At 45.7% G+C, this 115,343-nt stretch carries 96 protein-coding genes and 1 pseudogene (1 of these 97 running past the window's edge); 48 read left to right on the plus strand and 49 right to left on the minus strand.

What is annotated here, in order from left to right; translation table 11 throughout:
• Positions 1-110: 110 nt before the first annotated feature.
• A complete protein-coding gene (locus R7Q09_RS14620) occupies positions 111-1,865 on the minus strand; it encodes a hypothetical protein (protein WP_017634495.1) in 1,755 nt (584 codons plus the stop codon).
• A gap of 427 nt (positions 1,866-2,292) precedes the next feature.
• Between R7Q09_RS14620 and R7Q09_RS14625 the strand changes: the two genes are divergently transcribed.
• Together R7Q09_RS14625 and R7Q09_RS14630 are read left to right on the plus strand one after the other, a co-directional pair.
• The gene (locus R7Q09_RS14625; RefSeq protein ID WP_213866680.1) at positions 2,293-3,246 is read left to right on the plus strand and encodes a M23 family metallopeptidase; all 954 of its coding nucleotides are present in this window, start codon (positions 2,293-2,295) and stop codon (positions 3,244-3,246) included.
• A complete protein-coding gene (locus R7Q09_RS14630; RefSeq protein ID WP_080659230.1) occupies positions 3,150-3,602 on the plus strand; it encodes a polymer-forming cytoskeletal protein in 453 nt (150 codons plus the stop codon). The genes R7Q09_RS14625 and R7Q09_RS14630 overlap by 97 nt, the downstream gene beginning before the upstream one ends.
• Before the next feature lie 88 nt (positions 3,603-3,690).
• On the opposite strand, the gene R7Q09_RS14635 is transcribed toward R7Q09_RS14630, so the two are convergent.
• Entirely contained in the window at positions 3,691-6,441 is a 2,751-nt protein-coding gene (locus tag R7Q09_RS14635) for a M16 family metallopeptidase (protein ID WP_258481604.1), read from the minus strand.
• A gap of 364 nt (positions 6,442-6,805) precedes the next feature.
• Here R7Q09_RS14635 and R7Q09_RS14640 point away from each other — a divergent pair, with 364 nt between their 5' ends.
• Positions 6,806-8,692: a methyl-accepting chemotaxis protein gene (locus tag R7Q09_RS14640; protein ID WP_025768674.1), complete on the plus strand. Its 1,887-nt coding sequence runs from the start codon at positions 6,806-6,808 to the stop codon at positions 8,690-8,692.
• Positions 8,693-8,809: 117 nt separating this feature from the next.
• Here R7Q09_RS14640 and fecE read toward each other — a convergent pair whose 3' ends face one another.
• The 6 genes from fecE to R7Q09_RS14670 all read right to left on the minus strand — a co-directional run bounded on the left by fecE (position 8,810) and on the right by R7Q09_RS14670 (position 16,899).
• Positions 8,810-9,574 carry a Fe(3+) dicitrate ABC transporter ATP-binding protein FecE gene (fecE, locus tag R7Q09_RS14645; protein WP_318070926.1) on the minus strand — a complete coding sequence of 255 codons (765 nt, stop codon included), beginning with the start codon at positions 9,572-9,574 and terminating at the stop codon, positions 8,810-8,812.
• Between the two features lie 2 nt (positions 9,575-9,576).
• Complete coding sequence (locus R7Q09_RS14650; protein ID WP_318070927.1) at positions 9,577-10,548, minus strand: FecCD family ABC transporter permease; 972 nt, start codon at positions 10,546-10,548, stop codon at positions 9,577-9,579.
• Positions 10,545-11,504, minus strand: a complete 960-nt coding sequence (locus R7Q09_RS14655; RefSeq protein WP_373417389.1) for a FecCD family ABC transporter permease — start codon at positions 11,502-11,504, stop codon at positions 10,545-10,547. Before R7Q09_RS14655 ends, R7Q09_RS14650 begins: the two co-directional genes overlap by 4 nt.
• Positions 11,505-11,578: 74 nt before the next feature.
• A complete protein-coding gene (locus R7Q09_RS14660) occupies positions 11,579-12,502 on the minus strand; it encodes a Fe(3+) dicitrate ABC transporter substrate-binding protein FecB (protein ID WP_318070928.1) in 924 nt (307 codons plus the stop codon).
• Between the two features lie 101 nt (positions 12,503-12,603).
• Positions 12,604-14,742: a TonB-dependent siderophore vibrioferrin receptor PvuA gene (gene pvuA, locus R7Q09_RS14665; RefSeq protein ID WP_318070929.1), complete on the minus strand. Its 2,139-nt coding sequence runs from the start codon at positions 14,740-14,742 to the stop codon at positions 12,604-12,606.
• Between the two features lie 120 nt (positions 14,743-14,862).
• Positions 14,863-16,899, minus strand: coding sequence for a TonB-dependent receptor (locus tag R7Q09_RS14670; RefSeq protein ID WP_213873719.1), 2,037 nt, complete (start codon positions 16,897-16,899; stop codon positions 14,863-14,865).
• Positions 16,900-17,149: 250 nt separating this feature from the next.
• Here R7Q09_RS14670 and R7Q09_RS14675 point away from each other — a divergent pair, with 250 nt between their 5' ends.
• From R7Q09_RS14675 to R7Q09_RS14695, 5 genes are read left to right on the plus strand one after another with little or no spacing between them, the layout of a single operon-like run.
• A complete protein-coding gene (locus R7Q09_RS14675) occupies positions 17,150-18,361 on the plus strand; it encodes a hypothetical protein (RefSeq protein ID WP_318070930.1) in 1,212 nt (403 codons plus the stop codon).
• Positions 18,358-20,190: an IucA/IucC family protein gene (locus R7Q09_RS14680; protein ID WP_318070931.1), complete on the plus strand. Its 1,833-nt coding sequence runs from the start codon at positions 18,358-18,360 to the stop codon at positions 20,188-20,190. The genes R7Q09_RS14675 and R7Q09_RS14680 overlap by 4 nt, the downstream gene beginning before the upstream one ends.
• Before the next feature lie 6 nt (positions 20,191-20,196).
• Positions 20,197-21,402, plus strand: coding sequence for an MFS transporter (locus R7Q09_RS14685; protein WP_005374702.1), 1,206 nt, complete (start codon positions 20,197-20,199; stop codon positions 21,400-21,402).
• The gene (locus tag R7Q09_RS14690) at positions 21,374-23,203 is read left to right on the plus strand and encodes an IucA/IucC family protein (RefSeq protein WP_054578600.1); all 1,830 of its coding nucleotides are present in this window, start codon (positions 21,374-21,376) and stop codon (positions 23,201-23,203) included. The genes R7Q09_RS14685 and R7Q09_RS14690 overlap by 29 nt, the downstream gene beginning before the upstream one ends.
• Positions 23,196-24,398, plus strand: a complete 1,203-nt coding sequence (locus tag R7Q09_RS14695) for a type III PLP-dependent enzyme (protein ID WP_258514686.1) — start codon at positions 23,196-23,198, stop codon at positions 24,396-24,398. The genes R7Q09_RS14690 and R7Q09_RS14695 overlap by 8 nt, the downstream gene beginning before the upstream one ends.
• 72 nt (positions 24,399-24,470) lie before the next feature.
• On the opposite strand, the gene R7Q09_RS14700 is transcribed toward R7Q09_RS14695, so the two are convergent.
• Genes R7Q09_RS14700 through R7Q09_RS14710 form a run of 3 tightly spaced genes read right to left on the minus strand, consistent with a single transcriptional unit; the run spans position 24,471 to position 27,845 of the window.
• Complete coding sequence (locus tag R7Q09_RS14700) at positions 24,471-25,715, minus strand: ABC transporter substrate-binding protein (RefSeq protein ID WP_024700884.1); 1,245 nt, start codon at positions 25,713-25,715, stop codon at positions 24,471-24,473.
• A 2-nt stretch (positions 25,716-25,717) separates the two neighbouring features.
• Positions 25,718-27,148 (minus strand): ATP-binding protein, encoded by a 1,431-nt coding sequence (locus R7Q09_RS14705; RefSeq protein ID WP_025500125.1) that lies wholly within the window; start codon positions 27,146-27,148, stop codon positions 25,718-25,720.
• Positions 27,138-27,845, minus strand: coding sequence for a response regulator (locus R7Q09_RS14710; RefSeq protein WP_021450481.1), 708 nt, complete (start codon positions 27,843-27,845; stop codon positions 27,138-27,140). Before R7Q09_RS14710 ends, R7Q09_RS14705 begins: the two co-directional genes overlap by 11 nt.
• 253 nt (positions 27,846-28,098) lie before the next feature.
• Between R7Q09_RS14710 and ptsG the strand changes: the two genes are divergently transcribed.
• On the plus strand, positions 28,099-29,541 hold the full coding sequence (ptsG, locus tag R7Q09_RS14715) for a glucose-specific PTS transporter subunit IIBC (RefSeq protein ID WP_258514687.1): 1,443 nt from the start codon (positions 28,099-28,101) through the stop codon (positions 29,539-29,541).
• A 95-nt stretch (positions 29,542-29,636) separates the two neighbouring features.
• Here the strand turns inward: ptsG and R7Q09_RS14720 are convergent, their stop codons facing one another.
• Entirely contained in the window at positions 29,637-30,083 is a 447-nt protein-coding gene (locus R7Q09_RS14720) for a DUF302 domain-containing protein (protein WP_023584460.1), read from the minus strand.
• 227 nt (positions 30,084-30,310) lie between these two features.
• On the opposite strand from R7Q09_RS14720, the gene R7Q09_RS14725 reads away from it, so the two are divergent.
• Positions 30,311-32,302: a U32 family peptidase gene (locus R7Q09_RS14725; RefSeq protein ID WP_318070932.1), complete on the plus strand. Its 1,992-nt coding sequence runs from the start codon at positions 30,311-30,313 to the stop codon at positions 32,300-32,302.
• Between the two features lie 29 nt (positions 32,303-32,331).
• On the opposite strand, the gene R7Q09_RS14730 is transcribed toward R7Q09_RS14725, so the two are convergent.
• From R7Q09_RS14730 to R7Q09_RS14750, 5 genes are read right to left on the minus strand one after another with little or no spacing between them, the layout of a single operon-like run.
• Positions 32,332-33,981, minus strand: a complete 1,650-nt coding sequence (locus R7Q09_RS14730) for a glycosyltransferase family 39 protein (RefSeq protein WP_318070934.1) — start codon at positions 33,979-33,981, stop codon at positions 32,332-32,334.
• The gene (locus tag R7Q09_RS14735; RefSeq protein ID WP_005383495.1) at positions 33,978-34,694 is read right to left on the minus strand and encodes a class I SAM-dependent methyltransferase; all 717 of its coding nucleotides are present in this window, start codon (positions 34,692-34,694) and stop codon (positions 33,978-33,980) included. Before R7Q09_RS14735 ends, R7Q09_RS14730 begins: the two co-directional genes overlap by 4 nt.
• A gap of 13 nt (positions 34,695-34,707) precedes the next feature.
• Complete coding sequence (locus R7Q09_RS14740; RefSeq protein ID WP_031780831.1) at positions 34,708-35,085, minus strand: GtrA family protein; 378 nt, start codon at positions 35,083-35,085, stop codon at positions 34,708-34,710.
• A complete protein-coding gene (locus tag R7Q09_RS14745; protein ID WP_005383496.1) occupies positions 35,072-36,022 on the minus strand; it encodes a glycosyltransferase family 2 protein in 951 nt (316 codons plus the stop codon). Before R7Q09_RS14745 ends, R7Q09_RS14740 begins: the two co-directional genes overlap by 14 nt.
• 8 nt (positions 36,023-36,030) lie before the next feature.
• Positions 36,031-37,203: a glycosyltransferase gene (locus tag R7Q09_RS14750; RefSeq protein ID WP_250156969.1), complete on the minus strand. Its 1,173-nt coding sequence runs from the start codon at positions 37,201-37,203 to the stop codon at positions 36,031-36,033.
• Between the two features lie 267 nt (positions 37,204-37,470).
• Between R7Q09_RS14750 and R7Q09_RS14755 the strand changes: the two genes are divergently transcribed.
• The 7 genes from R7Q09_RS14755 (at position 37,471) to R7Q09_RS14785 (ending at position 44,968) form a co-directional block, all read left to right on the plus strand.
• Positions 37,471-37,716 (plus strand): DUF3297 family protein, encoded by a 246-nt coding sequence (locus tag R7Q09_RS14755; RefSeq protein ID WP_005374689.1) that lies wholly within the window; start codon positions 37,471-37,473, stop codon positions 37,714-37,716.
• 226 nt (positions 37,717-37,942) lie between these two features.
• Positions 37,943-38,653, plus strand: coding sequence for an ABC transporter ATP-binding protein (locus R7Q09_RS14760; protein ID WP_130545675.1), 711 nt, complete (start codon positions 37,943-37,945; stop codon positions 38,651-38,653).
• A complete protein-coding gene (locus R7Q09_RS14765; RefSeq protein WP_318070935.1) occupies positions 38,640-41,150 on the plus strand; it encodes an ABC transporter permease in 2,511 nt (836 codons plus the stop codon). The genes R7Q09_RS14760 and R7Q09_RS14765 overlap by 14 nt, the downstream gene beginning before the upstream one ends.
• Entirely contained in the window at positions 41,150-42,262 is a 1,113-nt protein-coding gene (locus R7Q09_RS14770; protein WP_318070936.1) for a lipocalin-like domain-containing protein, read from the plus strand. The genes R7Q09_RS14765 and R7Q09_RS14770 overlap by 1 nt, the downstream gene beginning before the upstream one ends.
• Before the next feature lie 82 nt (positions 42,263-42,344).
• Positions 42,345-43,196 (plus strand): helix-turn-helix domain-containing protein, encoded by an 852-nt coding sequence (locus tag R7Q09_RS14775; protein ID WP_318070937.1) that lies wholly within the window; start codon positions 42,345-42,347, stop codon positions 43,194-43,196.
• An 86-nt stretch (positions 43,197-43,282) separates the two neighbouring features.
• Positions 43,283-44,635 carry an MATE family efflux transporter gene (locus R7Q09_RS14780; protein WP_318070938.1) on the plus strand — a complete coding sequence of 451 codons (1,353 nt, stop codon included), beginning with the start codon at positions 43,283-43,285 and terminating at the stop codon, positions 44,633-44,635.
• 66 nt (positions 44,636-44,701) lie between these two features.
• Entirely contained in the window at positions 44,702-44,968 is a 267-nt protein-coding gene (locus tag R7Q09_RS14785) for a DUF2999 family protein (RefSeq protein ID WP_004746427.1), read from the plus strand.
• A 111-nt stretch (positions 44,969-45,079) separates the two neighbouring features.
• Here R7Q09_RS14785 and R7Q09_RS14790 read toward each other — a convergent pair whose 3' ends face one another.
• Together R7Q09_RS14790 and R7Q09_RS14795 are read right to left on the minus strand one after the other, a co-directional pair.
• Positions 45,080-45,667, minus strand: a complete 588-nt coding sequence (locus tag R7Q09_RS14790) for a GNAT family N-acetyltransferase (protein ID WP_213973048.1) — start codon at positions 45,665-45,667, stop codon at positions 45,080-45,082.
• 91 nt (positions 45,668-45,758) lie between these two features.
• Positions 45,759-46,622: a helix-turn-helix transcriptional regulator gene (locus tag R7Q09_RS14795; protein ID WP_318070939.1), complete on the minus strand. Its 864-nt coding sequence runs from the start codon at positions 46,620-46,622 to the stop codon at positions 45,759-45,761.
• Between the two features lie 184 nt (positions 46,623-46,806).
• Here R7Q09_RS14795 and R7Q09_RS14800 point away from each other — a divergent pair, with 184 nt between their 5' ends.
• Positions 46,807-47,706 carry an AraC family transcriptional regulator gene (locus R7Q09_RS14800; RefSeq protein WP_318070940.1) on the plus strand — a complete coding sequence of 300 codons (900 nt, stop codon included), beginning with the start codon at positions 46,807-46,809 and terminating at the stop codon, positions 47,704-47,706.
• Positions 47,707-48,004: 298 nt separating this feature from the next.
• Entirely contained in the window at positions 48,005-49,102 is a 1,098-nt protein-coding gene (locus R7Q09_RS14805; RefSeq protein ID WP_318070941.1) for an ElyC/SanA/YdcF family protein, read from the plus strand.
• 77 nt (positions 49,103-49,179) lie between these two features.
• On the opposite strand, the gene R7Q09_RS14810 is transcribed toward R7Q09_RS14805, so the two are convergent.
• Positions 49,180-49,602: an organic hydroperoxide resistance protein gene (locus R7Q09_RS14810; protein ID WP_005374640.1), complete on the minus strand. Its 423-nt coding sequence runs from the start codon at positions 49,600-49,602 to the stop codon at positions 49,180-49,182.
• Positions 49,603-49,739: 137 nt separating this feature from the next.
• Between R7Q09_RS14810 and R7Q09_RS14815 the strand changes: the two genes are divergently transcribed.
• The 3 genes from R7Q09_RS14815 (at position 49,740) to ahpF (ending at position 52,964) form a co-directional block, all read left to right on the plus strand.
• Positions 49,740-50,198, plus strand: coding sequence for a MarR family winged helix-turn-helix transcriptional regulator (locus R7Q09_RS14815; protein WP_136976782.1), 459 nt, complete (start codon positions 49,740-49,742; stop codon positions 50,196-50,198).
• Between the two features lie 305 nt (positions 50,199-50,503).
• Entirely contained in the window at positions 50,504-51,061 is a 558-nt protein-coding gene (gene ahpC, locus R7Q09_RS14820) for an alkyl hydroperoxide reductase subunit C (protein WP_005374632.1), read from the plus strand.
• Between the two features lie 334 nt (positions 51,062-51,395).
• A complete protein-coding gene (gene ahpF / locus R7Q09_RS14825) occupies positions 51,396-52,964 on the plus strand; it encodes an alkyl hydroperoxide reductase subunit F (protein ID WP_318070942.1) in 1,569 nt (522 codons plus the stop codon).
• Between the two features lie 249 nt (positions 52,965-53,213).
• Here the strand turns inward: ahpF and R7Q09_RS14830 are convergent, their stop codons facing one another.
• Together R7Q09_RS14830 and R7Q09_RS14835 are read right to left on the minus strand one after the other, a co-directional pair.
• Positions 53,214-53,783: an imm11 family protein gene (locus R7Q09_RS14830; protein WP_025520467.1), complete on the minus strand. Its 570-nt coding sequence runs from the start codon at positions 53,781-53,783 to the stop codon at positions 53,214-53,216.
• An 11-nt stretch (positions 53,784-53,794) separates the two neighbouring features.
• Positions 53,795-54,400, minus strand: coding sequence for an AHH domain-containing protein (locus R7Q09_RS14835; RefSeq protein WP_198039125.1), 606 nt, complete (start codon positions 54,398-54,400; stop codon positions 53,795-53,797).
• A 319-nt stretch (positions 54,401-54,719) separates the two neighbouring features.
• On the opposite strand from R7Q09_RS14835, the gene R7Q09_RS14840 reads away from it, so the two are divergent.
• On the plus strand, positions 54,720-55,139 hold the full coding sequence (locus R7Q09_RS14840; RefSeq protein WP_005374615.1) for a VOC family protein: 420 nt from the start codon (positions 54,720-54,722) through the stop codon (positions 55,137-55,139).
• Between the two features lie 77 nt (positions 55,140-55,216).
• Here R7Q09_RS14840 and R7Q09_RS14845 read toward each other — a convergent pair whose 3' ends face one another.
• The gene (locus tag R7Q09_RS14845) at positions 55,217-55,756 is read right to left on the minus strand and encodes a CAP domain-containing protein (RefSeq protein WP_017634523.1); all 540 of its coding nucleotides are present in this window, start codon (positions 55,754-55,756) and stop codon (positions 55,217-55,219) included.
• Positions 55,757-55,883: 127 nt separating this feature from the next.
• Positions 55,884-56,840 (minus strand): LysR family transcriptional regulator, encoded by a 957-nt coding sequence (locus tag R7Q09_RS14850; RefSeq protein ID WP_065275550.1) that lies wholly within the window; start codon positions 56,838-56,840, stop codon positions 55,884-55,886.
• A 126-nt stretch (positions 56,841-56,966) separates the two neighbouring features.
• Between R7Q09_RS14850 and R7Q09_RS14855 the strand changes: the two genes are divergently transcribed.
• The 3 genes from R7Q09_RS14855 (at position 56,967) to R7Q09_RS14865 (ending at position 59,165) form a co-directional block, all read left to right on the plus strand.
• A complete protein-coding gene (locus R7Q09_RS14855) occupies positions 56,967-57,653 on the plus strand; it encodes a DJ-1/PfpI family protein (protein ID WP_318070943.1) in 687 nt (228 codons plus the stop codon).
• Positions 57,654-57,772: 119 nt separating this feature from the next.
• Positions 57,773-58,303 carry a sigma-70 family RNA polymerase sigma factor gene (locus R7Q09_RS14860; RefSeq protein ID WP_318070976.1) on the plus strand — a complete coding sequence of 177 codons (531 nt, stop codon included), beginning with the start codon at positions 57,773-57,775 and terminating at the stop codon, positions 58,301-58,303.
• A 166-nt stretch (positions 58,304-58,469) separates the two neighbouring features.
• The gene (locus R7Q09_RS14865; protein ID WP_005383527.1) at positions 58,470-59,165 is read left to right on the plus strand and encodes a VC0807 family protein; all 696 of its coding nucleotides are present in this window, start codon (positions 58,470-58,472) and stop codon (positions 59,163-59,165) included.
• A gap of 73 nt (positions 59,166-59,238) precedes the next feature.
• Here the strand turns inward: R7Q09_RS14865 and R7Q09_RS14870 are convergent, their stop codons facing one another.
• Together R7Q09_RS14870 and R7Q09_RS14875 are read right to left on the minus strand one after the other, a co-directional pair.
• Complete coding sequence (locus R7Q09_RS14870) at positions 59,239-60,231, minus strand: zinc-dependent alcohol dehydrogenase family protein (RefSeq protein ID WP_318070944.1); 993 nt, start codon at positions 60,229-60,231, stop codon at positions 59,239-59,241.
• An 88-nt stretch (positions 60,232-60,319) separates the two neighbouring features.
• Entirely contained in the window at positions 60,320-61,135 is an 816-nt protein-coding gene (locus tag R7Q09_RS14875; RefSeq protein WP_258474592.1) for an AraC family transcriptional regulator, read from the minus strand.
• A 111-nt stretch (positions 61,136-61,246) separates the two neighbouring features.
• On the opposite strand from R7Q09_RS14875, the gene R7Q09_RS14880 reads away from it, so the two are divergent.
• Entirely contained in the window at positions 61,247-61,939 is a 693-nt protein-coding gene (locus R7Q09_RS14880) for an MOSC domain-containing protein (RefSeq protein WP_005374601.1), read from the plus strand.
• 65 nt (positions 61,940-62,004) lie between these two features.
• Here the strand turns inward: R7Q09_RS14880 and R7Q09_RS14885 are convergent, their stop codons facing one another.
• Positions 62,005-63,243 (minus strand): DEAD/DEAH box helicase, encoded by a 1,239-nt coding sequence (locus R7Q09_RS14885; RefSeq protein ID WP_318070945.1) that lies wholly within the window; start codon positions 63,241-63,243, stop codon positions 62,005-62,007.
• A 264-nt stretch (positions 63,244-63,507) separates the two neighbouring features.
• Positions 63,508-64,509: an arginine deiminase-related protein gene (locus tag R7Q09_RS14890; protein ID WP_005383547.1), complete on the minus strand. Its 1,002-nt coding sequence runs from the start codon at positions 64,507-64,509 to the stop codon at positions 63,508-63,510.
• Between the two features lie 404 nt (positions 64,510-64,913).
• Here R7Q09_RS14890 and R7Q09_RS14895 point away from each other — a divergent pair, with 404 nt between their 5' ends.
• Both R7Q09_RS14895 and R7Q09_RS14900 read left to right on the plus strand, forming a co-directional pair.
• Positions 64,914-66,764, plus strand: a complete 1,851-nt coding sequence (locus R7Q09_RS14895; RefSeq protein ID WP_005374597.1) for an ABC transporter ATP-binding protein — start codon at positions 64,914-64,916, stop codon at positions 66,762-66,764.
• 591 nt (positions 66,765-67,355) lie between these two features.
• Positions 67,356-68,063, plus strand: coding sequence for a DUF445 domain-containing protein (locus tag R7Q09_RS14900; protein ID WP_005383549.1), 708 nt, complete (start codon positions 67,356-67,358; stop codon positions 68,061-68,063).
• Positions 68,064-68,166: 103 nt separating this feature from the next.
• Here R7Q09_RS14900 and R7Q09_RS14905 read toward each other — a convergent pair whose 3' ends face one another.
• Together R7Q09_RS14905 and R7Q09_RS14910 are read right to left on the minus strand one after the other, a co-directional pair.
• Positions 68,167-68,643 carry an Lrp/AsnC family transcriptional regulator gene (locus R7Q09_RS14905; RefSeq protein ID WP_005374595.1) on the minus strand — a complete coding sequence of 159 codons (477 nt, stop codon included), beginning with the start codon at positions 68,641-68,643 and terminating at the stop codon, positions 68,167-68,169.
• A gap of 292 nt (positions 68,644-68,935) precedes the next feature.
• Entirely contained in the window at positions 68,936-69,184 is a 249-nt protein-coding gene (locus tag R7Q09_RS14910; RefSeq protein WP_130545664.1) for a hypothetical protein, read from the minus strand.
• 358 nt (positions 69,185-69,542) lie between these two features.
• Here R7Q09_RS14910 and R7Q09_RS14915 point away from each other — a divergent pair, with 358 nt between their 5' ends.
• Together R7Q09_RS14915 and R7Q09_RS14920 are read left to right on the plus strand one after the other, a co-directional pair.
• Positions 69,543-70,076: a GNAT family N-acetyltransferase gene (locus tag R7Q09_RS14915; RefSeq protein WP_085569453.1), complete on the plus strand. Its 534-nt coding sequence runs from the start codon at positions 69,543-69,545 to the stop codon at positions 70,074-70,076.
• An 18-nt stretch (positions 70,077-70,094) separates the two neighbouring features.
• Entirely contained in the window at positions 70,095-70,529 is a 435-nt protein-coding gene (locus tag R7Q09_RS14920) for a hypothetical protein (RefSeq protein WP_017820067.1), read from the plus strand.
• A gap of 91 nt (positions 70,530-70,620) precedes the next feature.
• On the opposite strand, the gene R7Q09_RS14925 is transcribed toward R7Q09_RS14920, so the two are convergent.
• Positions 70,621-70,860, minus strand: a complete 240-nt coding sequence (locus tag R7Q09_RS14925; protein ID WP_005374587.1) for an RNA recognition motif domain-containing protein — start codon at positions 70,858-70,860, stop codon at positions 70,621-70,623.
• 148 nt (positions 70,861-71,008) lie between these two features.
• Between R7Q09_RS14925 and R7Q09_RS14930 the strand changes: the two genes are divergently transcribed.
• Positions 71,009-71,542 carry a GNAT family N-acetyltransferase gene (locus R7Q09_RS14930; protein WP_167415803.1) on the plus strand — a complete coding sequence of 178 codons (534 nt, stop codon included), beginning with the start codon at positions 71,009-71,011 and terminating at the stop codon, positions 71,540-71,542.
• Positions 71,543-71,666: 124 nt separating this feature from the next.
• Here the strand turns inward: R7Q09_RS14930 and putP are convergent, their stop codons facing one another.
• From putP to R7Q09_RS14950, 4 genes are all read right to left on the minus strand, one after another.
• Positions 71,667-73,160: a sodium/proline symporter PutP gene (gene putP / locus R7Q09_RS14935; protein ID WP_005374582.1), complete on the minus strand. Its 1,494-nt coding sequence runs from the start codon at positions 73,158-73,160 to the stop codon at positions 71,667-71,669.
• Positions 73,161-73,296: 136 nt separating this feature from the next.
• Complete coding sequence (locus R7Q09_RS14940; protein WP_005392153.1) at positions 73,297-74,004, minus strand: delta-1-pyrroline-5-carboxylate dehydrogenase; 708 nt, start codon at positions 74,002-74,004, stop codon at positions 73,297-73,299.
• Between the two features lie 11 nt (positions 74,005-74,015).
• Positions 74,016-77,147, minus strand: coding sequence for a bifunctional proline dehydrogenase/L-glutamate gamma-semialdehyde dehydrogenase PutA (putA, locus tag R7Q09_RS14945; protein ID WP_318070946.1), 3,132 nt, complete (start codon positions 77,145-77,147; stop codon positions 74,016-74,018).
• Between the two features lie 406 nt (positions 77,148-77,553).
• Positions 77,554-78,366: an AraC family transcriptional regulator gene (locus tag R7Q09_RS14950; RefSeq protein ID WP_017820064.1), complete on the minus strand. Its 813-nt coding sequence runs from the start codon at positions 78,364-78,366 to the stop codon at positions 77,554-77,556.
• Positions 78,367-79,337: 971 nt separating this feature from the next.
• Here R7Q09_RS14950 and R7Q09_RS14955 point away from each other — a divergent pair.
• Positions 79,338-80,057, plus strand: coding sequence for a PAS domain-containing protein (locus R7Q09_RS14955; RefSeq protein WP_017820063.1), 720 nt, complete (start codon positions 79,338-79,340; stop codon positions 80,055-80,057).
• Positions 80,058-80,130: 73 nt separating this feature from the next.
• Here the strand turns inward: R7Q09_RS14955 and pdxH are convergent, their stop codons facing one another.
• Positions 80,131-80,766: a pyridoxamine 5'-phosphate oxidase gene (gene pdxH / locus R7Q09_RS14960; protein ID WP_005374570.1), complete on the minus strand. Its 636-nt coding sequence runs from the start codon at positions 80,764-80,766 to the stop codon at positions 80,131-80,133.
• 115 nt (positions 80,767-80,881) lie between these two features.
• Between pdxH and R7Q09_RS14965 the strand changes: the two genes are divergently transcribed.
• From R7Q09_RS14965 to R7Q09_RS14995, 7 genes are all read left to right on the plus strand, one after another.
• Complete coding sequence (locus tag R7Q09_RS14965; protein WP_318070947.1) at positions 80,882-82,756, plus strand: ATP-binding protein; 1,875 nt, start codon at positions 80,882-80,884, stop codon at positions 82,754-82,756.
• The gene (locus tag R7Q09_RS14970) at positions 82,749-83,972 is read left to right on the plus strand and encodes a sigma-54-dependent transcriptional regulator (protein WP_005374563.1); all 1,224 of its coding nucleotides are present in this window, start codon (positions 82,749-82,751) and stop codon (positions 83,970-83,972) included. Before R7Q09_RS14965 ends, R7Q09_RS14970 begins: the two co-directional genes overlap by 8 nt.
• 173 nt (positions 83,973-84,145) lie before the next feature.
• Positions 84,146-85,537, plus strand: coding sequence for an HlyD family type I secretion periplasmic adaptor subunit (locus R7Q09_RS14975; protein WP_005374562.1), 1,392 nt, complete (start codon positions 84,146-84,148; stop codon positions 85,535-85,537).
• Positions 85,538-85,651: 114 nt separating this feature from the next.
• A complete protein-coding gene (locus R7Q09_RS14980) occupies positions 85,652-86,335 on the plus strand; it encodes a transglutaminase-like cysteine peptidase (RefSeq protein WP_005374561.1) in 684 nt (227 codons plus the stop codon).
• 5 nt (positions 86,336-86,340) lie between these two features.
• Positions 86,341-88,254 carry an EAL domain-containing protein gene (locus R7Q09_RS14985; RefSeq protein WP_005374560.1) on the plus strand — a complete coding sequence of 638 codons (1,914 nt, stop codon included), beginning with the start codon at positions 86,341-86,343 and terminating at the stop codon, positions 88,252-88,254.
• Positions 88,255-88,269: 15 nt separating this feature from the next.
• Positions 88,270-90,384, plus strand: coding sequence for a type I secretion system permease/ATPase (locus tag R7Q09_RS14990; RefSeq protein WP_005374556.1), 2,115 nt, complete (start codon positions 88,270-88,272; stop codon positions 90,382-90,384).
• Positions 90,385-90,876: 492 nt separating this feature from the next.
• Positions 90,877-91,470: a mechanosensitive ion channel family protein gene (locus R7Q09_RS14995; RefSeq protein ID WP_213867958.1), complete on the plus strand. Its 594-nt coding sequence runs from the start codon at positions 90,877-90,879 to the stop codon at positions 91,468-91,470.
• Between the two features lie 777 nt (positions 91,471-92,247).
• Here R7Q09_RS14995 and R7Q09_RS15000 read toward each other — a convergent pair.
• A complete protein-coding gene (locus tag R7Q09_RS15000; RefSeq protein WP_025521462.1) occupies positions 92,248-92,676 on the minus strand; it encodes a hypothetical protein in 429 nt (142 codons plus the stop codon).
• Positions 92,677-92,734: 58 nt separating this feature from the next.
• Here R7Q09_RS15000 and R7Q09_RS15005 point away from each other — a divergent pair.
• Positions 92,735-92,848 (plus strand): annotated as a pseudogene (locus R7Q09_RS15005) (mechanosensitive ion channel family protein); the annotation flags it as partial.
• Positions 92,849-93,087: 239 nt separating this feature from the next.
• Here the strand turns inward: R7Q09_RS15005 and R7Q09_RS15010 are convergent.
• On the minus strand, positions 93,088-93,426 hold the full coding sequence (locus R7Q09_RS15010; RefSeq protein WP_025500824.1) for a hypothetical protein: 339 nt from the start codon (positions 93,424-93,426) through the stop codon (positions 93,088-93,090).
• A gap of 231 nt (positions 93,427-93,657) precedes the next feature.
• On the opposite strand from R7Q09_RS15010, the gene R7Q09_RS15015 reads away from it, so the two are divergent.
• Positions 93,658-94,242 carry a flavodoxin family protein gene (locus R7Q09_RS15015; RefSeq protein ID WP_213875741.1) on the plus strand — a complete coding sequence of 195 codons (585 nt, stop codon included), beginning with the start codon at positions 93,658-93,660 and terminating at the stop codon, positions 94,240-94,242.
• Positions 94,243-94,305: 63 nt separating this feature from the next.
• Here R7Q09_RS15015 and R7Q09_RS15020 read toward each other — a convergent pair whose 3' ends face one another.
• Positions 94,306-95,931, minus strand: coding sequence for an ABC transporter substrate-binding protein (locus R7Q09_RS15020; RefSeq protein WP_262638565.1), 1,626 nt, complete (start codon positions 95,929-95,931; stop codon positions 94,306-94,308).
• A 141-nt stretch (positions 95,932-96,072) separates the two neighbouring features.
• Between R7Q09_RS15020 and mpaA the strand changes: the two genes are divergently transcribed.
• On the plus strand, positions 96,073-96,783 hold the full coding sequence (gene mpaA / locus R7Q09_RS15025) for a murein tripeptide amidase MpaA (RefSeq protein ID WP_213869904.1): 711 nt from the start codon (positions 96,073-96,075) through the stop codon (positions 96,781-96,783).
• Between the two features lie 19 nt (positions 96,784-96,802).
• Here the strand turns inward: mpaA and R7Q09_RS15030 are convergent, their stop codons facing one another.
• A complete protein-coding gene (locus R7Q09_RS15030; protein WP_033907250.1) occupies positions 96,803-97,654 on the minus strand; it encodes a MurR/RpiR family transcriptional regulator in 852 nt (283 codons plus the stop codon).
• Positions 97,655-97,896: 242 nt separating this feature from the next.
• Here R7Q09_RS15030 and murQ point away from each other — a divergent pair, with 242 nt between their 5' ends.
• The 3 genes from murQ (at position 97,897) to R7Q09_RS15045 (ending at position 101,486) form a co-directional block, all read left to right on the plus strand.
• Complete coding sequence (gene murQ, locus R7Q09_RS15035) at positions 97,897-98,799, plus strand: N-acetylmuramic acid 6-phosphate etherase (protein WP_239933060.1); 903 nt, start codon at positions 97,897-97,899, stop codon at positions 98,797-98,799.
• A gap of 28 nt (positions 98,800-98,827) precedes the next feature.
• Positions 98,828-100,282, plus strand: coding sequence for a PTS N-acetylmuramic acid transporter subunit IIBC (gene murP / locus R7Q09_RS15040; protein WP_062730872.1), 1,455 nt, complete (start codon positions 98,828-98,830; stop codon positions 100,280-100,282).
• Positions 100,283-100,430: 148 nt separating this feature from the next.
• Positions 100,431-101,486: a porin gene (locus tag R7Q09_RS15045; RefSeq protein WP_318070948.1), complete on the plus strand. Its 1,056-nt coding sequence runs from the start codon at positions 100,431-100,433 to the stop codon at positions 101,484-101,486.
• Between the two features lie 52 nt (positions 101,487-101,538).
• On the opposite strand, the gene R7Q09_RS15050 is transcribed toward R7Q09_RS15045, so the two are convergent.
• Complete coding sequence (locus R7Q09_RS15050) at positions 101,539-102,240, minus strand: peptidase E (protein WP_262653137.1); 702 nt, start codon at positions 102,238-102,240, stop codon at positions 101,539-101,541.
• Positions 102,241-102,277: 37 nt separating this feature from the next.
• Positions 102,278-103,189: a LysR family transcriptional regulator gene (locus tag R7Q09_RS15055; RefSeq protein ID WP_053308011.1), complete on the minus strand. Its 912-nt coding sequence runs from the start codon at positions 103,187-103,189 to the stop codon at positions 102,278-102,280.
• A gap of 88 nt (positions 103,190-103,277) precedes the next feature.
• Here R7Q09_RS15055 and catC point away from each other — a divergent pair, with 88 nt between their 5' ends.
• Entirely contained in the window at positions 103,278-103,937 is a 660-nt protein-coding gene (gene catC, locus R7Q09_RS15060) for a type C chloramphenicol O-acetyltransferase (protein WP_318070949.1), read from the plus strand.
• 53 nt (positions 103,938-103,990) lie between these two features.
• Here catC and R7Q09_RS15065 read toward each other — a convergent pair whose 3' ends face one another.
• From R7Q09_RS15065 to R7Q09_RS15080, 4 genes are all read right to left on the minus strand, one after another.
• Positions 103,991-105,670 (minus strand): FapA family protein, encoded by a 1,680-nt coding sequence (locus R7Q09_RS15065; RefSeq protein ID WP_318070950.1) that lies wholly within the window; start codon positions 105,668-105,670, stop codon positions 103,991-103,993.
• 251 nt (positions 105,671-105,921) lie between these two features.
• Positions 105,922-107,949, minus strand: a complete 2,028-nt coding sequence (locus R7Q09_RS15070) for a tRNA(Met) cytidine acetyltransferase TmcA (RefSeq protein ID WP_262638568.1) — start codon at positions 107,947-107,949, stop codon at positions 105,922-105,924.
• A 105-nt stretch (positions 107,950-108,054) separates the two neighbouring features.
• Positions 108,055-109,029: a ParB/RepB/Spo0J family partition protein gene (locus R7Q09_RS15075; protein WP_005374504.1), complete on the minus strand. Its 975-nt coding sequence runs from the start codon at positions 109,027-109,029 to the stop codon at positions 108,055-108,057.
• Positions 109,030-109,036: 7 nt separating this feature from the next.
• Positions 109,037-110,254: an AAA family ATPase gene (locus R7Q09_RS15080; RefSeq protein ID WP_005374503.1), complete on the minus strand. Its 1,218-nt coding sequence runs from the start codon at positions 110,252-110,254 to the stop codon at positions 109,037-109,039.
• Between the two features lie 1,237 nt (positions 110,255-111,491).
• On the opposite strand from R7Q09_RS15080, the gene R7Q09_RS15085 reads away from it, so the two are divergent.
• Entirely contained in the window at positions 111,492-113,462 is a 1,971-nt protein-coding gene (locus R7Q09_RS15085; protein ID WP_017635223.1) for a replication initiator protein RctB domain-containing protein, read from the plus strand.
• A gap of 289 nt (positions 113,463-113,751) precedes the next feature.
• Here R7Q09_RS15085 and R7Q09_RS15090 read toward each other — a convergent pair whose 3' ends face one another.
• The 3 genes in view from R7Q09_RS15090 to R7Q09_RS15100 are tightly spaced (at most 2 nt apart) and all read right to left on the minus strand, a layout consistent with a single transcriptional unit that may run on beyond the window.
• Entirely contained in the window at positions 113,752-114,219 is a 468-nt protein-coding gene (locus tag R7Q09_RS15090; protein WP_005374501.1) for a hypothetical protein, read from the minus strand.
• Entirely contained in the window at positions 114,219-115,151 is a 933-nt protein-coding gene (locus R7Q09_RS15095; RefSeq protein ID WP_017821873.1) for an ATP-binding cassette domain-containing protein, read from the minus strand. The genes R7Q09_RS15090 and R7Q09_RS15095 overlap by 1 nt, the downstream gene beginning before the upstream one ends.
• Positions 115,152-115,153: 2 nt before the next feature.
• A protein-coding gene (locus R7Q09_RS15100) for an ABC transporter ATP-binding protein (protein WP_005374497.1) crosses the window boundary here: on the minus strand, positions 115,154-115,343 show its final stretch. The gene runs 659 nt beyond the window's last position; 190 of the gene's 849 nt are visible here — the last part of the coding sequence; its start codon lies beyond the right edge, outside the window — the gene reads right to left on this strand; it ends in the stop codon at positions 115,154-115,156.

A 115,343-nucleotide genomic window follows, 5' to 3' on the forward strand; every position in this document is an offset into this window, starting at 1 on the left:
TGAGTAGTTTTACAGGCAAAGCCGAAACGGATGATAACCACCTACTGAAGTAGGTGGTTTAGGGCTGAAAACAAAAGGCGGCTTCAAGCCGCCTTTTTCTACGCAATGTGTTACTGCTGTGCAACCGTTACAGGTTTAGTTGCACCGCGGTAATCAAACTCAAAACCAATACCTTGGTCTGTCACGTCCATCGTCATACCACCAACAAGCTCGCCTTGTAAGCTTTTGACAACATCATCCGGAACCGGCTCCCCAGTGATTGACGACGCACTCTCTAACACTTCCAAAATACGTTCTGAATCAAAATCAAAGCTGAACAAGCCATTTGGAGAAAGTGATTGCGCCATCACTTCTTTGCTTGCTTCCGCAGCACTATCACCACTGTAAAGAGTGAAATGGTTTTCGTTTAGACGAGCAAACACGTCCACCTTCATGCCAGTATGCATTTCTAATAGGTCACTGACATTAACAGGTTGGTTATCCGGTTGAATTTGCAATTGAGCAAGTTCAGGAACGAACATTTGCGCAGTTTGAATAAGCATCATTGGATCATTGGCAGAAAGAGACAACATACCATCTAGCTGGCTAAATACTTCACCATGCTGAGCATTAGTATCTACTTTGATATCAAACATTTGCAGGCTTAACCCTTTAAGGCCATTAACCATGCCTGACCCCATGCTTACAGCGGCTGCTGGATTCTGGCCGCCCATCTCTTGCTGCATTTGTGTCAATAAAGAGCATTGATATTGAGGCTGGGTCAAGTCAGCCCAAATCTGACCAATCGATGGCGCTAGAGTATTAATGTCTAAACCAAGCGCCATACTAAAGAAACTCTTATCACTTTTAGACTCAGCCAATACACCACGAATCGACTTGAGCGCATCTAGAATCACTTTATTGTTGGACTCAACAACAAAAGAACCTTTAATGAACGCCTGATCGCCTTTCATCTTGTATTCTGCAAACGCGACGGACTGAGGCCAGTTTTCTGCAACTTGAGTAAGCTCAGTATGGCAGGCTGGTGAACGCATTTCCTCAATCGTTGGTTCAGGATCTATTGCATCCAACGTGCTGATTTGACGAGCAAACATATTGCCATCTTTCGTCGTCAAACCTTTAATCACTTCGCGATGATCAAAGTAACCAAAAGAGTTGTTGTTTTCACCGTATTTGGCTTGCAACGCCTCAAGGCGTCCACTGTCAGCAATATTTTGACTTGGTGCTTCAAGCCCTAATGCCATTTTAATCGGGTTTTGAACGCCCAGTTGCGGAACATCAACCGTTAACGTAAGCACGTTATCAACCACGGCTACAACCAAGCCAATACCGTCCTGCGGGTCAATTGAATCAGTCATCTCGTAACGACGATACTCGACTTCACCAAGCTTAACCAACTCATGCTTAGCGCCGCTCATCTGCTCTTCATGATCCAGTGTTTTCCATAACGCGGCAGGGTCTTCAATATCCACTTTGTACACCGGTACCATACCAATTGTGTACAACACAGGATTAATGTTTTCCCCGGTGCCCAAATAAGCTTTTAATGTTTCTGGCGACGCAGCACTCTCTAGGTATCCATCGAATAAGTTAACTGCAAACTGCTGTTGTGGAGACAGTGGTTCATCGGCAAAAAGTTCTGCAATCGAGCCTTGATTCGCCGTACCGAATGCGTTCATGTATTTATAATGGTTAAAAGGTTCTGTCTGATACGTCACCATAAGTGAATCTGCAGGAACTTGCGTTAACAGTGAGCCTGCATCACTCGCGGTAGTATTGTTTTGGTACAGGTAGCCAGCGCCCCCTGCTGCTGCGACCACTGCTGTAGCCAATAGTAGTTTTTTCACGACCAACTCCGTTGTCATAGTTATGTGTTCCTAAACGAAATGTAACGCTTAGGTTTAAAGCCAATGAATAGTGCTTTATATCAACCGCTATCATAAACAAGTTATCGATGTAATGAATGTCGGTTTGATAAATTATCCAACATTTATAAGGCAAACCGTGAAGTAAGTTGAATTGCGTGCGGATGCTATTGGCAATATTCACAATCCAATTTCTCGGATAACCGCCTTAAAAATCATAATATTCAGTTAAATGAAGCGATTTGGAGTAATTACGACCAAAATCAGCAGAATATTAAATCTTTATTGAGTCTTTTATCTAATATCTGAAAACGCCTCACGACCTGACACTTCTTTCCAATTTGCCTCTGGCGGTCCCTACTCGTTTTCCTTACATTCCTACTAACTCAGTGACGAGACGTATACCAAATACGAGCAATAGAAGACGATGAAAGACCAGTTGACGATCTCTATATCAACTATCAATGGCTCAAGACATTGGTACTTCAGTAAAAGGATGCAACGCAACATAAAAACGTTTTTCGTTTTTTTTGTTGTTGCTCTGGCCGCGACCGTAATCTTAATTCATCACTTGTACACTCGCGTTGATAATGCAGCGTTAAAACAAGCTGAATTGACAGAGTATTCACGCACCATGGGTGAAGAGCTCAGCACACTGAAAACACTTAAATCAGAGCTAGAAAATGACCTTTCAGAACGGGAAGAACGGGTACAACTTGTTTCGGAACGTTTGGGTGAATTAGAGAAAGTGCTTGGGGTTGGAGAACATACCTCGACAAATAACTTGGATGCTAGGCTCGATGCAGCGGCGATAACCTCAAACGTTCGCATGGTGTTATTAAACCAAATACCAAGTGGCTCTCCAGTCGGCAACGTACGGCTATCTTCCGGATTCGGTAAGCGTATCCATCCGGTGACAAAAGTTGCCAAGATGCATCGTGGGCTCGATTTTGCCGTAAATATCGGTACCAAAATTTATGCCCCTGCCGATGGGGTAGTGGAAGTTACCCGCCGCAGTAATAAAGGCTCTGGTAACTTCCTCAGGCTACAACATTCTTTCGGTTTTTCGAGTTCTTATTCGCACTTGAAAGCGTTCAAAGTAAAAAGTGGTCAGTTCGTCAAAAAAGGGCAGCTGATTGCAATTTCCGGCAACAGTGGGCTCTCTTCTGGCCCTCACCTGCATTACGAGGTGCGATTTGTTGGGCGAGCACTGAATCCGAAACCATTTGTCGATTGGAGCCTTAATGATTTCGAAGACATTTTTACTAAGGAGCGAAGAATACGATGGGAATCTTTAATCAAAACAGTGGAACAACGAGTAGCTCAGCAGCTTCAACTCTCATCGCCAAAGGCTGTTCTCTTAGCGGAGAACTCAAAGTAGAAAACGATGTCCAGATTGATGGCATCGTCGATGGTCAAATTAACGTGGAAGGCACTCTCGTTGTCGCAGAAAGCGGGCGAGTAAACGGTGAAATCTACGCTAAACAGCTGATCATTAATGGCATGATGGACGGAAACTGTCACGCAGAACACATTCAAGTACTTGCCAAGGGACGCGTAAGCGGTAGGATCTGGAGCAATAACCTCAGCATTGAACCTGGTGGTAAATTCTTTGGTGAAGCAGCTGAATTACCTGAAAAAGAAGTGGTAACGTTAAAGGGTAAGGCTCAAGACAGTGCGAACACAAAAGAAAACAACACCAACAATGAAAAGCGACTTGCGCGTAAATCAGCATAAAACGCTCTGATTAAAGTGCTTAAAAAAGACGGCTTTCACGCCGTCTTTTTTATTACTATTGCCACGATTTTCGTCAGAAACTACGTGATTATTCGGCCGGATTTAAAACCATCACCGAGCGTTTTGCTTGTGGACCAAAAGCTGATTTTGCATGCGCTTTCACTTCATCTAACGTCACACTCTTAGCCACTTTCTCAACGTCAAGCAACACATCGACGCCGTAATCATGCACCAAATAACGAGTATATGCCCATGATCTCTGTGCTGGGTTGTCATCCAATCCTTGCATCGCGACTGCCAGTTGTTTCGCGGCCGTATCCACTTCTTTTTGGGTAATATTTGACGCTAAACCATCAAACACTTTGCCCAGTTTACTCTCTAAAAGTGCCACGTCTTCGGGCTCAACTTGAGACTCCAAGAGCCAATCAGAGATGGGTTCGCGATCTTGTGTCATGGTGTAAATGCTCGGGCTGTAATCAAGGCTAGACTCTTCTCGCACAATATCCAAAACACGTGCATTACTAATACGTTGCAAAATATCTTCGATAACCGTGTCTCTTGCCGTACGTTGGTAATCGCTCGTATTAGTCAAACGCATTACATACAACGATGAAGGTTCATGCCCATCCGCAACCACAGTTCGCTCCGGCACTTCCGGGTTAAACGCAACGTGATAATCAATCGAACGACTCGGTTTCATTTCGATAGAGGCCACATACTTACGCAAAAGTGGTGTAATTTCTTCCGGCTCTACGTTTGCAACAATAACCATCTTAAAACCATCATTGGTTTTGAAAAGTTGCTCATGCACCGCTAGTACCTGCTCGGAAGTCACTTGTTCAACATCATCACTGGACACTATACGATGACGACTCCCCGGCAAATAAGAATTGCCGTTTGCTTTTTGAATCAGTTTTCCCATCGGTGATTCAAAAAAAGCGCCGCTCTGCTGTTTAAACTCTTGCTTCGCTGCTGCCATCTGGCGCTCGTCGACTTTAATCTCCGTCGCTAGGTTGTATAGTCCATTCAAAGCATCAGTTAGGTGCGTATTTGGCGCCGTAATTTGAGCTCCGTGACTGGTCGCATCAAGCATCGCGCCAAGCGCAATGTTGTTTTTGCGTAAGTAGCTATCTAGCTCTGAACCAGAAAATGCCCCTAACCCACTGCGTATTGCCGTTGTTGCTGCGATTTCATAAGCGGCATACAACGTCGGATCAACAGCGGCTTTACCACCTTGGCTCGCATAGTAAATATACGCTCGACCACCCGCTTTAGTATCTTTTTGGAACCACACTTCGATACCGTTTGATAGCGTATAGACTTGAAAACCACCCGCTTCCTGACGCATGCTCGTGATGCTGCCTTCCTGGGTAGGCTTTAAGAATCCATCCACTTTGTCATACATCTCTAGCGGTTTTTCGCCAGTTTGAAGATAGGCACTGTTTAGAGCGGCAAATACACCGTTGAACTGCTCTGACGTTTCGCTTTTCCCCAAACCAATAAAAAAGCTTGGCTGCTGAGATAATAAAGCCGTCAATTGTGTGTTAATGCTCTCTAAATTCTCGTTGTTGATGAATTCTGCCAAACTCTGGGCGTAATTCTCTTTTGATTGGCTGACACTGTCTTGTCCAATTTGAAAAACACGTGCTTCTGCGTAACTGTTTGGCTTGCGCTGACTCCAATCTGAATCAATATTTGCAAGTTCACCTTGCCAATTTGACATAACGCTATCTAACTCGGATTGAGTCGCACCATAATCTCTTAACGACGCCAAGGTACGAATGAAAGTCTGGTGCATTTGTTCGCGGCGATCTGGTGCAAACGAAATCCCTGCCGACATCATACGCTGATAGTTAGAGTAATAGGGCTCTGCATAAGCGTATTGAAAAGGTTCAGCGGCATCACTGAGTACACGGATCAAACGCTGTTGAATGAGTTGTGTTGCGACTTCATCACGCCACACTTCATGTTGTTGCTCAATCGTCGTGCCGCCACTTAGACCACGCTCAATCACTAAATGAAGACTTGGTGATTCCATCGTGTTACTTGGCAAGATTCTGTTTTCGTTGTTCACTCGAATATCACGGCGCTTCTCTATTACCGTATCCGAGGTACTTTCCCAGTTCGAGAACTTGCTTTTGATAATCTTGGACAGTGAATCTACGTCGATATTACCAGTCACAATCAACTCGGCATTTTGTGGCTGGTACCATTTGTCGTAAAACGCCTTTAACTTACTTGAGGAAGCGTTTTGAATCGCTTCGCGAGTACCAATTGGGTCATGTTCACCATACATAGTGCCTTCAATCGAGGCTTGGTAAGCATGCATAGAAAAGGACTTATCATCCGGATTGGCGCGTCGCCATTCCCCGAGAATCACCCCTTTTTCTTTCTCTACTTGCTCAGGAGCAAACTCAAGTCCGTTACCGATATCTCTCATCCACTTCAGGGCATCTTCTAGCTTCGTATTATTCGCAAGGTCAAGTTGGTAAGACGTTTGCTGATAACTGGTAAAAGCGTTGATATCAGCGCCAAAGCTACCACCAGATTGCTCAAAAAGTTTGACAACGTCGTTACCGGTAAAATGCTCACTACCATTAAACGCCATATGCTCAACAAAGTGAGCGTAACCCTTTTGAGAAGATGTTTCTTGGAATGAGCCGATATTCATCACCAAACGGACCGAGACTTCTTGGTCTTCTGTTGGATAGAGATGGTATTTCATACCGTTCGATAACTGGTCCACGTGCCAGTTGGCGTCAGGTTGAATCGGCGTCGACTGTTGTATCAGAGCACACCCTGACACTAATAACGCGGGGACTAACAATATACTGCGCATAACGATTGCCCATAACAATGATTAAGCTAATCAATATATATCCGGTGCTATAACCTTCACATTTTTAATGGATTATCAGACACGCAAATGTGATAAAGATCACCATTTATTGAAATCAATTCTCATTTACAAAAATCGACAAATCCTTACTTTACAAATACATAAATAATATCGTTCCAAATCCTTTTGCTTATTTGGTGTAAAACTCAAATTCGCGACATGGAGTCAGTATTTATTTTGAGCAATAAAATATAATTATTGAACAGATTCGAATCTGACTTTCTGCTGCATATTCAACAGCGCAGAGAGCACTGATGAGAATAAAAACACAACAACTATTATTCAAAGATCTATTATTCGCTTTATGTTCAAAAATCTATCATTAAAAAACAAACTGGCAATCTCTGCCAGTGCCGCCATCATTCTAGGGGGAGTGCTGGTAGAGGGGCTGTCTTTTCGAGATTCATTAAATAGGCTCGATGTCGAAGTCGCACAGCGACTAGAAAGCACTAGCGCATCTTACAATCAATACGTAAAGGACTGGCTACTCTCTAAAGAGCGCGCACTAACGTCACTCTCTTCTGATTCAGAGAAACGTTCTCTGGTTACGCATTTGAAACAAGTCCGAGACTCTGGCGCGTTCGATAACGTTTTCCTCGCTTACCCGGACGGGTCACAAGACAACGCTAATGGGGTGGTTTTGCCACCAGGTAATAACGACCCTCGTAAGTGGGGTTGGTATACCAATGCAATCGCCAACCCATCGAAAGTCTTTATGGATAACCCAACCGTCGCAGCAGCCACGGGGGCTAACGTCGTGTCGCTCGGTAAAGCCCTGCAATTGCATGGTCAAACCGTCGTTCTGGGTGCTGACGTAGAGATCGGTGATATCCTGAACAGCCTGAACCAAGTGATCCTACCGGGTGAAGGTTATATGTTTATTGCCAATGAACAGGGCAATATTTTCACTCATAACAACGGTAAACTGCTGAATCAACCGGTTAGCAAGCTAGGCCTCAACAACAACGACATTACGTCTGCCGCACGTTCAGGTACAGAGCGTCGCGTCTCTATTAACGGCACCGAATATGTGATTTACGCGCGCCACATAGAGGGTACCAAGCTCACAACAGTGACGGTGTTAGATCAAAACTCGTTGGTTGCCCCACTCTACGATGCTGTTTGGGATCAGATCATCGCAACCACCATCGTCGTCGTTATCTGCGTAGCTTTGTTTAATCTGCTATGTAACATCTTGTTCCGTCCGCTCTACAACGTTTCGAATGCGCTTGCACAAATCGCAAACGGTAGCGGCGACCTAACTCAACGCATCAAAGTAGAAAACCGTGACGAAGTTGGTGAGCTGGCTGAAAACTTCAACCAGTTCGTTGAAAGTTTGCAGCAACTTATTGGTCACATTCGTCACCAAGCGGAAGAACTGAGCCAACAATCGGAGCTGAGCACGAATCGCGCGAATCAATCGGTTTCCGATCTGAACCATCAGCAACAAGAAATCACGATGGTGGCGACCGCTGTGACTGAAATGGCATCGGCAACGCAAGAGATTGCAGCACATGCAGAGCAGACGGCTAAAGCCGCTCAAGACTCTTCAGCGAGCACACAAAATGGTCATGAGTTAGTGATCAACTCCAAGTCATCCATCAACAATTTGTCTTCTGAAGTCAACCAAGCGAGCGTTGTCATCGGCGAGCTCAACCAGCACGCGCAAGACATCTCAACCGTACTATCAACGATTCGAGACATCGCAGAACAAACCAACTTACTGGCTCTGAATGCGGCGATTGAAGCGGCGCGTGCAGGTGAACAAGGTCGCGGTTTTGCCGTTGTTGCAGACGAGGTTCGCGTGCTATCACAACGCACACACACCTCAACCGAAGAGATTCGCTCGACGATCGAGACTTTGCAGCAAACCACACAACGCGCTGTGACCATCATGGATACAAGCTCTCAGCTCGCGCAAGGTTCGGTGGAAGATGCAGATCGCGCAGCACTGGCTCTGGATGAAATCAACGCGGCCGTTGCGCTGATCAGCGATATGGCAACGCAAATTGCGACAGCCGCCGAAGAGCAAACGCACGTAACCAATGAAATCACGCAAAACGTCACGTCCATTAAAGATGTGACCGATCACTTGGTAGTTGGTGCCGAAGAGTCGATGAATCAATCTGCTGAGCTGAAATCGCAAGCTGAGGATCTCAACTCGAAAGTGGCAACGTTTAAACTGGCTTAAACGCCACATTAAGGACGCTCTTAAAAACAACAAACCCCGCTAGCGACTTTGTTACTAGCGGGGTTTGTTTTTATGGATCGACGTTTTTATTGCAGATAGCTTTCGAAAGACGTAAACCTACACCGCCACACACATCGGCGTGCCTGAGATTGGGTCGTTAAATACTCTCGCTTGTAAATCAAACACCGATGCCAACATACCTTCTGTCAGTGCCTCTTGCGGCGTTCCCTGCGTGACTAACTGACCTTTTTCCAACACCACCAAATGATCGCAGTAACGGCACGCTTGGTTTAGATCGTGCAGCACTACGACCACTGTTTTGCCTTTGTCGTTCATCTGCCTCATGAGTTTCATCAGCTCAACTTGGTGAGAGAGATCCAAGTAAGTGGTTGGCTCATCAAGCATCACTACGTCGGTATCTTGCGCCATTACCATCGCAATCCACGCCCTTTGCCTTTGACCGCCAGACAGCGATTCAACTGGCTTGTCAGCAAACTCAATCACGCCAGTATCTTGCATTGCTTGCTCGACCAAAGCTTTGTCTTGTTGACTTAACCTACCCCAATGAGAGAGATAAGGCGAGCGGCCATATTCGACCAGTTTTCTGACGGTAATACCTTCAGGACTGACAAGAATCTGCGGCAGCAAAGACAACGAACGCGCCAAGCGTTTATCACCGTAGCTGCTTAGTGGTTTGTCGTCATACAACACTTGGCCAGAAGCAGGTTTATTGATGCGTACCAAGGTTTTTAATAGTGTCGATTTACCGCAACCATTTGGACCAACTAGTGCGGTAATTTTACCTTGAGGAATCGACAAAGAGAGATCTGGAATGATGGTCTGTTTGCCGTACGCGACGGATAAGTTCTGCGTTCGTAACATGCTTACCAACCTCTATAACGATACAAAAGAAAAATGAAATATGGTGCGCCAATAACAGATGTCAGCACTCCCGCTGGTAGCTCAATTGGTGGCTGTAAGCCTCTCGCTAAACCATCGGCGCAAATCACCAACAAAGCGCCAAGGGTTGCAGCGGCTGGAATCAACAACTTGTGGCTGTGGCCAAACAGCAAACGCGCAAGATGCGGCGCAAGCAGGCCAACAAAGCTGATCGTGCCTGCCACAGACACACTGATGCTCGCCAATAACACGGCAGCAATCAGCGCAAGAATTTGGGTCTGTCTTGGTTTCATGCCAAGCGTAGTAGCGCTTTCTTCTCCCAGTCCCATAACATCTAGCCGCCAAGCCAGCCAAAACGCCAATGACAGTAGCAGCAATAGAGCACTCCAAATAAACGGCACTTGTTGCCAGTTTCGTCCCCACAAACTGCCGGTTAGCCATACCATCGCCGTGTTGATTTCGATAGGGTGCACAATCAGAAGAAAATCGATACCGCTGGCTAAAAATGCGCTGACAGCAACACCAATCAGCGCCAAACGTGCTGGTGTTGGTTTCGACCAGTAAGCCAGCACAGCAATAAAGCCAGCAGCAAGCAAGCCTCCCGCCATGGCGACCATCGGCAACATTGCCACTGGCGCATTCGGATACAGCACCAAACAAGCGGTAGCCGCCAGTCCTGCTCCGGCGCTTATCCCCATTAAATCTGGTGAGGCAAGTGGATTACGGATGACGCCTTGAACTAAAACGCCTGACAGCCCCAACCCAGCGCCCACGCCAATGGCGAGCAACATTCTCGGTAATCGATATTGGTGAATCACAAAGTCCGAGTCAGAGAAAGAAAACAGTAATGCAAAAACCTGTTGAGCCGACATGTTCGCCGCGCCAACAAACAGCGTGAGAGAAGACGCAATCAGCAACAATCCAACTAATGCAAACAGTTTGGTTTGATTCATCATGATGATTTCCTCATTGCAATCGCGATAAAGCAAGGTGTGCCCAACAGCGCGGTAATCACGCCCACTGGCGTTTCAGCCGGAAAGGCAATCGCGCGTGATAAAGCATCTGACCACGTCACCAATGCCGCGCCACACAAGGCGGAAACCGGAATGAGAATGTGATAGTTGTGACCAACAATCGGGCGTACCAAGTGCGGCACTAACAACCCGACAAAGCCAATTGGTCCAGCAATCGCTACGCTAGTTCCTGCCAACAGCACAACCGCTAAACCACTGATTAATCGCGTAAGACGAATGTTACCACCCAACCCGACAGCAACTTCGTCCCCCAACGCGAGTAAATTTAAGTTTCGCGCTAAGCCCATGGCGAGCACCAAACCTAAAGTCGCAAAAGGCCACAGTTGCTGCCACTGCTCAGAATCTACCGCGGAGAGTGAACCCGTTAACCAATGCAACACGCTGTAAGCCATGTCATCCGCCAAAATTACCGACGCACGAGTTAACCCTATCAGCAACGCACTGATGGCAATGCCCGCTAGCACTAAACGCAATGGGTGAGAACGCGCGGAGAAAAAACCGCCCAACAACATGACCGCACCACCACTTAGTAGCGCGCCGAGTACTGCGTTGATGATTGGGTTCAATTGACTAAAGAATGGTACGCCGATGGACGCCAAGGCCATAAAACACGCCGCACCTGCATTAATGCCGAGAATGGATGGCGACGCCAAAGGGTTACGAGTCAATCCTTGCATCAGCACTCCGGATACCGCAAGCGAAGCGCCAATTAATAACCCAGCATAGGTACGAGGCGCACGCAGCGTCGCGAGGATTTGATGCAGCATATTGCCCTCATCAAACGCAAACCAATAGCTTGTCAGATCATTAACGCTCAAAGAAAAGTTGGACCAGCCAATCATTGAGGCTGCATAGCCTGAGAGCGTACACAACGCCATAGCACAGACAAACAAGCTCGCTTTCCAATGCGATTTGCTAACCGAAGACGCGCTTTCCGAGCTTATCGCCGAACTCATGAGCGCTCCAATAACGCTTCAAGATTGCGGGCAATTTCTTCCGCAGCCAACATGCCGCGATTTAACGACCACAGTTCAGGAGATACCTCAACAAGTTGCTGTTTTTTCGCAGCGGTTAGCAGCTTAAATAATGGGTTTTTTCGCCACTCATCCACAATATTTGGTTGAGAGTAAAGTCCAACTAACAACCAATCAGGGTTGGTTTTTAGTAAAAGTTCGAAACTGGTTGGGATATACGCTTTTTGCTCAGATGGAGCCAGCGGGCTTTGGATGCCCAGCGTACTCAAAACGCCCCCAGCGTAAGAAACCGGGCTATGCAGCCACATCCCTTTGTCAGAAACCACACCAAACTGAATGGTTTCTTGTGTTGCAAAATGCTGTTTGAACTCCGCCATTGTCTGTTTGTGCTGCTCAATTCGTTGTGTCATTTTCGCTTGTTTGCCAATTGCCACGCCGATTTTGTGTGCGGATTCGAGATTTTCTTGATATGTCTCACCACGGCTTTTTAACAGCAAAGTTGGCGCAATTCGCTGCAAATCTTGATAAATCGCGCGATGACGTTCTGCATCAGCAATGATCAAATCCGGCTTGAGCACCGCAATAGCCTCTAAACTCGGTTGTGAGCGCATGCCGACCGATCGCCAAGGTTCAATCTTGGCGCGAACAGCAGGGATAACTCGTGTGGCATCGTTGTCATCGGCGACGCCTACAGGTGAGACATCGACTGCCGCTAATGCATCGACAAACGAAAATTCTAAAACCACAATACGTTGAGGTATCGCTTCTAGCTCAAAAGTGCCTTGCTCATCTTGCACGCTGCGCACCTGAGAAAATGCGCTAAATGACATCAAAGCTGAGCTCAGTAGCATCAGCAAAACGGTTGAAAAGTGTTTGATCGTAAATTGTTTTTTATTTTTCATCTTGCTTTTTTCCAGTGTTAAGAGTTTTCCAGTACCTAAGATCGGCAAAGTCGCCAAGGTAAATTGGCGACTTTTCTTTTCAAACTCGGTGAACGAAACTCTTAAAACTGATAGTTCAGATCCAGTGTGTAAGAGCGTCCCGGAGCTGGGTACCGACCAACTGGGCTTGTATCAATCCCGCGGAAGTAATACTCCTCGTCAAACAAGTTGTTCACCGCAACATTCATGCGTAACTTGCCTTTGTCGTCTTTGTATAAATCCGTCCCCAAGTTGAAGTTCCACACCATGTAAGATGGTACTTTACCCGTTGCGCCTGTTGCATCTTCGGCACTGGTGTTGGCGTTATCGGTATACGAATCACTGAAGTAGAAGCCCGATAGCGTGGTGTCCATGCCGTAAAATGCGTAGGTTGCATCCCAACCAAGCTGATGCTTAGAGGTGTAAGGCAGTTGATTACCTTTATTCTCACCTTCTTCTTCAAGCGTAGCGTCTAGATAGTTATAGCTTGCGCCTAAACTCAGTGCAGGTAGTGCTTCAGGCACGTAACGAGCAGAAAGCTCTATGCCTTGGTGAAGTGTTTTTCCGATGTTATCGAAGGTCTGCGTTGAGCTTTGCCATTGCAATTGATCCTCAAAGTCGATGCGATAAAGTGCAGCGTTAAAGCTGGTCGCATATTGGGTGTAACGCGCGCCGACTTCGTAGTTCCAAGCCAGTTCGCTACCTTCTTCACCCAAACCTCGGATGTAGGCAATTTGTGGCGCACGAAGTGATTTTTGCGCGTTCGCATACGTCACCCACTGGTCAGTTAAGTTGTATGCCACCGTCAAACCTGGCAACCATTCCGTCACGGTGTTGTCTGCCGTTTGTTTTTTACCACGATCGGTAAACGTCATTCGAACCGACTCAACACGCAACCCAGGCGTTACCTTCAATGTATCATTGAACAAACCAATTTCGTTGCTAACGTATCCAGCAAACGCGTCCGTATCTAGATGCCAATCACGCGGAACGCTGGTTGCACCACCGGCGATTGGAGTCTGAGTGAGTTTGTAGTCAATGTCTTCATTAACATAACGGGTACCCACGATCCAGTTTTGAGTAACGGATTTACCTTCGCCAAAGTACATCGCCATTTTTGGCTCTATACCATACACGGTAAATTCACGTGGAGAGGTACGAACGTCCGTCGCTGGCAGAGCCGGATCCGCCCAATGGCCACCCGCGCTGTTAAAGCCCCACTTGAAAAGACGCTCTGACTTATGGCCAAACGTTAGCACTTCTAGCTCGGCACTGTCGGCAAATGGCAAATCGTGGATGTACTTAACACTCCAGCGCGTCGACTTACCTTCATAATCATCGTAAGGACGTTTCGATTGGTGACGATCTTGTTCGTAGTCTTGTGGCGAAAGTGCGCCCGGCATTTGCGTTTCAGCATCGTAACGTTGCAGGAATGCTTGAATCTCTTGAGTGTCACTCAGTAGCCACTGTGCTTTGGCTTGGAAGTTCTTCACGTCCGTATCGGAATGTTCACGGAAGCTTTCACCTTTTAGGAAGTTACCTTCCAACTGTAGTGCAAATGTGTCGCTTAACCAGCCGCCCGTGCGCAGGTAAAAATCATTCAGCGGCGCATCACCGCCATCAAACACGGTAAGGCGGTTACTGATTTCAGTTTGCCACGTGTGTGGAATCGGTTTGGTCACTAAGTTGATCACACCACCGACGTTGTTTGGGCCGTACTGTACTGCGGCACCACCGCGTACAATGTCAATACGATCAAGCATCGACAGTGTTGCTGGGAAGATAGACTGACCAGTGTGACCATATGGCGCAAGTGTTAGCGGTACACCATCCATCAAAAACTGAGCATGACCACTACGGCTTGCTTTCAAACCACGTACGGAAATGTTAGGCAATACGCCCGTTCCGCTTTCATCCTGAACTTTAATACCCGGCACGCGCTGCAGCGCGTTATCAATCGAACCTGCGGCGGTTTTCTCAATTTGATCACGGGTAATGACGGTACGAGCACCAGGGTACTCTTTGACGTCTTCAATTTCAGATTTACCAATCACGCTACCAGTGACAACGACAGTTTCCATCGCGGTAGTTTGTTCTGTTTTAGCAGGAGCGGCAACCGCGCTCATGGATGTGGCAGAAGCGATTGCAATCGCAAGCACACTGTAAGTGGTAGACAAACCAGCACGTACACGCACTTTACCATCCAAATTCTGGTAAGACATTAAGATCTCCTTTGCGAGAAATTGAGCCTCGGGCAGAATACATCCCGTAAGCTCTCGGGGCTAAACATCCTCAATATGAGGTAAAAATTGGCTAACAGGCGCTAACTACGCACAAAAAGCCTAGAACTGATATCCGTAGCTGAGCATAAACTCGGCTGGTGCGCCGTAGCCAATCTGGTTTAAGCCAGACGTGCCGTTTGTTGCGCCAAGAATGTATTTCTCATCCAAAATGTTGTAAGCGTTCGCTTGGATTTTATGACGACCAGTGGTGTACGCCGCCATCAAATCCACCGTTGTGTAATCGCCAAGTGCGACAGCTTCGTCGTTACCTGCGTAACGGTCGCCCACGTACTTCACACCACCGCCTAAACGCCAGTTGTCATCCAATTGGTAAGTGCTCCAAAGAGAGAACAAGTGGTCTGATACATCGTTCGGCTTTTTGCCTGTGGCTTTGTCTTCCGCGTCCAAGTAGCTGTAACCCACAGAGATGTCCCACTGTTTGGTGATTTGACCGCGAGCCTCTAATTCAATACCTTGGTGACGCACTTCAATTTTATCGATCACATCGCCGTCCACGTTAGTTTGTGGTTGCTCTTGATCAATCTGGAACAGTGCCGCATTCAACATTAATGCGTTATCCAAAAGGTACGCTTTCGCCCCCACCTCTTTTAAGTCGGTGTGGAAGAATTCCGCCAATTTTGGATTGATGTAGATACCAGCGTACGGTAACTGCCAAGAGCGCGCTAAACTGGCGTATACGGATGTGTCGGAATTGATGCGGTATACCAAACCAGCACGGTAGCTGACTTTGTCATCATCCAATTTTTCCTTATCTGAGCCCGCTTTTTGTTGTTCGAGTTCCATCGAGTCGTAACGCACGTTACCGATCAAAGAAAGGTCACCCCACGTATAGACGTCTTGCACATACAAACCTGTCGTGGTGGTGGTATTGTCACGAAATGGCTTAAAGCCCGGATCAGGCGTTGGACCAACGACTGGGTCGTAGATATTTTGCGGAGGAAGCGTTTTGTCACTTGCCAACGTTAGGTCGATATCGATCTGGTTGAAATCTGCACCCACCATCAATTGATTGTCCCTGGTTTCCCAAACCAACTCAGATTGTAAAGTGGTCGTAGTACGTGGATCGTAACCAAAGTTGTTGACGGTTTGAGACACTTCATTACCCGTCACTTTGCCCTGACGCGTGCCTTTTTGCTCAAGTTCGATATGGTTGAACGCCGCTCGGTTGTTCCATACCCATTGATCATTCAGACGCCATTCGTAATCCACCGCAATACGGAGACTGTCTGACTCCTGATAGTCGTTTGTGCCGCCAAAGTAAGTGCTTACTGGCAAATCAACTGGCTTGCCATTTTTTGATGGCACACCACGATACGGCACTAGTTCTTGATGGGCGTATTCCACGTCAATATCAATGGTGTGACCTTCCGCTGGTAACACACGAATGGTCGGTGCAATGAAGAAATCGTTTGAATCAACATGATCAACGTACGAGTCGGCTTGACGGTATTCCAAGTTAATACGCCCGTTGACCTTATCTGTAAACGCCATTGAGCTGTCGACCTGACCAACATATTGGTTGTTGCTGCCTACACTACCGTTTACGTGAGTAAAATTCTCACCGTTAGCGCGTTTCGTCACCAAGTTGATGATGCCCCCAGCCGAACCACGGCCATACAAAGCACCCGCAGGGCCTTTCACAATTTCAACGCGTTCAACGTTCGCTAAGCTGCGGTAAGACTGCAACGTACCGTCATCTCGCAAGCCATCACGGTACATATCGTTGAGTGAATCAAAACCACGGATCATGAACTGATCGCGGCTGCCTTCGCCCAAGGTGTTATTGACCCCGGCTACCCCATCTAGCGCATCCACTAAGCGCACCGCGCCTCGGTCTTGCATTTCTGTTTTCGTTACTACGGATACCGCTTGTGGCACATCAAGCCATTCCACATCGGTTTTGGTGCCTGATTGAGGCATGTGTTCAGCATAACCTTCGTACTGATGCCCGAAGACTTGAATCGTTTCAGTTGCTGATAGGGTTGAGTTCGTCTCTTCTGAAGCCACTGCGCTTGGTGCTACTAGTGAAGAACCAATCGCGACCGCCAAGGGGGTCAGGGTCAATAATTTATTCATTCCATAATTCCGTTTAGTTGTTATAAAGCCAACGGATGGAAATAAGAACAAATATTATTTCTATTTGCAATATTAATTTTATGCTCTATATTTATTTACCCTAAAAACACAACTAACAACAAAAAAAACCAAACATAATAACAATAAACACTAAAACTTCTGCCCTCCGTCTCGCGAGAGGCACATTGGAAGACGACCGTGAGCGACTTTATCAACGTTAGAAGAAAATGTTAGAAAATTAGGAAAGCTCATGAAATCTACGATGATTATCGTAAGTCATGTCGTTAACGATGCAGTCACTCACGGCTTTGTGCCTGCAGCTAAAGCGATGGACCTTCACGTCGTTCTTATCACCGACCATAAGCTCAGCCATTTAGAGTTGGCGAGTCGTGATAGTCACTTTAATCCGGATACCATTCTAGAATGTGATGTCTTCAACCCATTAGAACTCATCGAAACCATCACGGAGCATGAATTAAAGCCAGACGCTATTTTCAGCAATAGTGATCACTTACAAACTTCCACCGCCATCTGCGCGCAATTTTTTGGCCTCCCATCCAAAGATTGGTCTGTCACGTTAAAGGCCAAAAACAAACACTTAACTCGACAAGTGTTAAATGAAAAATCCTTACCCAACACACAAAGCTGTTTGCTGCATCGCCATTCGAATGTGGCATTAGGCATGGCCTTCCCTGTCGTAGCAAAACCCAAAGAAGGCGTGGCAAGTCTAGATGTACAGCGCTGTGACTCCCAAAGCGAGCTCGATGCTTACTGCGAGGCGTTTTGGCAAAAGCACCCAAACGCCGCCATTCTGGTGGAGCAGTTTCTTCAAGGACCGTTGGTTACGCTCGAAACTTTAGGAGACGGTAACCAACTTATCGCCGTGGGCGGTTTTGATGTGTCGCTCTCTGAGCCGCCTTACTTTATCGAAACCGCCGCAGACTGGAACGGACCAAACGGCATTGCTCACCGAGAAGCTTGCTTGGCTCAACTGAAAGCGTTCGGCGTTGGTTTTGGAGTTTGCCACAGCGAATTTATCATCACGGAAAACGGCCCAGTTTTGGTGGAAATTAACTACCGCAGTATTGGAGATGGCCGCGAATTCTTGCTCAACAATCTCGCTCACTTGGGTTGGTTTAGCACAATTTTGGGTCTGCATTTGGGCCGAAGATTGGACGGCGATTACCAAATTCATGGCTCAGCACACGTGCACTATGTGGTTGCGGAGCACAGTGGTGTGATTGATGGAGATTCAACCTCCTTCATCCAACACGATGGCGATATCATCACCCAGCAGCAAGTACTAAAAAACGCGGGAGAACTCTTCCAACAGAGTTATTCCAACAAGGATTATCTCGCCCGAATTTCGATTGTCTCACCATCGGGGAGAAACCTCGACCAAGCGCTGCAGAACGCGCTTAGCAATTTCGATCTCGCTCCGACTCGTGAGGTGGCAGCATGAATGACAACGCTTTGTATCTAACGCAACGATTGATCGACACTTGCTTACGCGAAGACATGTTTGGCATTTTGTCGAAGGCCAAGTTCAGTAGCGACGCGCCAAAAGGGGGAATTGTTCCTCAAGACGAGCAAGTCTGGCTGATATTTGCCAACTCTGATTTCACGTTGTATTTACCTGTTGCACCAACGTATTACATGCAGCACTGGCGCTACGGTCACGCCAATGACGAAACACCACAAGGTTGGTGGGTGGAGAAAAATGGCCAATTCGAGCATCAACAACATTACAAAGAGTGGATTGCACTACTAACGACACTGGCGCATGAGAGCTCTCACGAATTGTTGGCGGGATACCTTCAAGAACTGGAATGTGCAGAGAAACACAAAGCGCTGTGTGACCAAGCGTTTCATCATCACGCAGACCACATTTCTCAACCAATATCCGAGCTTGGTTCTTGGCATCAAAAACTGCTGCTAGCCGACCAGATCGCTTCTTACCTTGACCATCCGTACTATCCAACTGCGCGGGCGAAGTTTGGTCTGAGCGATGAAGACCTTGCTAAGTACGCGCCCGAGTTTGCACCAAGCTTTGCTCTGCATTGGATTGCGATTGAAAAATCACTGGTGACATTAACCAGCGAACAACCTGATTGCTGGCCAACCATGGAGCAAGTTGGGCTTCCTGCTGATTTTGCGCTGAGCCACGTACTGTTCCCTGCGCATCCGCTCACCCTGCGATCTTTAGAAGCCTTACCCGAAGGTATGATAGAAGCGCCTTTAACGTATCTAGACGTGACGCCGACGCTTTCCGTTCGTACTGTGGTCGTCAACGAGGCACCGCACATTCACATCAAAGTTCCGCTGATCATGCGATCGCTAGGCACGAAAAACATTCGCTTAATCAAGCCTTCAACACTGTATGACGGCCACTGGTTTGAACGCCTACTCAACCACCTTGAACAAACGGACGCCGACTTAAACACTCGCTTGTTCCATTGCAACGAAAAACACGGTGGGCACGTCGGCGAGGATAAAACCTTCGCGTACATCGTACGTGAGTACCCACTTACTCATTGCGAAGACAAAGCGTTAGTTCCGGTTGCCGCACTGGCAAGCCCAATGCCTGACGACCGCTTGTTCTTAGAACACTTGGCAGAGCAGTACTATCAACAAGATACGCTGGCGTGGTTCCAAGATTACGTCGACCTATTATGCCAAGTACACCTCACCTTGTGGCTTCGTTATGGCATTGCATTGGAGTCCAACCAGCAAAACGCCATCATTGCATTTGATCAACAGGGCAAAATGACGCTCGCGATGAAAGACAACGACGCAGCGCGAATTTGGCCAGAGCGCTTCCACTTTGCAACAGAGCATGCCGCCCAAAAACAGGGCGCAGGAACAATTCCAGTGGATTGCGATGAACTGCTCGACCAACGCATCAAAGTCGACAATGAATTGGCGCTCGGTCAGATGTTTACCACCATCACATTACAATTGGATATCGCAGCGATTGTAGAATCTATGGCAGCGAAGGGCATTGCCTCTTCAGCATCGCTTTACGCCATCGTGGCCAAAAGCATTGCAGAGCAACTCAACCGATTGGAAGGCGAAGGGTTAGAGACAAAACTGGCACGCGAGTTACTGCAAGAGGCGCCTGATTTGTACGCCAAGTACTTGTTGAGCTCTGGCAGTTTGCTCTCGAAAGAAGCCTCCGGCGCGAGTGACATCAATAAGTTCTATGGTTTGTCGGCTCCGAACTTCTTGCTGCTTTCTAACGAAGAAGCGCAACGCGCCTACTTAGAAGCCATCAAAAAAAGCGTACGTTAAACGATTATGACCAAACTCATCTACAGTGTGTTGTTGTGCCACTTTATCGCTGCGTTTGCCGCGTTAGGTATGCCGCTATTTCTACCCGTCGTGTTGCCAACGTTAGGCGCAAGCATTGATGCGGACTGGGCAGGGGTATTGTTTATCCTACCTACGTTTTGTACTGCGTTGGCGGCGCGATTTTGGGGCAACTTTGCCGATCGCTACGGTCGCCGCCTCTCACTCTTGCGTGCGCAACTTGGCCTTGCAGCAGGGTTTGCGCTGTGCGGCTTGGCAGACAACCTCGCCATGTTTGTGTTTGGTCTTATTGTTCAAGGAACCTTTGGCGGCACCATGGCCGCCTCGAACAGCTACTTATCTAGTCAAATTAAAGAAGCCAAAACACTCGGCAAGTCACTCAATAAAACCCAACTATCTGCTCGCTTGGCGCTGATCGTTGCGCCCATTGGGCTCGGCTGGAGCTTGTCAGAGACCAACCCGCTCAACGCGTACCTGTGGTTATGCGTTTTGCCTTTAATTGCTATGGGCATCACGCTAACACTGCCAGCGGATAAACCCGCCGACCAAAACCTCGAAAAGCCAAACTCAGAACCTCAGCAAGAAAAACCGGTTGCACAGAAAAACGCAATGCATGCCATTCGTTGGATCTTCTTTGCTCAATTCGGGTTTGCGTTTTCTATGGTGGTGACCTTTCCTTACTTCTCGCCGTTTGTGCAGCAATATGGCATCACTAACCACGCATGGATCGGTTTTTTGTACGCACTGCCGCATGGCGTCTATCTGTTGCTGGCAGGAAAAATTCACGTGTTGTCAGATGGGTTGAATCGCCATCAACCGCTGCGCACGTTGTGGCTTGGGTTTGCATTGCTTGCCGTGAGCTCTGCCTTGCATTTGATTGCGTCCGAAACCGCACTCATTGCTGCGAGAATTATCTTCGGCATCGCGATGGTGTGTTGTTATCACGGATTGCATCAGCATCTTGCGAGCAATCTGGATCGCAAACTCAGTGGCAAAGTATTTTCTCGCTTTGATGCCATGTCCAAATGGGGTGGCGTGGCAGCGGGATTTTGCGCTTCTTTCATTTCTAGCTTGGGGCTACTTGAGGTTCCTTTCCTACTTTCTGCGATAGTCAGCGTAATCACCTTGATCGCGCTGGTTCTCCACTCAAAATTTGGAAATCAACATGTTACAAACTCAATCCTCTCAGACTAGCGAGTTGCGCGCACATGAGGTGCAGCTCAACCGTGAGAAAGCCCAACTCAACACGATAATGGGTGTTCTTAATTGTTACTTACGTGAATTTGCGCTACCGAATCAACAAGTGGAATGGCACTACCAATCGACATCGCTACCCCAAACGTTAAAACGCAACTATCCCGCTAAACAGCGGATAGCCGTTCATCTTTCTCAACAAAATGGCGTGCTGGTTTTGCCGATTCACTACGCGAGCAAACTGGGCAAAATCAAATTGGCAGAACTGCCTTGGGCGAAAATGCCGGGATCTGGTTGGGCGAAATTGGATGCCACGCAAACTCTTACGCTTTTGCTTAACTATCTCAAGCAGGTATTGGCGATCCCGTTTAACCATGAGCTGATCGAACAACTAGAAAATAGCGTGCTGGTTACCGAGCAGTTTCTCAACGTCGCGCCCAAATCGCATCACAACGAATTTATCGCTTCGGAACAATCTCTGATTTGGGGGCATACTTTCCATCCGACCCCGAAAAGTCGTTCGGGCGTCACCATGGATGATCTCTTGGCGTTTTCTCCAGAAGTCGGCGCGCAAGTCCCGTTGTACTGGTTTGAAGTGGATACGTCCTTACTTGATGTGCTGAGTTCCGACGGAGAAGCTAACCCTGCGCAGCGCATGCTACAACGGCTCGCGCCACAACACGCCACCAGCAATGGGAAGACCCTCTACCCTTGTCATCCTTGGGAAAGCTACACCATTTTGAGTAACCCAAGCGTGAAGCGCGCCATTGAACAAGGCAAGATCACGCCACTGGGTTTAGGTGGTGAAAAGATGCAGCCGACCTCTTCAGTTCGTACCCTCTACCACCCTGACATGGACTGGTTTGCGAAATTCTCCATCAACGTACGATTAACCAATTGCGTGCGCAAAAACGCGTGGTACGAACTCGACAGCGCCGTGCAACTCACGTCGATTCTCAAACCAATTAGAGAAAACGAACAGCTGCACAACCCCGTATTTAAAGTGATGACAGAGCCTTACGCCACCACGTTGAATCTAGAAAGTGTCGCTGAGCACAACTGGGACGACAACACCAAAGCACGCGAATCGTTTGGGATTTTGTATCGCGAAAATTTCTCGCTGAGCGAAGTCGACATCTTGAAACCAACCCTCGCTGGCGCTCTGTTTGCTTACGATAATAACGGCAACAGTCGCATTGCTCAACGCCTTAAAAACAAAGCGCGTACTACGCAAAATCGCTATTCCGACATCGCGACACTTTGGTTTGAACGCTATTTGCATTGCCTGATCCCGGGCGTATTTAATTACTACTTCAAACACGGGGTGGCGTTTGAGCCGCATTTGCAAAACACCCTGATTGGCTTTGAGCAAGAGATGCCGTGTTGTGTTTGGATTCGTGATTTGGAAGGCACTAAATTACTGCCGGAGTTCTGGCCAGCAGAAACATTAACTGACTTGTCTGAACGCGCACGACAATCGGTTTACTACAGTCGCGAACAAGGCTGGAATCGCATCGGATACTGCACCTTTATCAACAACATCAGCGAAGCGATTTTCTTCATCGCAGAAGGTGATGAGCCACTAGAGCAAACGCTGTGGAATGCGGTGCAAAGTGCCATTGTGCATTGGCAATCAGTGAATGGAAAACAACCGGAACTAGAAACGTTGCTAAATGGCGGTCACTTCCCAAGCAAAAATAATTTCACCACGCGTTTGATGCAAAAAGCCGATAAGGAGTCGGGCTATACCCAAGTCGCCGCGCCTTGGCAGCAACACGAAAAAGGATCGCAACATGTCTAATTCACTCTCTCTACCGACACACGTTTGCCAACAAGTTCACACGCTCGCACGGCAGCAAAGTCAACCCTTGTGCGCGTACGTGTATGACCTAAGCGCCTTAGAAGAACACATCAAACAACTGCGTCACGTTTTGCCGAAAAATGTCGAGCTATTTTACGCAGCTAAAGCCAATCCATCGGGCCCGATTCTCAAAACGCTCGCGCCGTATGTCGATGGTTTTGAAGCGGCATCTGGCGGGGAGTTGGCACACCTCCACCAGCAACAACTCGATAAACCATTGATCTTCGGTGGCCCAGGAAAAATGCCAAGTGAATTGCAACAAGCGATTGAACTTGATGTCGATGCGATTCACGTCGAAAGCCTCACTGAGCTGCAACGCATTGGTGCGCTAACCGAGCGCCTCAACCGCCCTGCTTCGATCTTTTTGCGTATGAACATCGATATTGGCGACATCACGCTCAGCAAGTTGGCAATGGGCGGCAAGCCGACTCCGTTTGGCTTGGACGAGTCCGAACTGAGCAATGCTTTGATGTTGCTGCGCGATTTCCCGCAAGTGTCACTCAAAGGCTTCCATTTTCACTTGATGTCGCATCAGCTTGATGTTGAACGCCACTTAGCGTTAATGCAGCGCTATTTCCAAGTCGTGAAGGCGTGGCAGCAGGAGTTCGAACTCGGTGAGCTAATGATCAACTTGGGCGGCGGCATGGGCATCAACTACCAAAACCCTGAGCAACACTTTCCGTGGATGGAGTTTTGCGACAAGTTGGAATTCCTCATCGCTAAAGAGCAAGTGCAAGACTGGACACTGCGTTTTGAATGCGGACGTTTCATCACGGCGGCATGCGGTTATTACGTGATGGAAGTACTGGATATTAAGCAAAATCTTGGCGAAAACTTTGTCATCGCGCGCGGAGGAACTCACCACTTCCGTACGCCAGCGGCGCAGAGCCATGATCATCCATTCGTCATCCTGAAAAGCGAGCAACACCATGAGATTTCTCATCCAATTCAGCATGCACAAGCGACCTTTGTCGGCCAGCTTTGTACGCCCAAAGATGTGCTGGCACGCAATCAACACGTCGCCCACGTCGATATTGGTGATTACGTTGTGTTTACCTTAGCGGGCGCCTATGCGTGGAACATCTCCCATCAAAACTTCTTGATGCATGAACCGCCGATCTTCCACTATTTTTAAACGGCATACTTCGCTTTACTCAGCCCCAATCATTGGGGCTTTTTTATTCCACTCGGCACAAATTCATTGCCATTAACCGCTTTGCGAAATAGCAATAATGCGTTTTATCAGCTCGTCGGGTTCCATCTTGGGATTGCGGTAAAAACGGAAGATTTCCGAGTTTATCGCTTGCTGAGCAACCGGATTGACCGCCATAGAATCAATCATACTCGGCACAGCGAGGTTGTGTTTTACGCCGTAATGAAAATCTTGATATGACTGGACCTGACACGGATTAAAATCGCTGATGTCGATATCGGTGCGTACCGGAATCGAGCCTTTTACCTTATTAAACTTAGCTTGAAACTCGACGTCTGCCAGCGCGCTTGCGGTTTGTTGAGCCGCCTCGGCAGAAAACGACTTGCTCGACATAAACACCAAGCTGTCCATGTTGTAGAGGAATACACCATCGCTGTCAGGCGTTGGGTAACAGCCGACCTCTTGCGGAACCGAGACTTGATTGGCGAGCAGCTCACCCAAAATCCAATCTCCGCCGATTTGAAACAGTGCTTGACCGTCGGCTAGCGCTTGGGTCGCCGTATCCCACTTACTGTCGGGCAATTGGTTGTCGATCAACAAACTCAGGCGGCGAAATTGCGTCAACGCTTGGCGCAGGGTATCGCTGTCGATGCTGTCTCGCTCAAGTTTAACCATTGCATTGGTGTAGAACTCAACGCCGCCAGTGGAGATCACTAAGTTCTCGAAAAGTTGGGCGACTTGCCACGGCTGCTCACCAACCGCGATCGGTACAATGCCATTTTGCTTAGCAAGCTCCATGGCGGCGAACATCTCTTGCCAGTTTTTCGGCGCGGATAGATTCAGTTGTTTAAGCAGCTTGTGGTTGACCCACAACCAGTTCAAGCGGTGCAGCGTAAGTGGCAGGGCGATATAGCCGTTTTGTGTTTTATTGATTTCGATAGACAGCGGGTAGAGCACCTCGTCCCAGCGCTGCTCATCCGCTACCGCGTTGACGTTGTGCAAAATACCGATGGCATCCCACGCCTTAATACTTGGCCCTTCGATTTGCGCGAAGCTCGGTGGGTTGCCCGCCAGCGCGCGAGCTTGCAGTACCGTCATCGCGCTGTCGCCACCACCGCCTAACACCGGGCTTTGCAGCAGCTCTATATCGTGCCGTTTTAGCTGAGCTTTGAGTGTTTGCAGCGCTTGCTGTTCGCCGTCAGAAGTCCACCAATGTAAAAACTCTACCCCTTGTGGCGACTCAGCGTGAGCGACGCAAGGGGCGAGCAACAGTGGGAACAAGAATGCCAGTTTGTTCATAGTCAGTCTCTCGGGAAAGTCAGTGTGGCGCAGAGGCCGCCAAACTGAGAATGGCTCAGCAACAAGTTGCCGCCATGAGCCTTTGCAATACTCTGTGAAATGGTTAACCCCAACCCACTGCCTTCTTTATCGTTGCTAGCGCGGAAGTATGGCTGGCAGAGCTTTTCAAGTAATAAATCGTCAACACCGTCACCGTGATCTTCAATTTCAATCTGGATCGACTCTGGGCTTTCACTCAGCGTAATGTCCGCTTGATGGCCGTATTTGAGCGCGTTATCGACCAGATTCTGAATGCAGCGCTTAATCGCTAACGGTTTACCAGCAAAGTGGGTGCGGATTTCGCCGTGGATGCGAATTGTGTCCGGCGCATCGGCGATATTGGCGGAAATGTGCTGAATCAGTTGGGTGAAATTGATCGGCTCGATTTCCTCGTGGATATCGGTCTCTTTAATGCATTGCAATGCGCCTTTGACCATCAAATCTAGGTCGTTACTCAGGCGGATAAAGCGTTCTCGGTCGGCGTCGTCATCCAGCATTTCCGCCCGCAGTTTTAGGCAGGCTATTGGCGTTTTCAGATCGTGGGAGATGGCGCTGAACAGCATTTCACGGTCTTTAATGTGGCTGTCGATGCGTCGATTCATCTTGTTAAACGCACGTACCGCCGCTTTCAGTTCGTTACTGCCGCGCTCAGAGACTTCGGGCACGTCTAATCGGCTCGACATCAGGGTTGCGGCTTTTGCCAGTTCTCGAATGGGTTGAATTTCTTTGCGAACGATAAACCAGGTACACAGCAACAGCATTAGCGCGGACACCAATAGCGTGAGCCATTGGCGCAACTCAAAATAGTTAGTCTCTAGGTTGATGTAAGGCGCGGGTAGCACCGCCGCGAGATAAAACCATTCGTTCTGCGCGACTTCGACCTGCATCACCAGAATAGGCGGATTGAGGTCACCAAACGAAAGCGAATAATGCGCCCACAATAGCGGCAGTTCGTCGATAGGTAGCTCGTTGTTGAACACTTTGAGTTTGTCGCGCTGGGTGAACTCCACCTCGATATTAGGAATGCCGCTCAGCTCGCTTTCTAATACTTCACGAACTTGGTTGATGACCAACGTTTTGCGCTCGCTCTCTGGCAGTGGGTCGACGTCAATCTGGTGATTGTTGAGTGAGACGAAAAAGCGCGTACCACCCATGTTGCGTAGTTGATTGAGCACCAAGTGGCGATATTCCGAAGGGAGGGTTTGAAAGAAGGCGATGGTAGAAGAAGCGCTCAGTGCTAAGCTTTTGACTGTGGTGGTCAGGCCTTCTTTATCGCGTTCGCTGGCGTGTTGATACCAGATAATCCCGGATAATACTTGCGCCAGAATGATCACCAGCAACAAGAACACACTGGTGCGAACAACCAGTGATCCCGTCCAGCGTTTAATTCTCATAATGCACGTCCGTGGTCAGCATGTAGCCTTTGTTGCGCACCGTTAGGATCAGCGAACGGTCTTTATCTTCAAGGTGATGACGCAAGCGGCTGATCTGCACGTCAATGCCGCGTTCAAACGGGTCGGCATCGCGTCCCCAGATCTCGCGCGCAATGTCATCACGAGACAATATTGATTGCGCGTGGTTGACGAATAAACCGAGCAGCGACAAATCCGCGCCACTCAGTTGCTTAACCTCGCGGCTAGCAACGTGGGTCAGTTGCCGGGTTACGGTATCTAACAACCAATCGTCAAAACGCACTTTACGCGTCAGTTTGCTATTGGCGGTCGTTTGGCTGCGTCTCAGAATCGTTTTGATGCGCGCGAGCAGTTCACGCGGACTGAATGATTTGGTGATGTAGTCGTCTGCGCCCATTTCTAGCCCCGCGACTCGGTCGGCTTCTTCAGTGACGGCGGTCAGCATGATGATCGGGATATCGGAGTTTTTGCGCAGTTTCTGGCACAGGGTAAAACCGTCTTCACCGGGCATCATAATATCGAGGATGATTAAATCAGGATGGTGATCGTTGAGCAGTTGCCACATCACGCCGCCGTTTTCCGCACAAAGCACTTCAAACCCTGCACGGCCAAGGTAATCTGACAACGCTTCGCGAAGGTCGAGGTTGTCATCGACGACCAGTATCTGCTTGTTTTCCATCCTACTTTCCCTGTGTCCGTCCCTGAGTTTGGCGCTGGCCAATATGATGCATTCTTAAACGCACATTCACAATCGAGCCGATTGCAATTTTCACTTCTCGGTGTAAGAGATTTGTAAGCGGCCACTTACAAACTGATTGCCTTTTGTAACCTTAGGCGCCGCCTTGCTCGCTATGATCATCCTGACCTTACGTGAAACAACATGACCTGAAGGAATCAGGTCCTACAACACTGGCATTCGTCAGGAGGAAACCATGTTTGCAAGTATATTTGGACAACTACAAAAAATAGGGCGGTCGTTGATGCTGCCTGTGGCGGTGTTACCGGTGGCCGGCTTGATGCTGGGTATTGGTAACGCGGGGTTTGCGTTTATTCCAGACGCGGTCAACAAAGTGATGCTCGCCGCCGGTGAAGGCGTGTTCGGCAACATGCAGTTGATGTTTGCGGTCGGTGTGGCGCTCGGGTTGTCAAAAGGCAATGACGGTGCCGCTGCGCTCGCAGGCTTAGTTGGCCTAATTATTATGAACGCATCGCTCGGTATTGTGACAGGTCTGCGCGGCTTAGAAACTGATGCTACCATCATGGGCGTTGAGACGCTGCAAACCGGGGTGTTTGGCGGCATCTTTATCGGTGCGGTCGCGGCAATTATGTACAACCGCTTCTACAATATCAAACTGCCGGAGTATTTGGGCTTCTTCGCGGGTAAGCGATTTGTGCCCATTGTCACCGGTTTATCGGCGATCGTCGTTGGTGCGATTCTCGCGTTTGCATGGCCACCTGTCGGACAACTTCTTGATGCATTCTCTCATTGGGCAGCGTACCAAAACCCTGTACTCGCGTGGGCGGTTTACGGCGCGGGCGAACGTTCTTTACTCCCTGTTGGTTTGCACCACATCTGGAATGCGCCGTTCTTCTTTGAAGTCGGCAGCTATGTAGCCCCAGAAACCGGCAAAGAGTTTACCGGTGAGCTCACTCGCTTCTTCGCGGGCGATAAAACCGCAGGTTATCTGTCTGGTGGCTTTATGTACTCCATGTGGGCGCTACCAGCAGCGGCATTGGCGATTTACCACTGCGCGTCTCCAGAGCGTAAGAAAATCGTCGGCGGTTTGATGATGTCTGCGGCGTTGACCTCTTGGTTGACTGGTATCACAGAGCCAATCGAATTTACCTTCTTATTCGTCGCGCCAGTGCTGTACGTGATCCATATTTTCCTCACCGGTATTGCGTTTGCGATCACCGCATTTTTGGAAATCAAACACAGTACGGACTTTGCGCACGGCGCGATCCAGTTCTTCCTTTACTACCCAATGTCGAACAACGCGTGGATGTTCATCATCATCGGTCCAATCTGGGCGACGCTTTACTACGGCTTGTTCCGCTTCCTAATTGTGAAGTTGGATCTAAAAACGCCGGGCCGTGAAACCGACATTGCAGAAGTGAAGATTGCCGGACAACCTGATGAAATTGCGGTGGATGTAGTAGCTGCATTGGGCGGCAAAGCCAATATTAAGTCAGTCGATGCGTGTATCACCCGTCTGCGTGTCTCGGTAAAAGACATTGCCAACGTTGATGTTGCTAAGCTAAAAGCGCTCGGCGCGCGAGATGTGTTAGTGATTGGCGACAGTTTACAAGCGATTTTCGGCACGCAGTCTGACTCAATTAAGTCAGAAGTGCACAGCGTACTCGCCACCTCCTGATCTTACCTCCCCCAATATAGGTAAGATTTGCCAACCTCCTTGTGAGGTTGGCTTTTTCGTTTTCGGAGTTAAAAAAGCGAAGCCAATAACCAACCCTACTTCGCCGCCGCGTTGGTTAAATTGCCCAGCACGCCGCTGATTTTGTTCAATACCTCGTCGCAGCCTTCAATATGATGGCGCTGTTTTAAATACATAGGATCGTTATAAGCTAACCACGTTTTGCCTTCTGCATCTTCATACACCAACACTTTTTGGGGTAAATCGAGCGCCACTTCCTGCGCACAGATCATCAGTGGCGTGCCCACTTTAGGGTTCCCAAACACGATAACTTCAGTTGGTCGCAACGTCATATCGACTTTCACGGCGTTCTCTTGATGGTTAATGCGCGCAAAGACGTTCAACCCTTTTTCTTGCGCGATAGCGACAAATTTATCCGCCGTATCTTTTGCTGAATGCGTGCTCGCAACGGTTACCACACCCTCACCAGCCAACGCACTCAATGACGTCAACGCCACGACCAACCCGATGATTACTTTTTTCATTTGTCGTCCCTTCCTCTTTCTGAGTCGAAAACTAAATATAGAAAAACCAAGTGTAGGAAAACTATAGAAGTCAGATTCCGCTATCGCGAATTGCACTCTACCCACTCAAGAGTCGACCGTGTAACACGGATTAATTGATTCAGATTAATAAAGTATTAACTAGCTGAGCATCAAAAGCGTGAAATACGTAACATTTGCCGCCTATTTTAGTAAGAAAGAGAAAAGTAGTGACACGCGATCAATTTGAGTTATTAGCACCCGGTGGTGATTTAGATTCAATCAAGGCCGCCATTGCCGCTGGCGCAGATGCAATTTACTGTGGGCTCGACCGCTTCAATGCTCGTAACCGAGCGACCAACCTCACCTTAGATAACTTAAATGGCGTGTTGACGTTGGCTCATCAGCACAGCTGTAAGATTTTCCTAACATTGAATGTGCTGATTTTAGAAAGTGAAATTCCGGCGATTGTTCGCTTGCTCAGCCAACTGAACACCACCAAAATCGATGGCGTGATCATACAAGATCTCGGTCTGGCCTACATTCTCAAACATCACTTTCCCGATTTGGATGTGCACGCTTCAACGCAACTGAACACGCATAACGAAGGCCAAATCCTCTTTCTCAACCAGCTCACCGCAAGCCGAGTAAACTTATCTCGCGAACTTAACATCGATGAAATAAAACATCTGGCGCAATTTGGTCGCGAGCACAACGTAATGATGGAAGTGTTTGTCCACGGCTCATACTGCATCGGATTCTCCGGAATTTGCTACATCAGTTCAGCTCGCAATGGCGCATCAGGTAACCGTGGACGCTGTAGCCAACCTTGTCGCGAACAGTACGAAACGACCAAAACAGGCAACAACTACCCACTCAATATGAAAGACAACTCCGCATTTAGCGATTTAGAAGCGCTTGCTGATGCGGGTGTGTATTCGTTGAAAGTGGAAGGCCGCATTAAGAAATCCCACTACGTCTATACCGTGGTCGACAATTGGCGGCAGCAAATCGATCGCTTGTGCGAGGGTTTGGAACTCTCTGAAGACACCACCGAGTTATACACGGTGTTCAACCGCGATTTCTCTAACGCATTTTTGCAAGGTGATTTCGGCAAGGCGATGTACATCGACAACCCGCGCGACCACGCTGTAAAACATTTTTCGAAGGTTTATCAATGCCAGTCTGCTGATGATGTGCAAGCGGTGAAAAAGAAACTCTACGACGACAAAACCGCGATCATTGAGAAAGTGGCAGAGCAAACTAAGTCGTTCGATGTCACTTCGACACAAGTATCCGGCAGCAGCTTGAAAGGGTCGATTGATGTGCCAGCTCTGCCAGCGTTACCTCAATCAGAACCTCGCCAAGGTGCGCCAAAATTATCGGTTCTGATCTCGTCAGCACAAGAAGCCATGCTGTGCGAATACCACGACGTTGATGTTTACTATCAATTGCCAATGGGGTTGTCTGGTGAACTGAGCGCGATGATTGAATTGTTCCAAGCCAACCCAATGCTCAAACCTTGGTTCCCTGCCATTTTGATTGGCGAAAACTACCAAGCCGCGCGCGTATTTTTGGAAACCATCCAACCTGAGTTGTCGATCACCAACAACTCAGGCGTCAGCATGATCGCAAAAGAGCTCAGCTTAGGCTGGGTGGCAGGCCCACAAATGAACACGGTGAACTCATACGCGTTTAAATGCCTTCAAGACGAGTTCGCTGCAAGTGGCGCGTTTATTTCTAACGAGCTGAATATGAAGCAGATGCGCCATATAAAGCGCCCGCAAAACATGCGCTGCTTCTACAGCATTTATCATCCAAATACCCTACTCACGAGCCGCCAATGTTTGTTCCAACAAACCGAAGGATGCCGCAAGATTAAGGTCAACAAAGGTTGTTTGAAACGCTGTGATAAACGCACGTCTATCATCAACTTAAAAGACAATCCTTACGTGGTGCAAAAACAGAAAGGCAGCCACAATTCGATCTACAGCGAACACAACGTCTTAAACCTGCAAGTGCTGCACGATCTGCCTCAATTATTTACCGATGTGTTGATCGATCTGCGTGATATCCAGACCGAAACGAAAGTCTCAGCAAGCAAACCTGAGTTGATTGACGCGTTCTTAGCTCTACTTGAAGAACACAGCGAACAAACCGTCCAAACGCTGAATGCCATGATTCAACCAACAGCCAACGCGCAGTATTTAAAGGGGTTATAGGGGAACAAAACTAGGTTCTACAACTTTTGCTAAGGGCCAAACAAATAGGGGGAACTCTCAGGATTGCTTTGCCTGAGCGCCTCAATGCCAAGATGAGAAAAATACCAATGAAGAGTACAAGTACCATCTTGGGACATCAGTGTATACGCTCCGGAGTTGAGCCATATCTTCTCTCCGACAGACACACCAACACCATCAATAAAGCAACGGTTCAAGCGATCACTCTCAAGCACGTACCAACCCGAGCGCAGTAAATCGCCTCGAACACTAGATTGTGTTTTTAACCCAAGAGCCAGAATAAACGGAGCAATAGATACATAGTGTTGCCGAAGAGCATCACGGTCCTCCTCTAATAACCAATCAGGAATTCGATAACTTTCGACGATGAGTATCGGCTTTACTGCACGAATTTCCTGCCAAACGTCATACTGACCCCGATAGTAGTTGTCTATCTTGATGGCAGATGTTCGCCAATGATAAGTCGATGGACGAAAAAGACCTATTCCTTCATAGGCAAAGACCGCATCGTCAACTTGCGTGTGCCTTTCTATGAATGTGTGTAGGGCGATTTGGTGCTGATTATTATGTTGTACCGGATAGTGGATGATACGAGCAATCACAATCAAGAATAGTACGATACAAGTGGTAACCGTTCCTTTCGACCACTCCCGAGTAGATGAAACAACGTACTGGATTGAGAACGCAACAAATACCGCAAGCAAAGGGTAAAGTGTGACCAAGTTATATGCATGATAGTGGGGGTTAGCCAAAACCGACAACACAGATAATATAACCAGAGCTATCAAAAACTGAGCTTGCTTAAACGACAGTACTTTCCGCTTACCGACACATATTCCCACTCCTATGAGAGCAAACAGCCAATAAACAATATCATGTAAAAAGTACTGTATCAGTACATCAACCTTCAGAGAGTTTGCGTCACTAACATGCGATGTCGAATACAGAAATAAATCAAACGTCGTGTACAAAAACAGTTCAAGTGAAGAGATTCCAACGGTCGCAACAAACAAAGCCATGCAAGAGATAATGCCTAACAAAAGCGCACTGACATCCAAGACAAAGTCACGTACGGAGCGCTTTTGAAATAGCCGAATAAGCCCGAAGAGACCAATCACTACGCCAATCAAAATCGCCTTAAATTTGAAGAGTATCGCAAGCCCGAATAATAACCCCACCCAAAACAATTTATGAGCATCACTTCCTGGGCACACATACAACACAATGATTATTTGTAACCAAAGAAAAAGAATAACGAGGTCAGGACGAAGGTCAATGCCACGCATCACCATCGCAGAAGAGGCAAAGAGCAATAACAATGTAGTGAGTGCAATATTGACCGTAAATATTTGGCGAAGAAGAACATAGACTTGCCAACCTATCACCAACAAAAACAAAACAAAAAACGAACGAAAAACGTAAATAAGCTCGAATCGATCGCCAAAAAAAAAGTAAACTGGCGTCATCCAATCAAAAAGCAAAGTATAGCTATCAACATTGAAGTCAAGATTCGGCCGTTTCCCAACGCTCATTAACCATGTGGTATAAAGCGCCATGTAATCATCATTAACGAGCGCGAGATTGAATATGATGTAAACATAAAAACCGAATAACAGACTTAAGTTAATCCCAAGTAGCCATCTAACTCTTGCTTCACTCATCGCTTCTTAAGTATCCAAACTTGTTTCGTTTTGAGCAAACTCGGCCAAATTGACTCAAGCCATATCAACGGGCGCATTAAAATGCCTGGAATAAAGTTATAGACAAAGCTAGGAAAGAGCAGGATCACTTGAGAGTCTATAACCTCGAAACCGTGTGCATCTGCCAGCTTGTAAATACTAGATGTGCTATTGGTGTAAACATCTCCTCCTAGCTGTTCCGAAAAAAGTCGGGTCCAAGTTCGCGGAGACCACCTTAGGCTATCAAAAATAAGATATCCTTCTGGTGCAATTAACCGTTCAAACTCTGCAAACAACCGATCTTGATCATCGCAATGAAACAGAAAACGACTAGATAATACTACTGAAAACTGCTGCTCCGGATATGTCGTTGAATAGATGTCTTGTTTAGAAAAATGTGTTTTTTGGAGCAAAGGGTTCTCGTAACAAACTGCGAGCATCTCATCAGAGTAATCTGCCGCATAAACCTGTTGAAAGCCAGACGCCGTAATAGTTGGAAGCATTCTTCCCGTGCCACAGGGTACATCTAGAATTGACTCTCGCAAGGAGCAGATATTAAGAAACTGAGAAAACAAAGACACTTCAGACTGATGTACAAATTGTCCACCAACATTTGAAAAACGTAGATCTTCATACTTTTTCACCGTTTCAGAATCACTGTAGAAATCTTGTTTTTCTTGCCGATTCGTTTTCATAAGTCACCTCTTTTCAGCGCTGAAACAAATGAGCTTGATTAAAGACGATGCGTTTCATTAATAGATATACAATTGGGAAACGAATCAACACGACCAAAATCTGCGAAATGAGAACATGAATGCCTACAATACTTTTAAAGATATAAAGCAGCAAAACACTCAAGAACAATGATCCTGCCGTTATGGTGATAAATTTAAATAAGCTTCTTACATTTGTACAAACAGAAAACGTATATATTGAGTTCATGATGTAACTAAAGGCAGAGCCCACTAAAAAAGACAAAACAGAAGATGTCAAATAATAGACATCAAAATAAATAAGCACACAAAAAACGAGGTAACTGACCAGAGTATTCATGATACCCACTGAACCAAACTTAACTATCTTCATCGCTACTCTTTATATTCCTTGTGTAACGAATAATGTAATCGGGTCGGTCTTGACCTTGCTCGAAAATTCGCCCGACGTAAGAGCCGATTAAGGCAATAAAGAACAATAAAATCCCTGAGAAAAAGACTTGGAAAAAGATGATTGATGTCCAACCATCGACAGTTGTGCCAAAAACGAACTTACTTACTAGTGCTTTGGTGAGATATAACAAGCCAAGTGACCACATCAATGTTGAGATAACAAACATCAGTTGAATAGGAAAGCGGGAAAAATTAAGTACCGCGTCTGACGCTAAAGCAAACATCTTAGTAAGTGAATACTTCGTTTCTCCTGCATGTCTACCATCACGTTCATATTGAATAATGGTTTGATTAAATCCGATAATGGCAAAAATACCCCTCAAGTATTTGTGCTTCTCTCGGTAACATGAAATGGCCTCTCTAACTGGCTTGGTAAATGCTCGAAAATCACCGCAATCTTCAATTAAATTAGCGGGAGAAGTAAGGGATAAAAAGCGGTAAAACAATTTTGCACTAATTAGCTTAAAAGCGGTTTCATTTCTTCTCGACAAGCGTTGGGCATGGACGATATCAAAGCCTTTATCGATCTCTTTCAAGAACTGTGTAATAACTTCTGGGGGATCTTGAAGATCAATATCAATGGTAATATTAATATCTCCAGTTGCAGCTTCGATTCCAGCAAACAAAGCGGTTTGCTGCCCAACATTCGCAGCAAGATGCACGATCACTAATCGTTCATCCGCCATAGCCAGCTTGTCTAAAATTACTGCACTTTTATCAACACTAGCATCATTAACTACAACAAACTCAAACAAATACTGATCGTATTGCTTAGCAATTTCACACAAACGCGAGTAATACTCCTCGATGACAGACTCTTCATTAAAACACGGAGCGATAAAGCTAATTTTATCCATACTCCCTCCTACCCAAGGCCGAGTGTTCGCGCATAGCCAGACACAAAACTTTCTAACGTATAACGAACTTTAAACTGCTCTATTTGATTTCTAGACATCTGGTCAAGTTGACCTAACTTAAAACCGTTCTCTATCGCACTTGCACTCGCTTCTAAATCATCCAGATCAATTTCAATGGCATTAGAACCGAATTGAATGACATCCGATAATTGCTCGAAATCAGGAATCGCAATTGGTAATCCGCAAGATACCGCCTCCACGATTAGGTTAGGTGTTAGGCTCGTTCCGACACATGTCCTTAGTGGTAAAACCAACAAATCTGCACTCGCCATCTCAACTGAAATATCAATGCTCTCTTTAAACTCTATTTGGTGATGTAGCTCATGTTTAGAAACAAGTTTCTCTATATTTGCTTGGTCGCCGAAGCCACTGAGACAGAGCGTTAGATCAAAATCGATACATTCTCGCTTCTTTAGTATTGCAGCCAATTCAATTAAAGCGTCAACGCCTTTTGATGGCTTAGAATGGCCGATATAAAGTAAAGACATTCTTTGTGTCTTCTTTGCAGGAATGGGTCGCGAAAAGTGCTCAGAAAAAACCCCATTTTGAATGAAATAGACTGGCAAATGAGACAGAGAAGATAACTGAAATTTCTGGTAGTTACTGTGCACAATCGCTTGACAAAAATTGTCTAACAAACGCTTGTATAAAGGCGCACTGATAAACGAATTAAATAGCAATAAATGTAAATACTTAAACCAATTCCGAAAAAAATAATGCTTGTTATTACGGACCTCGTCTAAGGTCAAATATGACTGCCAAATGGATAAAGTCGTCTGCTTTTGATATCGAGATTTTAAAAAGAAAAAAACCACCAATAGTTCTATAGGCGTAGCAATATGTAGGTTAACCTTCGCACTGTTGGTTTTCTCGATCAGCCTGTTGAGCTCTCTACATAAGTAAATAAGATTCATCAGCCCCTCAAACAGAGATTCATATCGACTCTCATTACGAAAGGTATGTTGTTCAACCTTAATATGAGAACGAAACTCAGTTGGAGTAACAGTGACAACATGATGTCCATTCTCAGTTAAGCACTGCGCTAAATTGACGAAGTTTTTACTCATTGCTTCTTTTTGATCACTTCGAAATCTAGCGATAGCTAAGATCACAAGTTCCATTTGTTTTCCTAATACTTATCGCACCTAATAACCATAGTATAAACAACGAGAACCTGAGAAACTGTTTACTAGTAAGAGAATCAAAATGATAAAAAGACAATGATTGAATTAATTTTAAAAGGACTCACCGAAAGAGCAAAAGGAGATAGATAAAAATTAGGGCTTTATTGCAGTTCAGTCCATTAAAAACCAGTCACAATCCTTGAACACTCGCCTTGCACTGACTACAATGACGCACTTTTTTTAATGACTTCAAGGTCAAACAAAATGACAGATACAGCTAAACCAGCTCTACCAGATCGCCTAGCGGGTAACCCACGTAGCCCATTCTTCATCAAAGAATGCTTCGAGCACCAAATCGGTATTCGTATCAACGGTCAAGAGCGTACTGACGTAGAAGAATACTGCATCAGCGAAGGTTGGGTAAAAATTGCTTCTCCTAAAGCAAAAGACCGTTTCGGTAACCCAATGCTAATCAAGCTTAAAGGCGAAGTTGAAGCGTACTACGTGTAAGCTGACCACGCTGAATGTATTTGAAAGCTCGAGTTTGACTCGGGCTTTTTTAATGCTTGTCATATACCTTCCTCGTTTAATCTATTCCCTCCTCTTTTCAGTACAAGTTATTAAGAAATCGATGTAAATCGCTGTTTTTATCTAATTGTTGTCTAAAGTTTCTAGAGAACTAACTGCAATAGTGATTGCCAAAAGAAACGACACCTTTTGAATACAGGGAGAGGAAATGGAAAGCCCACTTGTCACACTCAAACACGCCAGCAAAAGCTTTGTTGATGGCAAAGAAACACATCGCGTGTTAGAAGGCGTCGACTTTACGTTGAACACAGGAGCGAGTGTTGCGCTAACGGGCGCAAGTGGTAGCGGCAAAAGTACTTTACTCAATGTCATCGCTGGCTTTGAGCCACTTTCCGAAGGTGAGTTGTGGTTAGATGGCGATAACACAGCGGCTTGGAAAGACCCACAATGGAGCCAATTTCGACACCAAAAACTCGGTGTTATCTTTCAGCAATTCAATCTATTAACGCCGCTCAACGTGCAGCAAAACATCGCCTTCCCTCTGCATTTGAATCAGCAGAAATGGAACGACTGGTGCGATTATTTGGTCGAGACTCTGGGCATCAGCCAACTGCTCGATAGACATGTTTCTACCCTTTCCGGTGGTCAACAACAACGAGTCGCTATTGCGCGCGCCTTAGCACACAAACCTAAACTGCTACTGGCTGATGAACCCACAGGTAACCTTGACCAAAAAGCAGGGTTAGAAGTGATGAAACTGCTGAGTGAAATCACCACCCAAGGCAATACCGCCGTGCTCTTGGTGACCCACAGCCATGAATGCGCTGAATTTATGAAAGCACGGCTGCGATTGGATAACAGTCAGCTACAGAACAGCCATCAAGTAAACAAACATGAGCTTCACCATGAAGCAAACTAAGCCATCAAACAACAGATTCACTCATACTCGACTCGCCCTGAATCTGTTTGCAGCGCACTATCGGCAGGCGCCACTGCAAGCCGCCGCAATTCTGATCGGTATCGTGCTGGCCGTGACCTTGTTTGTTGCGGTGCAAGCCATCAACCTCAATGCCAAGCGCAGTTATGCTGAGTCTACCGAGCAGCTCAGCGCACAAGCTCAGAACTTAATTATTCCACCAGCAGGGCAAAACTACCTGCCTGAATCGCTCTACTTCACCCTTAGACAAAACGGACTCAGTGCAGCGCTACCTGTAATCGAAGGGCGAGTGAGAGACGAACAAGGTCGACGCTGGTCAGTACAAGGTAGCGAGTTGATTGCCGCTATCTCTTCACGTTCTCGCTATTCATCAGATAGTGAACAGAACGTGTCTTTGTTCGATAGTGCTTTACCTTTGCCTGAGCTTTTAGCCGGCAAGCCAATCGTGATGATGAGCCAATCTCAACATCAAAACTTAGGGGAGGTAGAAACTCTAACTCTGGACGACATTCCAACCCAAGTGGTGGTGCTACCTGACGAATGGCAGTTAGGTAGCCGAATGTTGATGGACATTGGCTTTGCCCAGCAACTGCTCAATAAACAAGGACAGCTCAGTTACATTGCGGTTTTCCATTCGGGTGATAAAGGGAATAAAGACACGCAAGCAAATTGGCAGAACCTTATTGGTGAGCAAGGACAATGGATTGCCAATAATCAAAGTACCGACCTTGGTTCGCTGACCGACAGCTTTCACCTCAACCTCACGGCAATGAGCTTACTCGCGTTTTTAGTCGGGCTGTTCATCGCTTACAACGGCGTAAAGTACAGCTTGCTTAAACGCAATCGGCTGTTAGTGCAAATTCAACAAGCGGGTGTTGCGCCGAGCATTGTGTTCTCTGCGCTGTTAGTTGAACTCACTATTCTCGTTACCATCGGCGCTTCCCTCGGTTTTGTATTGGGCATGCAGCTTAGCCATTGGTTGCACCCGACCGTGGCGCTGACATTAGAACAACTTTATGGTGCGACACTGCTGCCCGGCACTTGGCAGTGGCAATGGTGGGCGCAAGCATTGCTGCTCACGTTAGCCGCCACCCTATTAGCATGTTGGCAGCACTTTAAACAGCGAGTGCGCCAGCCGCTCTCCTCTCATGGTGGATTTTATCAAGCACCTGAAGCTTCTAACGAAAACCAATTGTTCGTGATAGGTGCTGCGTTGACGGCTTTCGCACTTGCAGGGTTATGGCTGAGTGAGCACCACCGATTTACCATGGCGTGGCTCGGTGTGCTTGTGGTGTCGATTCCTTTGTATCTACCCAAAACACTCAGCGTCTTAGCCAATTGGTGTGAAAAGCGCACCACTTCCGTTTTGATGCAGTACCTGTTTGCTGAGCTGCGCGAGCTGATTTCTCCGCTTTCTCTCGCCATGATGGCACTGCTACTCGCCGTTACTGCCAATATGGGCATGAACACGCTAGTTGGCAGCTTTGAGTCCACCCTAAAGCAGTGGTTAGAACAAAGGTTACACGCTGATATTTACGTCAGCCCTGCACAAGGGGAAATCGCAGATGTAGAGCGCGCATTAGGACAGTTCGACAATGTTGAGACCGTCTACAAGCAATACTACGTCGACGATAACCTACAAGGCTTACCGATTTTGCTTGGCACCAAAGACAAAGACACCTTAGAGCAAACCATGGTGTTCAAATCGCATTTGGAGAACTTCTGGTCCCGCTTTTACCAAGGTGAGCTGGTTGCCATCAGTGAACCAACCGCGGTCAAATTGGGTATATCACTGGGTAGCGAGCTCACGCTTGATGCCGCTCCAAATAAGAACCTGCTTGTGGGTGCGATATTCCATGATTACGGCTCACCCAACGGTGAAGTGTTATTGGCACCAAAGTTATGGAAAGAGAGCGGGTTTACCGACCTACCGACAAGCCTTGGCATTAAAGTATCTGGTGACCCACAAATCGTCTACGAGCAACTGCGCGAGCAATTAAATCTGCATCCAAGTCAGCTCTACGATCAGGCGCAAATCAAATCCATCGCGTTGGATATTTTCTCGCAGACCTTCGCCATTACGCGCGCACTCAACGGCGTAACTTTGATGGTCGCGGTGATTGGTTTGTTCAGTGCTTGTTTTATGTTGCTCGACGCGCGCAAAGCCGCCATTGCAAGGCTGTACGCACTTGGCGTCAGCCGCCGTAAATTAATGACCATGGTGGTCGGACAGATCGTCGCTTTGGTCAGTTTTACTCTAGTTATTGCCCTGCCCCTCGGTGCCATAGTGGGTTACGTGCTGACAGACATCGTCACCTTGCGTGCTTTTGGTTGGAGCTTAAATTATCTGTGGAATTGGAGTGATGCCCTTAGCATTGCGGCAATCACCATCTTGGTGGCAGTGATCGCAACCTTGATTCCGCTGTGGCGATTGGTCAGCAAGCCTGTCGTATCCAGTTTGCAAAGCGAGGTGTTGTGATGGTTCGATTAGCAAGCAAACTTACTACTCTACTCATAAGCAGCTTATTCCTGTTCGGTTGTGAAGATACGCAGCAACAAAATATGGGCACGTTGCTGGGAAGCGGAGATACGCAAAGCGAGAACAACCTATTCACACCCGTAGAAAAAGGGGTTGAACTCACCTTCCCAGCAGACCATCAAGCACACCCGAATTTTCGTCATGAATGGTGGTACTTAACCGCTAACTTAATTGATGAAGAAGGCAACCCACTTGGCGTTCAATGGACACAATTTCGCTTTGCTGCTGCGCCGCCAAAAGGCGAAGTTGACGTGAAGAAAACCGAGTGGCAAGCTCAACAAATCTACATGGCGCACAGCGCAGTCACGACAACCGACAAACACTACGCCGATGAAAAATGGTCACGCGCTCAAGCCTCTCTCGCTGGCGTCGACACTTCACCATTTCGGGTTTACCTCGATGATTGGCAGTGGACCTCTTCAACCAACGACCTCTTCCCTGCAACATTGAAGGCGAACTCCGAACAGTTTGGCTATGCGCTGACCCTTACCAGCAGCGCACCTTATCAAAAGCAAGGCGAGCAAGGGTACAGCACCAAAAGTGCCGATGGTCAGGTGGCTTCGTATTATTACAGCCAACCGTTTATTGAAGTCTCCGGTGAAGTCACCATCGACTGCGAAACCCATCAAGTATCCGGCAAAGGTTGGATAGACCGAGAGTGGAGCTCGCAATTCTTACTCGACTCACAACAAGGCTGGGACTGGTTTGCCCTAAGGTTGAGTGACGACACCAGCTTGGTGGTGTTCCAATTGCGAGATTCCAAAACCGGTCAAGCCAGTTACGCCAGCGCAAGGCTGATGCAGCAAGATGGTTCTGGCATCGCTATCCCACAAAAAGACATTCAGTTAGAGGTAACCAATCAAACAGAAATCCAAGGGCGAAAGTATCCAACCCAGTGGCAAGTGTCGATTCCTAAGCAGCAAATCGAGCTTACGGTTTCTGCACTCAACCCGAACGCGAAAATGCCGCTTTCAGTGCCTTATTGGGAAGGCCCAGTGCGTATTGATGGCTCTCATTCTGGGACTGGTTATATGGAACTTACTGGCTACTGAGGACAAAAATTTCCGTGCACAATCTTGATTATTCGATTCATAATGATGAAATCATAATCCCCAAGAGCTGTTGAATGCCCTCATGAGCAATATGATTTCGCCAATTCGACAAGTGCGACTCATTTTAGGTGAACCGTGTCGAGCGCTTGAATTTTCGGACATCCAAGAAGACCCATACATCGAGCCACATCGCCACGAGTACTGGGAGATTGTCTGGTGCTTGGATAATAGTGGAACGCAGAGCATCGATTTCGTCGAATACCAAAACCGCCTTGGTCGCTTATTTACCATTTCACCAGGGCAGGTTCACCATTCCGAGTTCATGGGTAAAAACATTCGCATGTTGATATTCCGTCCCGGCTTTGCTGAAACCAATCCACGCAGCACGCAGTTGGTGAATAGCGTATTTTCTACGATTGATCGACCGCCGTACCTCGATTGTAGCGAAGAGAGTTTTCCCTACCTAGAATCGATTTACACCCTAATCAAAGAAGAATGTGAAAGAGAGGATTGTGACTGGGACCTTGTCGAATCACTCATCAACAGCTTTCTTCGCTATGCATTGCGCTTTGCTAAAACACCATCTCAAAAAGGGGAGCAGAAAGATGCTCGCATCGTGCAGTTGACCGAATTAATTGAACTGCATTATCGCGAACAAAAGAAATGCCAGTTTTACTCCGATGCATTAGCCCTTACCAGCAAACGTCTAAACGAGTTAGTGAAAGCCGACAGAGGCAAGACGGTCACGCAACTGATTCATGATCGAATCATATTAGAAGCCAATCGAGAGCTGGTGTTTTCGACGAAAACCGTCAAGACCATAGCGTTTGAATTGGGCTTTGATGACCCTGCGTATTTCAGCCGATTCTATCGAAAACAAAAAGGAGAAACGCCAGCGGAATTTCGTCACCGATGTTTAGATAGTGCAATATAATGGGCGGATAATCCCTTTTCGCCACGCTCTAATGTACTGATAATACCCGAACATAAATCCACCACATTCGGGTATTTTTCTATTCCATGGCTATCAATCTAAAAACTGATCCCATTTCAAAATCCTTTTATCAGTATCTATGGCCAGCGCTCACTGGAATGGTGATTAAGTCACTGTTCATCATGGGTGATGCGTTATTTATCGGTTTAGGCGTCGGGCCCGATGGGCTTGGTGCTATTGCCTTGGTGATTCCACCTTTTTCGATTTTTACTGCCATCGCCATGATGGTTGGCATTGGTGGCGCCGCCAAAATGTCGATAGAAATAGGCAAAGGCAACACGGAATCCAGCCAGATGTGGTTCAGCCAATCCATGTTGATCACCACTTTGTTATCCACCATCACGGTGACGCTCGCGCTCATTTGGTTGGATGAATTGATAGCCTTGATGGGCGCTTCAGGCAACTTGGCTCAGCTTGCTCATGATTACCTGATCGTGCTGCTCCCCTTCTTTGTTCTTTACTCACTGGCTTGGGTGTTGTCTTGCTTTGTGCGTAACGACACCAACCCTAAATTGGCCACCTATGCGATGTCGATTGGTGCCATTACCAACCTTGCTTTTGATTACCTGTTTATCATCGAGATGAACATGGGGATGAAAGGCGCAGCTTATGGTACGGCCATTGCTCAAGCAGTCATCGCACTGATTATGCTGACTCATTTCTTGCGCAAGAAAGGCTCATTAGAATTCAGTCTGAAAGGCATCGGCTTAAGCAAGACTAAAGAGATCTTAAGCATCGGTACTCCGACATTCTTTATCGAAGTCACATCCGCGATGACCATCGTGCTGTTCAACTACGTGTTGCTCAGCCAATTCGGTGAAAGCCACATCATCGCCTATGGGTTAACCACCAATGTCGGTGTATTCGCTCTGTTTGTGATGGTCGGTATCGCGCAAGCTTGTCAGCCAATCATCAGCTTTAACCACGGCGCAGGGCGACCAGAACGCATTGACGAGATTCTAAAACTAGGGATGAAAGCAGCCATGGGCAGCGGCACAGTCTTTCTTTTAGGTATCTGGCTGTCAGCGCCACTGATTGCCTCGATTTACTTAGGCAACGCGAATGACTTAATCCCAATCGCCGCGAGCGCACTGACGTTCTACTTCTTCGGCGTCCCTTTGATGGGGTTAAACATGGTGATTGCCAACCTGTTCCAAGCCATTGCCAAACCAAAACAAGCCACGCTCATCTCCTTATGCCGAGGATTTGTGTTTGTCGCGCTAGGTGTATTGCTACTGCCTAAGTTCTTCCCGCAAGACGGCATTTGGGCGAGCATTGTCTTTGCAGAAACACTCACTGCGGTGATCAGTTTGAGCATGTTATTCAACTACCGAAAACGCGCAGTGGAGCTAACAACTTCCTTGGCACGCAGTTCCTAGTTCAACCAAGCTCAGCCAAATGATAAACTCGGGTTCTATTTCATTCTGTGACTAAAAGGAAATGCGATGAACCCGATTATTGCGCTGCTAAAAGAGAACAACATCAGCGATGAGCAAATCAACGAGATTTTTCAGACTCTGACGCAAAACCCTCTAGCGGCAATGGCAACAATCAGCCAACTAGGTTTGCCACAAGACAAGCTACAAATGCTGATGGCGCAAGTGATGCAAAACCCTGCGCTAATCAAAGAAGCCGTAGACGAGTTGGGATTGGATTTCTCAAAGGTTGAAGAAGCAAAAGAGAAGCTTCAAAGCCAAAACCAAGGCAACTAAGTCTTAGCCATTTAGCGCTGAATATGGAAAAGGCCGTTAACCCGAGCATGTGGGTTAACGGCCTTTTTTGTTCGCTACGTTGTTGTTAGCTACTTTTTTGTCGGCTAATTATTAGCGATTTAAAGACGCGAATTGTTCTGCGGTCATGCCGTAGTAAAGTTTATCGTCAAAGCCTTGCTCTAGTTTGTAATAGTCTTTCTGACGGCCTTCTTGAGTAAAACCATTTTTCTCTAACGTCTTGTAAGAGCCAGCATTAGAAGCGTAGCAATCGGCACTGACTTTATGGGCGTTTAGCTCAGTAAAGCCAATCTCGGTCATCATTTGGCAAGCGCGAGTCGCAACACCTTTGCCCCATGCACAAGTTGGTAACTGATAACCCACTTCGTAGTTGCCAGTTAAGAACATCACTGCGGTCACTGCACACATTCCCATGTACTGACCTTGTTGGTCACGAATCACGAACGTTGGGCTATCTGGCCAAACATCGTCTTTAATCGCTTGTGCCGTATTTTCAATAATAGGGCCAAAGAAGCCTTCATATAGGCTGTTGTCAGCAGGTGCGAAGAACAGATATTGATTGACCTTATCGTCGTTCAACATCTCGATAATATCTTGTAGATCAGAGCCTTGAATCAGTTGGATAGTCAACGATTCGTTAAATGGGATGGCTTCGCCTTGTTTTAGTTTTTGATATGACATGTGTTACCTCGTTATCTGCAGAAAATAGTAGCCTAGCGGATAAGAGAAAAATTGGATTTTTGCGACAACTTTCTAGCTGACTAGCAATGTATTACGGCTCAAAGTCGCCATAGATATCGATGGTTAAGTCACGCTTTTTCAAGTACTTGCTCGGCGTTTTTCTTAGCTGCTGTTTGAGGGTACGAATCAAATGCGATTGGTCACTGAAACCAAATTGTTGTGAGAAGCTCGCCCAATCAATCGCTTCTTGTTGCTTGTAGAGGGTCAAAATCATCTGCTCTAGGCGTGCCATTTGTTGATACTGCTTAACGCTCAACCCCACCACTTGTTTGAAACTGCGCTCAAGCGTTCTGCGAGAACAGGCGCACTGTTTGGCTATCTCATCAATATCCATTGCTAACTCAGGTGAACGTAGTGCTTGAGCGTCCATCACGGCCACCGCTTTTTGCGATGCCAAAAACGGTTTGGTACGACAAGGTTCGATATTTAACGCATCTAAATGTTGTTTGATGTAGTTCAGCAAACATTGCGGTGAATCTTGCAACTCTAGCTGCCATAACCCTTGTTGAAAGCGCACATCAAACGCCGTGTTGAGCCAATCAAACCATTCGCATTGGTTAATTGCAGCTACTTGGGGTGCATCACTAAACCGTGATTCAATGGCATACAAACCCTCTGGGCGAAAGGTGATGCCGATACGCTTGATAGGAGCCGTATCTTCCAACAACAGCAAGTGTTCGTTAGCCGTTAATAAGTGGCAGCCTTTGCCAGCAAGCTTAGTGTCTCCCGTGTCGTAGCTGTAGCCTTGCTCTGGTGGCGTAAAGAGTAAATGAGCACGCGGGTTTGGAATAAGGTGCGGCTTGGGGTCAATGACTTCACCCTCTGGCACTTCCAAGTACCAAATTTGATGAATGAGCCATTCGTACTCTGGCAGAGACTGTTTCCAAGCTATCATGATTGTCCTAGCGGTTAGCAAAGATAATAAGCGCGACGTTTTTGCTTAAACATCTGCTCGTTGAGTGTGACTGATTGGCGCGCATCTCGCCACGCATTTCTCACCCTGCTCCCTTGCAAGCTTGTTGGATTGCGGTAGGCTTTGAGCAGAGAATACAAGCTGAACAGAACAAGGATATACCCCGATGCGCGTCGACTACCACCAACGACTGGTTCCTGTGATTCGTTATTTAGAACAACACTTTAATGAACCACTAAACCTGCCAGAAGTGGCCGCGCTGGCGAACCTTTCCCCTTATCACTTTCATCGCACCTTCAAAGCCGTGCAAGGCGAAACACTGGCCGACTTCATTCGACGTTTACGTCTAGAAGCCGCCGCCGATGACTTATTCAAATCCAAACAACCGGTATTGAACATTGCCCTAGAGTACGGATTTTCTAGCTCACAGAGCTTAGCCAAAGCCTTCAAGCAACATTATGGTGTCACACCTACGGCCTTTCGTGACTGCGAAAACTACCAGCAGTTTTCTGAATTAGCACGAAACAGCAAGATTGGACACACGTTGCGCAAGAATGGAAACGAAGTAACACCAATCGATTCATATACTGGCTCTGAACTCACCAAATGGAGCACGACAATGGAAACGCAAAACTTTGAAAAAGCAAAACTGGCTTACATTCGTGTAAACGGCCCTTACGGCCAAGGCTATGAAGAGCCATCAGGTCGCTTGTATCAATGGGCAGGAATGAAAGGTTTGGCGGGCAATACCTGCATTTTCATCTACCATGACAATCCTGAAATCACGCCAGACGAGAAGTGCCGTACTGACATCTGTCTCATGGTGCCAGAGGACACGGAAGTTCCGAAAGGTATTGAGCTGCAAGACTTCCCCGGCGGTCAATATGCGGTGATGCGCCAGCACATTACTGACCCGAGCCAATACTCAAAAGCGTGGGATGATGTCATGAGCAAGGTGATTGAATCCGGTATCGAAAACGACGACCGTCCTTGCTTTGAGCTTTACCACAGCTTTGACCCACAAACGCACCATGCAGACGTTAGCTTCTGCACTGCCATCAAATAAACCAAAAGCCTGCATCGTTGCAGGCTTTTTCATTTCTTACTCTGGTTGCTTAAATTCGCTGTTCCAAACGCTGTTTATCTTTTAATCCAATCACTTAGAACACGAACGAATACCTCAGTATTTTCGTGATCCTACTTCGCGTTTTGACCACGCGCATTCATTTGCTCGGCTGAGTTGGGATTCATTTCACAGATTATTCATGAAGCGAACCTAGACTGAAAAAATTCTATCGACCCCGTTCGACCTACAACGCTAGGCACAATAAAAACTAGGTACTACAGCACCTCTAGGACATTCCATGAAGAAGAACTTACTTGCCATTGCTCTTGGTAGCGTGATTGCGCTGACTGCTGCCCCATACTCTATCGCGGCTAACGATGCTGCCGTCCAATCTTCCGCCGACTACTCACAGATCGTCACCAAACGTCAGGTTGTCGACCAACTGCTGAGTGACGCGGTACAAGCATTCAAATCCCCTGCGCGTATCTCACATGCGGGTTTTACCGCCAAAATGCCGAGCAACATGGAGATTGTTACCGACCGCTTGCTTGAAGCCTACAAACTTGAGCCGTACCGTACTGACCTACTGATTTCTGCGGCCAACGCGCAGATCTACAACAAGAATGCAGACCGCGCGATTGAACTGTTCGAACAAGCCCTTTCTGTTGCTCCAGACAATGTGGATTTACACGCTTACTTAGCGGTATGGCAACGCTTTGAGGGCAACCAAGCGGAATCAGCGAAACACATGGCGACACTCACTAAACTCAATGCAGGTAAAGCCGCAGACATCCAACGCATCTTCGACACCGTAGACCGCGTACTTGCCACGCCACTAAAAGAGAAAGCCGACAAAGGCAAACTGGATGACAAAGGCGCAATCGTTACATTGGGATACGCGCTGAACCCAGATGGTTCAATGCATCAAATCTTGGTTGAGCGTTTGGAAACCACGCTAGCCATGGCAAAAGCAAACCCAGACGCGTTGATCGTATTGACGGGTGGTGTACCGAAGAACCACAAAACCGAAGGCAAATTAATGGCAGATTGGCTGATCGAAAAAGGCATCAGCAAAGATCGCATCATTGAAGAAAACTACGCCACCAGCACGGTAGGTAACGCCCTATTCAGCAGCTACGCGTTGGCGCGTCATAACATCAAACACGCGACCATCATAAGCTCAGCGAGCCACGTGCGCCGTGGTCAAACCTTGTTTGAAATCGCAAGTTGGCAAACTGGCCCGCAAGGCATCACTTTCGACACAGTGAGCTACCCAGACAAACCACTTAAAGACTTAGCCAAAGCCAGCGATAGCGAACTGCTTGGTATCTACCGCGATGCTCTGCGTACTTACGGCATGTGGAGCTACCGCTCTTACCCGCTAGAGTCGCGTTAAGTATTCTCGACTCATACCAATCAAAAAAGCCTGCGTACTTGCAGGCTTTCTTGTCTTTGTGCAGTGATAAGAACCGCTTAAATTGCTTCGCCGTTTACCGTTACTGCCACATCAATGTTGCCACGAACCGCGTTTGAGTATGGGCAAACTTGGTGTGCAATGCGCGTTAGTTCTAGCGCTTGTTCTTGTGGCATGTCTAGCTCTACCGCTAGGCTCACTGTTAGTGCAAAGCCGCCGTTATCGTTCGGGCCGATGCCCACTTCCGCTGTTACGGGTGCACTTTTTAGATTTACTTTACCTTCACGTGCTACGTGCAGAATCGCGTTAGAAAAACATGCCGAATAGCCCGCTGCAAAAAGCTGTTCTGGGTTAGTTGCTGCGCCTGTGCCGCCCATTTCCTTCGGATATGACAGCTCTAGATCGAGAAGACCGTCATCAGTTTTTACTTGACCATTACGACCAGCCAAAGCGGTAGCTTGAGTTTTGTATAGAGTAGTCATGCGAGTGTCCCTCTTAATTTAAGTTGTACGCAATTTAATTGCTTGCAATCTTATATCGAAGTAAAGATCGTTTGCAACTATATTGTGCACAATTTATTTTATGACTCTCTTTCTCTGTGATCAGGTAGGCAACGCCAATGAGCCAGTGTTACACCGACAACACCATGACCGACGACGATAAACTCTTACTCGAAAACCAAGTTTGCTTCCCGCTCTACAGCGCAGCAAATGCAGTGATCCGAGCTTACCGCCCGTTGCTGGACGAGCTTGCTCTGACTTATTCGCAGTACTTAGTGATGATGGTGCTGTGGGAAAAAGACGGTGCCAGCGTGAAAGAGCTGGGATCACAACTGCATTTGGACTCAGGCACGCTCACGCCGTTGCTTAAACGCTTAGAAGCAAAAGGCTATGTAGAGCGCGGTCGCAGTGAAACCGATGAGCGCGTTCGTGTACTCAACCTAACAGAACAAGGTCGTGATCTTAAGGAACAAGCCAAGTCAGTGCCAAACGCCATGATGTGTAAAATCACCTTAGAGCTGGATGAAATGATCATGCTGAAGAAGTTGTGTGGCAAAGTGCTCGATAATCTGAGCTAACAAGATAGAAGCATCCGCTTCCCCACTTCCTATTAGAAAGAGCCTGCCGAGATGCAGGCTCTTTCGATCTTATTCAGAACATCCACTTAAGGTCATCATCAGTATTCTCTATTGCTAATCTGCCTTCATCTTCAATAAAACCTATCAAAGCAAACTCACTTACATCGGATTTCCCTATCAAGTGAAATAGGAAATGGCTATCAATAGGATAGTTACAAGCGATTTTCCTTAAACACACTCCGATGAGAATATACTTTCCGAAAGCAACAACAGCTCAGCTTAAAACATTCAAAGGAAAGTAAATTATGATTAATACTCAAATCAAACCATTTGCCGCTACAGCGTACAAAAACGGCGAATTCGTTGAAGTAACAGAACAAGACGTTCTAGGTAAATGGGCAGTATTCTTCTTCTACCCAGCAGACTTTACGTTTGTATGTCCAACAGAACTGGGCGACCTAGCAGACCACTACGAAGAGCTACAAAAACGTGGCGTAGAAGTTTACTCAGTATCAACTGACACACACTTCACTCACAAAGCATGGCACGACAGCTCAGACACAATCGGTAAGATTCAGTACTACATGCTTGGCGACCAAACAGGCAACATCACAAACAACTTCGGTGTGATGCGTGAAGGTCAAGGTCTTGCAGACCGCGCTACGTTCCTAATCGACCCAGAAGGTACTATCCAAGCAATGGAAATCACTGCTGAAGGTATCGGTCGTGACGCAGAAGACCTACTACGCAAAGTGAAAGCAGCTCAATACGTAGCAGCACACCCAGGCGAAGTTTGCCCAGCTAAATGGAAAGAAGGTGAAGAGACACTAGCTCCATCACTAGACCTAGTTGGCAAAATCTAAGTCACTGAAATTTAAGTTCTAATCAGTTCCGATTTCCTTTTTCTGATTAGAACTGAATTAGAGAGCACTTCAGGTTAGATACCTTGACGACCTTCTGCCTGATTTGCTCTCTCCCCCTCAGGTTTTATCTACAGTAACCACTTTTTATTGCCTATCTGAATAAGTAGGTGTGCAGTAATTGCGTAGAAAAAATCGTTTAGAACCAGGCATAGATTTTCGATAGCTAGTTCCTCTAACTACAAAATCTATAACGCAGTTATCAACGATTTTAGCTAGCAAGAATGAACAAATACTTGTTTTGATTGGTAACTATTTAATTAAGGTAGTAACAACTATGTTAGACCAAGCGATCCAACAACAACTCAAACAATATCTGGCTAATGTAAAAGAAGAAGTTCGTTTAGTGGTTAGTCTAGATGAAAGCAAAGCATCCAATGACATTTTGTCTCTAGCGAGCCAAATCGCAGAGATGAGCGACCTAATCACCGTTGAACGTGACGACAACGCAAGCGCACGTAAACCAGTGATGGCGGTAACTAACCCAGCAAAAGGCACAGCACTACGCTTTGCAGGCTTGCCAATGGGTCACGAATTTACCTCTCTAGTATTGGCACTGCTTCATTCTGGCGGTCACCCAATCAAACTAGAACCAGAAGTGATTGAGCAAATCGCAGCACTAGACAAAGATCTAGACGTAGAAATCTTCATTTCACTGTCGTGTCAAAACTGTCCGGACGTGGTTCAAGCGTTCAACATGATGGCGGCGATCAACCCGAAAGTAAAAGCAACCATGATCGACGGTGGTTTGTTCCAAGATGAAGTGAAACAACGCGACATCATGGCCGTACCAAGCGTATTCGTGAACGGTGAGCTATTCGGTCAAGGCCGTATGTCTCTGACTGAAATCCTAAACAAAGTGGATGACGGCGCGAGCGAGAAAGCGGCGAAAGCACTGAGCGAAAAAGACCCATACGATGTACTTGTTGTCGGTGGTGGCCCTGGTGGTAGCGCAGCTGCTCTATACGCAGCTCGTAAAGGTATTCGTACTGGCGTTGTTGCTAAGCGTTTTGGTGGTCAGGTTATGGACACCATGGCAATTGAGAACTTCATTTCAGTAAAACGTACTGAAGGTCCAAAACTGGCAACTGACCTAGCAGAACACCTAAAAGAATACGATGTAGATGTCGTGACCGAGCAACAAGCTGAGAAGCTAATGGGCGCAGCACACACAGAAGATGGTTTGATTCACATCCAACTTGAAAGCGGTGCAACACTGAAGAGTAAGAGTGTCATCTTAAGCCCTGGTGCACGCTGGCGTGAAATGAACGTTCCGGGTGAGCAAGAGTACCGCAACAAAGGTGTCGCGTACTGCCCACACTGTGACGGCCCACTGTTCAAAGGCAAGAAAACTGCGGTTATCGGTGGTGGTAACTCAGGCATCGAAGCGGCTATCGACCTTGCTGGTATCGTAGAACACGTAACGGTTCTTGAATTCGCAGACGTACTTCGCGCAGACCAAGTGCTTATCGACAAAGCGAACTCACTACCAAACGTAGACATCATCACGATGGCGCAAACAACAGAAGTAGTGGGTGACGGTACTCGCGTAACAAGCTTGAAGTACAAAGACCGCAACACAGATGAAATCAAAGAGATTGAATTGTCAGGTATCTTTGTTCAAATCGGTCTAGTACCAAACACAGAATGGCTAAAAGATTCAGAAGTAGCCCTATCTGAGCGCGGCGAGATTGAAGTCGGTAGCCGTGGCGATACTAGCTTAGAAGGTGTGTTCGCAGCGGGTGACGCAACAACCGTTCCTTACAAGCAGATCATCATTGCGATGGGTGAAGGTGCAAAAGCAAGCTTAGGCGCATTTGACTACCTAATCCGTAAGCAAGGCTAATCTCCAAATTTCTTGGACACAAAGCGCACGGTGCTGTGTTTTCTTCCCCGGAAAACCAATCGGGGCACCGTGACAGCGATGAGTAACAAGAAATAAAATCAAAAAAACTAGAAGCCCAAAGACTTTGCCAGCAGGTACTAACTGCTGGCTTTTTTGGTTTTTTTTGGGGGGGGGGAAACAAATTATTACTAGAAATAACAGAGTAAAATAAAGCTGCCGAAATACACTTAGGGTGAAACATTGCGGGCTTTAACTCGTTTCTACTGCTTCAAATATCAGACCTTTTAGCTGACAACGATGGTAAATTTCATACAAACCACCTAATTCATCATTACAGTAAACACCGCTTCCGTTATTTTCAATCCTGAACAAGCCTCCGGATTTGATTGATTTACTACTCAACACTAATTTTTTAAACCGCTTTACACGACTTGGCTTACCATTAGCTCTTACATTTAACACAGTGCGATCCTTATCAATGGCATCGCAAGTTTTGAGTATGTTTATAGCATACCAACGCTCGCCAGCGACGCGTAATGGCAAAAACTCACAACTGGAATCAAGAGCTTCGTTTATTTGATTATATGCGGACTCAGAACAAGCAAACTCGCCTGCACGCCAGATTGCAAAATCAGGTTTTGTTGTAAGCATGTGGTTATCACTCACCCACTCCAAATCAATAATCATCCAAGTATCAGCGACACGCTCACCACATAACTCCCGCAAATCGCCATCCGAGTATTGTATAGAAATCTCTAGTTGAGTTTCTTGTAAAAAAGGGAAATTCTCAACATCATGATTTAGTTTAAAAACTTTCATCTTTTGCTTACTTAAATCAAACGGTTAACTGGGAAGTCCCCATCATGTAACATTTCTCCGACTTCACGCAAGGTATCAATGATACCAGTACGACCAAGTCCTTCTGCGATCGTATCTCGAAGGAGAGAGTCCACGTTGAGATAATAAACCATAGTATGTGTTTGGCTATGAGCTACTTTTGTTGGAATGCCATCATGAGGTATATGACACCTGAAACGAGGTAGCCAAACACCGTTCGCCTCATGGTCAATATCTATTCCCCATGCAGCTAAACGCAATCTCGAACGAGAGCAGGCCGCGCTTTTATCATCAAACCAAGGAACTATATGGTGAGCACAAGTATTGCTAGGCTTTGGTCCTCGATTTGCCGAAAGCATGTTTTTGGCTAAGTTTTGACTATGTCTCTTGTGATGTTCCCACCGTATATGTCTACTCAGCAGCAAATCATCCTTACTTATATTTCCTTTTCTAAACTTTACAGCGTCAATTACTCGTCCTGCATAGTGAATCGCAAAGGCTTGAGCCTGCTGTTTAGCCAAACTAGGGTTACCTGTCGAATTAAGCAAATCAATCTCTAACTCTTTAATCGACACACATTTTTCTTTCACACCACTCACAAACAAACCCTTTGCAATAAAATAAGTGTAAAAAATAAACTATGAATCTAGTTGTTAAAATGCTTATTAGTAAGTCTACAAAAGCAGTCTAATATTCTTGAAAATGACAGTATTATATATTTCCATCTATAAACTAACTATTTTCAAACTGTCCGTTATACGCAACCTGTTGACTCCTACTCTAAAGCCATCCACATCCCGAACTCTAAGTTAAATACGGGGTCACCCTAAAAAATTTTAAAAAAGCCCTTTACCTCAACTTAACTTGAGGTTTTAGCATATTCATCGTTGGCTAGAAAATGACAAAAAGGAGCACATCATGATCCAACTAGAACATATTAACTTAGTCGTGAAAGATATCCCTGAAATGCTGAAGTTTTACCAAACTGCATTTCCACATTGGTACGTGCGTGATGAAGGTAAAGGCGAATGGAGTGGCAAACCAAGAAACTGGCTACATTTTGGCGACGAGTATCAATACATAGCCATGAGTGACCATGGCGAAGGAGAAAACCGCGAGTTGAGCGGGCACCAAGTTGGGCTAGCGCATTTTGCTTATGTGACCAACAACGTCGATGCAATCATCAAAAGACTAACCGATGCAGGTTATCCGATTGCCCAACCTGGTGCTGATGAACCATACCGCAAAAATGTGTATTTTGTTGACCCTGCCGGTTTTGAGATTGAATTTGTTGAATACCTGGCGGATGACCCAAAACTTCGTAACCTGACAAGCTAAAAGAGATGTAAATAATAAAACGCCAGCAGATAGTGACTGCTGGCGTTTTATTTTATCTATCAGGCTTCTTTATCGCATTAGCGCTGTTTGGCAAAAACCTGAGTCCAGTAATATCCGTAGCGTGCAGAGTGATTTTCGACAAGCGACGCGCCCATCTGATCAAAATCCGCACTCATGATATTAAGGCAGTGACCTTCACTCGATAACCAAGCATTAATGACGGCGTTAATGCTGCTTTGCCCTACGGCGACATTCTCACCAATGGCGCTCCAAGCATAACCCGTTGCGTTAACTCGATCTGACATTTTGCTGCCATCAGAGCCTGTGTGGCTCATGAAATCGCTGTTCGCCATATCGCTTGAATGTCGATAAGCGGCGCTTTCCAAATCGTAGCTCCAAGTCAGGGCCCCAACAGGTGGCATGGTGGTTGCGCCACACTGTTGTGTAGTAGAGCGGGCGCTGTTGACCGCTGCAAGCATCTGCTCGGCAAATGTGCCTTGTGACGATGTGGAACCTGTGTTTTGTGAGCCGCTTTCTGCTGGGGCTGACGACTCCCCATCGCCGCCACATGCGCTGAGAAGTAGGGCCAAAGCAGGCACTAAGATCTTAGTTGGCATTGTCTTTCCTTTATGAGTGACGAAGAGCAAACTGCGCTTTTCGATAATAACGCCCAATAAACTAACAAAAACCAATAAAAGCACCATATAGCTTAGGGGTTTTTAACCAAAGACTCACATGAAGTTTTCAATCACCTTGGTTCGGTCGATAAATCGGCAACGTTTCAGCCCAAGTATGGAATGGCGTTTCATCCATATCCTGTATTGCTTGAGTGATAAAATCGATGAACACCCTAACTCGTGCAGGCACATATTCCCGGTTGGCATAGAGAAGATACACGCCATTTCCTGCTTGGCGCATGCTCGGAAATATCGGCACTAAACGCCCCGCTTTAAGCCAGTCTCTCGCGATAAAATGAGGAATCTGAGTTAATCCTAAGCCTTCTGCGCAAAGCTCTGCCATGGATTCACCGTCATTTACAATATAGTTTCTTTCGGGGTCATATTCACTCGCACCGTCTGGTTCTGGCATCCGAATCGGCAACAGTTTCCCCGTTTGTTTAAAACGAAAACGAACCCAAGAATGGTCATTGAATACATCCGGGCTACTCGGAACACCATGGCGCGCTAAGTAATCCTGACTGGCACAAATGATAAAATCGATAGGGCTGAGCTGACGCACAATCAATTGACTATCGTGAGCGACACCAGAGCGAATCGACACATCAATACCTTGCTCAATAATATCAACGTAGGCGTCATCGTAATGAATATCGATAGTGATGTTAGGGTAGCGGCGGCAAAACTCTTTTAACAAAGGACGAATATAGAGGCGACCGTACGAGACAGGCACATTAATCTTAAGCTGCCCTGAAAGTGCATCATTGTGACTTTTTAATGAATCCTCACATGCCGCCAGCTCTTCCAGTACAAACCTAGCAGTATTTGCGTACCGACGACCAGCTTCTGTCAGGCGGCTCTGTCGCGTAGAACGTTGAAAAAGCTGTATACCCAAATCGCTTTCGAGACGATGTATGGCTTTGCTCACGGTCGAAGGGTCAGTGCCATACACTTTGGCAGCCGCAGCAAAACTACCGCCATCTAAAGTGGCAATAAAAAATCGTAGGGACCGTATCTTATCCATATAACCAATGAACTCTATTCATGAATTTTATTCACTTTAGTAAAGACCAAGTGGCTCTTCAATCACTAATTAGCCTAAATATAATGAACCTCAATAACTTGATGCTCTGTTAGCGAGGAAAAAACCATGGGTAAAAGCGGATTGAAGAATGCACTACAACTATTGATAGCAACACTAGTCCTATTCTTTGGGGTGCTTCAAACAGCACATGCCGAAGATAAACGAATTGGTATTCTAGTTTACGATGGCGTACTGACCTCTGATGTTACTGCGCCTTTAGAGGTTTTTGGCGTCGCAAGTCGTCTCACTTGGTTTAGCGATTATGACGTGCTCACCATTTCCGTCTCCGATCAGAAAACCATCACCACTGAAGAAGGATTAAAAATTGGTGTGGATGCTTGGATTGGTGATCTGCCGGAACTCGACGTACTGGTTTTAACATCCAGCTATGACATGGATGCACTAATCGAAAATAAAGATCTCATTCACTTTATTAAAACTACCTCAAAGGCGGCAGATTGGATGGCAAGTAATTGCTCTGGCGCGTATTTGTTAGCCGAAGCTGGCCTTTTAAACGGCAAAAAAGCAACAACTTGGGCCGGAGGTGAAAACGGCTTTCAAAGAGATTACCCAGCAGTCAAAGTACAAGTCGACCAGAATTTTGTCATTGATGATGGCGTTATCACTTCGAACGGTAGCCTAGTTAGCTATCAAGCTGCTCTTAAGCTACTTCACCTTATGACTTCAGAGTCTAAAGCTCAGGAAGTCGCAGATGCCATCCAGTACTCACGTTTTTCCAACCAACCATTTTAAGCGTGTAAGAAAGTAATCAGAGCCACCCTTCGATATTTCGAAGGTTAACTCTTCGAATTTATCTTCCTAATCGAACAACCCTTTTTATCACTGTAAAAGCGATAAAAGGGTTGTCGTTCATCTGGCAGACACAACGTGCTCTCCAAACTTTTTATCTTAATGCTATGGAAAAACGTAAACGTTACGAAGCACTGACGAAAGAGCGATACCAAGAGATCTACCGTCTCGCGTATTGGTTATGCAAAGATCACCACCTTGCTCAAGATTTAGCGCAAGAAACCTTCCTGAAAGCGTGGCGATTCTTTGATAATTTAAATGATCCCAATGCCGCGAAGTCTTGGCTCATTACTATTTTGCGTCGTGAGAATGCTCGGCGCTTTGATAGAAAACAGTACGATTTTGTCGACATTGATGAGTGTGCAATACAGACAAAAACCTACCCTGGCAGTGACTACGACATGGCCCAAGATTGGCTTCAAAAACAAATGATGATTCTCGAACCCAAATACCGAGAGCCGTTGCTCTTGAGCTTAGTGGCTGGGTTGAATCATGATGAAATTGCCCAAGCCTTGAGGCTCAACCACAACACAGTGGCGACTCGATTATTCAGAGCGCGTAATCAGATCATCGCACAGAAGGAGAGTCATTAAGACACAAAAAGTAGTCAACCATGTAAACTAACTGGCTATGCTCCGGTCTATTTCATAAGTCGTTACACAACTCGACGCTTTAACGCTTTACATCAAGCGCGACTAGATGAACACTTCTTGTCAAAGTACAATAACAGCCGACATAGAGTAGAGTCAGTAAAACATTATGAGTAACACGACGGCGAAAAAGCCGAATCCCTTATTTGAAATCCTTTTCAACGTATTTATCCCTTCCTTCATTTTGATGAAGTTTAGTGGCGATGAGCATCTAGGGACAGCAATGGCGCTGGTTGTCGCTTTGCTATTTCCTATCATTTATGGCGGTATGGACCTTGTCCGTAACAAGAAATTTAACTTTATTTCTGCTCTGGGCTTTATCAGTGTTCTACTAACTGGTGGCATCGGCTTGTTAGAGCTTGATACACGCTGGTTAGCACTAAAAGAAGCCCTGATTCCTGGCCTGATCGGTTTAGCGGTTTTGGGTTCAACGTTTACCCGCTACCCGCTGATGCAGAAGTTAGTACTGAATGACACAGTGTTGAATCTCGCGTTGATTAACCAACGTTTAAAAGAAAATGGTAAAACCGATGCGTTCGAACGTTGTCTTATGTCTTCTAACTACCTGTTTGCAAGTACTTTCGCGTTCTCATCTGCAATGAACTACTTCCTTGCGACTTGGATTGTGACTAGCCCTTCTGGTACTGCTGCCTTTAACGAAGAGTTAGGAAAAATGACGCTGTACAGTTACCCAATGATTGCCATCCCAAGTATGTTGATGATGTTCGGTATTTTTTATTACATTTGGCGTCAAGTACGTGCGATGACATCGCTCGAAACAGAGCAAATCTTCCATCTAAAATAGCCCTATCATTACAAATAAACCCATAAAAAAGGGAGGATTTTATCCTCCCTTTTCTCAACAGGCTCACTGTAATTCACAGCGTCAAAATGATTTTACCTGACACTGCTGACGAGCGTCGCTCAACCATTTCAATCGCTGTTTGAAAGTCCTCTAACGGCAGATCATATGCAACGTTTAACTTTATGTCGCTGCTAATAAAGTGCTCTAACATTTCAGCGAACACCGTCTTTCTCCCACCTTTACCTACCGATTCTTCCCAATACCGCAAAAAGAATGTACTAAAGTCGATGTTGTTGGCCTCCATCGATTCAAAAAACCCAGGCGTATAAGGCGTTAACGACAATGTTCCGTAGTTAATGTATTGGCCGTTTTCTTTCAAGGTACGAATGAGATCCGTGCCAGCCTCACCACCTATCGCGTCCAGAGCGACCGTTGGTTGTGGCAGTTGGAGCGTTTGCAGCTGCGCTTGTAAGTCTTTCTTCGCGTCCAACACTGGAATGGTATCGTACGGATACTCGTCTGGCTTTGAGGTCACAGCAATCAGTGCAAAACCCAGTGAATAGGCGAGCTGGGCAAATATCTTACCGATCGCTGACCCTGCTGCATTGATGATCACCACATCGCCTTTGTTCAACTTCGCCACTTTAGTGGTGATAACCCACGCGGTTAGCGCGTTGATGTACAACTGGCAGGCATAGCCGTTCTCCAAACTCTCAGGTAGCGGAAAAAGATTCTCAGGCGAAGCATCTATGTAGTATTGCCAAGTACCACTCATCGCCACCAACACTTTTTGCCCAACTTGAAGGTCAGTTTGACCGACTGCACTGACTTCCACCACACGCCCAACCGCTTCAAATCCCGGCACGCGAGGTGGTACGTGAACGCGGCGGTATTGCCCAACACCATGAATGGAAAGCAAGTCACTTGGGTTAATATTGGTGGCTTCCAGTCGCACCCGAACCTTGCCCTGAGCAAGCGGTTTGAGGGGCTCTTTTTCCAACGACAGCGACGTTTGGGGTTGACCAAAACAGAATTGATTCACTCGAGTATTTATCGTTGGTGCCATTGTTATTCATACCATGTAATTGAAATTCAAAAAGGAAGTTTCGCGACTTCTACTCAAAAGCATTAAGTGAAGTCGAAGCTCTGTATTTCTACCTGCGCGATGCGCCGTTCACTCTAAACTGTTGTGGCGTCATATCAAAATAGGCTTTAAATGCTTTGATGTAGGATGAGTCGTTTTGATAACCCACTAGGTCTGCAATGGCTTGGATTGGCAACGATTCATCTAACAAAGAAAGCGAGTAAATTAGCCGAATTTGTTGCCGCCAAAGTAGAAATGAAGTGTTGAATTCCTTGGCGAACAGCCGTGATAAAGTACGCTCAGACGCCCCAATTTTCTCCCCCCACTCTTTTAGCGAACAGCTCAACGCGGGCTCGTCGGTCAACTGCTCGAAAATCAGTTTTAGTCGTCTGTCTTGTGGCAGCAATAACTGAAATGTCTGCACGTTGCGTTTCAAAATTTGATCATGCAGCACCGCCAGCAAATGCAGCACTTCTTCGTGGCTTGTCTCACCTTCACACTGTCTGCGGATCTCTTGTAAAAGCTCATTTAAAAACGACGTTAAAGCAATGGTTCTCACTTGTGGCTCGTACGTTGCGCCAAACTCAGGGTTGAGGTAAATACCAACAAATATCGTGTTGCTTAGAGCAATCGACTCGTGTTGAACACCCGCAGGAACAAATAACGCAGAGGTGTGCGGAACCAAATGCTGATAATGCTCCGTTTGTGTTTGCAATAACCCTTTGATAGGAAAGATGATTTGATGCCAAGTGTGTTGATGCAGCGCATCAATGTAACCTTTTGGCATGTCGATGGTTTTCACTAAAACAGGAGAATGGGAATTCGCAGCCATCATCTCATTGGAGGTGACGACGCCTGACTTCGAATCAATTTGGCGAGTTAGCATTGTTAGTTGTCTTTTCACCCCTACACCGACACAAGTTTACTAGGCTATCATGCTCCGCATCGCGAATGAAGGTAAACACTTTATCTCTCATTCAAATAATAAGGAGGTTACATGAAGAAAATCGGCGTCGTAAAAGCTGTGCTAGCAGGGAAAACCGTCCCTTATGCTCATGGTGCGCAAAGCGCAATCAACAAACAAGTGCTGCCTGAGCGCCAGCATGCAACAGAGCTCGGTTTTATCAGTGATGAGCAAGGTGATCCGCGCTTTCATGGTGGCATTCAAAAAGCGCTTCATATTTACCCAAGCGAGCACTACCCAATCTGGCAACAAGAATTAGGCGAAAGAACCATTTTCCAATCCGCCGGCGGCTTTGGCGAAAACATCAGCTCCGAAGGCGTCACCGAATCCACGATTTGCTTGAAAGATAAAATTCGCATCGGCTCAACACTACTGGAAGTGTCGCAAGGTCGCATGCCTTGTTGGAAACTTAACGTACGCTTTGACCAACACGATATGGCGAGAAGACTGCAAGATACGCTTCGAACAGGCTGGTATTTCCGAGTGTTGGAAGAAGGCGATATCGGTGCAGGCGACGAGATTATTCTGTGCGAAAGACCTTATCCAGAATGGCCACTGGCTCGCATCATGGGCGCGGTTTTCACTGGCTGTTTAGATAGAAAAGAACTCACTCAGCTGTCTGAGCTGCCGTTAGTCGAGTCTTGGGGCAAGTTGGTCGAGCGCCGCCTAGAAACTGGCGAAGTTGAAGATTGGGAAATGCGCTTGGTTGGCCCAACTGTGGGTTAACACCCCAAAGTAAAATTTAAGCCACGCTCTGAACCGACTATGCCGTCAGAGCGTGTTTTTTTGGTTTACTTCGCACTCGGGGCTGGGCGTTTCGACTTACCTTGGAACTGCTTAATGCTCTTCTTAGCATTAGTTCGGCGGTTGGCTTTTTTATCGCGTGGCGCGCGTTTGCTCTCGCCAGTTGATGGCTTATCCGTTACTGGAAAACCTGCCAGATCTTGCACTGGTAATGCACGTTGAGTCAGGTGACGAATCGCGCTTAGTGCGTCCATTTCACCATGACAAACCAATGACACCGCCACACCTTGCTCGCCAGCGCGAGCGGTACGCCCTACTCGGTGAACGTAAGTTTCTGCATGCATTGGCAGTTCAAAGTTGATCACTACAGGCAATTGCTCAATGTGAATGCCGCGCGCTAGTAGATCGGTGGCAATCAACACCTGAATTTGCCCAGATTTAAACTGCGCCAGAGCTTCTTCTCGCTCATCTTGACTCTTATTGCCATGCAGCGCATTGGTTGAGATGCCCGCTTTATTCAGCTTCTTCGCTAAGCCATCGGCGTTCTCTTTCGCACCAATAAAGACTAATGCCTGAGTCCACGCGTTTTTTTGAATCAGTTCAATCAATGCCTTGGTTTTACTGCCTTTGTTAACGAGGTACAGCGTTTCAGCAATATCTTGGTTGGTGCTGTTTTCTTGATGCGCTGCAACTTGCTTTGGTGCCTGCATAAGCAGCTTCGCTTTACCCTTCAACTCATCTGAAAACGTTGCGGAGAACATTGCGGTTTGGCGCTGGTTTGAAATCAGCCCCGCAATATTTTGCACGTCAGGCCAAAAGCCCATATCCAACAAACGATCCGCTTCATCCAATACTAGATAATGAACATTGCTCAAATCCAGGCCATTGTTTGCTAGGTCAACCAAACGACCTGTCGTCGCGACAAGGATATGAGGATTTGTCGCTAGCGCCTGCTGTTGTTGCTCTTTATCAACGCCGCCACACAAGCACACTGTTTTAATGCCAATAACTTGACCAACTTGGTTAACTGCTTCACTCACTTGCATTGCCAGCTCACGCGTTGGCACAAGAATCAGCGCCTTTTGCTCTGGATTGACACCCAGCTTTTCCAACAAAGGCAAACCATAAGCAAGGGTTTTGCCGCTGCCTGTATTTGCCAAAGCCAATAGATCTTGACCAGCCAACAGCTCAGGAATGGCCAACGCTTGAATATCGGTCGGTTTCTTGAAGTCTTTTGGCAGTGCGTGAATCAGCTCAGAACTCAATGAGAGAGTAGAAAATGGCATTAGCGAAACCTTGTACTTTTGGTTGAAGAAGCAATAAAAACAATGAAGATGCGGTAAAACGCAGGCGCGGACTTTATCACAATCTGCTAGGTGAACCATCCTATTTTAGGCGCTTAAACCAAGCGTCGCCTACGCAAATCGTCAGAAAACTAAAAAGCGCAAAAAAGCCGTTAGTCTGTACTGCCACAGAGCTAACGGCTAAAAACCCTTGAAGAGAACGCTTCATCAGCCTTTCACTGCGGCTGAAAAGAAATGTGCAGTTTATTAAAGCACAGCTTTACGATTCGGTAAGAACACTTCACCCAACATGCAACGAACCGAACCACCACCAATAGATTCTATGGTAGAAACGTCGAATGGCAGCAATTTACCGTGCGTTGCCAATTGGTTTCTTTGTGCTGGTGAAAATGCATCGTACGCCGATTGCGACATCGCAATCACCTTATCGCCGTTGATCGTTTCCAGTTGCAGAATGTTACCGCAGAACTGGTTCATCTGCTCAAGCGAAATTGAGATGACTTGCTTGTCTTTGGCGAGTGACTTCATTACAAAACGACGCTCAAATTCTGGGATCACTTCGTCACAAATCACGCAAAACTGTTCGCCAACCGCCATCATCACATTGGTGTGATAAATCGGCGCACCAGACGGCAAACGAGTTTGGAAAGAAATCACTCGTTCATAGCCAATACGATCGGCGTAATCTTCTAAAACCAGACGATCACAACGTTGTGAGAGTGCGGCGTAGACCGTTTTATTTAGGTGGTCAAACACCATCACACCCGTGCTTTCTAAATACGCTTGCTCATCAAGATATTCAGTTAGACTGCTGCGTCGATGAACTTCTCGCCCAGCTTGCGCTAGTGCTGCCACAAGCGCATCGGGACGTACTTCTTTTTGACGGTTTTCACAGGCCATTGGAAAGGTGTACAACGTGCCATCTGGCGTAGTGCTAAACCAATTGTTTGGAAATACCGCGTCTGGCGTCGCAACATCTGAAGTTGGATAATCAAACTCAACAACTTGAACGCCCTCTTGACGCAGCGTTGCAACCATACTCGCGAACTCGGCCATTACTCGACGTGAGACTTCTTCTTGGCTGAGTGACACTTTATGTTGGAACTCATTATCTTGTGCGGTTTCTTCATTAAAACGAAACTCTTTCGGTGGCACCATCACTACGCAGTTTGCGGTTTGGCGCTGAGCACTTTGCGTGCTTTCTTCTTTCCCATTAGCAAATTGGGTCACTGATTCGTGTAATAGCATCCAATACATCCCTTATCACTAGAATGAGGAGATTGTAAATTTATTGTTAACTTCAGTTTTGCTGTTTTGACAATTAATTTAATTGCACAAAAGTAATTTTTGCTGCATTAAGTTCATTTTTCCTTAAATTTTATTGTCACTTTGCAGGTTTAAGCTTTTATGGCACCACGATGAACATGATAAGAATTCATCATAAGAATCAGAACCATAGACAATCACACTCATAACCAACTAGTTACATTTAAGACACAATCGGTTAGACTATTTTTTCGCCCCTCTCGTCAATCGGTCTGCTTTATCGAGGAGCAGGCAAAAAACTCTCATACACGCGGTTTCGTCCAAAGCAGCGTGAATCGATGGATTTAGCCACCCCAAATGGCACTGTTTTAACTTTAGGATGAGTTATGTTTAAACGATTTGAAGGCTTTACAGAGCCGTTCCCCAAATCTACACCGGATCAGCCTCCTTCAGGGATGTTCGCTTTTCTGCGTTATTACACTCGTGGTTATGAAAAGCCTTTGATCATCATGTCTTTGATGGCCACAATTGTGGCTGTTGTTGAGGTAATGTTGTTTGGCGCGATGGGACAATTGGTTGATTGGTTGTCTACCAGCAATCCAGAAACGTTCTTACAAGACAACAAATCGGATTTGATTTTCTACGGAGCCTTATTGCTGGTTGTCATGCCTATATTGGTGATCTTGTACTCGTTGCTCGTTCATCAAACGTTATTGGGCAACTACCCAATGTCTATCCGCTGGCTTGCACACCGGTATTTGCTCAATCAAAGCTTGAACTTCTATCAAGATGATTTTGCAGGTCGAGTCGCAACGAAAGTCATGCAAACCTCATTAGCTGTGCGCGAAACCGTAATGAAAGCTATGGATGTGTTTGTTTACGTTACGGTTTACTTCACCAGCATGATCATTATGTTAGCGACGGCAGACTGGCGTTTGATGATCCCAATGATCGTCTGGTTACTCGCTTACATCGCTATCCAAATCTATTTTGTCCCTAAGCTCAAAGACGTCGCTTCAGCGCAGGCCGATGCACGTTCGACAATGACAGGGCGCATCGTCGACAGTTATACCAATATTCAAACCGTCAAACTGTTTTCTCATAGCCAGCGCGAAACCCAATATGCCGAGCAAGGCATGAAAGGATTTTTGAATACGGTCTATCGTCAAATGCGCCTAGTGACCGGCTTCGACGTCGCTGTAGAGATCTCAAACTATATTTTGGTGTTTTCCGTTGCTGCTTTATCGATTTACCTGTGGTTGGATAGTGCCATTAGCGTTGGCGCGATTGCGATTGCTGTTAGTCTTGCATTGCGCGTAAACGGTATGTCGATGTGGATAATGTGGGAAGTTGGCGCCCTCTTTGAAAACATGGGAACCGTTGTCGATGGAATGAAAACGCTCTCTAAGCCTATTGATATTAAAGATAAACCAGGTGCAAAAGACTTGGTTGTCACTGAAGGAGGCATTCACTTTGATAACGTCAGCTTCCATTACGGTGAGAACAAAGGCGTAATTAGCCATCTCGATCTCAACATCAAACCAGGAGAGAAAGTCGGCTTGGTTGGGCGCTCCGGCGCCGGAAAATCAACTCTGGTGAACTTGTTACTTCGTTTCCACGATGTCGAAGACGGCAGCATTAAGATCGATGGACAGAACATCTCAGAAGTCACACAAGACTCTTTGCGTTCAAAGATCGGTATGGTGACCCAAGATACTTCTCTGCTACACCGTTCAATTCGAGACAATATTTTGTATGGCAATCCAGATGCGACAGAAGAAGATTTGCTGAAAGCCACTAAGCAAGCGCATGCCCATGAGTTTATCGAAACTCTGACCGACCCATTTGGTAATGTCGGATACGATGCGCAAGTTGGTGAACGTGGTGTGAAACTGTCTGGCGGCCAACGTCAGCGTATCGCAATATCTCGTGTGCTACTCAAAGACGCACCATTGCTGGTATTGGATGAAGCAACATCGGCTCTGGATTCAGAAGTCGAAGCGGCGATTCAGGAAAGCTTGAATGAATTAATGCAAGGGAAAACGGTTATTGCTATCGCTCACCGATTATCGACCATCGCACAAATGGATCGCCTCATCGTGCTAGATAAAGGCAGCATCGTTGAACAAGGTTCTCATCAAGAACTCATTGCGAATAACGGCATTTACGCCCAGCTTTGGGCGCATCAAACTGGCGGATTTATCGCTGAAGAACTAGACAATCAACACGCTTCTTAACGAGTGATAAGCTCAATAAAAACGGCGCTTTAAGCGCCGTTTTTTATTTTAATCCATGGCTAGATGCTCATATAGCCATTGTGGTTTCTCATATATGAAACACTCTCCATGATAAAGCTCACACTTTTTCTGCTAATATACCGCCTCGTTGCGTATCCATTGCAATGAACACAATACAGAGTATTGAGCCGTCTTCATTTGTCATTTCACTTTTTGAGAAACAGCTATACTCAATAGATGGCTTAGTTATTATATTAACAATAAGGTAATTAGCTTATGTGTAAATGTGGTTCAATGCAGATAGTACAACTCAAACCAAGTTGGGCTGACAAGCTATTCGGCTACTCAGAAAGATGGAAATGCCAACTTTGTTGTAAGATCTACCGCATCTAAAATTAAAAATAGAATCTTAGTTTTTCTAAGAAAAAGCAGTGGCCCGACAATGATTGTCGGGTTTTGTTTTTCCGAGCATTCATTTTTTTCCCTTCGCTACAAGACTACTCATCACGGCAAAACCTAGCATCTTAATGTGACTTAGGTATAGAATCAGGCCCACTTATTCTTTCCGATATTCATATATAACTGGTCACTATGAACAAAAGTTTGCTAACGAATGTCCTCGCTATCGCTTTGATGGCTGGAGGTCATCAATTACAAAACGACTATCTTTGGTATGCAGGGCTGTTTGCGTTCTCAGGCGCCATCACCAACTGGCTTGCCATCCATATGCTGTTTGAGAAAGTGCCTGGATTATACGGTTCTGGCGTGATCCCCGCGCGATTTGAAGAGTTTAAACTGGCTATCAAAAACCTGATGATGGAACAGTTTTTTACTGAAGCGAACATTGACCGATTCTTGAATAAAGAAATGGCGGGCGGTGTGAACATCGATCTTCAACCAGTAATTGAGAAAGTAGATTTAAATCCAGCATTTGATTCCCTAGTGGAAGTAATTGAAGGCTCTCAGTTTGGTGGCATGCTAGCGATGTTTGGCGGCTCGGAAGCGCTACAACCCATGCGCCAACCTTTCGTCGAAAAGATGCAAGAATCCATCATTGAGTTGAGCAAGAGCGATAACATCAAAGAAGCACTGAAAGAGCAATTCGAATCTCCTGCAATGATGGATGAGATAAAGCAGAACATTGAAGGTATCATCGATCAACGTTTAAGCGAATTAACACCGGCATTAGTTAAAGAAATGGTGCAAAAGATGATTAAACAACACCTTGGCTGGCTAGTCGTTTGGGGCGGTGTTTTTGGTGGTTTAATTGGCGTCATCAGCACCTTTATCGGGGCATAATCGCTCACCGATTTATTAAAAAAGGAGCTTCGGCTCCTTTTTTAATCGTGAAAAAGTAATATACCAAGCCACGCTAAATAAGGAGGCTCAACACATGCCTCGCCTAACCAAGGAGCTCGGGATTAACACCAAATCCCGTTTTATGTTCTTCTATGACCACTTCACTACGAGTTTGAATCACGCCCGGAAGCGTGCCTAACTTGCTCGACATAAACTCCTGATACGCTTTCATGCTCTTAACACGAACTTTTATCATGGTATCGAAATCTCCAGAGAGCGAGTAGCACTCTTCAATTTCAGGCATCAATTCCACCGCTTTCGCAAACTTTTCAAAAATAGAAAAACTGGTTTGGTCTAAACGAATATGGATGAATACTTGCACATCCAGCCCCAACTTTTCCGCATTCAACTCTGCATGGTAACCATTGATATACCCTTCTTTTTCTAGTCGCTTTACACGATCAGAACATGGAGAAGTCGTTAAGTTAATCAGCTTTGCTAGTTCTACAACTGGAATTCTGCCTCTCGAATGAAGCACTCTCAAAATATGTAAATCAATCCGGTCCAATTGATAACTCATTAACCCACTTCCTTGTAACCACTTAGAAAGCATCACATTAATCGTTGCTCAAAAAATTGCAAACCATCAAATGCACAGCATGTGAAATTCAGCAGAGAATAACCAGAAAACAACGAAGGAGGGAAAGAGCTATGATTATTGCCGCTCACTTAGTAACCGTGATATGAAGAGAAAAAGCAACCTAGCGGCTCCCGCGGAGTCGCAAATTTGAAAGCGCATGACACGCCTGTATAGATATGTCGTTCGGGCAACACTGCCCTATTTAGCCATTAATCATGGCTATCACTCAGAATTAGAGTGCGGCCGATGTATGCCGTGTAGGATGTGGAACAACCTCTCCAATTGCACGATGATTACAACAACGGCAGTAGTATTGAGGCTCCATCTCGTAATAATGTTCACCTGATACAAATTTCGCCATCAGCTGTGTAAAACTCACCATTTTGCCTGTTAACGACTCAACAGACTGAGGCTCGCAACGCTTCATAATCACTTTATGTTGCGTTGATTTTCTACAAGCTGCGCAATATATATCCGGCATTTCTCTTCTCCCTACTTTTTCGTCCTACTGACAATTGACATATTTTGTTCAAAATAATTCCACAATTAAAAAGCTCCTTTAATTTTTTGTGCCCTATCTTCAAAAAATTGAACGAAAGTATCAAAAAACTGAGACATTGGTCAGACCTCAACTTTTGTACCATCAATATGAGCAAACGTGCTTATGTGTGTAATAATACGACACATTACACATAAGCAATTGTTCGGGCTTATTATTTAGTAAGGCGCATGACAACTACACGCGTGGCTAGATCGAGCTTTCGAGACGCCTTGTTATCTCGATTTACCCCGCAAACCAGTTGCTCGCAGCTATAGCCGTCTCATCAAGGAAGAAATGCATGACGATACAACCGATTCTCACTACCGAAAGACTCGTCCTCCGGCCATTCAATATCGATGACTGCCAACAAGTGGCTTTACTCGCTGGAGATAAGCGAATTGCCGACATGACAGCAAACATCCCTCATCCTTATGAGCGACCGATGGCGCAAGCATGGATAGATAGGCACGATCCGATGTATCAGCAGCATCAAGGCGTGGCGTACGCTATTACCTTGCGAAACACTGGGGAGTTACTTGGTGCAGTGAGTTTACCGCGTATCGAAGAGGGCTATGGTACATTAGGCTACTGGGTTGGCGTGCCACATTGGGGGAAAGGCTATGCATTCGAGGCCTCCAAAGCCTTACTCGAATTTGCTCGAATGCACTTTGAGTTAAACGGAATAACCGTGATGCATTTGGTGGACAATCAGCGTTCTAAATCGGTGATCCAAAAACTAAATATCCCTTACATCGGTGACAAAACATTGCGCATGCAAGGCAAAGAACGAAAGGTTTGTGTCTACCAACTCACGTTCGTCGCTTCTGAATAAAGTCGAGGGATATGTCGGATGATCATCCATGAAACTTCACAAAATCTGCCCAAGAACAACCCTTTCTTGCTAGGAACTGTATTGTTGTCGCTGTTCTATTTTTCCTACCTAGCAGACAAGATCGTCGAGTTTGGACTCGTAGCACTCACAATAATAGGATTGAAACTGCTCTCAACGTACTTCACGCGCCGCGCGTTCAATCCTAAAACGCTAGATATCGATGCAAGCACCAACACCTTGAAGTACCGCCAGGGCTCAACGGTTTACTTCCGTCTACCTCTTGATGACATTGTCAAAGTCCAAATACAGAAAGAGTTCTTCTCTAGCAAAAGCTTGATGCTCTACACAGTCAACGACGCTTACCAAGTGCCGAATTCAGACAATTTCGATTCTCTACAGTTAAAGGATTTAATGAAACAACTTGAAGAGAGAATTGATGATCAATCTCGCTAAAACGAAAAGAGAAGACATTCTAGAATGTTGCCAATTTGGTCTCTAAATAGAAAGACAAAAAAGCCAGCAATAACGCTGGCTTTTCTCTGTGTTAGTCTTGCGCGACTTTCACGCGAATTTTGCTTTTTTCTACGTTCGTCAAATTCAGTGCTTCAAGAGCAGAAATGGCTTCTGCTTCGTCCGGCATGATGACAAAACCGAAGCCTTTCGACAAACCCGTGTCTTGATCAAGCACTAGCGAACACAGTTCTACTTTGCCGTACGCTGAGAATAATTTGCGGATATCTTGCTCGGTCATGTGACGAGCCAAGTTTCTTACTAAAAGTTTCATAATGAACCTAGTTGGTTTGATAACGGTTCGATTCTCTCAGTTTCTCTCTGGCAAACCAAGTGAATAATATGACGGCGTTGACTAGATCATTCTAAGTACATCTGTTTAAATGATTTTCCGTTCATTTTTCACCCATAGGAGAGTCGGCATGGAAACGAAACGTCTCAAACTCATCCCTGCTTGTTTAGAACGAGCCGAAGAGGCGCATCAAGCTGTCGTTCGCAGCCAAAAAACTCTCGAAGTCTATCTGCCGTGGGTGCCTCATGTGCTGACATTAGAAGCGATGATAGAAGGGACAGAGAAAGCCATCGCAAACTTTGAAAACTTCGAAGAAGAGCTGCGTTACTACATCATTGAAAAGGAAAGCGATCGCTTACTGGGTGCGGTCGGCTTGATGATTCGAGATCCCGACGTACCATCCTTTGAGATAGGTTATTGGTTAGATAATGCTGCCGTTGGCAATGGTTATGTTGCCGAGGCTGTGCTCGAAGTTGAGCGCTATGCGTTTGATGACTTGGGCGCCAAGAGAATCGCAATTCATGCTGATAGCACCAACCAAAAGAGCCGGGCTGTAGCCGAGCGCTGTGGTTATGAGTTCGAAGGAGAGCTCAGAAACGAACGTCTGACTACATCGGGAGAGCTGAGTAACACCGTTATTTACGCCAAAATTCATCGCGACTAACACTCCAATCTAACCGAGCAATGCTAAGCTTTGATCTCAAGCTACCACCATTAACGCTAATTAAGTTTCAGATAAAACAAAGCCCGCTAAAATAGCGGGCTTTGTGTTCATATACGGGAAGTTACTAGTCTAGTTCAACCAGTTTTTTCTCGAACGACTGGTGTTGGTCTAACACGTCTTGCGCAGCACCACCCGTTGCTTTACTTACCACAATGATGGCAAGCGTAGAGAAGATGATGCCCGGTACGATTTCGTACACATCAAACCAACCGCCAGTTAGCTGCTTCCAAACTACGATAGTGATACCACCAACAAGAATACCTGCTAACGCGCCGTTACGGTTCATACCGCTCCAGTAAAGGCTAAGTACAACCGCAGGACCAAATGCCGCACCAAAGCCAGCCCAAGCGTAAGATACAAGACCAAGTACTGAGCTATCAGGCGTCATCGCTAGGAATAGCGCAACAAGCGAAATAACGATAACACCGATACGACCAATCATTACGATTTCTTCAGAAGACGCTTCTGGCTTGAATACTTGCTTGTAGAAGTCTTCTGCAAGCGCTGAAGATGAAACAAGGAGCTGTGAGTCAGCGGTACTCATTACCGCCGCTAGGATTGCTGCTAACAACATACCCGCAACGACAGGGTGGAATACTGCGTTAACCAATAGCATGAAGATCTTCTCGCCGTCTTCTAGTTGAGTACCCGGATGACCCGTAACCCAAACCAGACCAACAAGACCAACAAGCATTGCACCGACCATAGATAGTGCCGTCCAAATCACTGCGATACGACGTGCAGTTGTTAGATCTTTGTTTGAACGAGACGCTTTAAAACGCGCTAGGATGTGTGGCTGACCAAAGTAACCAAGGCCCCACGCCGCTAGAGAGATAATGGCAATCGCAGACAATGGTTCGCCTTTCGCGTCATTCCATAGCGTTGCAAGTTCTGGGTTGATGTCATGTAGATCAGAACTTAGCTGACCTAAACCACCGTCCATTACCGCTATAGGAACAATCATTAGCGCAGCCGCCATTAGCAGACCTTGCACTAAGTCAGTCCAAGATACCGCTAGGAAACCACCGAATAGTGTGTAAGAAACGACACACACCGTACCGATGATAACAGCGTAGGTGTAATCTAGACCGAATACCGTCTCAAACAGTTTGCCCCCTGCGACCAAACCTGAGCTGGTGTAGAAAAGGAAAAATAGAAGAATGAAAAACGCAGAGATTGTCTGAATCAGTTTCGACTTATCGTTGAAGCGACGTGACAGGAACTCTGGCAACGTTAGCGCGTCAGTTTGGATACTGTAGGTACGGAGGCGTTTTGCACTGATGAGCCAGTTTGCCCATGTACCAAGAAGTAGACCGCCGGCTAACCAGAAGGCCTCGATACCCGCAGCGTACGCATAGCCAGGCAAGCCTAGCAGCAACCAACCACTCATGTCTGAAGCACCTGCAGATAATGCAGCAGGCCACGGACCTAGGCTACGGCCACCTAGGAAGTAGTCAGATGAATTGGAAGTCCTCTTATACGCGTAAACGCCAATAGCAACCATAATCAGTAAATACGCCACAAAAGTGGACGTGATAGCAAAGCTATTTTCTATCATTAGATAGTCCTCGTTATAATTATTTCCTTCCTTGCCTGCCCTGATATTTTACCGTCTCAGCAATACATCAGAGTATAAAAAACCAATCTGGACCGGCTCTCAGTCCAGTTACTCCAGATTGGCATTACAAGTCAGGTTAGTGAGTTTCGTTCCCCAACTCGAGTAGAGTTGCGTTACCACCCACCGCGGTAATATTTATCGTTCGAGTGCGCTCAGTAATGAAGCGCAACGAGAGATGAGGATCATGAGCCAATTTCGGTGACTCTAAATCCGTTTCAGAAACTAAGCCGACGATTGCACCGTCACGCTTAGCTAGTTGAAGATTGAGCGCATGCTCAATCTGTGAACGCCCAACATAACCCACACTACGTACATCGCTCTCAAGCAACGGGGCAGACGCATCGTACGCAACAACCTGGACTAAGTTAGATGGGAAGTTTGCCAACGCTACAGCTTGCTTAACCAATTGGTTTAGCTCTGCATTGTCACTGCAAACGACCACACTGTTTCCTGCAATTAAGGCACAGGTGATCATCGCAAAAGCACTGTATAACGCATTATCAGCAGGCTCGATGTTGTTTTCACAAATCACCAAAGCCACACCGCGTCCTGCGGCATACAGTTCGTTAGTTTCCCCTGTAGGGCCAACTAACTGGTGAGTTTCTGCAAGAAGAGCTGATGCTTGTTGCAAGTGGTAAGAAACCACTTTGGCAACGGTAGACTGCTGCCCTTCTAGTGCAGATTTAAATGCCAGAACATGCTCGCATTTGTAATCAAAATCAGTCAGATTCCACTGCTCCCACGCAGAGAATGCATCTTTAAAATAGGTGATCTGATGAACCATAATGCGACTCCTTATGCGTTTTCTGCTTGAGCAAGAAGATGTTGAGTAAATCGGAATAGGTAGTGTGGACCACCAGCTTTCGGGCCAGTACCCGACAAGCCTTGACCACCAAACGGCTGTACACCAACCACAGCGCCAACTTGGTCTCGGTTGATGTAGCAGTTACCTACTCGTGCATGTTTCTCAATCCAACGGTACGTGGTTTCGTTACGGCTATGGATACCCATCGTCAAGCCAAAACCCGTTCTGTTGATCTGCGCAACCACGTTCGGTAATTCAGACGCTTTAAAGCGAACAATGTGCAAGATTGGACCAAATTGTTCTTCTTTCAGCACATCGATGCCCGAGATTTCAAACGCACTTGGTGAGACAAAGTCACCATGCTGGCACGATTCATCCAGCTGTAGCTGAGCGACTTTAGTCTGTGTTTTGCTCATTTGCTCAAGGTGAGCGAGGAGTTTTTGTTTTGCATTGCTGTCGATAACCGGACCAACATCCGTTTTGTGTAGGTAAGGTAAACCAACATGCAGCTCATTCATCGCACCTTGAATCAGGTTGATCATACGGTCTGCTACATCTTCTTGTACAAATAGAACACGAAGGGCAGAACAACGCTGACCTGCAGATGCAAACGCCGAACGAATCACATCACGCACCACCTGCTCTGGCAATGCAGTACTGTCCACGATCATTGCGTTTTGACCACCTGTTTCCGCAATAAACGGAACCGGTTTCGCGCTGCGCTCCGCAAGCGTAACGTTAATGCGTTGCGCCGTTGCCGTTGAGCCAGTGAATGCCACACCAGCAATAGCATCATGAGAAGTCAGTGCATGACCAATCTCAGCGCCGCGACCAGTAAGTAACTGAATCACACCTGCAGGGAAACCAGCATCAAGCATTAGTTCAATAGCGCGAGCGGCAATTAAGCTTGTTTGCTCAGCAGGTTTTGCAACCACTGTGTTACCCGCAATCAGTGCTGCCGTCACCTGACCAAGGAAGATAGCCAACGGGAAGTTCCAAGGGCTAATACACACAAACACACCAAGACCTTCACGGCTAGAAATGCGTTTCACACCATCAAAGCCTTCTAGCTCAAATGGCTGTAGGTTTTGCGCTTGTTTCGCGTAATAACGACAGAAATCCACCGCTTCACGAACTTCATCAATACTATCGTGAATCGTCTTGCCCGCTTCTTTGTGACAAATCGCCACCAGCTCAGCCAGATTTTCTTCCATTAAGTCAGCAAGCTTTTCTAAACAAGCCGCTTTTTGCTCAACAGGAACGGCTTTCCAATCAGAGAAAGCAGTTTGCGCCGCATCAATTGCAGCGGAAACGTGATCAAGAGTTGCAAATGCCACTTTGCCGACTTCAATTCGGCGATCGTATGGTGCGGTGATGATCTCAGCCGAATTTTCCTTGATCATGCTTTCGGCAAAGCGTTCACCATTGATCATCGGGCCTGCAACCCACTGATTGTCCATGAAGCTTTCGACCTGCGCTTCAAATGGCTTCGCCTCACTGTCGATATCAATGTTGACGCCGTATGAGTTCTTACGCTCAGGGAAGATGTCGGCAGGTAATGGGATCTTGTCGTTGTGTAGCGTGTCAAAACCCGTCAACACATCCACAGGGTGATGGGTCAACTCATAAATCGGACAACGCGCATCAACTAGACGGTGTACAAACGAGCTGTTCGCACCATTTTCAAGCAGACGACGAACCAAGTACGGAAGCAGATCAGCATGGCTACCGACAGGAGCATAAATACGTACTGGCTGACCGTACATTTTCATAACATGGTTATACAGTGAATCACCCATACCATGCAGGCGCTGGAACTCGTATTCTTTGTGCTCCGCCATGACAGCAATTGCCGTAACCGTGTGAGCATTGTGGCTTGCAAATTGTGGGTAGATATTACCGCGAACACCTTCGCTAAGTAGGAAACGAGCACAAGCTAGGTATGCAACGTCCGTCGCTTCTTTGCGAGTGTATACTGGGTAATTTGCATAACCCGCTTGTTGAGACCACTTGATTTCGCTGTCCCAGTACGCGCCTTTAACCAAACGCAGAGGAATAACGTCACCTTGCTCTTTTGCGAGTGCATTTAGCCACACCAAGACTGGTAGCGCACGTTTTGAGTAAGCTTGAATAACTAAACCAAACTTGCCCCAACCTTTCACAAGATCGCTACGGTACACTTTCTCAAATAGCTTCAGAGAAAGCTCAAGGCGATCCGCCTCTTCTGCATCGATTGTGATTGCAACGTCGACTTCAATAGCACGTTTTAGTAGTTGCATTAGTGAGTCATACAACTCTGTCATTACACGTTCTTCATTTGCGACTTCGTAGCGCGGGTGTAATGCAGAAAGCTTGATGGAAATCGAAGGCGCTGGACTGGTGTCATTGCCGTAAGTTTCTCGACCTACCGCTTCGATCGCCATTAGGTAATCTTTGAAGTACTTGTTCGCGTCCGCTGTAGTTAACGCCGCCTCACCTAACATATCAAATGAGTAGGTGAAACCTTTGTCGCGCATCGGACGACCGTTCTTTTGCGCTTCTTCAATCGTACGACCACGAACAAACTGGTGACCCATGATCTTCATTGCCTGATACATGGCTTTACGAATCACGGGCTCAGAGAATTTATTTACCAGACGGTTTACAGCCTGACCTGGGCTCTGGGTGCCTTGCTCACCAAGACCAACCACTTTACCTGTTAGCATGAGGCCCCATGTTGATGCGTTAACAAACACAGAGTCAGAGTTCTTCAGGTGAGATTTCCAGTCTGCGACACTCAACTTATCTTTAATCAAAGAATCTGCTGTCGCGGCATCTGGGATGCGCATTAATGCTTCTGCAAGACACATCAGCAAGATACCTTCTTGAGTATCTAAGCTGTATTCCAGCAATAAAGCATCAATCATCTGGATTGACTTCTTATCGGCACGAATGGCTTCGATAAGGTGGGTCGTTTGGGTAGTGATCGCCGATTTTTCATCCTCTGTCGGCGTCGCTAGTGGCAATAGTTGCTCTAGCCATTGAGACTCGTCCACCATATATAATGGCGAGATCAGTGACCACAACTTATCAAGCGGCTGCCCGATAAATTCCGGTGTCAACACGTTCGTAGCTGTAAACATGTGTGTTCCTCAATCTCACTCCTCGAAAACCGCTTCGAGGATTGTCAATGGCTGGCAGTGTATTTTGAGGCCGATAAGAATACTTGTCAAAAACTACGACATTTTTGCCAAAAACTCGCTTTTATAACAAAACATCCACATAGTCACATTCAAATAGGTAATATTTTGTGTTGTAAATTTTAATTTTTTCATTGCATTCACAACAAAATATCAAGAATATCAATAAGATTTTTGTGAAGAGCTCGTTCTAAGAGAAAATGTAGGATCAAGTGGCATATCAACCACTGCAAAGAACAGAGAATTTAAAAAAACGAGAGATAGGTCACGTGAATAAAACATAAAAAAACCATGCATAGTGCATGGCTTTATTCTGATTGATGATTATTTGACCTAAAAAAACGCGTTGTTATCCAACTTGTTTTTTATAACGGGAAGGTGATATTCCCTGTAAGCGAGTAAAAGTATGAGTAAAAGTACTCTGGCTTGAGAAGCCAGTAAACTCGGCAATTTGCCCTAAAGAAAGGTGCCCTTGCTCGATTAATTCACGAGCCATGTCGATACGCTTTCCAAGAACATATTGATGAGGTGTAATCCCCATCTGCTCTTTAAACAAGCAATGGAACTGACTTTCCCCAAGAAACACTCGCCCGGCCAATTGAGCCACACTAATCTTATGACTCAGGTGCTGCTCAATGTAACGATCAATCGCCTCCAAATCAAAGCGCGACTCTTTTCGACTGGTCTCAAATGCCGAGATATGGCGCTGCATTAATGCAATCACAGTGTCGTTACACGCACGACTTAACAGCAGGTCATCCGGATGGTTTCGCATTTCCTGAACCAACATCTGTATCAACTTCTGAATTTGACTATCTAACTGGAAGTAGACATGATCTCTCTCCAGGTTATTGATTTTTTGAAGCATTTCAGGATCATCATTTGTCGGTTTGGGCATATTCAGCACCAAAATATCCGATTGATTGATGACGCCACCGAAAGCATGATCAGAGCATGCGGTGACCACACAACCTTGACCAGGGCCGACAAGATTACCTCGCCCGCGCACTTCAAATTCGGCTTGCCCTTTTAAACCAATCACGATCTGCGTATAAGAATGATCGTGGCAATCCATATAAGACGGAAGTGTGATCAGCTCCGCCGGCTTTGGCAGAATAATCTCTTGATATGAAAGGATTTTTTGGTTATCTGAGTCACTCATTTTAAACAGTCGTCTTTACACGGTCAGCTTACGTCTTCGCATCATATACCTTCTTTGTTGGGTTGCAACTTTTACCCAACTCAATCGACAAGATCAAATCAGCATGATCAAGTTCATTTACATGATCATAGTTCCGGAACGATGATCATGCGAGGTTAATTTACGGTCAGTGAGCAACCAATTTTATTAACAAAAACGGATAGATAGGCAACACCTTACGTATACATAATCAATCAATGTAAAGATCCTTATTACCGAACAATCTGTTATTTTGTAAAACACCGTGCTCCATATTAGATAACTCGTCCCTGAAACGGATCGAAACCCACGCTTAAACTCAACATAGAGGGATTTCCCCCCTTACTAATATGCCTCTGATTCAATACATTAGTTATCGAGCTTTAAGATGCATACGATCTAAAGCTCTCGGTATCTCATTGATACCTCTAACTTACTTAGCAGACCCTCGCTAGGTAATTTAGAACCTCTTCTACACGTCGACAAGATTATATCTTGTGTTGCCAGCCCGTCTTCAGGCTGGCTTTTTTTTCGCTTCTCAACAATGAAAACAATGGCATAAGCTGATATCATAGCGTTTGTCTCACTGTCCCTCTCATATGCTTAGGTGCTGCTCTTTCGCTCACAAGTGATATGAACGTCAACCACATTACAACTGAGTTGTAGGAAGCGTGATCAAGGACGATACGAGTTGTAAGCCGAACATTGGCGGACATCCGTGAGCGCACATATCTGTAATGAAACAGACCATTTTCCCAATTAAACTCTTCGTTCCATTTCGTCGTTGTCTATGACTACCTGACGAAAACATCGAACACCATGAATTTAATTGGATTGAGCGCCAATCAACGAACGTGTTCTAGCAACGTAACTGCCTACTTGGCAACATCAATACGAGCCATGTAACACGGACGTCTCTGTATTGGTAAAAGCAGTATGTAGTGAGTCCTTTTGTGAATATTTCAGTCGATACCATAGAACAATCCCTCCTTAAACAGCTACCAGGTTGTTGGGGATGCAAAGATAAAGATTCGGTATTCCTATACGTAAACCAGGAATACGCAGAACTGTTAGGGCACACGTCGCCCGAGGAGTGCTTGGGTAAAACTGATTTTGATATGGCCAGCCCAACCACTGAATGCGCGCAAGAATTTCAACGCCAAGATAAACACGTTCTCGAAACTGGCGAGTCACTAAAAATTCTGGATATCCACCCTTATCCAGATGGCCGCTGGCGAGCACATATATTTACTAAAACACCGTGGCGAGATGACAAAGGCGACATCGTAGGCACCATTTTCTACGGAAGGGAACTCACCGACACCGCCGTGATTGAAGTCGGGTATTGGGTTTGTCGTGCAATCAGTACCAACCCAAATCAACAATCCATCTTTCGTTTTTCTGACTTACAACCAAAACCAGAGAAGCTCACATGCCGCGAGCAAGAAACACTTTTCCTCTTGCTCTATGGCAAAAAGCCACAATTCATCTCTCAGGTCATGGGCATATCAACAAAAACCGTTGAAGGTCACGTCGCACGCTTACGTAATAAGTTTGCAGCGAACAGCAAGAACGAACTAATAGATAAAGCAATGGAAGCAGGCTACGGCTCTGTTGTACCCAAAACGCTGCTTAAGCATCAATTATCGGTTGTGTTGAATGGAGAGCGATAATTCGCATCGCTTCTACCTACAAAAACACCGCCCCAATTCGGCGGTGTTTGTTTATTCATGAGGGACCATAAGCCTATGGCGCTAAACGATCAATGTCCCAACTTCCATCATGCTGGGAGAAAAGAAAACGATCGTGAAGGCGATGTTCGCCACCTTGCCAAAATTCGATGCTCTTTGGTTTTACGCGAAAGCCACCCCAAAAGGTTGGTACTGGTATTTCACCCTTAGCAAACTTCTGTTTTAGCTCTAAAAACTTACCTTCCAACACACCTCTGGCAGAAATACGGCTACTTTGTTTGCTCGCGATTGCGGCCAACTGGCTCTCTTTAGGACGAGAAGTAAAGTATTTCATATTCTCTACGGCGGTAAGCTTTTCAGCCACACCAGTAATATGAACTTGGCGCTCTAACGGATGCCAAGGGAAGTGCAAACTAATATTGCTGTTATGCTCTAGCTGCTGGGCCTTGCGACTGCCTAGGTTGGTGTAAAACACAAAACCATCTTTGTCGACGTTTTTCAATAGAACAATGCGTTGAAACGGCATGCCATTTTCATCAACCGTTGCAACTGTCATCGCAGTCGGGTCCGTTAAACCCGCTTCAACTGCTTGCTCTAGCCACAGATTAAATTGATCAATAGGATCAGCTTTCAAATCTTTACGACGCAGCCCACCTTTGGTGTACTCACGACGAATATCAGCAAGTTCCATCTTTACTCCTTCACTCGTTTTTGTCGATTGTGCTCCCGATACTGAGGAAATACAAGGACATCATTGTGCTTGTTATCGTTGCCGCTCACAGCATCACAGTGCGTCATTTGATACCATGACACAAAAAACCAATGAGCCGATCGTGAACTTACTCAACCCCAAAGCCCTACGTCATTTTTTACTGCTACTGTGTGCCGTTGGCATTTCAGGGCTTGCGCTTACTCATCATTACGCAACTCAATACCAACATGATCAATGGCAACAAAAGCTAGAGAGACAAGCCGCGCAAGTGTCACAAGAAGTGGACTACGAACTGGCAAAGTTTGAACAGATACCAAACCTATTAAGTCACGACCCAAGACTACTCAAAGCAGTCGAGCGCGGAACGCCCTCTCAAGAGCTCAACCTACTGTTATCAGATTGGTTGAAGCAAAGTTTGGCCGATACGATTTACGTTCATGACCGTACCGGGTTAGTCATAGCCTCAAGTAACTTTCAGCAAGAAGATTCGTTTGTTGGCTCTAGCTTTAGCTATCGCCCCTATTTTAAAAATGCGCGACGCGGTGAGCCCGCTCAATACGTTGGATTAGGCGTACGCTCGAATAAACGTGGGTACTTCTTCTCATCTCCGCTGTGGGTAAATGAGGAAGTCGTTGGCGTGATCACAGTAAAAGTGAATTTGGAGCAATTAGAACAGCGCCTTTCGCAAACCACGACTGACGTACTCATTACAGATAAACACAATGTCGTGTTTATGAGCAATTTACCAGACTGGCGCTATCGTGCACTTTTCCCACTGTCATCGAGTGCAATAAATGAACTTACCGAAACGCGTCAATATGGCGATACCTTACCCGAATATTTTGGTGAGTTAACGGCACACAGTGGTGTCACGGAGTTTGATGACAATCAATTGCTTCTATCACCGAATTACCTCGCATACGCAACACACTTATTGGATAAAGGGTTTCGCGTCGTTGCCTTAATTAACCACAACAGCGTTCTTGCCGCCGTTTTACAGGCCGATATCGTCTTCCTGATCTTATATGCGCTAATTGCTCTAATTGCGTTAGCGTGGTTCCAAACCCTAGTTAACAAAGCACGCCTTGCCCATCTCAATGTGAGCCTAGAAGAAAAAGTAGTGCAACGGACACTAGTTCTGAGTGAAGCCAACCAAAAGCTACAACAGACCATCCGCCAATATGAACAAAGCCAACAAGAGCTTAAACAAACACAACAAGAGCTGACGCAAGCCGCGAAATTGGCACTGTTGGGCGAGCTGTCTGCCAGTATTAATCATGAGATAAATCAGCCACTTTCCGCACTAAGAACCTATACCGAAAACTCGCAGCGTTTGTTGGCAATGGAAAAATACCCAATGGTCGCCGACAATTTGGGCAAAATGCTGACACTCAATGACACCATTTCGGAAGTCATTGCCCGCTTAAAAGTCTTTACTCGGAAAGCCACGCACGATTCACACAATGAAATCTCAGTACTGCACGACGCGGTACATACTGCCACCAGCATTTTGAGCAACAAGCTTATTAAGCAAGGAGTAACACTAAAAGTTCCGGCCATCGACTATGATGTGAAGCTGGCCATTCACAGCGTTGAATTAGAACAAGTGCTGATCAATCTCTTCCACAACGCGGCACAAGCGATGGAAAACCACTGTATCGATCCGCAAATATCCATTGCTGTTCAGTGTCATGATGACAGTTGCGACATTCTTGTTTCCGATAACGGACCAGGGATGTCAGACGAAGCCCTAGCAAAAGTGTTCGACCCATTTTTTACGACTAAGCCAGAGGGCTTAGGATTAGGTTTGACCATCTCCAAACGCATTTTAGAGAGCTATCACGGCTCCCTCTGTGCCTATAAACATCAGAACACAGAACAACAAGCAGGAGGCATGACCTTTATCGTGACGCTACCAATAGTCAATCAGAATAAACGTACTCCAGAAGTGGAAAACGACCATGAATAACTCAGTTTTCTTTGTTGATGACGAACCACACATTCGTGATGCCGTGTCTCAAGCCCTGCTGATTGAAGGGATAGACGTCACCTGCTTACCAAACGCAGTAGAAGCCTTACGCGTAATCGACTCAAATACGCCTGCGATTATCATTACCGATATCCATATGCCCGTGATGGATGGCTTGGAGTTTATGCGAACTTTGCGAAGCAAAAACGATCACTTTCAATTCATCGTACTTACTGGACATGGAGATGTGAAAACCGCGGTAGATGCGATGAAAAGCGGCGCGTACGACTTTCTAGAAAAACCGTTTTCAACGGAACAGCTCATGAAATCGCTCAACAATGCCAGCGATAAACTGAACTTGTTGCAAGAAAACATCTGGCTTAAGAAAGAGCTCGACATGCAAACTCATGTTGGTCCGAAAATGATTGGTCACAGTAAGGCCATGGTGAGCATTCGTCGCGCCTTGATCAGTGCGCCCACAAGCCAGCCGCTCATTTTTGTAGGTCAAGATGGTACGGGTCGGCGACTCGCTGCACAATTTGCCCACGACATACATGCAACACCGGATAGTGAGCTAATCGCCGCTTCTGGTGAAGACCTCTATGAGCTTTCATTAGAAGCGCTCGACAAAGCCATACACCGCTTAAGTGAAGGAAAACGCCACTGCAGTTTGTACTTACATAGCGCAGAGCATGTATCATTTGAGCAATGGGAATACTTATTCAAGCACCCAAAACTTGAGCGTGTTTTTGGCGCGACCACCCAAGCCGAGCCACCTCTAAAATCCCTGGCGACTCTAATTCACTTACCGACGCTCGATGAAAGAAAGGAAGATATAGGGCCTTTATACAAGCACTTTGTGCGCCACACAGCGAGTCGATATCAGTTACAGCCGCCACATATCAGCCTAGAAGAGGTCAAACACCTCACCAGTCTCGAATGGCCAGAAAACGTTAAGCAGCTACGCCAATTTGCTGAACTTCGTGCCCTCAAGCCAGATACTTTTAGAATGGAAGATTGGAACAGTGAGAAAAGTCTTGAAATTCAGAGTATGACTCAGCGCACAGAATACTTTGAATATTGCTTGTTATTCGATGCATTGCAAAGACATCGCGGCAGACTCAAAGAGGTTCAACTAGAATTACAGGTATCACGCAAAACCTTGTACGACAAACTAAAAAAACATCAGTTGGATAAAGCCAAGTTCAAGGCGTAATAGCTATACTCCGGCGCTAATTATGCTTTTGTTTGATTTAGAAAGTGTAAGAAAGCTCATTTGAAGAGAGAATAACCCTCTTCTCATATTTTATTAGCCGAGCATGCTGACATGATCGGTTAATAATAATAAGATCAAAAAGATAATCCGTAATTATATAAGCAGGGACTGTGATGAGCCGAGATAACTACAACAAACTCAACGATGAAGAGTTGGATTTTGTTGATGACAAAACTGCAGCATTGCTCCTCAATACCCCCAACAGCGCGCGTTTTATGCTCTGGGTTATGGTGCTATTTTTCATTGCAGCAATAGGTTGGGCATCTTGGGCTGAAATCGACAAAGTCACGGTTGGTCAAGGCAAAGTGATTCCCTCCTCACAGATACAAGTAGTCCAAAACTTAGAAGGTGGCTTAGTCAAAGAAATCTTGGTCAAAGAAGGTCAGTTGGTTGAAAAAGGCCAACAGTTACTGCTTATCGATGACACCCGCTTTCGCTCAGATTTTCGTGAACGTGAGCAACAAGTTGCCAACCTTACCGCATCTGTGCTGCAACTATCCGCTTCTATTAACAGTGTTGCCGTTAATCGTGATTTTGAAACGGAAAACTGGCGTCAAAGTGTACTACTTGATTACGGTAAACTGACCTTCCCACCAACCTTGGAAGAGACTCGACCTCAACTCACACAGCGTCAAAAAGCAGAATATCGCGAAGATCTAGATAATTTACGCAACCAACTTTCTGTTATTGACCAACAAGTGCAGCAAAAGCAGCAGGACTTGGTAGAGATCCAAGCACGAGTAAGGAACTTGCGTCAAAGCTACCAATACGCGAAAAAAGAACTCGATATCACCAAACCTTTGGCAGACGAGGGCGTTGTTCCTCGTATTGAACTGCTCAAATTACAGCGCCAAGTCAACGATACCCGTCGTGAAATGACGTCCAGTGAGCTCAAGATTCCCGTATTGCAATCAGCGATTCGAGAATCCATGCTCAACCGTATTGATGTTGCACTCAAATTCCGCTCTGAACAGCAAGAGAAACTCAACAGCGCCCAAGACCAGTTATCTGCTTTGGTTGAATCAGCGGTGGGCTTGGAAGATAGAGTAAACCGAACGGTTGTGAATTCGCCAGTAACAGGCAAAATCAAAACACTGAACATCAATACTGTCGGTGGTGTTATCCAACCTGGTATGGATATCGTCGAGATCGTACCAACAGAAGACACACTATTGGTAGAGGCGAAAATTGCGCCAAAAGACATCGCATTTTTACGCCCAGATCTTCATGCTATCGTGAAGTTTACAGCTTACGACTTCACAAAGTACGGCGGTTTAGAGGGAGAGTTGGAACATATCAGCGCGGATACCACTCAAGATGAAGAAGGCAACAGCTTCTACATTGTTCGTGTACGCACCGAAAAAACAAACTTTGGTCAAGATGCAGATTTACCAATCATTCCAGGAATGACTGCATCGGTCGATATCATCACAGGGAAGCGAACCGTTTTGGAATATCTACTTAAACCGATTTTAAGTGCCAAAACGAACGCCTTGAAGGAGTAAACCACATTAAGGTACTCGCGATAGGGAGTATTGAGCGATAAGTGATTAAATAAAAAGCACTTATTTCTCACTGACGAACTCTCTAGAAGAGTATACTTGTGATACGAGTCGAATATGCGATCCAATTTGCAGCGTAAAGTTACATTATTAATCAGCTTAAGTTGTTTGTCGTTCCAACTTGGTGCGCTGAACAGTAAAGAACAACGATGGGTCAATACGGTCACAGCGGTGTACGGCGAACGTGCGGGATTGCGCGTAAATACATGGCGAAAGAACCTCGACTTATTTAAACAATTAGAGACTCATGAACAGCTCGCTGGCGTTAACGACTTTTTTAATCAGCTGTATTTCGTTGACGACATAAAACTGTGGGGAAAGACAGATTATTGGGCTACGCCACTCGAATTTTTAGGGAGTAACGCAGGAGACTGTGAAGATTTCACTATTGCTAAGTACTTCTCTTTACTCGAGCTAGGAATACCAGATTCAAAGATGCGGTTAATATACGTAAAAGCCATCGAACTGAATCAGTTTCACATGGTATTAGCTTACTACCCTACCCCAAGTTCTGAGCCGCTCATTCTCGATAATATCAATCCTGACATTGTCCGAGCCTCTAAGCGTAGCGACTTGCTACCGATATACAGTTTTAATGGTACAAACCTGTGGTTGATGAAGTCATCTGCTAGCACTGGAGAGCTGGCAGGGAAAGCATCACGGTTGAGCCTTTGGAATGACTTACGCTCGCGCGAACGTAAGTTGCAGTTAAATAAACCTAAAATTAACTATGACGAGTGAGAAACATGACCCTATATAAGAAGCTTGTGGTGGGGATGGTTACGGTCTTTATACTCTTGTTGGCATCAGTATTCGTAATCCAATTCAACACGACTCGAGACAGCTTGGAGCAACAGCAACGTTCAGAGGTCAACAACACTATTAACACCGTAGGTTTGGCATTGGCTCCTTACCTAAAGGACAAAGATAAAGTCGCGGTTGAGTCCGTGATTAATGCTCTATTTGACGGCAGCACCTACTCAGTTGTTCGTCTTACAGCATTAGATTCTGACTACCAGATCGTGCGTACTTACCCAGTTAAACCAAGTACGGTGCCACAATGGTTTATCGACATGAATCTATTTAAAGCGATTCACGATAAGCGTGTTGTGACCAGTGGTTGGATGCAGCTCGCCGAAGTAGAAATCATTAGCCACCCAGGCGCAGCTTACGAGCAGCTCTGGCAAGGTTTTATTGGCTTGCTGTCTGTATTCAGTGTCATTTTTCTGGCTGGTTTAGTGGCAATTTCATACATCCTACGTCGCTCGCTAAAACCATTAACGGCCATCGTGAATAAAATGCATGAAATCGCGAATAACCAATTTGGTGAACCGCTTGCTCGTCCAAGAACCAAAGATCTTATCGCGGTGGTAGATGGCATTAACATGATGTCTGCTCAAATCGAGCTATCATTCAAAGAGCAAGCCAAAGAGGCGCAACGTCTGCGTGCTCAGGCTTACCTCGATCCTATATCTAAATTGGGTAACCGCTCATTCTACATCAACCAAATCGACCAATGGCTTGCAGAGCAAACGCAAGGGGGTATCGCGCTACTCCATGCTGAATACATTGGGGACATTTACGAGACCAAAGATTACCAACGCGCAGATGCCCACGTTAAAGAACTGTCTCAACGTTTGAAAAACACCATTGATGTACCGGGTGCCACTATTGCTCGCTTGTCTAGTGATGAGTTCGGCTTGCTTTTCCCTCATATGGATGAGAGCGAGTTACGCATTTTATCGGACAGCATCGTCAATTGTGTGAACGGCCTAAATACTGACCCAACAGGCTTAGCAAAACCTAAAGCGTCACTAGGCGTTGCACACAGCAAAGATCAGAAAACGCGCTCTGAAATCCTCTCGATGGTGGACAACGCACTATCGAAAGCCAAAGCGCAACCAGACAAGCCATACGGCTTCATTGGCAGTGATACACCTTCTAGTTTGATGGGTAAACAGCAATGGAAAGCGTTGGTTGAAGAAGCCATTCATAGTGATTGGGTTAAATTCCGTTTCCAAGCTGCGAAAAACACATGGGGTAAAGTATTCCACAACGAAGTATTTTCAAGCATCGAAAAAGATGGTGAAACGTATCGTGCGAATCAATACCTATTCGCACTAGAACAGTTAGACGCCACCAACATCTTTGACCAGTATGTCATTGAATCAATGATTAAGATGCTAGAAAATGGTGAACTTAATGACCCAGTCGCGATTAACATCGCGCAAAGCAGCTTGTCTCAACCATCGTTTATTCGCTGGACAACTAGCATGCTAGAGAAACACGCCAAAGTGGCCTCTAAGCTACATTTTGAAATTCCAGAGGAATGCTTTATCGATCAGCCTCACCACACAGCACTGTTATGTAATGCCATTCGCCAATCAGGTGCTGAGTTCGGCGTAGATAACTACGGGCGTAACTTCCAATCTTTGGAATACATCCAAGAGTTCCGCCCGAACTATGTGAAGCTCGATTACCTATTCACACACAACTTGCACGACGAAAAACAGAAATTCACGCTAACGTCGATCTCTCGTACTGCCCACAACCTTGGTATTACGACTATCGCATCGCGTATCGAAACTCAAATCCAGTTGGATTTCCTCACTGAACATTTTGTTGAGGTATTCCAAGGATTCATCGTCGACAAGGAATAAAAAGGTTTATCAACGATGAAAGACCCTTTACTGAATTCGCTCATCTACGTTAGCCGTTACTATGGGTTAGCTAACTCGCCAGAAGCGCTAGTCAACGGACTACCGCTATCTGACGGTAAACTGACCCCATTTTTGCTACCAAGAGCAGCGGAAAGGGCCGGATTGGTTGCCAAGGAAAACCGCGCAGAGCTGGAGAGCATCTCTAGCCTAATTCTGCCGGCAATCTTAGTTCTTAAAGGCGGTGACTCTTGCGTTCTCAACAGCATCAATATGGAGAAACGCGAGGCCGAAGTCACCACCCTAGAAAGTGGAATGGTGCCGATCTCTATTCCATTAGAAGACCTACTTGAGCAATACACTGGTCGGTACTTTTTAGTTAAAAAGCAATTCCGTTTCGATGAGCGCTCTCCCGAAGTGCTCAAAACCAACGAAGGCCACTGGTTCTGGTCCACCTTGTGGCAGTCAAAACGCATCTACCGTGATGTTTTAATCGCATCACTTCTCATCAACCTCTTTGCGGTTGCCGCTCCGCTATTCACTCGCTTGGTGTACGACAAAGTGGTTCCGAATCTTGCGTTTGAAACCCTATGGGTACTAGCAAGTGGCATCTTTGTCGTGTTCCTGTTCGACTTCATTCTCAAGTCGCTGAGAAATTACTTCATTGATGTGGCGGGCAAGAAGTCTGACATTCTGATTTCATCCAAACTGTTCAGCAAAGTGATGGGGATTAGAATGGAATCAAAGCCGCCTTCGGTCGGTGCCTTCGCTCGCCATTTACAAGAATTCGAATCTATTCGAGAGTTTTTTACTTCAGCGACCGTCAGTGCTCTCATTGATTTGCCTTTTGCCATTTTGTTCTTAGTGATTATATGGCTAATGGCTGGCGATCTTGTGTATGTACCGATGGTGGGCGTGGTCATTTTGATTATTCACTCGCTACTGATACAAGGGCCGCTGCGCCGCTCCATTGAGGAGGGTTCACGCCTAGCATCGCAAAAATATGCCAATTTGATAGAGAGCTTGGCTGGGTTAGAAACCGTAAAAATGCTCAGTGCGCAAAGCCAATTCCAATACCGCTGGGAAGAGGCAGTTGCGCACATGGCGAACTGGAATATAAAAAGCCGCCGAATTACGGATAGCATTCAAAACGCAGCAGGTTTTGTGCAGCAAAGTAGTAACGTAGGGATGATCATCCTAGGCGTTTACTTAATTGCAGAAGGCGACTTAACCATGGGCGGTTTGATTGCCGCAACCATGCTTAGCGGCCGCGCGATTGGTCCTTTGGTTCAGTTATCCTTACTCTCTACGCGCTACAACCAAGCGAAGTCTTCTATGACAATTATCAATCAAGTCATGGAAATGCCGGATGAACAAGAAGAAGGTAAACGTTACATTCACCGCCCAATAGTACAAGGCAAAATTGAACTTGAACGCGTGACCTTCCACTACCCAGATTCACCGGTGGCGTCGATTCGAGATTTGAGCTTGACCATTAACCCAGGCGAAAAAGTAGCGATCATAGGCCGTATCGGTTCGGGTAAAACCACGTTAGAGCGTCTCATCATGGGCTTGTATCAGCCGACGGAAGGTCATGTTCGCATTGATGATACCGACATCGCACAGCTGCATCATGTCGACATTCGCCGTAATATTGGTTGTGTGCCGCAAGATTCGAATCTGTTCTTTGGTTCTATCCGCGACAACATTACGCTAGGTCGCCCATTAACCGATGACCGTGACGTACTAGACGCAGCGAATCGTGCCGGTGTTACTGCGTTTACGCAATCTGACCCAGCGGGGTTAGAACGCCAAGTTGGTGAAGGTGGTGCAATGCTTTCGGGGGGTCAACGTCAAGCAGTCACGATCGCTCGTGCATTTTTGGGTCGTCCTCCTGTTCTACTCATGGATGAACCAACCAGTGCGATGGATAATCGCTCAGAGATGCACATTAAACATCAATTAGCACAGTTGAAACCTAGTGAAACGCTGATTCTGATTACGCACAAAACGTCTATGCTCGACATCGTTGATCGCGTAATTGTGATGGAGAAAGGCAGCATCATCGCAGATGGCCCTAAAGCGCAAGTGCTGAACGATTTGAAACAAGGCAAAGTGCGTGCGGTTAGCTAGCCTGAATTCACATTGATAAAAGCAAAGGCCCCGTTTAACTTGTGTTTAACGGGGCTTATTTTATTGGGAGCCCGAGATAATTAAGTTCTTCAAGCGCGACCCAAACGAGTACAAGGCCAACAATCACGAATAAAATCATAATCGCCTTTTCATCTTCTTCCATTTTTCAACGCCCTAAAAGCTATTTCAATTAATACACCTTAGGTTATCAGGACAAAAGTCATATTCAGCTCGTTTATGAGGAACTAGCGTCATAGAATGTCGGATATGGGATACAGCTCAAAGAATGCTCTTTTCAAAATCACGTCAGCTTTGGTTGAATATAAGTAATAAAGCCAAAGAGTTCGTAATACTCACTAAGTCTTTGATTAACTTATATAGCACTCTGTGGAACCTCAACACAGAGACAAATGGTGTAAAGAAAAATTGTGATTACTTACAGCAAAAAATCAGCTATAAAAGCCGCTTTCTAGATATCGTCGAGATGAAGAAATGAATGATTGGATCCAATTAGAGCAAGTGAGCCAGTATTTCACTACGGGCTCCCTCGGTTACAAATTATTGATGGGCATTTTTGTCCTGATCGCGTATCGCATCCTGAAGAGGATTGTAAATCGAGCCATCCTAAATTTGGCAACAACGAAAGGTGTAAAAAAGGCTCGTTTGAGTTTTATTCAGCGCTGTTTCAATGTCGCGCTGCTATTTTTGACCGCCTCTATTTTTGCCATTATCACCGGTATAGGCTATGGCGATGTGTCATTGTTCCTATCGTCCATTTTCGCCGTATTGGGTGTGGCGTTTATCGCGCAGTGGTCAATTCTGAGCAATATCACCGCCAGCTTTTTGATCTTTTTTGTCTTCCCATACAGAGTGGGCGATCGTATTAAAGTCGTAGACAAAGACGAAGACATCAGTGGCGAGATTCAAGAAATCAGCATGTTTCACGTGTTAATTAAGCACGACAACGGAAACTTGATCACTTACCCAAACAACCAGATTTTGCAAAAAGCAGTGCTAAAGCTGGCGAAAAACAAGCCAGAGCCAAGTAAAGCAAAGTCTCGGATTTATACTCGCAGAAAGAAATAACCCACTAAAAAGCCGATGTATCTACACCGGCTTTTTGTTATCACTTGGTGGTCACAAATAGCCCAAAGTTAATAGCGAAAAACAGTGAAGAGACAAAACGTATAAACTGAAGGTCATCACTGTATTCTTTCATGATAAAAACATGACACATCGCCGAAACCAAAAGCGCTACTTTAACCAAAGGAAACGTCTTCTTTACAAACCTTAAATACATGCAGAAAATAGAGATGGCGCAAGCAAAGAAAAAAATCGTCATAAGTTATTTATCCTTTAGCGATAAGTGATGTCGAATCTAAGACTCCTTCATAATCACGGGTATACATCAGCTATTTTTATTCCGCTTTCACCCTCTGATAAAGGGTCAAAAATATTGGTATGTTAATTACGAAAAAGTAACCGACGACAGCTCCCCTCGCTGCAGGGAACGTTAACCAAACACCGAAACACAGCACCACAGAGACCACGAAAGCCATTATGATTATTACTTTAATTTTGACCAAAATCGAATTAGGGAACAAAGGTAATAAGTAAACTAGTGCAAAAGGAATGAAAGCATAAAGATTGGTATTACCGTCGCTAATTGAAAGCTCGGTGTGCAGCATAACTACCAACATCAATAGTAGAAACAGTGATACGCCCCTCGATAAAACGATCATCTACTCATCCTTTTTAAGATATTCCTTTAACGCTTTAATACTCGACACGCCAGCGCTACATCGTTGAACTCTATCCTTTATGCTACGAGAGCTAGCACCAATACTTCTGTAATACGTTCATTTATATACATGTTAATAGAGGGATATACTTACAAAATCCTGCTTCGGTTATATACTGATCTTGATAGATCATTTCTTTTCCTAAATATATCTGTTGTAACTCAATATTTTTTCCCTGATCATAACTAGCATCATAGGCACCGGAAGCAGTTAGTGTTGTTGTACTTAAAAGTTGTGTTTGTAACCATCTGCACATCTGCGGTGACAGGCTATCTGCATAATATTGTAGATTGCTTTTTTTATCTTTAATTATCGCAACTTTTGTCCCATTTCCCCATCCCCTAGAATCAGCACAAAGCACCTCATCCAAGCTCAAGTTTACAGTCTTAAATGTACTAGTATCAGGTGTTGTACAAAATAGCCAAACTAAAAATAGGGAGAAAAACGTAAAGAGACTACCTATTTTCAAAAGTCTTACTATTCTATTCATTATATTCTCCTATTGTTTTTATTGTACCAACGCCATCAGTCAAATTAGAGATTGAATGCTGATCACTTACCCAAACAACCAGATTTTGCAAAAAGCAGTGCTAAAGCTGGCAAAAAACAAGCCAGAGCCAAGTAAAGCAAAATCTCGGATTTATACTCGCAGAAAGAAATAACCCAAAGTTAATGGCGAAAAACAGTGAAGAGACAAAACGTATAAGCTGAAGGTCACCACTGTATTCTTTCATGATAAAAGCATGACACATCGCCGAAACCAAAAGCGCCACTTCAACCAAAGGAAGCTTCTTATTTACGAACCTTAAATAAATACAAAAAATAGAGATGGTGCAAGCAAAGAAAAAATCGTCACTAGTTCCATCTTCCTTAAAATACAAGGACATAGTTTTAGTTAAGCTTATATTTTTAGCTTCATTATGAGCCACCCACTAATATTTAGCGAGATAAGGGCATAAAAGAGGTAAAAAACAAGACTGACCGAAACAAAAAGTAGTGCATGCACTTTTTCTTCTAAGCTCTCTGGATGAACATTCATATCCACATCAAACACACCCGCTATAAAGTGTGCAAATACCGTGGAAGAGGCTGTAGAAAGGCCTCCTACCATAATGATAATAATCCCTCGCCTTAAGAAACGATGAAATGTACTTTTCCCGCCTTGGATCAGGTCTGAGTTTACATATTTTAATCTATTTTTCCGCCTATTACTCATCACTAGTATCGGTACCTTTATCATTGTTTCCAAGAGAGTTTTCTACATCTTTAAGATCTTCCTTTAACGCTTTTATACACGATATTCATCGTCGTTGCATTCACTGTAGTTATGCCGTCGACTTACCCTATAAGAAAGCTCTTTAGATACCAATTCGTACTTTATCTATCTCAAATCTCTTCTTGACCTCAACTTAGCTTGAGGTTTTAGCCTTAGTCGCACGATTAAAAATCAACAATGAAAAAAGGAACCATTGTGTCCAAAATTGCGATTATTTATTTCTCTAAAACCGACGTTACTGGTCAGCTTGCTCGCGCGATTGCCGCAGGCGTTGAACAACAAGGCATTAAGCAGCAAGATGACTGTGAAATCCTCTCTCACCGAATTGAAGGCAGTGAGATTATTGAGGGACGTTTTGTGAACCCTAAACTAATGGATGAACTTGCTGAGTGTGATGCGATTATCTTTGGCTCACCGACCTATATGGGCGGTGTAGCAGCGCAGTTTAAAGCATTTGCAGATGCAAGCAGTGAATCTTGGTATTACCAAAAATGGGCGAGCAAAATCGCGGCTGGCTTTACCAGTGGTGGGGCAATGAATGGCGACCAATCTTGCACATTACAATATCTACAAACGCTCGCTAACCAACACGGCATGATGTGGGTCGGGTTGGATAAGATCAGCAATTCTGGGGAGCAAAACCTGAATCGTTATGGTGTACAAGGTGGTATTGTTGCACAAGGTGGTGAAGGTGGTCAGTTGCATGCTTCTGATGTTGCAACGGCGGAGTATCTTGGCAAACGAGTCGCTATGCTCGTGAATAAGCTCTCCACTCGCTAAAAATAAAAAGAAGCCCCGTAAGATACATCTTCGGGGCTTCATATTTATCGCTTATTTTGAGCGCTACTTCTTGATGTAGAGGTCTTTCGAGTAGATACGACCTTCTACGTTGTTCTTGGCAAAACCGCCAACCGTAGGACGAACCAAACGTGCTTGCATGTAGTAGTAAATCGGTGCGATTGGCATATCCGCCGCCAACAATTGCTCGGCTTGATCATAGAAACCTTGGCGCGCTTTCTCATTGGTTGCAGCCAATGCACTGTTCATCGCGTTGTCGTACGCTTCATTGCTGTAACGTGCAAAGTTACCCGAGGAACCTGAGCGAAGTAAGCTCAGGAAAGTAGACGCTTCATTGTAATCACCACACCAGGAAGCGCGCATCACATCGAAATTGCCTTGTTTACGCGCCACTAAGTACGACTTCCACTCTTGGTTTTCTAACTCCACGTTTGCACCGAGATTTTTTTGTAGCATCGACGCTATCGCAACCGCGATCGATTTGTTTGCCTCACTGGTGTTGTACAGCAATTTAAAATCGAGCGGCTTGTCTTGGCTGTAACCCGCTTCTTTTAACAACTGACGCGCTTTCTCGTCACGTTGTTGCTGACTCCACTTACTGTATTCAGGCGGCGTCGCATCAAACCCTGCGGTGTACTGATGCGCAAAAGTATAAGCAGGAAGGTTGCCCACTTGCGTGACACCATTCGTAATCACATCGCGCATGATGGAGTACGACACCGCTTGACGCACTCGCACATCATCAAATGGCGGACGAGTGGTATTGAACGCGTAGTAATACGTGCACAGTAATGGCACCACCGTGTAAGCCTGCTTGTAATCTTGTTTAAGCTTCTGCGCCATATGAGTCGGCACATCTGACGTGATATCCAACTCTCCTGCCGCATAACGATTGATCGACGCGTTTTGGTTTTCAAACGGAATGTAAGTCACTCTGTTTAGATGCGTATCTGCGCTGTCCCAGTAACTTGGACTCTTAACCAGTTCAATGCGCTCATTCACGACCCACTTATCCAATGTGAATGCACCGTTGCTAACAAATTGGTCTGGATCGCTCCACGGCTTGTCGCGGTTTTCCACTGTCGCTTGATGCACTGGCATCATGGACGTGTGCCCTGTCATAGCAACAAAGTACGGCACTTGACTGTCCAACTCAAAACGTAGGGTGTATTTATCCACTGCCTTGATACCGAGATCGTCCAAAGGCTTTTTGCCCTCTGCTACATCGGCGATGTTTTTGATCTTGGTGAGTTTGAGATACCAAACATTTGGAGAAGCGGTCTTCGGGTTCACCGCTCGGCGCAGTGAATAAACAAAATCATCCGCTGTCACAGGCTCGCCATTCGACCATTTCGCGTCTTTGCGCAAGTGAAAAGTAAAGGTTTGGTTGTCGTTGGTTTCCCATGATTCTGCCACACCGGGAATAATGTTTCCGTCACGATCTTGAATCACAAGCCCTTCAAATAAGTCACGAATCACATGCATTTCTGGCAGACCTTCGGCTTTCGCTGGGTCAAGCGTCGCCGCCTCTGCGTCATTCGCACGTACTAAATGCTGTTCTGCGGCAAGTTGAATGCCTTTAGGTAAGGTCTCCGCAGCAACTGATGTAGCAAGAAAAGGGGTGAATAAAGAGGAAATCAGCAACGCCGTTGAATGTTTTTTAAAATCCATATCGTTTTTCGTTCTCCTAACGCGTCTTGTGAAGCAAGTGCCACAATTAACATTTCAACCGTTGACGAGTTTAAACGGTTCAGTTTAGCTAGGTGTAATTAGCTTAGATATTGATACTACTTCATCAATCAGGAGATTACGGTGAGTCTAATTCCAAGAACGGAAAGAGCGGCATTTTTAATTCGGCCAACATCATACGGTCAATCCGTGCTTGGTGCGCCATTATTGTATTTTCCGGCTCAAGTCGAAAGTGCTTCGCGAGGTTTGATTTTGGCAGGCACTCACGGGGACGAGACGGCCTCGATTGCAGGTTTGTCCTGCGCGCTAAGAAGCTTGCCTGCAGAAAACTTACGACATGATGTGATTCTGTCAATGAATCCGGACGGCAACCAGCTAGGCACACGCGCAAATGCAAACCAAGTGGATCTCAATCGCGCGTTTCCAACCCAAAATTGGACTGAGCATGGCACCGTGTATCGATGGAGCTCTCACACACCCATTCGAGACGTAAAGGTGAAAACAGGCTCTAAAAACCAGCTAGAGCCAGAAGTTGGCGCATTAATTAACTTGATTGAACTGCGCAGGCCAAAGTTTGTGGTGTCGTTTCATGAACCGCTTGCGTTTGTGGATGATCCCAAACATTCCAACCTCGCCAAATGGCTCGGCGAGCAGTTTCAACTGCCAATCGTTGACGATGTCGACTACGAAACACCCGGCTCATTCGGCACTTGGTGTAGTGAACGTGATTTACCTTGCATCACGTTGGAATTACCCGCGATTTCTGCCGATCTCACCATTGAAAAACATCTCTCTGATTTTATTGCTTTGCTGAGGCACGATCCGGATCTCTAGTCCGCTGTTAAACAAGCGATCATGTGAGGATCTGTTTGATGTCGGTACTAATATCGCTGATCAACTGACGGGCACTGTCGTCTCTTTGCTGAACCAAGATGATAAACAGCAAATCGGTGATCACGTTTTGCGCGGTACGCGAAGCAATGGATGAGCTGCGATGTTCCGTTTCATTGGCAATCGTATCAAACGTAATATCGGCAATACCGCGCAAGCGACTTCTTCCAGGCGCAGATAACGCAATCACCTTCGCGCCCTGCTCTTTTGCCGCTTCTGCCGCGACGAGAATTTCTTTGCGCTCACCCGAAAACGAGATTGCGATCTGAACATCTTCTGGAGAGAGCGTGCGGGCAACAGCAATCTGCACGTGGCTGTCTTGTTCAGAAAGCGCCGTAATACCAAGTTTAAGCAGTTTAAAGCTTAAATCCTTCGCGGTCAGTGCAGAGCCCCCAATCCCGACCACTTGCACTCGACGCGCTTCACTCAACCATTTCACCGCTTGGTGACACGCTTCGTAAGACAGCGTATTGGTGGTTTGAAACATAGCGTCGGTTTTCGCTTTCACCAGTTTCTGTGAAATAACCGCAATGGGGTCGTCAGCCAAAATATCACTGTGCAGCGGTGTCGACTGCATCGCATGCTTACGGCCAATCTCTTCATTCAGAGCTAACTTAAACTCGCTGTAACCTTTAAAGCCGATACGCTGAGTAAATTTCACAATGCTCGATTGACTCACTTTTACTTGCGCCGCAAGTTCTTGGCTGGTGAGCAGCGCCGCCTTTTCTGCGTTTTCAACAATCCAATCGCCAACCAAACGACCACTTTGCGAAAGCTGAGTACGCCTCGCGACTATCTTATTGATAACTGACACAACAAAAACCTCAAAAATTTTAAATAAATTATTCCAAATCAGAAATAATAGGCGTTTGATTTAACCCCCTGATTATTCTAACCAAGACAGTTAATCCCGGACGTAATAGACGTATATTTTCTCTCATTATTCCAAATTTCTCCTGCATAAAGAATAACCTCAAGTGTGATTTTTATCACCAAACCTGAATATTTTATTCCATAAAATCGCCCTCAGATTGAACATTACGAAGAGTGCAAAACATGAAAATTGATTTAAGCAGATTGGTGACAGAAAGCCGTAACCCAGCCAGTGCCGAGATCGATACGCTTTCGACCATCGAGATGCTGCAAGTCATTAATGAAGAGGATCAAAAAGTCCCGCTCGCGTTAAAAGCGGTGCTACCACAAATTGCAGAGACAGTTGACGCAATTACCCAAGCTTTTGCAAATGGTGGCCGTTTAATTTACATGGGAGCTGGTACGTCAGGTCGCTTAGGCATTCTTGATGCAAGCGAGTGTCCTCCTACCTACGGCACGCATCCAGATATGGTGATTGGCTTAATTGCTGGTGGACATCAAGCGATTTTAAAAGCGGTAGAAAACGCAGAAGACAACGCGAAAATGGGCCAAGACGACTTAAAAGCACTTCACCTCTCCAAGAATGACGTGGTTGTAGGCATCGCTGCAAGTGGCCGTACACCTTATGTGCTAGGTGGTTTGGAGTACGCTAAATCCATCGGAGCCACGACCGCATCTATCGCTTGTAATCCAGAATGTGCCATGGCAGAAGCGGCCGACATCGCGATTCTGCCGATAGTTGGCGCAGAGGTTGTCACTGGATCTTCTCGCATGAAAGCCGGCACCGCACAAAAACTGGTGCTAAACATGCTCACGACAGGCGCAATGATTCGTAGCGGTAAGGTATTTGGCAACTTAATGGTGGATGTAGAAGCCACTAACGCCAAGCTCATCCAACGCCAAACCAACATTGTTGTGGAAGCAACCGACGCATCAAAAGAAGAAGCAGAGCGAGCATTAAATGCCTGCGGTCGCCACTGCAAAACCGCCATCTTAATGATTTTGGCCGATTTGGATGCCAAACAAGCCAAATCACGCCTCGCCGCGCACAACGGCTTTATTCGCGCAGCACTAAATAATAACTAAATAATCCGAGTTCTGAAGGATAGACCCTATGGCAAAAATAACTTCAAACACAGTATCGCAGTTGCTGTCCGCAGTGGGTGGCAGTAACAACGTAAGCAAATGTGGTAACTGTATGACGCGTTTGCGTTTATCGCTCGCCAACAATGGCTTGGCTGATCAATCAGTTATCAAGCAAATTCCCGGCGTAATGGGTGTGGTGGAAAGCGATGAGCAGTTTCAGATCATTCTCGGTCCCGGAAAAGCTCAACAAGCGGCTGAGATGATGAATCAATTGATCGACAGCTTAACCTCTGGTGACAGTGAAGAAGCAGATATGCCGCAACAAGATCTTTCTGCCGTCGCGGCCGAGCAGAAAAAACAGATGAAGAGCAAACAAACCAGTGCGGTTCAGCGTTTTTTAAGCAAGTTTGCCACCATCTTTACGCCGTTGATCCCTGGTTTTATTGCCGCTGGTCTGTTGTTAGGTTTTGCGACGTTATTGGAACAAATGTTTGTTCTCGACCAGACACCAAGCCAGTTTATGCTAGATTTGATCGCCTACATGAAAGTCTTTGGTAAGGGTCTGTTTGCTTTCCTAAGTATTCTGATTGGTTACAACGCGCAGCAAGCGTTTGGCGGCTCTGGTGTTAATGGTGCCATTCTCGCCTCTTTGTTTGTGCTGGGTTACAACCCAGAGGCTACATCCGGCATTTACTCTGGCATGAACGAGTTTTTCGGCTTTGCGATTGATCCGCGCGGCAACATTATCGGCGTACTTTTGGCAGCGATCATCGGTGCACAAGTCGAGCGTAAGGTTCGTCAATACATGCCTGATGATCTGGACATGATCTTAACGTCCGTTATCACTCTATTGATCATGGGTGCGGTAACCTTCTTGATCATCATGCCGATCGGCGGCGAGTTATTTAAAGGGATGTCTTGGTTGTTCCTCAACTTAAACGATAACCCATTAGGCGCTGCAATCTTGGCAGGTTTGTTCTTAATTTCTGTGGTATTTGGCATCCACCAGGGTTTTGTTCCAGTGTACTTCGCATTGATGGAAGCACAGGGCTTTAACTCGCTATTCCCTATCCTGGCAATGGCTGGGGGCGGTCAGGTTGGCGCGTCAATGGCGCTGTATTTCAAAGCCAAAAAAGACGCTCTACTGCGCACTCAAGTTAAAGGCGCTATTATTCCGGGTCTTCTAGGCATTGGCGAACCATTGATTTACGGCGTGACATTACCACGCGTAAAACCATTCGTTACCGCTTGTATTGGTGGTGCTGCGGGCGGCTTCTTTATCGGTTTAGTTTCTTACCTTGGCTTACCAGTTGGTCTTAATACGGTGTTTGGCCCGTCCGGTATCGTGGCGATTCCTCTCATGACATCTGAAAATGGCATCTTCCCGGGCATGATGGTGTTTGTTGCCGGACTGCTTATCTCTTACATCGTCGGCTTCCTCGCGACTTACTTCTTTGGCTGCAAAGACGTCGATTTAAGCTAAATCATTCTTCCCCTATAGGAATGGACTAGCTCGCGCCCTTGGCAAACAAGGGCGCACCCTCTCTCTACTTCACGACAATTTTTCTTATTCCGTTACTCGGAAGAGGCTTTGTCGTACCTAAAACAATAGAAATGAAAGGTCGTTAATCATGAAAAAGCACATTTTGGCTCTACTTCTCCCTACATTGATGGCATCAAACGCAATGGCAGCGCAGCTGTATCAAGCGGAAGATGGGTCAGTTTTAAATATTTACTCTCGTCTTGGTTTCAATGTCACCAGTAAAAATGACGAGCACGGCGATGCAAATGGCGAGTTTGATGGCCGTATTGGTTTAAACGGTTCACAAACCATCAACGAGTACGCGTCGATCATCGGCCAAGCGCAATACCAAGTGGGTGCAGCTGAATACGCAAACCAAGTAAACGACAAACCATCTCTGACTGCACGTTATGTATGGGCGGGTATTGATGCGAAAGATTATGGTCGTATTACTGGTGGTCGCGTGGCATCTGGATTGATTATGTTAACCGACATTGGTGATGTGTTCGCCTCTTCCGATGTTTCTATGGCGCGCCAAGCGAATAAAGTCGACAAAACCGCGACGCAAGTTTTCCGTCAAGATGGCACGCTGCAATATCAAAACAGCCTAGGTAATTTCGACTTTTCTGTCGCGTACATTTTAGGAAACAACACTTCTGAGCTCGACTACGGTTACAACGCTGCACTGCGTTATACGCTAGACATGGGGAATTTGGGTACATTGGCGCCAGTGGTGGCGATGCAGAAAAATAAAGGTGATGCACGTGAAAGCAACGACACCGATTACACATTCTGGGGCGCAGGTACGCGTTACTACCTAGGTGATTTGATGTTGGGTGCGTTGTACTCGGAAGATGAACTAGAGGGCTATTACTCACAAACCAGCACCGACAAAGTGATGGAATTGACGGCGGTTTACAGTGTAAATGACAAATGGGCACTGCGTGCTGGTTATCGTTCTTTAGAAAACAGTGATGGTGACGAGCTAGAGCTGAAAGATACAACGCTAGAAGTGCAATACAAACTGACGCCTCGTTCTTCTATCTACACAAACTACGTTGATCGTAACGGCTCGCGTGGCTACAGCAATGGACAAGAAGTCTCGTTTGGCGGTGCGCACGCAGACGAAAGCTACTACCACTTAGGTCTGCGTTACGAGCTGTAAGCACGATACTTAATGTAAGTTAGCTGAATCCATGAGCTTCTTCTGTGTCCGGTCAGTAGTTATTGCCTTTAATGCTGATTTGAAGAAGCTCCCCTCGCAATATGTTTTCTTCGTTACCTGTTTTAACCAACACGCCTGCATCAGGGAGGCTGGTGACAGTAGCTAACAATTTTCCATCAACAAAGTGCAATGCCGCATAATCGTGAATGCCATAACAAGTGATGCTCGGTTGAGAACGAGCAAAGGCTTGGAAAACCTCGAACTTCTCACCTACATGAGAAAAATGCGCCGCAGCCAAACCATCAATAAATCCAAGACAACGCATAACTTGGTATGCTTCGGGATCACTGTCTGTCACCGCAAACTCAAACCAACAAATTGCACCTGCGCTCATGCCACAAATGATGATGCCTTGTTCATAACACTGCTTGAGTATTCTATCGATTCCCCATTCGCGCCAAATGGCCAACATCGAACGCGTATTACCGCCACCTACGTAAATGATGTCTTGTTCAAATAGCGTTTCTTTCCAACCAGCTTCAAACTTAAACAGCGGAAAATGGGTCACGTTTTCACTAAGCTTCGCATCGTAAAAACGTTCAATCACTTCATCGGCATCTCCCGTGGCTGTAGGTATAAAACAAATGTTTGGATTCTCCTTACCAGACAAAGACAAAATGTATTGATCGAGCGGGCTCGGATTCTCTCCCATCATCCAGCCCCCACCGCCAATCGCAATACAGTGTTTTCGCATTCCTTTACTTCCTCAATTGTTGCTAAGTTTGTTGTCGCTATTCGCCGACAGAATATATGTTCCTAAAGTGATCAATGAACGCTCGCGTTCTTCTTGGTAAGTGCTCACGTTTTGGGTAAAGCAGATAAAGCGGCAAAATCGCATCCGTTTGCCATTCTGGCAGCAAACTCACGAGTTTTTCTTTTTGTGCAGGGTCGAGTTTAGCCAGTGCAAATTCATCTAACATGGCTACACCACAGCCAGCCAAAGTAGCATCCAACATGGACTGGACAAGATTAAAACTCAGCGTACTTTCTAACTCAATGCTGCACTGCTGTTGAGTTTGCTTATGCGTAAACGTCCACTTGTCTAACACTAAGTCACGACTTTTATAAAGGATGTGCTCTAAGTCACCAAGATCCTCTGGCGTACTTACATTTGGTTTATCAGCTAAATACGAGCGATGAGCGATCGGTTTACAGTGTAAAGTGCGTAGCTGATGGCCGACGTATCCCTCTGGGGGAGTATCGGTAAAGTAGAATGCGATATCAAACCCAGCCTCAATCAAGTCGAGAGGTGTCTCTGTGAAGATCACTTCGACGCTCACTTGTGGATGTTGCAATCGAAACTCGATCAATGTTTGGCTGAGTAACGCAGCTCCGAAAGAAGCGGACGCCGCTATTCTCAATTTTCCCGATACGATCTCGTTTGCCATGACTTGCTCATTGATCTGCTCAGCGCCTTCGAGCAGTTGCTTTACCTGCTGATAAAACCGCAAACCATCGTAGGTCAAATTAAACTGGCGCGTAGTTCGCTGAATAAGCTGCACCGACAATATGTCTTCAAGCTGTTTAAGTTGCCGACTTACATGCGCATTCGAACAATTCAGTCGCTTTGCTGCACCAGCAATACTCCGTTCCTCACACAAAGCGACGTAAAGTGGTACGTAGCTGAGCCATTTTATTTCCATACAGTAATTCTGAATCTCTAAAATCAAACTACTGGAAATAATAGAAAGCCTCTAAACTCTGTACAACCTAAATTTGAAAGGATGAGTTATGAGTGTTTTCGACACGTGGTTAAAAGGTCAAGTCATTAAAGATCACATCACTAATACCAATATCATCGTTGGCGATTACAGCTATTACTCGGGCTTCTATCATCAAAAAAGCTTCGAAGAGCAAGCGGTACGCTACTTGTTGGGTGACCCCGTCACACTTCAAGAATGGCAAAGTAGAGAACCCGATAGCATCGACAAATTAATCATTGGCAATTTTTGTTCCATCGCTTCTGGAGCCACCTTCATGATGGCAGGAAACCAAGGTCATCGCATTGACTGGATTTCGACCTTCCCCTTCTCTCCTGAAGAATTTGGAGAAGGCGTACAAGACGGTTTCGAGCGTGCCGGAGACACAGTGGTGGGAAATGATGTTTGGATTGGCAGTGAGGCGATGATCATGCCCGGAGTAAACATCGGCGATGGAGCCGTCATCGGAGCACGCGCCGTAGTGACGAAAGACGTGCAACCTTATTCTGTGGTGGTTGGAAACAACCAAGTCGTACGTCAACGATTCAGCGATAAAGAGATTGAAACTCTACTCAATATCCAATGGTGGAACTGGCCAATAGAACACATTAAACAAGCAATGAAAGTAATGTGTAGCAGCCAAGTGGGTGCGCTTGCGGACTACTATCAAGAGCACATTGTCGATTTGTAGATAAGAAAGCCCACACATCTTGTTGCGACGTGTGGCTCAGTGAGTAAGAAAGCTTAAACCGCAGCGACGTCCTCTTCTTCCAAGTTCGCCGAGACTTTAATTTCGTATTGATTGAAACGGAACGAACAACCGCCATGAGTGCGCTTTGTCGTTACTTGTTCGTCGCCAAACTGCACCGTCACGCGAGTGAAGACACGCTCTTTGGCTTCGACAATATTTTCTTCTAACGCGACTTCAAAGTCGTGTTCCGTTTGTTCTAGCTTTTGCTTTATCGCTTCAAGCTGCTCGTTGTTTTGTGTTTTCATCACGTCAATCTGAGCTTGTTCTTCGTCGGTACGTTCGGCTTTAGCACGTTTCTTAAATTCGAGCTCTTTACGAATCACATCCATCGTGCCTTCTTGAGCGCGTTTGTATTGTTCTTTAAGCTCTGCTAATCGTTCCTTAAATGCAGAATAGCGTGCGAACGCTTCTACCTTAGTGGCGGTGTCGCCTTCTACGCCCAATTGTAAGCACACCACTTTGCCACCGACTTTTGCATCTCCGCCGCTGAGCGTGCCGTTCCTACCGTTCGCGTCTAGCACCGTCAGATTGCGCCCACAAACAATATCGTTATTCATGCTGTGCACCGCCAACTCAATATCTTCGCCGGCTTGCAAATCACAATATTGGGCGTAGCTGGCACGAATCGAACCTTTGGCTTTGACGTGACAACTCTTTGGCCGGCCATCACTCACGGTGTGGCCAATGATCCCTTTACCAACTTGAATGTCGTCTTGCGCTTGTACTTCAGCCGATTCAATGAAGCCGCCTACAGTAATAGAGCCCGTCGCTTTAACAATCATTCCGGATTCGATGTTGCCACCGATAATCACATTCCCTTTGAATTTCACGTGGCCTGTATTCACGCCAACGCTATTGAGGCAGAGTGCGTTATCAACTTCGATGGTTTTGTCTTTAATCAGAGGCGTACCGGATACCGATGCAATCAATAGGTTTGGGTCTTGCTTGCTAATCTCAGTGCCTTTGCCCGGCTTCATTGGGCTGTCTTTTCCGGCTTGCGGAGGAATCACTCGCCCTTGAACAGTAAAGCCAGGCGTGCCTTTGGTCGCAGGCGTGCGGCGCATCACCTCATCGCCTACGTCAACCGCGATAGTTTCACCGAGGTTACGTAAATCAATTTTGTCGCTAGCAGATTGGCCGTCTTTGGGTTTGAGGATGCGTTTGGTGATGTCTTTAACAAGAGGAGTAAAAAGAGCGTCTTTGCCTTTGATAGGTTGCTTACCAACCGCTACAGGTTGAGAAAAAGTTTCGCCGGGTTTGAGCTGAGTGCTGACAACCAACACTTTCTTCAAAGCCAGTTTGTTGATGCCTTTCGAAACTCGCGCTTGAGCAAGGGCTTGAACAATCTCGGGGCCACGTAAACCTCGGCCTCCGTACGCGCCGACAACGTTCATGCTGGCGAGCATGTCATTATTCGACAATTCGACCTCAACTTGTGCGTTGCGTTTTTCTGCAATGACGATGCCTTCGTAAGCTTCAGCTTTACGTTCTTTGGCGCAGTTAATGAATCTCACGACTTCCCCCTCTACAACAAACATCTTTTCGGCGTTCATTACGACGAGCTGCTCGTTTAATTCATTTTGATTTAGCTCACCACCGAGATCCACTTCACCCGGAAGACGGGCTATCACCTTGGTCTTATCTTCAGATAACTCAAGACACAGCTTCCACATACCCTTACCACTTTGCTTCCCATCAACACTCTCAGTCTAACCAAATCCGTTTTCTGAACAAACCTCGCATTTCTTATTATAGGGCTCACGTCACTAAAGAAAGTAATCCATCAATAACGGTTAAACAGGATATTAAGAGAAAACTCGATTTAGCCTAAAGCTCAATCAAAATACACGCTGAAACAAAAAGGAGCTGGATTTACAGTGTAAAATCAGCTCCCAGTAATTTCATTTACAGTGTAAATTTCCCTTTATTGTTTACAGTGTAAATCGCTCCAAATGTGCCTTACTTCGCCCCTTAACTGCTGCTCAACTTGCCTTCTTCCAGGTAAACCAAATTGCTGAGCACATTCAGTCCAACTACGGTTAAGAAAAAGCTTACTGATCATCAAGTCGGAAGCGGAGTTCAAACCTAAGTTAAGTAACCACTGCTGAAGCCACACAGACACAGACTCATAACTGTTACCACCATCAGCATAACATTCAATTAGTAATAACTTAGCGGGATGAAGTGGACTCATTCCCAAAGGTTGCGGCAATAGAGCTCGAAAAATAGGGGCTTCTAATTTTGGATAGACGTCAGCCACATTGTTAGACAACATTTCTTCAAATAGCGCCTGAGATTGGTCGACCCAAACCGTCTGTTGGGAATCACAAGGTTTGACCATCAAGACTGAATAACAACCGCTAGCAGCATCGCGCATTGACCCTAAGCGAATTGTACGGAAGTTCGATTGTCGCCAGAAATAGAGCAACTCTTCCGTCGCACCAAAACTCGTGGATAAGTAGGCAATGTGTTTAGCAGCCATTTGCTCAAGTTGCTGCAGAATTTTTTGACCAATACCTTTTCCTTGCAATGCTGGATGAACCGCAATTCTCATGACTCGTAGCGTCGATAGATTCGCGACATTCGGAAATCCTAGGTGGTTTGCAATCGTAATGGGGGCTAAGTGTCCTTTAGGACGACGCTTACCAAGCTGGATTTCTTCAATCAATTCATCGTCAAGGCCCCCCTCTTCGACCGCTAATATCACCCCCACAACCGCATTATCTTGCTTAGCAAAATAGAGCTGAATGTTGTCGTCTTGCAAAAGGTGAATCAAATCATTCGGCGAGGTCTGATAATGAGCATTCACCAAAAGAGCGAAGCACTCACGCAGCAAACTAGGCTGCGATATCAAATAGTTCTTATCGGCTTTAGAAAGGGAAATTGAGTCGACCTGTTTAAGTTGATGGTGCGTTAACTCCGCATCCAACAAAAACGCGTCATAGAGCCATGATTCAAGCGCATCATTCATGCTCCAGCGGATGGGCTGTGTCATGTGCCATGTTTTCATTCCCGAACGCTGTTTCTGAAGCCAATCAACAAATTTAATCGTAAAGCCCCGGCCACAACCTTCATAACCGTGAATAGTCGTAGAAAAAACGAGTCGATGATAATGTTCGGTAATGCTTTTGAGCATAGGAACTGGAATTGCAGCCGCTTCATCGACAAGTAACAAATCACATTCAGGTCGACTCAATAATAGTTCATCTGGAGCAATGAATTGAATGGATCCCTGCCCTGATTCTAATCTGTCCTTCCTAATACGCTGCGCATTAGGAAGTAGCCGCAAAGCATGCAGGTAAACAGGCTCAACGGCTTTTATAGATGGTGCCGTAATTAAGATTCTAAGTGGCTTCTGCTGTAATAAGCTCGCACACGCAATGCCGAGGGCACTTGTTTTTCCGCGCCCACGATCAGCGGTCAAAACTAACGGTCGCTTTCGATGTCCAGTTACCACCTTTTCAATTAGAGAAATGGCATGTTCTTGTTCCGTGTAGTGGCTTTCTTTTTCTGCTTGCTTGATGTCTGGAGCCGTTGGCAATGGTTTGTCTTGCTCAATAACAACGAGCTTCTCCCATTGTTTGTGCATCCATTGCTGAGCAAAATTCGCATTTTGTCGCAGCTCAGTAATGACAATAAGAAAACCGCCGCCAACCAATGAGCCAAGCGCGGCGGTAAAACTATTTGCATCAAAGCCATTTCGAGTATCAAACAATAGAACGTCACACTCTCTGCCTAGCAACATGTGCCCTTGTTTAGACGAAACGCTGGATACGTTTTTCAAACCAAAATCACCAACAGAAAACCAACGTTGATGGCGCTGCGTTTTATGGAACTCTGACATCAACGCATTTTGCCAAGAAGCCTCGCCTTGAATGACAACACCAATCCTTTGGAAAGATTGGTGAGCTTGATGTTGAAGTGATGAAAGGAAATCAGATTGTGTCTGCATTTTGTCTATCCAACGTTGAACTGACGTAATGGTATCACATCTTTAATTTGACGCTTCTCAGATATAAAAAAACCGCCCGGAGGCGGTTGATTCAATCATCATTTGTTATTGCAGTTTGGTTTGTACAAACGCAAGAATCTCTTCCATTAAGCTGTCGTCAACTTTCTTCAAGTTCAACGCCAGGCTGCTACCTTTTCGGCTATAGCTTGCTCGACCTTTAACTAAGTCGACTTTTTCCGTCTTCTTGCCAGGTTTTGCTGGTGCAAGTTCAGTAATCCAATTTTCGATGCTTTCCGTGACTTCTTTTGTCAGACGAGCAACGCCTTGAGCTGTGCTTCGCTGCCATAAAAACCCTTCGCTAGAGCGACATTTATCTAACAGCTCTTGCTGCTGCTCTGGCGTCAGCGTTGAAAACTGTTTGTGCAGTTTCACGATAGTTGGACGACCGAGATCGCCAACATTCGGATACGCTTGAAGCAGTTCTAACGGTAATGCTGCGGCTTTTAAAGCGCCACTTACCAACGCTTCACTGCACTGGAACATTTTTGCCAATGCTTTCTGATCTTCAGCTTCACCACTATCAAGCTTAGCCTGCATCTCTTTCCCTTTTTCATATAAAGAGAGCGGCTTGTGAGCATTTGCCACATCAGACAAAAACTTAGCATGGTCAGTATTAATGTTGTCAGCAACATAAACCAAAAAGTCTTGTTCAGCGAGGATACAAGACATGCGACGACGGCTACCATCTAAAACTTCAATCTTGCCATCTTCAGTTCTACGACCCACTGCTGGATATTGTTGGCCACGCTCTTTGAGTGTGACTAAAACATCAGATAAAGCATGTTCGTTTAAGAACGATTGCTCACGAGCGTTATCAACAAATACTGTTGTTTCTGTCGCAACTTTATTTGCAGGAATACGCACAAGTTCAAACTGAACAATATTTTCACCTGCAACTGCTAGTTCAATCGTTTGAGCTTTCTCTTTTGCCGCAGTTTGCGCCTCTTGCGGAGTCACAACACGACGCTTATTCGTTTTGCCAAATAATTTCGCGTTTAATTCAGACGTTTTCAAAGCCATTTACTTATTACCCCTGATTCAATGACGGCCAATTAGAGTGCAGCACACGCTCTAATTCCAGTGCGCTCTTATGAACAGCGTCTTGCGCGGTAGCTAGTGTCTTCTTACCGCCTTCAAAATCGCTTACTGTCAGATCAAATACTGTGCTGTAGGTATCGGCACAGGTTTCAAACGCACGGCTACGAGGAATAGTAGCCATCATAACTTGGTCACCTAGAAGATAGTTCATTTCAGTTAAAACAGAAACTTGCTTCTTATTGTCGTCCTCAAACATGGTTGGCATCAAGCGAACAAACTCAAGACCATTCCAGTCCTCCGGGAACATTTCATATACCGTAGGCAAATGCTGGAAGAAGTTTACTGTTGAAGCCCAGTCCAGACGCTTAGCCGCACAAGGAATTAGCAAGGCATTTGATGCATACATAGCATTCCATACTAATGGGTCAACGTGTGGACCGGTATCAATCATAATGATATCGAAGTCATCAGCAATTTTATCAATCAGTTGCTCTTTCAGCAGACGGACGATATCGAGTGATGGGTCTTCAGATAGCGTTTGCCATGCTTCCGCATTAAACATCGCGTCTTCTGGAAACGCTGAAATCGACTTTAAGTTCGGATATTGCGTTGGCAGCAATACGTTTTTACGTAAAAATTCACTGTCAATTTCCACACCATCAGGCACGTTACCCAACATAATGTCTACCGCAGAATAGATATTATCATGCTCTGCCATGCTGATTTGCGGGTTAAGGAATAAACGTAGCGAGCCTTGTGGGTCTAAGTCGATTAAACAAATACGGTATCGTTTATCCAAATTTAGCGCTAAACATGCCGCTAAATGAACCGCGGTCATTGATTTACCTGTACCGCCCTTTTGGTTCTGCACATTAATAATCCAAGGTTTGTTACCTGAATTCTTTTTACGCTCATGAAATTTAGGCACTTCAGCCGCATCCATGAGCATGTGTGCTTCTTCTAACGTAATTGAATAATGATTCGCGTTGTTTTTAGTAAATTGATGCCCAGCGGCTTCCATTTTACCAATCGCGTCGTCGAGCTTACGGCGAGTTAGACCAGAACGGGTTTCCATCATCGCTTTCGACATTGGTGGGAAGTAGTTATCGCTTCGCTCTTCTAAAACAATTTCAATACGGTCAGCTTGAACCTGCTGAGTCAGCTCCGCTAACTCAAGAAGGTTTTCAATCGTTTTTTCTCTTTTCATGCCAAATTCCGTTGGAAGGATTTATAATTGCAATTGTACAGCAGTAAAGACCAAAAACAACAAAAAGGTGCACGAACATTTTGAATAACCATCACATAAAAAAACACCCAAATCGACGCTTTTATGATTTATGGTCAAAAAGATAACTATTTTTAATCAAATAATCTTCTCATAAGTGGACACCTAAACTTAAAAATAAAAAGTGTTACAACGTCACTCATTTACAATGTAAATCAATTTTCTACCGGAACGATTATAATCTTAAGCTAAATTACGGATTATGTTAGACCAACCTAATTTAAACGAAAAATAGTAAGTAATATCGGAACAATAAAGACCTGAACACCTTGATCATGTCTCCGAACAAAATAGGGCAGTTCCAGCGAAACATCTATGGAAGTATGATCAAGGTATACTTATGATCATGCTTCCGTGTTAATAAACAAATCCGAAAGCATGATCATGGAAAAATAGAGCAGAATACGGTGTAAACACGCAAATAAAATAAGATCCATTAATCGGAAATATGATCAAGCCTTAGAATCTGTCGGAAGCATGAGTTTTCTTCTCTGATTTACGGTTGAGTGCAGACAGAATGGGGGATTGAGCAGAAATTGACGGTATAGAAGCCGGAACAATGAAATTGCTCAAGTTGCTATGATAAATCACGCTCTCATGATCATGCTTCCTGTAAATAAGCAGAGACTAGGATTTACTTCTAAATATGAGCGACTTGAATATATTTTAATCAGATGAGTGATATCTCATCAATATGGGCGGCAGAACGATAGATATATTGGCTCTTGATCATCGGTCCGAGTATAAATAACATCACCAATGCACAATATAATCATCGTGAAGATCATTATTAAATACTGCATCTGTGGATAACCTGTAAAAACATCATGATCATCGTTTCAAGACTCTTTTGATCATCTTTTCATAACCTTAATGATCATGCTTACGAATAAATATGATCATGCTTTCAAGTTATTGTTGATCATACTTTCAGACTTCTTATGATCATAGTTCCGAAACACATGGAAATAATAGTCTTATAGAACAAAAGCTTAGCGAGAAATTTCAAGCCAGATCATTAGATCATATAATCAATTAAGATCAGATTAATCAAAAAGATCAGTTATTTAAAAACAATCTTTTTTCTTTATTTATGATCTGTTTTTCTTTATTCTTCGGAACCATAGCACAACTACGGCTAGTGTGATCTGGATCTAAAATGACGGCTGATGAAAAAATTCTGATTAAAGCACCGAGAAGCCACAAAGATGGCCATCTTTTTGAGGTACATGAATCCTCTGCGGATTGGGTAGAGCAGTACCAACATTTCAAAGGGGTGACCAAAAGCATCTTAGAGTTGCTTAATCTGATCTCATTACGAGGCTTCAGCAGCAAGGATGGTTTGGTTTCAACCACAGAGATTGTGGAAGCAACAGATGGGCAACTCACACGTGCAGCCCTGCAACAACGTTTGCGCGCGGCAGTAAATATTGGTTTATTTACTCAAACTCCAGTGCGTTTTGAAGAGGGACTTGCTGGTAAAACGATGCTACATAAATTTGTGAATCCCAATCAGCTTATATCTGTGTTGGGAGCAACAAGTCTTGTTACCGACAAAGTTCGCCAGAACGAGAAACAAAAACGTTCGAAAGCATTGGCTCAGACTCAAGTAAACAAACGTTTGTTGAATGAGCACGGGTTAAACACACCTCCCACGATGAAAGATGAAGCCGATCAATTTGTTGTATCTCCAACAAATTGGGCTGGGATCATTGACCAAGCACTTGCGCCACCAAGAACTCGAAAAAGTTATCAGAAATCCATGGTGTCGATCTCTGGCACAAAAGCCGTTATTGAGACGCGATCATCCAAAAATATCATGACTGTGGATGATCTCATGACCCTGTTCGCTCTCTTCACGTTAACGGTTCAGTATCATGATCATCACAAAGATCAGTATCAGCTTGATGCGGCTCACGTACCAAACAAAACGCCGCTATACATCACTGATATTTTGTCGCTCAGAGGCAAAAAAGACAGTGGTCCAGCTCGTGATTCCATTCGCGATAGCATTGATCGCATTGAATTCACTGATTTTCAGCTCCATGAACTTACTGGACGTTGGCTAAGTGAAAACATGCCAGAGGGCTTCAAAAGTGATCGTTTTCGTTTTCTTGCACGAACCATCACAGCCTCTGAAGAGGCACCAGTGGAGGGTAGCGATGGTGAAATTCGTATCAAGCCAAACTTATATATTTTAGTTTGGGAACCTTCGTTTTATGAAGAGCTGTTAACGCGCGATTATTTCTTCTTGTTTCCGCCAGAGATCTTGAAACAACATACTTTGGTGTTTCAACTGTACTCTTTCTTCCGTAGTCGCATGGTTCGTCGTCACACGGATTGCATGCTACTGAGTGAGTTAAACCAGAAACTTGCACGTAACATTGAATGGCGACGTTTCTCCATGGATTTGATCCGAGAACTAAAGCGTTTGTCTGATGGAAAAGGGAATGATGATCTATTCGTCGTTAATTTGTGGGGTTATCACCTGACGATCGAAACCATGATCGAAAATGACAAAGTGATGGACTACCAGATCGATATCAAATGTGATGTCGAAGAGGTCTTACGTTATTCGCGAGCGCGAACGACCAACGCAGGAAAGCGTAACATGGCGCCTACGCTGCCAAATCCACTTCGTAATGAGATGGTAACCCGACAACAGCTTGAGGAGCTCTCAGGCATCATAGACGGCGAATTTGAGCCCATTCAACGCAAAGCACCGTCTCCAAGAGGAAATTTAGGGCGACGCGTGAAGCAAAGAAAACATTTGGTAGAGATCAATGCTGATGAGATCACCATTACTCTATCTAAATATACCTCACCAGAGGCTCTAGAACGCAGTATAACGGCTTTGTCTGCGATGACAGGGCACTCGTATGCCTCAATCAAAGAAGAGTGCTCAGATTACATAGAGAAGCTCGATTGGCTAAGGGTAGGGGATGAGCCGATTCCTTATGAGACATTAAGTAAAACCGTCGAGCTGTTTAACACCCAGAACGATGTTAAGCATCTTACCATCGAGCGCCTGATTGCGGGGTTAGCGGTGCGTCGGAAAGTTTGTCGTCAAATCTTCGATGGTCACATGGATGAAATGGTATTTCGTGCCTTGGATGAAATGGCGATTTAAAAGTGTCGCTTGATGTGTATCAAGCTATAGGTGTGATGTATCGGTTTGAAATGTAACAATGTCTTTCGATGATAAAAAACAGACTTAACTCTTACAAACCACTGACATTAGAAGCCAAGCCTAATACTACTATTTATCCCGAATAGACAACCTTTTGTCCTTTCTGATGATTAATAGATTGGCTCATATTGTTACATTCATTCTGAATAGACTTCGCGAGTTTCTCCTCAGGAAACTCGCTTTTTTTTACCTAAAATTCCGCTAATTAAGCCTTGATCATTTTTCCGGACTAATGAGGCAAACCTTGATCATGCTTCTTAGGTTCATTCCAATGTAATGAACGCATCAACGCAACATGTGATTCGATTAAGCTATGGGCTTGTTCCTGCCACTTGTTTTGATCACACTGCTGATTACAAAACTCTAACGCCACAACGGTGAGATGCTGAAGTCGTCTCAAACACCAATCTTTGATCAGAATATCAGTCGAGACTTGGCATGCTGCTTGTTCAAGCTTTGCACTCGTATAAAGCAAAGTTTGATATGCTTTCTGAGGGTCTTGGTACCTTGCATGTTGAAACACGCGTAAACATCCATCCAACCAGCAAGCAATCGCTTTACTTTGAAGATCACTCAATTCGGGTCCAAACACGTCATCAGGCACCTGATATAAGATCGTTTCCAATTTTTCTACTTGATCATGTTTCCGCTGTTCGTACCACATGGCGATTTGATCTTGCCAAGTACTCAAATCCATTACGCTGCCTCAGTCCATTGTTTTACATAGTGATTTGGTCCTATTTGATCAAATTCGTCGACAATTATGCTGCTACGTTGACGAATTTCATCGGCATCTATCGAATAGTTTGGTTCATTTTTCACTAAGTTACCAAAAGGTAAGTCAGGATCAGGAACGGCAGAAATCAACAGCTTAGTATAAGGATGCTGCGGGTTCTTAAGTATTGAATGAGTGTCGCCCCATTCAACGATTTGCCCTTTGTACATTACTGCGGTTTCTTCCGCGATGTAGTGCGCAGTCGCCAGATCATGAGTGATGTATAAAAAACCAATTCCCAGTTCTTGCTTCATTCGTTGCATTAAATTCAACACTCCCAAGCGAATAGAAACATCCAGCATAGACGTAGGCTCATCCGCAAGAATGATTTGCGAACCTACCGCTAAAGCCCTTGCTAAGTTTACTCGCTGACGTTGCCCACCACTGAGTTCGTGAGGGAACTTATTCAATGTCTCTTCAGGTAGTTCCACCAGCTTTAGGAGCTCTTCCAAGCGGGCTGGGATGTCGCGCTCGTTTTTGACTTGTTTATGAATTTTTAAAGGACGTGTTAGGTGATGGCGAATGGTATGAGTTGGATTGAGAGAGCCAAACGGATCTTGAAACACCATTTGTACTTTACTGCGATATTCTTGTAGAGCCGATCGTGACGTGATCTCATTTATGTCAGTGCCATTGAAAAGGATCTCGCCTTCCGTTGCAGGATAGACTTTGGTTATTAAGCGAGCGCAAGTACTCTTACCGCAGCCTGACTCTCCAACCAAAGCCAAGGTTTTTCCTGCGTACAGATCAAAAGTCACTCCTTGAAGCGCACGAAAGGTTTCCTCTTTCGCTAAACCACCGCCCACTTTGAATTCTTTAATCACATTTTTCATTTGGATGATAGGTTGACTCATGGTTACGCTCCTTGTAACTCTGGTTGTTTGTGGACGTCATGGATGTTTGGGAAAGAAGCCCATAGCTTTTGCGTGTAAGGGTGTTGAGGATGATTGCGTATATCGTATGCTCGATTGACTTCGACGATTTCTCCGTGACGCATGATTGCAATTCGATCACATAGTTGGCTCATGAGTGCCAGGTCATGAGTG

Source organism: Vibrio sp. 2130-1, from assembly GCF_033339515.1.

Excerpts from the sequence above, each read along its gene's own strand:
- R7Q09_RS14670 (WP_213873719.1), bottom strand. The coding sequence starts at position 16,899 with ATGAATAAATTATTGACCCTGACCCCCTTGGCGGTCGCGATTGGTTCT.
- R7Q09_RS15080 (WP_005374503.1), bottom strand. The coding sequence starts at position 110,254 with ATGAAAAGAGAAAAAACGATTGAAAACCTTCTTGAGTTAGCGGAGCTG.
- R7Q09_RS14900 (WP_005383549.1), top strand. The coding sequence starts at position 67,356 with ATGAACAAAAGTTTGCTAACGAATGTCCTCGCTATCGCTTTGATGGCT.
- R7Q09_RS15020 (WP_262638565.1), bottom strand. The coding sequence starts at position 95,931 with ATGGATTTTAAAAAACATTCAACGGCGTTGCTGATTTCCTCTTTATTC.
- R7Q09_RS14910 (WP_130545664.1), bottom strand. The coding sequence starts at position 69,184 with ATGCCGGATATATATTGCGCAGCTTGTAGAAAATCAACGCAACATAAA.
- R7Q09_RS15095 (WP_017821873.1), bottom strand. The coding sequence starts at position 115,151 with ATGAGTCAACCTATCATCCAAATGAAAAATGTGATTAAAGAATTCAAA.
- R7Q09_RS14760 (WP_130545675.1), top strand. The coding sequence starts at position 37,943 with ATGGAAAGCCCACTTGTCACACTCAAACACGCCAGCAAAAGCTTTGTT.
- R7Q09_RS14780 (WP_318070938.1), top strand. The coding sequence starts at position 43,283 with ATGGCTATCAATCTAAAAACTGATCCCATTTCAAAATCCTTTTATCAG.
- R7Q09_RS14865 (WP_005383527.1), top strand. The coding sequence starts at position 58,470 with ATGAGTAACACGACGGCGAAAAAGCCGAATCCCTTATTTGAAATCCTT.
- R7Q09_RS14905 (WP_005374595.1), bottom strand. The coding sequence starts at position 68,643 with ATGAGTTATCAATTGGACCGGATTGATTTACATATTTTGAGAGTGCTT.
- R7Q09_RS14990 (WP_005374556.1), top strand. The coding sequence starts at position 88,270 with ATGAAAGACCCTTTACTGAATTCGCTCATCTACGTTAGCCGTTACTAT.
- R7Q09_RS14620 (WP_017634495.1), bottom strand. The coding sequence starts at position 1,865 with ATGACAACGGAGTTGGTCGTGAAAAAACTACTATTGGCTACAGCAGTG.
- R7Q09_RS14875 (WP_258474592.1), bottom strand. The coding sequence starts at position 61,135 with ATGCTAACTCGCCAAATTGATTCGAAGTCAGGCGTCGTCACCTCCAAT.
- R7Q09_RS14700 (WP_024700884.1), bottom strand. The coding sequence starts at position 25,715 with ATGAACAAACTGGCATTCTTGTTCCCACTGTTGCTCGCCCCTTGCGTC.
- R7Q09_RS14920 (WP_017820067.1), top strand. The coding sequence starts at position 70,095 with ATGATCATCCATGAAACTTCACAAAATCTGCCCAAGAACAACCCTTTC.
- ahpC (WP_005374632.1), top strand. The coding sequence starts at position 50,504 with ATGATTAATACTCAAATCAAACCATTTGCCGCTACAGCGTACAAAAAC.
- R7Q09_RS14995 (WP_213867958.1), top strand. The coding sequence starts at position 90,877 with ATGAATGATTGGATCCAATTAGAGCAAGTGAGCCAGTATTTCACTACG.
- R7Q09_RS14895 (WP_005374597.1), top strand. The coding sequence starts at position 64,914 with ATGTTTAAACGATTTGAAGGCTTTACAGAGCCGTTCCCCAAATCTACA.
- R7Q09_RS14885 (WP_318070945.1), bottom strand. The coding sequence starts at position 63,243 with ATGCCATTTTCTACTCTCTCATTGAGTTCTGAGCTGATTCACGCACTG.
- R7Q09_RS14795 (WP_318070939.1), bottom strand. The coding sequence starts at position 46,622 with ATGATAGCTTGGAAACAGTCTCTGCCAGAGTACGAATGGCTCATTCAT.
- R7Q09_RS14790 (WP_213973048.1), bottom strand. The coding sequence starts at position 45,667 with ATGTCATATCAAAAACTAAAACAAGGCGAAGCCATCCCATTTAACGAA.
- R7Q09_RS14735 (WP_005383495.1), bottom strand. The coding sequence starts at position 34,694 with ATGAAAACGAATCGGCAAGAAAAACAAGATTTCTACAGTGATTCTGAA.
- R7Q09_RS15085 (WP_017635223.1), top strand. The coding sequence starts at position 111,492 with ATGACGGCTGATGAAAAAATTCTGATTAAAGCACCGAGAAGCCACAAA.
- R7Q09_RS14720 (WP_023584460.1), bottom strand. The coding sequence starts at position 30,083 with ATGAAAAAAGTAATCATCGGGTTGGTCGTGGCGTTGACGTCATTGAGT.
- R7Q09_RS14755 (WP_005374689.1), top strand. The coding sequence starts at position 37,471 with ATGACAGATACAGCTAAACCAGCTCTACCAGATCGCCTAGCGGGTAAC.
- R7Q09_RS14775 (WP_318070937.1), top strand. The coding sequence starts at position 42,345 with ATGAGCAATATGATTTCGCCAATTCGACAAGTGCGACTCATTTTAGGT.
- putP (WP_005374582.1), bottom strand. The coding sequence starts at position 73,160 with ATGATAGAAAATAGCTTTGCTATCACGTCCACTTTTGTGGCGTATTTA.
- R7Q09_RS14810 (WP_005374640.1), bottom strand. The coding sequence starts at position 49,602 with ATGACTACTCTATACAAAACTCAAGCTACCGCTTTGGCTGGTCGTAAT.
- murQ (WP_239933060.1), top strand. The coding sequence starts at position 97,897 with ATGAAAATTGATTTAAGCAGATTGGTGACAGAAAGCCGTAACCCAGCC.
- putA (WP_318070946.1), bottom strand. The coding sequence starts at position 77,147 with ATGTTTACAGCTACGAACGTGTTGACACCGGAATTTATCGGGCAGCCG.
- R7Q09_RS14925 (WP_005374587.1), bottom strand. The coding sequence starts at position 70,860 with ATGAAACTTTTAGTAAGAAACTTGGCTCGTCACATGACCGAGCAAGAT.
- R7Q09_RS14890 (WP_005383547.1), bottom strand. The coding sequence starts at position 64,509 with ATGCTATTACACGAATCAGTGACCCAATTTGCTAATGGGAAAGAAGAA.
- R7Q09_RS14770 (WP_318070936.1), top strand. The coding sequence starts at position 41,150 with ATGGTTCGATTAGCAAGCAAACTTACTACTCTACTCATAAGCAGCTTA.
- pdxH (WP_005374570.1), bottom strand. The coding sequence starts at position 80,766 with ATGGAACTTGCTGATATTCGTCGTGAGTACACCAAAGGTGGGCTGCGT.
- R7Q09_RS14970 (WP_005374563.1), top strand. The coding sequence starts at position 82,749 with ATGAATAACTCAGTTTTCTTTGTTGATGACGAACCACACATTCGTGAT.
- R7Q09_RS14980 (WP_005374561.1), top strand. The coding sequence starts at position 85,652 with ATGCGATCCAATTTGCAGCGTAAAGTTACATTATTAATCAGCTTAAGT.
- R7Q09_RS14785 (WP_004746427.1), top strand. The coding sequence starts at position 44,702 with ATGAACCCGATTATTGCGCTGCTAAAAGAGAACAACATCAGCGATGAG.
- R7Q09_RS14650 (WP_318070927.1), bottom strand. The coding sequence starts at position 10,548 with ATGATGAATCAAACCAAACTGTTTGCATTAGTTGGATTGTTGCTGATT.
- R7Q09_RS14805 (WP_318070941.1), top strand. The coding sequence starts at position 48,005 with ATGAAGAAGAACTTACTTGCCATTGCTCTTGGTAGCGTGATTGCGCTG.
- R7Q09_RS14815 (WP_136976782.1), top strand. The coding sequence starts at position 49,740 with ATGAGCCAGTGTTACACCGACAACACCATGACCGACGACGATAAACTC.
- R7Q09_RS14635 (WP_258481604.1), bottom strand. The coding sequence starts at position 6,441 with ATGCGCAGTATATTGTTAGTCCCCGCGTTATTAGTGTCAGGGTGTGCT.
- R7Q09_RS14950 (WP_017820064.1), bottom strand. The coding sequence starts at position 78,366 with ATGAGTGACTCAGATAACCAAAAAATCCTTTCATATCAAGAGATTATT.
- R7Q09_RS15045 (WP_318070948.1), top strand. The coding sequence starts at position 100,431 with ATGAAAAAGCACATTTTGGCTCTACTTCTCCCTACATTGATGGCATCA.
- pvuA (WP_318070929.1), bottom strand. The coding sequence starts at position 14,742 with ATGTCTTACCAGAATTTGGATGGTAAAGTGCGTGTACGTGCTGGTTTG.
- R7Q09_RS14965 (WP_318070947.1), top strand. The coding sequence starts at position 80,882 with ATGACACAAAAAACCAATGAGCCGATCGTGAACTTACTCAACCCCAAA.
- R7Q09_RS14850 (WP_065275550.1), bottom strand. The coding sequence starts at position 56,840 with ATGGATAAGATACGGTCCCTACGATTTTTTATTGCCACTTTAGATGGC.
- R7Q09_RS14640 (WP_025768674.1), top strand. The coding sequence starts at position 6,806 with ATGTTCAAAAATCTATCATTAAAAAACAAACTGGCAATCTCTGCCAGT.
- R7Q09_RS14625 (WP_213866680.1), top strand. The coding sequence starts at position 2,293 with ATGAAAGACCAGTTGACGATCTCTATATCAACTATCAATGGCTCAAGA.
- R7Q09_RS14800 (WP_318070940.1), top strand. The coding sequence starts at position 46,807 with ATGCGCGTCGACTACCACCAACGACTGGTTCCTGTGATTCGTTATTTA.
- R7Q09_RS15000 (WP_025521462.1), bottom strand. The coding sequence starts at position 92,676 with ATGAATAGAATAGTAAGACTTTTGAAAATAGGTAGTCTCTTTACGTTT.
- R7Q09_RS14705 (WP_025500125.1), bottom strand. The coding sequence starts at position 27,148 with ATGAGAATTAAACGCTGGACGGGATCACTGGTTGTTCGCACCAGTGTG.
- R7Q09_RS14750 (WP_250156969.1), bottom strand. The coding sequence starts at position 37,203 with ATGGAACTTGTGATCTTAGCTATCGCTAGATTTCGAAGTGATCAAAAA.
- R7Q09_RS14675 (WP_318070930.1), top strand. The coding sequence starts at position 17,150 with ATGAAATCTACGATGATTATCGTAAGTCATGTCGTTAACGATGCAGTC.
- R7Q09_RS14830 (WP_025520467.1), bottom strand. The coding sequence starts at position 53,783 with ATGAAAGTTTTTAAACTAAATCATGATGTTGAGAATTTCCCTTTTTTA.
- R7Q09_RS14915 (WP_085569453.1), top strand. The coding sequence starts at position 69,543 with ATGACGATACAACCGATTCTCACTACCGAAAGACTCGTCCTCCGGCCA.
- R7Q09_RS14680 (WP_318070931.1), top strand. The coding sequence starts at position 18,358 with ATGAATGACAACGCTTTGTATCTAACGCAACGATTGATCGACACTTGC.
- R7Q09_RS14745 (WP_005383496.1), bottom strand. The coding sequence starts at position 36,022 with ATGGATAAAATTAGCTTTATCGCTCCGTGTTTTAATGAAGAGTCTGTC.
- R7Q09_RS14710 (WP_021450481.1), bottom strand. The coding sequence starts at position 27,845 with ATGGAAAACAAGCAGATACTGGTCGTCGATGACAACCTCGACCTTCGC.
- R7Q09_RS14685 (WP_005374702.1), top strand. The coding sequence starts at position 20,197 with ATGACCAAACTCATCTACAGTGTGTTGTTGTGCCACTTTATCGCTGCG.
- R7Q09_RS14870 (WP_318070944.1), bottom strand. The coding sequence starts at position 60,231 with ATGGCACCAACGATAAATACTCGAGTGAATCAATTCTGTTTTGGTCAA.
- R7Q09_RS15075 (WP_005374504.1), bottom strand. The coding sequence starts at position 109,029 with ATGGCTTTGAAAACGTCTGAATTAAACGCGAAATTATTTGGCAAAACG.
- R7Q09_RS14660 (WP_318070928.1), bottom strand. The coding sequence starts at position 12,502 with ATGAAAAATAAAAAACAATTTACGATCAAACACTTTTCAACCGTTTTG.
- ptsG (WP_258514687.1), top strand. The coding sequence starts at position 28,099 with ATGTTTGCAAGTATATTTGGACAACTACAAAAAATAGGGCGGTCGTTG.
- R7Q09_RS14765 (WP_318070935.1), top strand. The coding sequence starts at position 38,640 with ATGAAGCAAACTAAGCCATCAAACAACAGATTCACTCATACTCGACTC.
- catC (WP_318070949.1), top strand. The coding sequence starts at position 103,278 with ATGAGTGTTTTCGACACGTGGTTAAAAGGTCAAGTCATTAAAGATCAC.
- fecE (WP_318070926.1), bottom strand. The coding sequence starts at position 9,574 with ATGTTACGAACGCAGAACTTATCCGTCGCGTACGGCAAACAGACCATC.
- R7Q09_RS15050 (WP_262653137.1), bottom strand. The coding sequence starts at position 102,240 with ATGCGAAAACACTGTATTGCGATTGGCGGTGGGGGCTGGATGATGGGA.
- ahpF (WP_318070942.1), top strand. The coding sequence starts at position 51,396 with ATGTTAGACCAAGCGATCCAACAACAACTCAAACAATATCTGGCTAAT.
- R7Q09_RS14840 (WP_005374615.1), top strand. The coding sequence starts at position 54,720 with ATGATCCAACTAGAACATATTAACTTAGTCGTGAAAGATATCCCTGAA.
- R7Q09_RS14940 (WP_005392153.1), bottom strand. The coding sequence starts at position 74,004 with ATGGTTCATCAGATCACCTATTTTAAAGATGCATTCTCTGCGTGGGAG.
- R7Q09_RS14630 (WP_080659230.1), top strand. The coding sequence starts at position 3,150 with ATGGGAATCTTTAATCAAAACAGTGGAACAACGAGTAGCTCAGCAGCT.
- R7Q09_RS14975 (WP_005374562.1), top strand. The coding sequence starts at position 84,146 with ATGAGCCGAGATAACTACAACAAACTCAACGATGAAGAGTTGGATTTT.
- R7Q09_RS14985 (WP_005374560.1), top strand. The coding sequence starts at position 86,341 with ATGACCCTATATAAGAAGCTTGTGGTGGGGATGGTTACGGTCTTTATA.
- R7Q09_RS14655 (WP_373417389.1), bottom strand. The coding sequence starts at position 11,504 with ATGGCGTTGTGTACGCTCTCAGGCTATGCAGCCTCAATGATTGGCTGG.
- R7Q09_RS15010 (WP_025500824.1), bottom strand. The coding sequence starts at position 93,426 with ATGATAAAGGTACCGATACTAGTGATGAGTAATAGGCGGAAAAATAGA.
- R7Q09_RS14690 (WP_054578600.1), top strand. The coding sequence starts at position 21,374 with ATGTTACAAACTCAATCCTCTCAGACTAGCGAGTTGCGCGCACATGAG.
- R7Q09_RS15070 (WP_262638568.1), bottom strand. The coding sequence starts at position 107,949 with ATGCAGACACAATCTGATTTCCTTTCATCACTTCAACATCAAGCTCAC.
- R7Q09_RS15055 (WP_053308011.1), bottom strand. The coding sequence starts at position 103,189 with ATGGAAATAAAATGGCTCAGCTACGTACCACTTTACGTCGCTTTGTGT.
- R7Q09_RS14855 (WP_318070943.1), top strand. The coding sequence starts at position 56,967 with ATGGGTAAAAGCGGATTGAAGAATGCACTACAACTATTGATAGCAACA.
- R7Q09_RS14730 (WP_318070934.1), bottom strand. The coding sequence starts at position 33,981 with ATGAGTGAAGCAAGAGTTAGATGGCTACTTGGGATTAACTTAAGTCTG.
- murP (WP_062730872.1), top strand. The coding sequence starts at position 98,828 with ATGGCAAAAATAACTTCAAACACAGTATCGCAGTTGCTGTCCGCAGTG.
- R7Q09_RS14695 (WP_258514686.1), top strand. The coding sequence starts at position 23,196 with ATGTCTAATTCACTCTCTCTACCGACACACGTTTGCCAACAAGTTCAC.
- R7Q09_RS14740 (WP_031780831.1), bottom strand. The coding sequence starts at position 35,085 with ATGAAGATAGTTAAGTTTGGTTCAGTGGGTATCATGAATACTCTGGTC.
- R7Q09_RS15065 (WP_318070950.1), bottom strand. The coding sequence starts at position 105,670 with ATGTGGAAGCTGTGTCTTGAGTTATCTGAAGATAAGACCAAGGTGATA.
- R7Q09_RS14930 (WP_167415803.1), top strand. The coding sequence starts at position 71,009 with ATGGAAACGAAACGTCTCAAACTCATCCCTGCTTGTTTAGAACGAGCC.
- R7Q09_RS14880 (WP_005374601.1), top strand. The coding sequence starts at position 61,247 with ATGAAGAAAATCGGCGTCGTAAAAGCTGTGCTAGCAGGGAAAACCGTC.
- R7Q09_RS15090 (WP_005374501.1), bottom strand. The coding sequence starts at position 114,219 with ATGGATTTGAGTACTTGGCAAGATCAAATCGCCATGTGGTACGAACAG.
- R7Q09_RS14845 (WP_017634523.1), bottom strand. The coding sequence starts at position 55,756 with ATGCCAACTAAGATCTTAGTGCCTGCTTTGGCCCTACTTCTCAGCGCA.